Consider the following 101,963-nt stretch of genomic DNA (forward strand, 5'->3'; position numbering starts at 1 on the left):
AATTTGAAACAAACCTCATATCTATTCATGTAACCCTCGGGGTCGGATCAGGTGTCCAACTCCTGGGGGTCACTTCACCATGGGGGCTTGGCCGCGGCATCCGTGCCGCGGACACCCCCGCAACCGGACCCACCCCGCCTTCGACAATTTCCCGCTGCTGTTGGTGGGTGCTGACCGTTGGTCGGCACGCTGCTCTTGGTAGGTGTCGACCTTGGTCGACACGCTGCTGTTGGTGGGTGTCGACCTTGGTCGACACGCTTGATCTGCGGCATGGGTGGATGGCGCTTGGGATGCGTGACGCGTCATTTCACCGGCGTCGGTTTTTTGGCCTATGGCTGCAGGGTCCAGCGGCCGGAATTCTGGCGCTGGCGTGGGGCGATGGGGCCGTCGTGCTGGGTGTAGATGAAGAGGCCCTGGTGGTTTGTCAGGCAGGTCAGCAGCAGGGTGTAGCGGGCGGGGCCGGCGGGGTGGGCTTCTGTCATCTGGATTTCCGCAATGTGCGGAGCCAGTTGCTGGTAACGGTAGCTGCCGCCGATGCGGAGGTCGGTGCCGAGGATGTGCAGCACGTACTGATTGCTGCCGAAGCTGACCTGCACCATGCGTCCGGCATTCGGATTATCTGGCTGGTACAGCGGATCGCTGAGGTTGGTGAACTGGCGCTGGTCGAGGGTGGTGGGCAGTGTGCAGTTGGAAGCTGCGGCCAAGGCCGGGCAGAGCAGGGCGGCAAGCAGAGTCAGGCGGTGCATGGCGGAACCTCGTTGGGATGTCCTTGCCATGCTCCGCGGTGCGGTTGCGTTGTCTGTAGGAATACGTGCAAATGCAGCGAACTATTCTCGGTACCGTGCCCGTCATCCACGCATGGCGTGGATCTACTGAGCAATCCGGCCGCTGCCATGGAACCGTCGGACCCGCCCGCGCATCAGGCGGCCCCCCACAAACACCAACGCCCGGGCAAGCCCAGGCGTTCGTGCCCCCTTCATGCTGGCAACGCGAGTCAGCTGGCCAGTTCGGCCGCTTCGCGCTCGATGCCGTACTTGCGCAGCTTTTCCACCAGGGTGGTGCGGCGCAGGCCGAGCAGCTGGGCGGCGTGGGCGACCACGCCCTGGGTGCGTTCCAGTGCTTCGTTGATCAGGCCCAGTTCGATGTTGGCCATGTGGTTGCGCAGGTCCAGGCCGTCGTCCGGCAACGCGGCCGGCGCTGCGGCGCGGTTGACGGCGATGCCATGCTCGAGCGACGGCTGGTTGCCGCTGCCCGGGGTGTGGAACGAGAAGCTGCGCAGGTCCAGGCGTTCTTCGCTGGCGACCACCGGAGCGGCCGCGACCACAGCGGGCACGGCCAGCGCGGCGTCGCCGCGGTAGCGTGCCGGCAGGTCCTGCACGCGTACCGAGCCACCCGGGTGCAGCACGGCCAGGCGCTCGACCAGGTTGGTCAGTTCGCGCACGTTGCCTGGCCACTCGTAGCCGGCCAGCGCCTGCAGTGCTTCCGGGGTGAAGCGCACTTCGCCGCGGCCGGTGCGCGCCAGCTGGGTGGCGATGGTTTCCACCAGCGCCGGCAGGTCTTCGCGACGTTCGCGCAGGGCCGGCACATCGATCGGGAACACGTTGAGGCGATAGAACAGGTCCTCGCGGAACTTGCCATCGGCAATGCGGCTTTCCAGGTCGCGATGGGTCGCGGCGATCACCCGTACGTTGCAGCGGATGGTCTGGTTGCCGCCGACGCGCTCGAAGCTGCGTTCCTGCAGCACGCGCAGCAGCTTGACCTGCATCGGCAGGCTCATGTCGCCGATCTCATCGAGCAGCAGGGTGCCGCCCTCGGCCATTTCAAAACGGCCCTTGCGTGCGGTCAGCGCGCCGGTGAAGGCGCCCTTTTCGTGGCCGAACAGCTCGCTTTCCAGCAGTTCGGCCGGAATCGCGCCGCAGTTGATCGCCACGAACGGGCCATCGCGGCGCGGCGAGCGCTGGTGGATGCTGCGCGAGACCACTTCCTTGCCGGTGCCCGATTCGCCCAGCACCAGCACGGTGGTGTCGAACGCGGCGACCTGCTCGATCATCGTGCGCAGTGCACTGACCGCCGGACCGTTGCCGGTCGGGCCCTGGTCCTGCACGGCACCGGCCTGGTGTTCGGCATCCAGGCGCTTGAGGCTGGCGCGGCGCAGCAGGGCTTCCATCTGTGCATGGCGCAGCGGCGCTTCCAGCGGCCAGATGTTGGCTTCGTGCAGGCCATGGCGCTGCGCGAACGCAGTCGCGTCACCGTCGGCCAGCAGCACCGGCGGCGGCAGACTGCTGCCCCCCAGCCAGGCGTACAGGGCGGTGCTGGCGGCACTGTCGTCCAGGCTGCCGACGATCACCGCCATCCAGTCGTTCTGGCGCTGGCGCGTCAGGTCGAAATCGGCCGCGTCGGAAACCCAGCGCGGGTTGAAGTCCATGAATTCCAGCAGGGCGACGGTGCGCTCGGCACGCACCGCGTCGTTGTCCAGTACCAGGATGCGCGATTCGCTCACGACCGTTCCTCCCTCAGGCCTTCCAGGATCGGCATGACTTCCTGGATGTAGGACAGCTTGCTGACGAAGTTGTCGGCGCCGGCGCGCAGCGCGTGCTCGCGATGCTCGACGTCATCGAAGTGGCTGGCGATCACGATGTACGGTGCATCATCCTGCGACTTGATCAGGCGGGTGGCCTGCAGGCCGCCCATTTCCGGCATCGCCAGATCCATCAGCACCACCTGCGGGCGCAGGCTTTCCGAGCGTTCGATCGCTTCCAGGCCGTTGCCGGCGCTGCCGACGATCTGCAGCCAGTCGATCTTGCGGAAGTGGCGCATGGCCGCGTTGATGAATCCCTCGTGGTCATCGACCAGCAGAACTGTGAGCTTGTTCATGTCCAACATCCTTTTCAGCCCACCCGGGCCAGCTGCGGTTGCCTGGCGTTGACCCGGCGCCGTTCGCGGGCCGGGGCGATATCCAGTTGTTCGCGGTATTTTGCGACGGTTCGACGGGCAATGTTCACCCCTTGGCGGGACAGCAGGCCAGCGATGGCCTCGTCCGCCAGCGGGCGCCCGGCCGGCTCGGCGTCGATCAGGCGGCGGACCATGGCCTTGACCGCCTGGCCGGACACGCTGGCCCCTTCCAGGCGCACGGCGAAGAAGTGCTTGAGTTCGAAAGTGCCGCGCGGGGTCTGCAGGAACTTGCCGGTGGTGATGCGCGAAACGGTGGATTCGTGCATGCCGATTTCTTCGGCTACTTCCTTCAGGGTCAGCGGTGCCATGGCTTCCTCGCCACGCACCAGGAAGGCTGCCTGGCGCTCGACGATCACCCGCGCGGTGCGCAGCAGGGTGTCGTAACGCATCGACAGGCCGCGGCTGAACCAGCGTGCCTCCTGCAGCATCTCGCGCAGGGCTGGGGCTGCCTCGCCGCTGTCGGCCAGGGCCTGCTCGTACTGGCTGTTGATCGACACCCGGCGGCTGGTGGCCGGGTTCAGCGCCACCTTCCATTGTTCGTCGGCGTGCCAGGCGACCACGTCCGGCACCACCACTGCATTGCGCTCGGGCAGCAGGCTGTCGCCCGGGCGCGGCTGCAGCGACAGGATCAGGCGGACGGCTTCGCGCACGTCCTCGATCTCGGCATCGTGCTGGCGGGCGAGGGCGGGGTAGTCGTGCGCGGCCAAGGCATCGAGCGCGCCCTGCAGGATGCGCGCAGCCAGATGCCGGGCCGGCACCACGCCGTGCAGGCTGCACAGCTGGGCCAGCAGCGATTCGCGCAGGTCCTGCGCGGCCATGCCGGCCGGCTCGCCCTGCAGCAGGTGCTGGCGGACAGCTTCAACGCCGTCGGCATCGATGTCGAACTGCGCACTGGCCAGCAGCTGCAGCTGCGCCAGCGATGCCTGCAGGTAGCCGGCATCGTCGCAGTGTTCCAGCCAGAAGGCGGCCACGGCCAGTTCGTGCTCGTCCAGGTCCAGCGCCAGACGCTGCAGCACGCGCAGATGCGGGTCGCTCGACTCGCCCGCGGCGATGCGCGCCATGCGGTCGTCGTCGCCGTCCTGCCAGTTGGCGCCAGACACCTCCCACATCGAGGATTCGGGCAGTTCGTCGAACGCGGCCGTATCCAGCGTGGTGGTGGCCGGATCGGTGGCTTCGGCGGCGGGCGCTTCGGCGTCTTCGATTTCCAGCAGCGGATTGGAGTCCAGCAGGCGCTGGATTTCCTGTTCCAGGTGCAGGCCGTCGAGCTGCAGCAGCCGGATCGACTGCAGCAACTGCGGGGTGAGGTGAAGTTGTTGGCCCAGCTGGGTCGAGAGTGCAGCCTTCATCGTGGTTCCCCGGCGCCGCTCCCCGACGCCTTGTGGAACACATCTTGCTTTTGATCCGGCAAGGGCGGAATCGGGGGGTTCCTGAGGGTGTTGGTGGCGTTCCCGACACCTTGTAGGGAAAACCCCTACACAAGCGCGGGATTTTGACGATCATGCGCGCCAAGTCATTGATTCGTGGTCAGTGGCCATGGCGGCAGGTCGTGCGTGCTGTACGGAATCCCGTCGGGACGCGTGTGGGTGACGGTATTTCGGCGCCGGCCCAGCCACTGGCGCTGCGGTACTACCGCCGGCGCGGGGACGTCATTCCAGTTCGTGCTGGTGGCGCGCTGCCAGCAACAGCAGATCATTGGCGCGACGGCAACCCAGCGATTCCATCATGCGTGCGCGATGGGTCTCCACCGTCTTGACGCTGATGCCAAGATCGGCGGCGATTTCCTTGTTGCTCTCGCCCTTGCCGATGCGGCGAAGGATCTCGCGCTGGCGCGGCGACAGTGCGGCAATGCCGGTCGGCTTTTCGCGACCGAGCATCGGCGCCAGCATCTTGGCCGAGATCTGCGGGCTCAGGAACACCTGGCCGGCATGCGCGGCACGCAGCGCCAGTTCCAGCTCCTGCGGTGCGGCGTCCTTGACCACGAAGCCGACGGCACCCCGATCCAAGGCATCGCGCACGTGGGCGGCGTCGTCGTGCATGGTCATCATCACGATGCGCGTACCGGGTGCGCGCAGGCGGATGTCGCTCAGTGCTTCCAGGCCGGTGCGGCCGGGCAGCGACAGGTCCATCAACACCACGTCCGGTGCGTGCTGCAGGGCCATCTGCAGTGCCTGTTCGGCATTGCTGGCCTCGGCGACGAGCTGCACGTCGGCAAACCCCTGCAGCAGCCGCGCCAGGCCGGCGCGAACCAGGGTGTGATCGTCGACGATGAGAACTCGCACAGGCACGCTGGAGGTTGGGGAGGGGGGTCCACCTTAACTTAGCTGAACGGGCACGCCAAGGGCTGTCCGTCCACCTGCATGGTGGCAGATTTCAGCGTGCGCGGCGGGCCTCGGCCACCTGCCGGCGGTGCAGCCGGAACAGATGCCGTTCCATCGCCATTTCCAGGCCATCGCCGAGGCGATGGAAGCGCAGCCACAGATAGTGACCACCGCCGCCATCGGCCGCTTCGGCGATCACTTCCACCGGCAGGTCGATATGGTCGGGCAGCCAGTCGCTGGGTTGCAGGCGGACAACGCCGGCCTGGCCGGGCGTGCTGCCGCTGCGTGGGCCCAGCTGCAGGCGGATGCCACGACGCGACCAGCGCACCGGACGCAGCGTTGGTTCCTGGCCCTGCTGGCGGATCAGGCGGCCGAGCAGGACCATGGTCAGGTCCACCTTGGCTTCCAGGCGCTGCAGCTGCAGGCTGGCTTCGCTGCGTTCTTCGTGTTCGTCGACGCGGCTGTCTTCGACCAGCGCCAAACTGCGCAGCAGGCCTTCGGCACTGCTGGTCCGGCCCACTGCACTGCCGGCCTGGAACTCCGCGGGCAGGGCCAGTTCACAGCTGAGCGTTTCGTCGAACAGCTCGCTTTCAGCCGGGTGGTGCAGCGACGTGGTCGGCAGGGTGGTCATGCCAGCGATTCTGCCTGCAGGTAGGCATGCGCGGCGCGAAGGGAGCGGCGGCCGTCCTGCATCTGCACGGAGACCGCGTCGCGACGTTGGCGCAGCAGGCCGAGCAGGCTCTGCTGGCGCTCCAGCAGGGCCGACAGCGGCGCGTGGTCGGCGCTGCCCAGCGGCTGGCTCAGCAGTGCGTGCAGGGTGCTGTCATGGCCATCGAGCAGGCTGTCGGCCTGATCGAAGGCCTCTTCCTGAAGGGCCTTCTCGAAGGCATCCAGCTGCGCGTTGAGTTCGAGCAGGCTCACGGCGACACCGCCGCAGGACGGCGCTGCTCGTGCGGAATGGCATTCCAGGCGCCGTCGATCTCGCCCAGCAGCTGCAGCGATTCGTCCAGTGCAGCGCGGTCATTGTGCAGGTTGGCTTCGGTCAGGCGCTGCAGCAGGTAGTCGTACAGCGCCGACAGGTTGCCGGCGATTTCGCCGCCGGCTTCATGGTCCAGCGAGCCGTTGAGGTGGGCGACGATCGCGCATGCTTCGCCGATCGCCTTGCCCTTGCCGGCCTGGTCGCCCTGGTCGAGGGTGGCCTGTGCACGGCGCACGCGCTCCAGTGCGCCGGACAGCAGCAGCGCCACCAGTTTGTGCGGATCGGCATCGGCGACCGCACTGGTCACCCCCACCTGGCGGTATTGCTCGGCGTACTGACGGCTGGAACCGTACATTCGTGATTCTCCCTTGCGCGGGGTGCCGGGGTGCGGTCGAAGGGACCGTTGACGCCGGCACTGCGATGATTGCTGTTGCGTCCGTTATCGGTGCATGCGGCGCCAAACTTGAGCGCCGTGCGTGTTTCCTCAGCGGTTCAACTGGGCCAGCTGCTGCTGCAGTGCGGTGTTGCTCTGCTGCAGCTTGCCCATCAGGCTGTCCAATGCCACGAACTGCTTCTTGTAACGGGCCTCGACACCGACCATGCGCGCGTCCAGGTCCTTGCGGCGCTTGTCGATGTTGTCCAGCGTGGTGTTCAGCCCCTTGGTGCGGGCGACGAAGGCGCCTTCCTTGCCCACCGTGGTGCTGACGTAGCCGTCCACCAGTGAATACAGCCGGCCGGCACCGCCGGTATCGCCGGTGACCGCCTGGCGGATCTTCTCCGGCTGCGCGGCGAGGGCTGCGGCGAACTTGGTGCTGTCCAGCACCAGGGTGCCGTCGGCATTGGGGTAGCCGCGGGTCTGCAGGCCCAGTGCCTTGGCATCCAGCTGGTCGCCTGCCAGGTCCTTGAGCACGCCGGACATCGTCGAGCGCAGCTGCGCGATCGCACCGCGCATCTGCGCATCGCCGGTCAGTGCGGCGGCTTCCTTGGTCTTCGCGTCGTACTTGGTTTCGGTGTTGATCGCCGCGATGGCCGCGTTGTAGGCGGTGACGAACTCCTGCATCACCTTGGTTGCGGCGGTGGTGTCGGTGCTGATGGTGACGGTGCTCAGGCCCGGCACTTTCAGGTTCAGGGTCAGGCCTGGCACCGCGTCGGTCACTGTGTTGCTGGCACTCACCACTTCCACGCCGTCGATGGTCAGCACCGCATCCTTGGCGGGGCTGTTTTCCTTCAGGCTGCCGACCAGTGCGCCCAGCTTCGGATCGCTGCCGGCGTATTCCAGCTTGATCGCGCTGGCCGCGCCGGTCTTTTCCTGGGCGATGGACAGGTACTGGTTGTCGCCGGAGCTGATCAGCGTGGCCTGCACGCCTTCCTTGCGGCCGGCGGCGTCGATCTTGTTGCGGACGGTGGTAAGCGTGTCGCCTTCCTCCACCTGCACGTTCATCGTCTTGGCCTTGTCGCCCACGCCAACGGTCAGCGTCAAGGTTCCGGCACCGAAGGTATCGGTCTTGGGCACCGACGTGTCGGCGATCAGCTTGTGCGCCGACGCCAGGTTCTTCACCTCGACCTTGTGGGTACCGTTGGCTGCGGCGGCCTTGCTGGTGCCGAGGTCGTACAGCGCCACCGATGCGGTCAACACATCGTCGGCGTTGTTGGGACCGGCCTTGCCGGTTGCGCTGACGGTGCGGGTGTCGAAGGCGGTGGTGGCCTTCAATGCGGTCAGGGCGGTCTTCAGCTTGTCGAAGGCCGAGGTGACCGTGCCGAGCGACGACAGCTGCATCTTGGTCTTGGACTGCTGCAGGTTCAGCGCGTTGTCGGCCGGCTTGCGGTCCGCTGCGACCAGTTGGTTGACGATGCTGGAGATGTCCAGCCCCGAGCCAATGCCACCGTATCCAAAGTCTGCCACGTCGTTTCTCCTGGTATACGGGCCTGGCCGTCGTACAGCGGCCCGTCGTCAACGAAAATAGCGGCCTGTGCCGCTGGGTCTTGAGGACTTCGTTGATGCATGCGCCGTGCCACTGGCCGGTGGGGCGGTTCTGGCACGCCGGTTGCAGGAGGTCTGGGGCAGGGTGCGGGTGGGTTCACCGCGGGCTGCCGGGGGTCTGTAAAAAACCCTCCCCCAATGCAGGGGAGGGATCAGGCTACTGACAATCGGGGGGAGACGAAGCCGCCCGGTACGTACAGTCAACATGCACAACGCTGAAAGAGAGGTCCGCAGGGGCGGGCGATGCCAAGCCGGTTCGGGAAGCTTCCCGGGCCGGGCATGGCCGGCACCTGAGTACGCCGTGGCTGTCGGGTTGCCGCTACCGTCGGTTCAACCCGACGGTAGCGGCGCCTTCTTGCCGTGGATCAGCGCAGCAGGCTGAGCACGCCCTGCGGCACCTGGTTGGCCTGGGCCAGCATGGCCGTACCGGCCTGCTGCAGGATCTGGGTACGGGTCAGCTCAGCGGTTTCCTTGGCGAAGTCGGTGTCCTTGATGCGGCTGCGCGATGCCGACAGGTTTTCCGACGAGGTCTGCAGGTTGGCCACCACCGAGGTGAAGCGGTTCTGGATCGCACCGAGGTCGGCACGGGTGCTGTTGATCGCACCCAGGGCCTTGTCGACCACTTCCAGCGACTGCTGGGCGCCGAGCACGGTGCTCACGTCCAGCTTCTGCACGTTGGCCGAGGTATCGGTACCGGCGGTGTAGGCGCCAGCGGCAGCCGCGGTGCCCCAGGTCTTGCCGGTGGCATCGTAGTCGCTGCGCATCAGGGCGATATCTGCAGCGGCAACGGCCTTGCCTTCCTTCACCGAGCTCAGCTTCAGCGTGCCGTCGGCATTGGCTTCGGCGTAGATGCCGGCTTCGCCGAGCTTGGCGTTGATGGCGGTCGCCACGGCCTTGGATGCGTCGGCCGTGGTGGCACCGGCCTTGACTTCAACCGTGCCGATGTCCACGCCCATCACCGTGCCGGAGAAGCGTGCACCGTCGGTGCTGGCGGCCAGGGCAGCGGTCGCGCCGGTGGCGAAGGTCGAGGTGCCCAGCGAGCCAGCCTTGGCGTCGATGGTCTTGTCGATGGCGATGGCCTGGCCGGCGTTGGCGCCGACCTGGAACAGCTGGCTGGAGAACGAACCGTCCAGCAGCTTGGTGCCGTTGAAGTCCGACTGCTTGGCGACGCGGTCGATTTCCGAAACCAGCTGGGTCACTTCGGCCTGCAGTGCCTTGCGGTCGCTGGCCGAGTTGGTGGCGTTGGAGGCCTGCACCGACAGCTCGCGGACGCGCTGCAGGTTGTTGCCGATTTCGGTCAGCGAACCTTCGGCAACCTGTGCCAGCGAAATGCCGTCGTTGGCATTGCGGATGGCCACGTCGGTGCCGCGGATCTGGGTACCGAAGCGCTCGGAGATCGCCAGGCCGGCCGCATCGTCCTTGGCGCTGTTGATGCGCGAACCGGAGGACAGGCGCTGGATGGTGGTAGCGAGCGAGCTGCCGCTGGTGCTCAGGTTGCGCTGAGCATTCAGGGACATGGTGTTGGTGTTGATGACTTGTGCCATGGTGCTTTTCCTTTGGCGAAGGTGGAACGTATTTCAGGAACCGGGCGGCAGCTCAGCCGCCGCCCGGTGGTCGATCAAGGAGCGGATCAGCGCAGCAGGCTGAGCACGCCCTGCGGCACCTGGTTGGCCTGGGCCAGCATGGCCGTACCGGCCTGCTGCAGGATCTGGGTGCGGGTCAGCTCAGCGGTTTCCTTGGCGAAGTCGGTGTCCTTGATGCGGCTGCGCGACGCTGACAGGTTTTCCGACGAGGTCTGCAGGTTGGCAACCACCGAGGTGAAGCGGTTCTGGATCGCACCGAGGTCGGCGCGGGTGCTGTTGATCGCACCCAGGGCCTTGTCGACCACTTCCATTGCCTGCTGTGCACCCTTGACGGTGCTGACGTCCAGATCGCTGGCGAACTTCGAGGCCGGTGCCGCCGCAGCGGTGGTGGCGGTGAAGGTCGGGGCGGTGGCGCCAGTCCAGGTACCCGGCGTTGCGGTGATGGCCTTGAACGAGCCGTCAGCGTTGGTGCTGTCCTTGACCGAGGTCAGGGTCACGCCGGTGGTGCCGTTCACTTCGGCGTAGACGCCGGTTTCGCCGATCTTGGCGTTGATCGCGGTCACCAGTGCTTCGCGCGAGGCCTTGCCGGTGGCAGCGGCGTCGGCGCCCTGCTTGACCGAGACGTCGGCGATGGCCACACCGTTGATCGACAGGCCGCTGGTGCTGAAATCAGCGTTGGTGCCCGGATCGGCCAGGGCCAGCGCGTTGGTGTCGAACTTGGCGCCACCCAGGGCATTGGCCTTGGCATCGATGGTCTTGTCGATGGCAATCGCCTGACCGGCGTTGGCGCCGACCTGGAACAGCTGGCTGGAGAACGAACCGTCCAGCAGCTTGGTGCCGTTGAAGTCCGACTGCTTGGCGACGCGGTCGATTTCCGAAACCAGCTGGGTCACTTCGGCCTGCAGCGCCTTGCGGTCGCTGGCCGAGTTGGTGGCGTTGGAGGCCTGCACCGACAGCTCGCGGACGCGCTGCAGGTTGTTGCCGATTTCGGTCAGCGAACCTTCGGCGACCTGGGCCAGCGAGATGCCGTCGTTGGCATTGCGGATGGCCACGTCGGTGCCGCGGATCTGGGTGCCGAAGCGCTCGGAGATCGCCAGGCCGGCCGCATCGTCCTTGGCACTGTTGATGCGCGAACCGGAGGACAGGCGCTGGATGGTGGTGGCCAGCGAGCTGCCGCTGGTGCTCAGGTTACGCTGAGCATTCAACGACATCGTGTTGGTGTTGATTACTTGTGCCATGAGGAGAGGTCCTTGAGCGGTTGCACGTGAGTTGGGTTAGACGCCCCCGACGTGCCCCGGGGGCGGCTCATGTCAGCGCTGCAACAGGCTGAGCACGTTCTGCGGTACCTGGTTGGCCTGGGCCAGCATGGCCGTACCGGCCTGCTGCAGGATCTGGGTGCGGGTCAGCTCTGCGGTTTCCTTGGCGAAGTCGGTATCGCGGATGCGGCTGCGCGATGCGGACAGGTTCTCCGAGGAGGTCTGCAGGTTGGCGACCACCGAGGTGAAGCGGTTCTGGATCGCGCCGAGGTCGGCGCGCACGCTGTTGACCGATTCGAGGGCCTTGTCGACGATGGACATCGCCTTCTGTGCGCCTTCGGCCGTGGTGACGTTCAGGTCCTTGACGAAGCTGGCGGTTGCACCGGTCAGCGTGCCGCCGTTGGTGCTGGTCTCGGTCAGGCCCAGGCCGGCAATGGTGGCGGCCGTGACGCCGGCCGGCGGGGTCGCCGCGCTGACACCCAGAGCGAAGGTCTGGCCGTCCTTGACCGAGGCCAGGCTGACCACGCCGGCGTTGACGGAGGCGACCACGCCGGTTTCGCCCAGCTTGTTGTTGATCGCGGCCGCGGTGGCCGAGGTGATCGATTCGCCTGCCTTCACGGTGAAGTCGCTGACGGTGACCGTGGTGGCGGCGCCGCCCGGAGGGGTCACCGAGATCTGCAGGCCAGAGTAGGTGGTATCGGCGGTGGCCTTGTCGGCTGCAGCCAGGCTGGTGCCGGTGTAGACGTTGGCAAAGCTGGCCGCGCCCAGCGAATCGGCCTTGGCGTTGACCACGCTGTTGATGGCGATGGCCTGGCCGGCGTTGGCGCCCACCTGGAACAGCTGGCTGGTGAACGAACCGTCCAGCAGCTTGGTGCCGTTGAAGTCGGCCTGCTTGGCGACGCGGTCGATTTCGCTGACCAGCTGGGTCACTTCAGCCTGCAGCGCCTTGCGGTCGCTGGCCGAGTTGGTGGCGTTGGAGGCCTGCACGCCCAGTTCGCGGATGCGCTGCAGGTTGTTGCCCACTTCGTTCAGCGAGCCCTCGGCCACCTGGGCCAGCGAGATGCCGTCGTTGGCGTTGCGGATGGCCACGTCCAGACCACGGATCTGGGTGGTGAAGCGCTCGCTGATGGCCAGGCCGGCGGCGTCGTCCTTCGCGCTGTTGATGCGCAGGCCGGACGAGAGGCGCTGGATGGTGGTGGCGAGCGAGCTGCCGCTGGTGCTCAGGTTGCGCTGAGCGTTGAGCGACATCGTATTGGTGTTGATTACCTGTGCCATGGGGTCGTCTCCTCTTATGTGGAACCCGTTGGTGAATGAAACGAAGCGCCGCCTGATTTTTTTGTTTGGCTGTGTGCTTCGCCGTTGCCAAATGAATAACGGCGCTTTGTCAACAACCTTTAGCCGGGAATTTCGTTGCAACCGAATTTCGTCGCTGAAAGCTGTTTTTCCGGGGTTTTCCGCCCTGGAAAAGCGTCAAGGCCACCCTTGGCAGGGGCGGTCGGGCAGGCCCAACCCACGCTGATGAAGGTATCGGCGGTGGCCGGCCGGGCTTGATGGACGATCCCGGAACATCCGCTGGGCATGGCCCGGCGCTACCAGCGCCAACCCTTCGGAACATCCGCCGTGCATGGCCCGGCGCTACCAGCGCCAACCCTTCGGAACATCCGCCGCGCACGGGCCGGCGCTACCAAGGCCAACCCTTCGGTAGCGCCGGGCCATGCCCGGCGAGCGCAGCGGTACATGACCGCAGAAACGAAAAAGGCCGCGATGCAGGGCATCGCGGCCTTGGGCTCCAGCGCTGGCGCGTGGAATCAGCGGATCTTGTTGAACAGCGACATCGACTGCATCTGCGAGAACAGCGTCTGTGCCGCCTGCAGCGCAGTGCTTTCCAGCTGGTACTGGCTCAACGCATCGGCGTAGTCCAGGTCGCGCATCTCCGACAGCGTGGTCTTCAGCGTCACGCCATTGGCCTCACGCATCTCCGCCGCGTTGTCCAGCGCCTTCAGCTGCGCGCCACCGGCAGCGCGCGAATCGATCATCCGTTCCGCCGCGCGGCCGACATCGCGCAATGCGCTCTGCAGCTCGTTCTGCTGCGCGGCCATCTTCGCCGGGGTGCCGGTATCGGCATCCAGTGCGGCGATCAGCTTGTCCATGGTGCCGAAGATGTCGCGGCTGCTGGCGGCCTGCACGTTGAAGCTGTCACCCGTTGCTGGCGCGCCAGCGATCTGCAGGCGAACGCCATTGATCTCCAGTTCGCTGCCCGCCTTGTAGGTGCCGGTGCCGGTTACGTTGCCGGCACCGTCGAGCACTTCGTACTGGTCGGCTGCGGTGAAGCGCACGCTGAACGATTGCCCGTTCCAGCTGTCGCTGCCATCACGGGTGATGTTGGTCAGCACGCCGTTGCCGGCGTTGCCTGCCGCTGCGCTGCCATCGACGAAGCCATCGCCGGTGGGGATGCGCAGGAAGATCTCGCTGCCGGGCAGGGCGTCGCGCACGTAGGTATCCGGGCCGACTTCCACCTGGCGCTGGGTCTGGTCGCCGCGATAGACAACCTTGCCGTCAATCTTGGCGAACGGCGGATCGCTGTCGTTGGTGCCGCCGAACACGTAGCGGCCGGTGCCGTCGCTGCTGTTGGCCAGCGACAGCAGGCCCTCGCGGATCTGGTTCAACTCGGTGATCAGGGTCTTCTTGTCAGGCGCACTCAAGGCGGGATTGCTGGCCTGGATGGTCAGATCGTTGACGCGCGCCATCAGGTCGTTGACCTGGGCCAGGGTGTTTTCCTGCACGCCCAGGCGGTTCTGCACGTTGTTGCCGTTGAGCTTCATGCGTTCCAGTGCGGCCAGGCTGCGGTCCAGGCCCACCGCGGCGCCTGCGGCGACCGGATCGTCCTTGGCGCTGACGATCTTGCTGCCGGTGGCGATCTGCTGTTCCAGGTGGCTGAGCTTGGCCTGCTTGGCCATCATCAGCGCTACCGACTGGCTGTACATCATTCCGGTGGAGATGCGGTTGCTCATCGGCGCACGGCTCCCAAGATGGTCTGGAACATGGAATCGGCGGTGGAGATCAGCTGCGAGGCGGCCTGGTAGGCCTGTTGCAGGCGCAGCATGTCGGCCGCCTCCTCATCGAGGTTGACGCCAGACACTTCGTCACGCGCTGCCTGTGCCTGGTCGGCGATCACCTGCTGCGCTCCCAGCGAATACTCCGCCGAACGCGCTGCCGCACCGACCTGGGTGGTCAGCCCGCCCAATGCGCCGCCCAGCGTCACCGTGCCGGCGTTGAACGCCTTGGCCGATTCCACCTTGGACAGCTTGGTGGCGTTGCTGTTATCCGACGAGCCGGCCGGAGTGGGGGTGATGTTGAAGGTGTCGCCATTCTTCGGCACGCCATCGAGCACGAAGCTCCAGCCGTTGGCGCTGATGGTCTGCCCGGGCGTATAGGTCTGCGGTGGGCCGCCATCGATGGTGTAGGTGGTGGCCGAGGTGAACACGATCGCAGCGGGATTGCGCAGGTTGGCGTTGGCCGCATCGGTCACGGTCACGCCGCTCAGCTTGCCGGTGCCGGTGTTGGCCAGTGCGGCTGCGCCCTTGATGGCGGCGGCCGCGGCAATGCGCGACGGATCGGTGATCGCCATCTCCAGGCTGCCGGCCACGCCAGCGGTCGGCTGCAGCAGGAAGCGGTCGTTGGCCGCCGGGGTACCGCCCACCACCAGCTTCACGCCGTTGATGATCAACGGGTCGGCAGCGGTACCGGTGCCGGTCAGCGGCACGCTGGCGCCGGTGTCGGCGCGGCTGGCGGCCCAGTTGCTGCCATCGAACTTGAGCACGATGTTCTGTGCTTCCAGCTTGCCGAGGTCGCCGTAGCTGGCGGTGATCGCGCCAGTGCCGGTGTTGCCGGCATTGCCGGTGACACGCGGCGTGCCGATGTTAAAGAAGTCGCCGCCCATCTGTCCGTACAGATCCACGCCCTGGCGATGGGTGCTGTTGAACGTCTCGGCCAGGCCCACAGCCAGCTTGCCCAGTTCGGCCTGGGCCGGGGTCAGCACGGTGTCGCGGAACTCGAGCAGGCCGCCGATCTGGCCGCCCACGGCCTTCGGGTCCAGGGTGATGGTGCCGCCCTGGGTCTGCAGTGCGAGCTGAAGGCGCTCGGGCTGGTACGGGTCGGCCACTGTGGTGACCTTCGATGCGGTGGTACCCACCACCAGCGCCTGGCCGCCGGCGGTGTAGACGTTCATGATGCCGCCGTCCTGGATCACCGCGGTGCCGCCGGTGTAGCCCACCAGCTGCGAGATCAGCTGGTCGCGGCGGTCCAGCAGGTCGGGCGCGGCGTTGGCGATGTTGGTGCCGATGGCACCATTGATCTGCGCGATCTCCGACGCCAACCGGTTGACTTCGGTGGCACCGGCCATCAACCCGTTGTTGACCTCGCCATTGAGGTTGTTCAGGTGGGTGTTGAGCTGGCTGAAGCGGTTGGCCAGGGCCTTGGCGCCATCGAGCATGTTCTGCCGGTCGGCAGTACCCGCTGCGTTGGAGGACAGGCCGCTGACGGTATCGAAGAAGTTCGACCAGACCCCGGCCACGTTGGTGGCCGCGTCGGAGAACAGGGCATTGACCCGGTCGGCCATGCCCGAGAGCTGCTTCAGGCGTGCCAGTTCACCGCCGCTGTCGAGCAGGCGCGAGATCGCCAGCTGGTCGGCGGCGCGGCGGATGTCGACGATGCGGGTGCCGTTGCCAACGTCACCATAGCCGTAGTTCTGCGGGGTGGCGGTGGCGAAGTCGACCTTCTGCCGGCTGTAGCCGGGAGTGTTGAGGTTGGCCACGTTGTGGCTGGTGGTGGCCAACGCACGCTGGAAGGCGAGCAGGGCACTGGTACCGGTGGAAAGTACGCTGGACATGGGGTTCCTCAACGACGGGTGATACCCAGCGCCGCGGTTGCGGTGCTGGCGAAGGTCTGGCCGATGCGTGAGCCGGCGTCGGCCACGGCGGCCACGGCGCGCTCGATGGTCGGGCCGCCGGCGATCGCGGCGATCTTGGCCGCGTAGCGCGGGTCGGTGGCGTAGCCGGCGCGTTGCAGGCCGCGCGCGAAGCCCTGCACATCGGTGCCGGCCTGCAGCGCCTGCTGGTAGCGCGGGCTGGTCTTCAGCAGGCGCACGTAGTCGGCAAAGCTCTCTGCGGGCGAGGTGTAGGCGCGGAAGCTGGCGGTCTCGTTGCGGCGCACGCCATCGACGTACTCATGGGTGCCGGCGGTAGCGCTCTGGCCCTTCCAGCCGGTGGCCTTGATGCCGAACAGGTTGTGCGAGGTGCTGCCATCGGCATGCTTGATCTGGCGCTTGCCCCAGCCGGTTTCCAGCGCTGCCTGCGCAACCAGGGCGCGGGCGTCCACGCCCAGTTCCTTGGCCGCGCTCTGTGCGTGTTGCCAGATGCTGGCGACGAAGCCTTCCGGGGTGTGTGCGCCCAGCTGGGCGACGGCGGTGCGCGTGGCCAGTGCATCGGCCGGGGTGCCGCTGCTGCCACGGTTGCTGGCGGTCGGCGCCCACTGGTCGCTGGCAGCGGCCCAATCGGCGCCGCCGATGGCACTGGCATAGGGATCGTCGGTCCCCAGTGAACGGTGCATGCCGCTGCTTTCCCGGCCCGCAATCAGGTCCAGCGCTTGCTCCATCGGGGCGACGGAGGACTGCGCGCCATCCTGCACACCGGCCGCCATCTGCTGCAGCATGCGCACGGCCTGGCCGGCGTCCTGCAGCGGCAGCGACGGCGCCGCCGGCGCATTGAGCTGGTAGGCGCGGCTGGCCTTGGCCGGGTCCACCCGGGTATCCAGCGCCGGGCCATCGGCCTGCGCGCCGGACAACTGGCGGGTGATCATGCTCGACAGGCCCAGGCCCTTGCCGCGGGTCATCGCCTCGGCGATCTTCTGGTCGTACATCTCCCGGAACATCTTGTTTTCACCCGGGAACAGCGAATCGCCGAAGCTGGCGTCACGCATGCTCTTGACCAGCATCTGCGCGAACTGGCCTTCAAGCTGGCGCGCGACCTTGTCGATCTTGGCCGGGTCGTTCTGCTGGGCCGGGCTGAGTTCGAATGCGGGAGTGATGCGCATGTCAGATCACCTCGAGCTCGGCGCTCAGGGCGCCGGCCTGTTTCAGTGCTTCCAGGATCGCGATCAGGTCACCCGGTGCCGCGCCAACGGCGTTCACCGCATGCACGATCTCGTCCAGGGTGGTGCCGCCGTTGAACTTGAACATGCGGCTGCCATCGTTGGTGGCGGTGATGGTCGACTGCGGCGTGGCCACGGTCTGACCACCGGCAAAGGCGTTGGGCTGGCTGACGTTGGTGTTTTCCTGGATGGTCACCGTCAACGAGCCATGCGAGATCGCGGCCGGGCCGACACGCACCTGCTGGCCGATGACCACGGTGCCGGTACGCGAGTTGACCACTACCTTGGCCGGTGCAGCGCCCGGGGTCAGTTCCAGGTTTTCGATACGGGCCAGCAGGCCGATGCGAGCACCGGCATCGGTGGGCGCACGCACGGCAACGGTGCCGCCGTCCACGGCACGCGCCGAACCTTCGCCGAAGGCATTGTTGAGCGCCCCGACCATCCGCGAGATGGTGGTGAAGTCGCTGTTGTGCAGGTTCAGGGTGATCTCGCCGCTGGCGCCGAACACATCGGGCAGGGCGCGCTCAACGGTCGCACCGTTGGGGATGCGGCCGACGCTGGGCACGTTCACCGAGACGCGCGAACCGTCCTTGCCCTGTGCACCGAAGCCGCCCACGATCAGGTTGCCCTGGGCAATCGCGTAGACCTGGCCGTCGGCACCGCGCAACGGCGCCATCAGCAGCGAGCCACCGCGCAGCGACACGGCGTTGCCGATCGAGGACACGGTGATGTCGATCGGCTGGCCGGGCTTGGCGAACGGCGGCAGCTCGGCGTGGATTGCCACTGCCGCCACGTTCTTCAGCTGCGGGTTGACGTTGGCCGGTACGTTGACGCCCAGCTCGCCCAGCAGGTTCTTCAGGCTCTGCACGGTGAAGGGCGCCTGGCTGGTGCGGTCGCCGCTGCCATCCAGGCCGACCACCAGGCCGTAACCCACCAGTGCATTGCCGCGCACGCCACCCACCTGGGCCAGGTCCTTGATGCGCTCGGCGCTGGCGGGAGCGGCCACCGCGAAGACCATGAACACGGCACAGTAGAGCGACGCTGCGCGTCGCTGCCAGGAAGAAGAGAAGGAGAGTTTCATGGCCATACTCAGAACGGCGTCAGGCCGGAGTTGAAGAAGCGGCTCAGCCAACCCATCGCGTTGGACTGTGCGACAGGGCCGCGGCCGCCGTAGACGATGCGTGCTTCGGCCACGCGGCTGGAAGGCACGGTGTTGTCCGCGCTGATGTCGCCGGGACGCACGATGCCCTGTACCTGCACCAGCTCATCACCCTGGTTCAGGCGCAGGTTCTTCTGCCCCTGCACCACCAGGTTGCCGTTGGGCAGGCGCTGTACCACGGTCACGGTCACGTTGCCCTGCAGGCGGTTGCTCTGCGCGCTGTTGCCCTTGCCGGTGAAGTCGCGTGCGCCCTTGGCTGTTGCACTGAGGATGTCCTTGCCGCCCAGGGTGACCGGTGCACCGAGAATCGACGGCGTGCCGAGGCTCAGGTTCGATTCCTTGTTGGTGGCGGTGTTGGCGCTGGTCTGCGCGGTGGTGTTTTCCAGCAGGGTGATGGTCAGCAGGTCGCCGACATCGCGCGCACGGCGGTCCGAATACAGCTGCAGGGTCGGGCCGGCGGCGTAGATCGCGCCGGCGGTCGGTTCGGCCTGCGGCGGCATGATCGGCTGCAACGGCGCCATCGTCGGATAGGGGCGCACGTCGCCAGCGATCACGCAGCCACCGAGCAGGGCAGCCACGGCGCAGGCGAGGGCAGTACGGGCGAAGGAAGAAAGGGGCGACATGGCAGTATCCCGGTGAGGGCGGTCAGAGCTTGTTGCTGAGGTAGCCGAGCATCGAGTCGGTGGTCGAGATCGCCTTGGCGTTCATTTCGTAGGCGCGCTGGGTTTCGATCATCGACACCAGCTCTTCCACCACGTTGACGTTGCTGCCTTCCAGCGCACCCTGCACCACGGTGCCCAGGCCGTTCAGGCCGGGATTGCCGTTCTGCGCCGGGCCGGAGGCGGTGGTTTCCAGGAACAGGTTTTCACCACGTGCCTGCAGGCCCGCCGGATTGACGAAGTCGGTAAGGGTCAATGCACCCACTTCCACCGATGCCGCACCGTCGGCCATCTTCACGCTGATGGTGCCGTCGGTACCGATGGTCACCGACTGCGCGCCTTCGGGAATCTGGATGCCCGGCTGCACCGGGTAGCCGCTGTTGGTGACCAGCTCGCTGTCCTGGTTGATCTTGAACGAGCCGTCGCGGGTGTAGGCCGAGCTGCCGTCGGGCATCTGCACTTCGAAGAAGCCGCGGCCGTTGACCATCACGTCAAGCGCGCGGCCGGTCTGCTGCTGGCTGCCCTGCTCGAAGTTCTTGGCGGTGGCCACCACGCGCACGCCGGTGCCGATCTGCAGGCCGGTGGGCAGCTGGGTCTGTGCCGAAGAGGAACCGCCGGGCTGGCGCACCTGCTGGTACAACAGGTCCTCGAAGCTGGCGCGGTCCTGCTTGAAGCCGGTGGTGTTGGTGTTGGCGAGGTTGTTGGAAACCACCGACATGCGCATCTGCTGCGCATCCAGTCCGGTTTTCGCGATCCACAATGCCTGGTTCATCTTCGGAGTCCTGTCTGGGTGAAGCCGGCCGCGCGGTGCGGCCCATGGGGTAGGGAGTGCAAGCGGCGTGCCAGCACCGGCGCGGGCCGGTGCCGGAATTCCGTCAGCTGCCCAGGCGCAACAGGCTGTTGGCGCTGCGTGCGTTGTCATCGCCGTGCTTGATCACCTGCACCTGCATTTCGTACTGGCGCTGCAGCTGGATCATCTGCACCAACGCACCGGCGGCATCGACGTTGCTGCCTTCCAGCTGGCCGCTGTGCACCGCCGTGCCCTGTGCCTGGGCGAACGGCTGCAGCGGATCGGTATTGCGGAACAGGCCATCCAGGCCGCGTTCGAGGCGATCATCCGGCGCCTGCACCACCTTGATCCGGCCGATCATCGCCATCGTCTGCGGGCCTTCGCCCTGCGGGATGATCGAGATCGTGCCGTCGTTGCCGATCTCCATCGCCTGGTAGGGCGGAATCGCGATCGGGTTGTTGTTGTCGTCCAGCACCGGACGGCCGCTGGAGGTCACCAGCTGGCCGTTCGGGGTCACCGACAGCGCGGCGCCACGGGTGTAGGCCTCGCTGCCATCGGTGGACTGCACGGCAAGCCAGGTGCCTGTCTGCAACGACAGGTCCAGCGGCTTGCCGGTGATGTGCTGCGCGCCGGCCGTGCGGTTGAAACCCGCGTCGACGTGCAGTGCATCCACCCGCGAAGCAAAGCCCGGGCCACGGATCGGGAAGGCTTCGGTGTTGGCCAGCGCTTCCTTGAAGCCGGGAGTGTCCGAGTTGGCGAGGTTGTGGCTGAGCGTGCCCTGCGCCTGCAGGGAGGCGCGGGCACCGGTCATCGCCACGTAAAGGGCTTTATCCATGCGGGGAGTTCCGTGACAGGGTCAGCAGGTCATCAACGGATGTTGATGACGGTCTGGGTGATCTGGTCCTGGGTCGTGATCATCTGCGCGTTGGCCTGGAAGTTGCGTTGCGCGGTGATCATGTTGACCAGCTGTTCGGTCAGGTCGACGGTGGAGGACTCCAGCGAACCGGCCTGGATCTTGCCGAGGTTGGAGGTGTCGGCGGCGCCGGTGCGCGGCGTGCCCGAATCGAAGGTCTCCACCCACAGGTTGTTGCCCTTCTGTTCCAGGCCCTGCGGGTTGTTGAAGCTGGTCAGTGCGACCTGGCCCAGCGGCTTGTCGTCGCCGTTGGAATACCGGGCGAACACCACGCCGGTTTCCGAAACGGTGATCTCGTTGAGCTTGCCGGCCGCGTAGCCATCCTGCTGGGTGTTGCGCAGGGCGAACTTTTCCCCGTACTGGGTCGAGCCGCTCACATCCAGCGTCATGTTCAGCACGCCGGCGCCGGTGGTCGGGGTGAAGGTGCCCAGGCTGATCTTGCCGCTGGCCGGCGCGGTCAGCTTGCCGGCGTTGTCGAAGGTCAGCGGGGTCGGCGTACCGGCCGGCTGGCCATCGACATAGTTGTGCACCGTCCAGGCATTGGTGGCCGCTTCCTTGACGAAGTAGGACACCTGGGTATGGCTGACGCCCAGCGAGTCATACACGGTGATGCCGCCGCTGGAGTGGCTGTAGCTGTTGGAATTGGTGGGGTCGAAGGGGTTCACCGTCGGCTGCTTGGCATTGCCGGGAAGGGTGAAGCCGACCTTGACCTCGCTGGTCTGCTTGGGCGGGCTGTCAGTGGTCAACAGCTGCAGGTCGACCAGGCGGCCGGCGTCGAAGTTGGTGCCGTCCGCGTTCGGTGCGAATACCTGCAGGCGAGCGCCCTGCGGGTTGACCACGTAGCCGGCGGCGTCGGTCTGGAAATTGCCGGCGCGCGAATAGACGCGTGCACCGTTCATGTTCATGGTGAAGAAGCCCTCACCGGAAATGGCCATGTCCAGGCTGCGGCCGGTCTGCTCGTTGTTGCCCTGGATGAACTGCTGGGCCACGTTGGAGACGCGCACGCCCGAACCGATCGCGTTCTTGGACAGGCCGTAGCTGGTGGCGGCGAACAGGTCGGCAAATTCCGCACGCGACTGCTTGAAGCCGGTGGTGTTGACGTTGGCCACGTTGTTGGCGGTGACGCTCAGGTCCGAGTTGGCAGCGTTGATGCCGGACAGGGAAATGTTGAAGCCCATGGGATGCTCCTGTTGGATGCGGTAGGTGCGGCTCAGCTGACGCGGAGCACGTAGTCGAGAGGGGCCGTGCCCAGGCCCTTGAGGTTCAGGTAGAGGCCGTCGGAACCGACGGTCACGCTTTCCACCGGTGCCTGCACGAAGGTGGACAGCTTGGTGCTCTTGCCGGTGGTGTCGACGTGGTTGGCGACGATGTTGTACTTGCCCGGCTCCATGCGCTTGCCGTTGGCATCCTTGCCGTCCCAGGTGAACGCGGTCTCGCCGGCGGCCTTGGCTTCAACGCTGATCGAGGTGACCTTGGCGCCGTTGGCGTCGGTGACGTCCACGGTGACGATGCCGGCGGCCGGCGCGGCAACCGTGCCCTCCACCGAGCCTTCCTTCTCCAGCACCAGCTTTTCCGACGGCACCAGCACCTGGTGGCCGACCAGGGCGGCGCCACGCAGCACCTGGTCGCTGGCCATCGACTCCTGGAAGCCCTTCACCGACTTGTTCAGATCGGTGATGCCCTGCACGGTCGACATCTGCGCCATCTGTGAGACCATCTGCGTGTTGTCCATCGGCTTCAGCGGATCCTGGTGCTGCAGCTGCTCGGTCATCAGGCGCAGGAAATCGGCCTGGTCCAGCGTGTTCTTCTTCTTGGTGGCGTTGCTGTTGGGGGCGTTCAGGCCGAGTGCGGCGTAGACGTCCTGGTTGCTCTGGTTGTTGACGGCGGTGGTCATGGCGGTGTCCGGTGCAGCGGGCCTCAGCGGCCCATGGTCAGGGTGGCCAGGGCCAGTTCCTTGGCGGTGGTCAACATCTCCACGCCGGCCTGGTAATTGCGCGAGGTCGAGATCAGGTTGACCATCTGCGCCACCGGATCGACGTCGGGCTGGTAGATGTAGCCATCGCCGTCGGCCAGCGGATGGCCCGGTTCGTAGCGCTTGATCGGCGCCGCGTTGCTCTGGGTGATCTCCTTGACCTGCACCGAGGTGATGTTCGGATCGGTCTTGCTGGTGACCGCCTGGAAGATCGGTTCCAGCGGCTTGTACACCGCGTCGGCCGAGCCGGCGACGCTGTCAGCGTTGGACAGGTTGGAGGCGATGGTGCTCATGCGCACCGACTGCGCCTGCAGCGCGGAGCCGGCGATATCGAAGATCGGCAGGTTGCTCATGGCTTATTGCCCCGTGATCGCGGTGAGCATGGAACGCACCTTGCTTTCGACGAAGCTCAGCGAAGCGCGGTATTCCAGTGCAGCGCGGCCATAGGCGGCGCGTTCGGCATCGGGGTCGACGGTGTTGCCGTCGATGCTGGGCTGTACGCCCTCACGGGCCACCTGGAACGGGTTGAGGCCACTGCCGACTTCGTAGTGCTGCTCGTTGGTGGTGGTCATCAAGCCGTTGGCATCCAGCCCCTGCGCATGGCGAAGGGCCGAATCGAAGTCCAGGTCCTGGGCCTTGTAGCCGGGGGTGTCGGCATTGCCGAGGTTGCTGGCGATCAGCTTCATGCGCTGTTCGCGCAACGGCATTGCCTGGGCATGGACGCCCAGGTAGTCGGTAATCAGGTTGCGCACGGTGCACTCCCACGGGAACGTTGCCCGGGAAGCTGCAAGCGGTGTGCCAGAACCGTGGTGCGCAGCATCGCGCTCGCCGGGCATGGCCCGGCGCTACCGTGGGTCGGAGCAGGTGTCTGGTAGCGCCGGGCCATGCCCGGCGCAGACGCGTGCGGCGGCCTTACGCCGCCATCGCCACCTTGCGCAGGCGGTCCAGCACGAAGTCGGCCAGCTCGTGCGGCGAATACTTGGCGACGAAGGCGTTGGCACCCACGCGCTCGACCATCGCATTGTTGAATACGCCCGACAGCGAGGTATGCAGCAGCACGTACAGCCCGGACAGGCCGGCATGGCGCCGGATTTCCGTCGTCAGCGTGTAGCCGTCCATGGCCGGCATCTCGATGTCCGAAATCACCATGGCGTAGCGTTCGGCCGGGTTTTCACCCGAGGCATGGATCTGCAGCAGGTGGTCCAGCGCCTGTTTGCCGTCCGAGAGCAGGGTCGCGCCCACCCCCAGCTGGTCCAGCACGCTGCGGATCTGCTGGCGCGCCACCCGCGAATCATCCACCACCAGCACCTGCAGCTGCGGAGCGTCGGCGGGCATCGCCATGGCCGGGTCGAGCACGGCCTCACCGCGCACCTGGGCGATGTCGGCCAGCACGCTTTCCACGTCGATCACCTGGATCAGCTCGCCCTGGAAGCGGGTCACCGCGGTCAGGTAGCTCGATTCAGCGCCCAGTTCCGGCGGCGGGTGGATGTCTTCCACCGCGATGTTGACGATGCGCTCCACGCCGCTGACCAGGAAGCCCTGGATCGAGCGGTTGAACTCGGTCACCACCAGGTAACCGGGTGCGGTGTCCGCATCGGGCTCGCGCTCGGGGTGGCCGATGGCCAGGCCCAGGTCCAGCACCGGCACCGAACGGCCGCGCACGTCGGCCACGCCGGCGAACTGGCCGGGCAGGCCTGGTACCTGGAACAGTTCCGGGCGGCGCAGCACTTCCTGCACCTTGAAGACATTGACGCCAAAAAGCTGACGTCCGCCGAGGCGGAACAGCAGCAGCGCCAGGCGATTGTGGCCGGCCAGTCGGGTTCGCTGGTCGATCCGGTTGAGCAGGTCATGGGACATGGCTGCTGTATCGGCGCGGGCAGGGTGGAACTTGAGGGCGAGTGCAGGGCCGGGGCCGGGAAGCTGTCTGCCCTGTGCCTGTGGCACGCAGCTTGCACGCGTCTGGGCCAGGTCTTACCGACAGGAGGCGCCATGCGCCGCATTGCTTCTTTCCTTGCCATTGCCATGGCCGTAGCCGCGCCGTGGGCAACCGCAGCCGACTGGCAGCCGGTGGCCAGCATCCGTGCTGCCGCGTTGTCGACCCTGGCCGCCGGCACTGAAGGTGAGGCGATCGTCGCCGATGCGCTGCGCCTTCCAAAATGCGGCGGCACGTTGCAGGTGCAGCCCACGGCCAACACCACCGTGGAAGTGAGTTGTCCCGACGCCGGTGGCTGGCGCCTGTTCGTGCCGGTGAAGGTGCGCCGCAACCAGACCGTGCTGGTGCTGACCCGTGGCATCGGCACTGGAGAATCCATCGCCGCTGCCGATATCAGTACTGCCCAGCGTGACGCGGCACGGATTGCCGGCGCAGTGCTGGCCGATCCTGCCGCAGCGATCGGCCGCATCGCCCGTCGGCCGTTGCCGGCGGGAACACTGTTGTCGAGCAACGATCTGGTTGCACAGCGTCTCATCAAACGAGGAGACAGTGTGGCACTGGTATCGCGGCGTGGTTCGGTCGAGGTCCGCATCGCCGGCCGCGCACTGGGCGATGCCGGGCAGAACGAGCGCGTCTCGGTGGAAAACCTGTCCTCGCGCCGTATCGTGCAGGGCACGGTGGACGCGGCCGGTGACGTAATCGTGGCGCGTTGAAATAATGCAGAATTCCCCTAAAGATCACGGCCCTGCGGCCGTTATCCCTTGTGTACGGCAACTCCAGGACACCCCATGAGCCAGAAAATCGACGGCAACCTGCAGGTCCCCCAGGCACTGCGCAGCGTGACCACCCCGGCCGCCAAGCCCGGCGTCAGCAGCGATTCGGCGGCACGTCCAGTCGAGGCGGCCGACAGCCTGCGCCTGACCGGCGAAGCCACCAACCTGCAGGCCATCGAGCGTGAGCTGAGCACCGCCCCGGCGATCGACGCCCAGCGTGTTGCAGCGGTGCGCGAATCGCTGCAGAACGGCACCTACAAGATCAATCCGGACGCGATCGCTTCGCGCATGCTTGAACTGGACCAGCAGCTGCAAGGATGACCGCGGCGATGAGCGAGCCGCTGCAGCGCCTTGCCCAGGCCCTGGACGTTGAACGCCAGGCCCTGGTCGAGCACGACGTGCACGCCCTGATCCGTGCCACCGGCGCGAAGCTGGAAGCGCTGCGTGCGCTGGAAGGCGCGCCACCGGTGGGCGAGGGCGAGCAGCTGCAGGAACTGGCCGAGCGCAACCGCGCCAACGGGGTGCTGCTGTCGCGGCGCCGGCGCGAGGTCAACTGGGCGCTGCGCCAGATGGGCCGCACCGAGGAGTCCTCGGCATACGATGCCAAGGGCCAGTCGCATACCGTCACCGCACGGCGGCCACTCGCCGTCGCCTGACAGGACCGGCGGTCGGCTGACCGCCCGATGGCGGCTGTAGGCCGCCGCATGAACGCGTATATTGGGCGCCTGTTTGATCGCCCCGAGCCGCCGTGTCTGCCGCCAACGTTCTGGTTACCGCCCCCCTTCCGCCGCAACCGGTGCTGCAGGCCCTGCTTGAGCGCCTGCGCGAAGGCCTGCTGCTGTTCACCGAAGATGGGCAGGTCGCCCTGGCCAACCCGGCCGCGCAGAGCCTGCTGGGCAGCGATGAAGGCACCTTGCCGCCGCCGCAGCGCCTGCGCCGGCTGCTGCCGCCGGATGCGCTGGAACATGCGCGCCAGCACGGTCACTGGAACGGCAGCCTGCCGCTGGGCGAGGGCGTGGTCATCGCCCACCTGTACTTCCATGGCGAACCCGGTTCGGGGCACTACCTGGCCTTGTTCCGCCATATCGAAGGCCAGGAAGACTACGAACGCGAACTGCAGCAGCGCCATGCCGAACTGCGCCAGGCCTACCTGCGCCTGAACGGCACCCAGGAAAAGCTGCTGCAGTCGGAGAAGATGGCGTCCATCGGCCAGCTTGCCGCCGGCGTGGCGCACGAGATCAACAACCCGATCGGCTACGTGCATTCCAACCTGGGCAGCCTGCAGGAATACCTGCGCAGCCTGTTCACGGTGATCGAAGCCTACGAGCGCGCCCTGCGTGCGCCCGACCCGAAGGCGTTGATTCCGGAAATCGACGATATACGTGACCGCCTGGACATCGATTTCATCAGCCGCGATCTGCCGCAGCTGATGGCCGAGTCACGCGAAGGCATCGAGCGCGTCACCCGCATCGTGCGCGACCTGAAGGACTTCTCCTATTCCGGCCGCGACGAGTCGTGGAAGCTGGTCGACCTGCATTCCGGCCTTGAATCGACCATCAACATCATCTGGAACGAGCTCAAGTACAAGGTGCATCTGGTGCGCGAGTTCGGCCAGCTGCCGCTGGTGGAATGCCTGCCCTCGGAGTTGAACCAGGTCTACATGAACCTGCTGCTCAACGCCGGCCACGCCATCGCCGAGCGCGGCACGATCACCGTGCGTACCGGCGTGGACGGCGACACGGTGTGGGTCGAGTTCGAAGACACCGGCGGCGGCATTTCGCCGGAACTGCGCCAGCGCATCTTCGATCCGTTCTTCACCACCAAACCGGTGGGCAGTGGTACCGGCCTGGGCCTGTCGATCTCCTACAGCATCATCAACAAGCACCACGGCCGCATCGATCTGGACAGCACCCCAGGCGTCGGCTCGCGCTTCCGCCTGGTGCTGCCGATCAAGCAGCCGCGCTGATCGTGGTCGCCGGGCATGGCCCGGCGATACCCCCGTGACCGGTAGCGCCGGGCCATGCCCGGCGGATGCGGTTACCGCAGCGGCGAACGATCCTCACCGCCGTCGGCCGGCTCGACAGCCGCCAGGCCACCGTTGCTGCGCCGCTGTTCCTCGTAGGTGCGGAAGGCCTGGTGGATGTGCTTGCGCAGCTCGTCGTCGTTCCACGGCTTGGTCAGGAACCGGTAGATCGCACCGCGGTTGATCGCATCAGTCACTGTGTTGAGGTCGGTGTAGCCGGACAGCACCAGCCGGATCGTGTCCGGGTACAGCATCTTCACCCGGCCCAGGAACTCGGTGCCGCTCATGTCGCTCATGCGCTGGTCGGACAGGATCACCTGCACATCGTTGATGGCCAGCAGATCGAACGCATCACGCACGTTGCCTGCCGCCAGGATGCGGTATCCATCGCGGCGGAACAGCCGCACCAGCGAGCGCAGCACGTTCTCCTCGTCATCCAGCAGCAGCAGGGTGCGGTCCGGGCGGGTTTCGGCGAACGCTTCGGGACGCAGGTAGCGCCGGCGCAGGGTCATGCCGGCGGCATCGGCGGACATCGGTTCGCCGAACAGGTAGCCCTGGAACACGTCGCAGTCGTTGCGGCGCAGGAAGCCCAGCTGTGCCTGCGATTCCACGCCGTTGGCGATGACCGTCATGCCCAGCTGGTGGCCCATCGCAATGATCGCGCGTGCGATCGCCGCTTCACGGTTGCCGGCCGGGGCGCTCTTGATGAAGCTGCGGTCGATCTTCAGCTTGTCCACCGGGTAGCGCACCAGCGCGCTCAGGCTCGAATCGCCGGTGCCGAAATTGTCCAGGCTCAGGCTGATGCCTTCGTTGCGCAGGTTGGCCAGCGTTTCGTGGACGAAGTTGACGTTGTTGGTCAGCGCGCTTTCGTTGATTTCCAGCGTCAGCATCTGCGCCGGCACGCCGGACGCCTGGATCACGCCCATCACTTCGGCGAAGAAGTTCGGGCGCAGCAGCTGCAGGGTGGATACATTCACCGCGATGGTGAAGTCATCAAAGCCCTGGTCGCGCCACAGCCGGGCCTGCTTCAATGCGCCTTCCAGCACCCACGTACCAATCTGCACGATGATGCCCAGGCGCTCGGCGGTGCGCATGAAACGCTCCGGCACCAGCATGCCCAGGGTCGGCGACTGCCAGCGCAGCAGCGCCTCCATGCCCACCACATGGCCATCGCGGGCACTGACCAGCGGCTGGTAACGCAGCTTCAGTTCGCCGTTGGGAATGGCATCGACGATCTGCCGCGCGATGATGCTCTCGCTGTGCGCGCTCGGCGGCGTGTCCACCGCGTGGATGCGCACCGCATTACCGCCTTCGCGGGCGGCCTGGTACAGCGCGTCCTCGGCATGGTCGAGCAGGCGCGACGCACTGCTGGCGTGCTCCGGGCACAGGCTCACGCCCAGCTTGCCGGTCATGAACAGCGTATAGGGCAGTACCGACAGCGGCAGTTCCATCTGCTGGCGGATCTCTTCGGCGAAATCCTCGGCCAGGGGCAGATCGGCGGTGCGCGGCACGGCAATCAGGAACTCATCGCTGCCATGCCGCCACAGCATGCCGCGTCCGCGCAGGTAGGACTGCAGGCGCTGGGCTACCAGCACCAGGGCCTGGTCACCAACCTCCGCACTCATGTTCTCGTTGACCGAGGCGAAGTGGTCGATGTCCACATGCATCAGCATCAGCGGGGTACCTCCCGAGGCGGCTTCAGCGACCATCGCCTGCAGCTCGGGGTTGCCGGCGCCGAGGCGATCAGGTGCATCGTCGATGCTGACCGGGGGCAGGTTGGGGTTCCACATGGGCTCAGTATTCCGCTGACTCGACGGCCGCCGTAACAGCGGCCTGGTAAGGAAGGTGGACATCGACGAGGGTGCCGGCGCCGTGCGCCGACTCGATCCGCACGTGGCCACCCACGCTCTGCGCACGCTCGCGCATCACGATCAGGCCCAGGCCGCGCGGGCCATCCGGGTCGAACCCTTCGCCATCGTCACGGATCATCAGGTGCAGCCCGCGCTGGTCGACATCGCGCAGCTGCAGCACCACCTGGCTGGCGCGCGCGTGGCGCAGTGCATTGGTCAGGCTTTCCTGGGCGATGCGGAAACAGGCCTGCTCGATGCTGTTGTCCGGGCGCGTGGGCAGTGATTCGATCTCGGCCTGCAGCTCGACGGTGGACGATCGGAACAGTACGCGTGCCTGCCAGCTCAATGCCGCCTCCAGGCCCAGCGCATCCAGCTGCGGCGGCCGCAGCAGGGTGGAGATGTCGCGCAGCTTGGCAACGGTGGTATCGGCCAGGCTGACGATCTGTGCCAGGTCCTCGCCGCGCCGCTGCGCATCGTCCTCGTCCTGCGCTGCATAGGCCGACAGCTTGATCGCGGTGATCGCCTGGCCGATGTCATCGTGCAGGTCGCGCGAGATTGCCCGGCGCTCGTCCTCCTGCAGCGAGAACAGGCGGCCAGCCATCGCCTGCAGCTCGCGGTTGCTGGTCTCCAGCGCGCTTCGGGTCTGTTCGGATTCACTCAGGTCGCGCACGATCAGCAGCTTGCAGTCGCGGCCGCCGTAGCGCACGTCGCCCACCGCAATGCCAGCCTGGAAGCTGCGGCCATCGGCGCGCTGCATGGCCACCACACTGCTGTGGTCCGGGCTGTGCTGCAGCTGCCCGGCGCCCATCTGCGCGCGCATCCGGGCCAGGTCGCCGCCTGCCACCAGGGCCGACAGCGGCTCGCCCAGCAGCGTGTGGCTGCCGTAGCCGAACAGGCCGGCCGCCCACGCATTGGCATACAGCACATGTTCGTCGGACAGGATCACCACGCCATCGGGCAGCACCCGCACCAGCTCGCGGAACTGCTCTTCGCGTTCGCGCAGCAGGCGCCGCGACTGCTCACGCTCGGTCACGTCCTGCAACGTGCCCAGTATCCGGTCACGTCCGGCTTCATCCACGCCGCTGGCGGCGCGCAGGTGCACCATCAGCGCACGGCCATCCATTGCCAGCACCGGCAGCAGCACGTCCACCTGCACCTGCTCACCCGAGCACAGCTCGGCCAGCACCTGGTCGGTCTGTGCGGCCGTGGCCGGGTCGGCTGCCACCAGCAGCTCGTCGAAACGGTGCCAGCGTCGCGCCTCGGGCGGGCGACGGCCCAGCAGGCGATAGACCTGGTTGGAGTAACGGCCCTGGCCGGTGGACGGGTCCAGCTCCCACGCGCCGATCCGGGCCAGCTCGTGGGCTTCTTCCACGCGGGCCAATGCCTGGTCGCGCCGCAGCTGGGCCAGGTCTTCAGCGGTGCGGTCGATGGCGATCAGCAGGCGCGCAGTGTGGCCGTCGTAGTCGATCGCGTTCGAACGCAGTTCCATCTGCCGCAGGCTGCCATCACGCAGCTGCAACTGCGCGCGCAGGATGCACAGCTGCTCGGGCGCGCCGCGGATCTCCTCCAGCTTGGTCTGCAACGCCTGGTCCTGGCCGGGTGGCCAGAGCACGTCGATGGTCTGCGCCAGAAGCGCCTCGCGGTCCCAGCCGAAGGTGCTGCAGGCCGCCGGATTGGCATCGAGGATGGCCAGGCTGTCCAGGTCATACACCAGGATCGGGCCCGGGTTGCCCTCGAACATCTGCCGCAGGCGCAGTTCGGAGGCCTGCAGGCGGGCATGGGTGTGCAGCACGTGCTCGGCCAGCGGCCGCAGCAGCAGGTACAGCAGGCCGGCGCTGGCCAAAGCGAAGAACGCGCCCTTCATGCTCTGCCAGAGCGCCGCCTGCTGCGGGTCGGGCACCAGCGCGGTCACCGCGCCGTCGGTGGCGATCATCCAGGCCAGCGCCATCGCCAGGTAGCTCAGCACGATGCGCCGACGGTCGCGCCCCAGCGCCTGCGCCATCCGCGGGTCGGGAACAGGGGCGGTGCCGGTCGGTTCTACGGGCATGGACAGGGCAGGGAGGCGGGCAGGGAGAAGGGGTGCGGGCCATCTTACCGCGCAGCTGTGCCCTGGCCACTCAATTATCCGCCGCAGGCGCCGTTAACCACTGCGTGCCCCGCTGTCGGGCGTTTCATCCGGAGCAAGATCGCGTGGACCAAGGGATCATCGCCAGCCTGCTGCAGCATCCGCTCGCCTCGGCGCTGGTCATCGTCGACCGCAGCGGGCGCCCGCTCGCGGCCAATCCGGCTGCGCGCGAGCATGGCCTGCCGGCCACGGTGGCCGCCTACGCGCCGATGCTGGAAGACCTGCGCCTGCTGGCTGCCGACGGTGGCATCGTCGCCTGCACGCTGCCGGGCGGCCCGCGCGGTCACTACGATGGCCACCTGCGCGCCGTGCACGACGGCAGCGGCAACCTGCTCGCCTTCACCCTCAGCGTGCCCGAGCCGGTACCGGTTGATGGGGGCGGTCGCTGGGAACTTGCACTGGACAGCGCCGGCCACAGCCTGTGGGACTGGGACATCCCCAGCGACCGGGTGGCGCGCACGCCCGCGCTGGGTGAGGAAACGGCCACGCAGATACTGGCGCGCGTGCACGCCGACGACATCACCCAGGTGCGCGCCGCGCTGGATGAACACCTGCACGGCGACAGCGAGCAGTACAGCGCCCAGTTCCGCTTCCGCCAGGCCGATGGCCAGTGGCGATGGGTGCTGGACCGCGGCCGGGTGGTGGCCCGTACCGCCGACGGCCAACCGCTGCGCATGGTCGGCACCCATACCGACATCGAGCAGCAGAAGCAGCTGGAAGCCCTGCTGCAGGAGCAACAACTGCATCTGCGCGAAGCCCAGCGCATCGCCAGCATGGGCAGCTGGTCGTTCGATCCGCACAGCCGCCAGTTCTGGTGGTCGCCGGAACTACGCTCGCTGCTGGCGCTGCGGCAGGACAGCATCCCGGGGCAGCGACGCTGGCTCAAGCAGCTGCACCCGCGCTCGCGTGGTGCACTGCGTGCGGCCTGGCGCCGCCTGTGGCGCGATGGCCGGGCCGCCAACCTCGAACTGGAACTGACCCGCGGCAACGAACCCTCGCAGCATCTGCGGTTGTGGATGCAACCGCTGCTGGACATGGACGGGCAGCCCAAGCGCCTGCTGGGGCAGGTGCAGAACATCACCGAACAGCATCAGACCGATGCCCTCATCCGCTGGCGTACCGAGCTGCTCAACCGCGTGTCCGCGCTGGGTCGCATCGGTGGTTGCGAGATCGAAGTGGCGACGCGCAACATGCAATGGACCGAGGAGTGCTATCGCATCCACGGCCTGCGCAAGGAACCGATCACCCTCGACCAGGCGCTCGCGTTGTATGCCGAGGATTCGCGTGCGGCGTTTGAAGCGGCGCTGGGGCGCATTGCCGGTGGCGGCCTGCCAGAGCAGCTGGATCTGTGCTTCTACCGCCAGTCCGGGTTGCGCGTATGGGTGCAGGTGCTGATCGAACTGGACCGTCGTGATGGCCTGCCGCCGCGCTTTGTGGTCCTGTTCCGTGACATCACCCGCGAGCGCGAAGCGAACGAGCGGATTGAACTGCTTGCCCACTACGACCTGCTGACCGGACTGCCCAACCGGGTGCTGCTGGGCGAGCAGACCTCCGAAGCCATCGAGGAAGCGCGCGATCGCGGCACCTCGCTGGCGATGCTGTTCATCGACCTGGACGGCTTCAAGAACATCAATGACAGCTTCGGCCACGCCACCGGCGATGCGCTGCTGAAGGCCGCCGCCACCCGGCTGCACCAGAACCTGCGCAACAACGACCTGTTCGGCCGCTTCAGCGGCGACGAGTTCATCGTGGTGCTGCGCGACCTGGCCGAACCGGAAGATGCCGGGCACGTGGCGCGCAAACTGATCAATTCGCTGGCCGAGCCGCTGCGCCGTGGCGACACCACCTTGAAAGTGGGTGCCAGTGTGGGCATCGCCATGCTCGGCGAGAGCCAGACCGACTTCGATTCATTGCTGCGCGCTGCCGACGCGGCGATGTACGCGGCCAAGGAAGCCGGTCGCAACACCTACCAGTATTACAGCCAGGACGCGCTGGCGCGGATCCAGCGCCGGCTGGAGATCGAGCACGGCCTGCACGGGGCCATCGAGCGCGACGAGTTCAGTCTGGCCTATCAGCCACTGCTGCACGCCCATCACGGCGAGCCCCCCGCAATCGAGGCGTTGCTGCGCTGGCATCGCCCGGGCATCGGCTACTGCAGCCCGGCAGAATTCATTCCGATCGCCGAAAAGTGCGGCGAAATCGTCCGCATCGGCGACTGGGTATTGTCCGAAGCCTGTCGCCAGGCAGCCGCGTGGGATCGTGCCGGCCTGCAGTTCGAGCGCATCGCCGTAAACGTGTCGGCGGTGCAGTTGCGTGATCGTGGCTTTGCCGAGCGCGTGATCGAGATCTGCCACGCGCACGGCTGGCCGCCGCAGCGGCTGGAGCTGGAGCTGACCGAATCGGCGTTGATCCGTGACACCGACATCCTGCGCCACTGCTTCGATGTGCTGGAACGGCACGGCGTGCCGCTGGCGGTGGACGACTTCGGTACCGGCTTCTCCAACCTCAATTACCTCAACCGTTTCCCGGTCGGCCGCCTGAAGATCGATCGCAGCTTCGTGCAGGGCATGCTGCATGACTCGGGCACCGCCGAGGTGACCCAGGCCATCGTCCATCTTGGCCACGCACTGGGCATGAAGGTGGTGGCCGAGGGCGTGGAAACACACCAGGAAGAGGACATGCTGCGCCGTCAGGGCTGCGACGAGATCCAGGGCTACCTGTACTCGCGCCCGCTCACACCGCGCGACCTGGCGCAGTGGCTGCGCCAGCAGCACCTCGCCCCAGGGCGAACCGATGCGGCCAGTGAGATGGTGCTGGCGCGCTGACGCACTCATCCACGCATGGCGTGGATCTACTTCTGGGCCAGCCTTGGTGGGTGCCGACCGTTGGCAAGCTTTAGTGGGTGCCGACCGTTGGCAAGCTTTGGTGGGTGCCGACCGTTGGCAAGCTTTGGTGGGTGCCGACCGTTGGTCGGCACTGATGCCTGCACTCGCGACCATCCACACATGGCGTGGATCTACCCCTGGGCTAGCCCTGGTGGGTGCCGACCGTTGGTCGGCACGAATGCCTGCACGTGTGATCATCCGTAAATGATGCAGGCCTGCGGTGCGTGTGACACCGATATGGCTATCGTACAGCGACGTCCGACTACGAGTCGTTCTTTCTGCCAGTGCCTGATGATGAGCTGCTTTCGCAGACAGACCTACTCTGCCCAACGATGAGGGAGGGAGTCGATTGCCAGCCATACCTTGAAATTGTTCAAGGCGATCAGGGGAGGTAGAGCCATGGCATCCCCTTCGGTTGCAGGGCAATGAATGGAGTTGGTCGCGTTCACTTTGCTCCAGTCCCCGGGTACGCCGTAGACGAAGAAGTACTGTTCAAGGTCAGCCGCATGGACCAGTTCATGTCGACCAATGATCCGCCACTCTCCATCCTGATCGATCTTCCTATCAAAGAGTGAGTAACTATCCAGAATGACCGGGTTCATCAGGGGCGTAGATTGCTCCAGATTGAAATCGTCAAAGGTCGGCTCTCCGCGGCGGGTTTCAAAGATGTGGGCGGAATGACCCATGAGGTTCTTGGCAATGATCTGTCCGAAGTAGTAAAGCCCATCATTGCGAGTAAAGCAGAATATGTCGCCTGCGCGGATGAAGCGGAGCATCGTTCGATGCTTCTTGGTCCAGCCATTGAGAAGGTCACCGGTGATTCCAGCTTCTTTCTTCGTCCTCTTTGGTGCTGGCTTCGCCATAGGGTTTCACTCAATGTCCGATTCAGGAGGAGTCGAGTATTGAAGAAGCTGATCACCAGGGTCCATGCAAACAATCCGAAACGGCCCGCCCTACCCAGCGACATCCACGCATGGCGTGGATCTACCTGTTGCCGGCATCCGGTTGGCTCGGCGGCTTACCGGGCGCTATCCCGGCAAGCGCTTCCAGCTCGGCGAGGCGATCCGCCTTCACCAGGTGCGCCGCATTCCAGCCACCTTCGGAAACCGCAGGCGAAAAGCTGTAGATCTCATCGAGAGCCAATGGCCCTAGTCGTTCACGAGCACGTTCATACAGAGGCTGCTCATCCTCGTCGGTGACATCAAGATAGGGGCCATCAAGCAGCGTCAGCAGGTACTCCAGATGCCAGTCGCGTTCAGCTGCGTCGCCGGGGCTTGGTGCATCCGAGTCCGCTGAGACGTCTCCGCTGTGTGCATCGACGCTGATGTGTATCGCGGTAGTCTCACCGCACATCAGGATCTGGCCGAAGGCTGTCACGGCATAAACGTGAAACGTATCTACATCTCCCAGTGGATTGCCGCGCAGATACCCCTCGACAAGCGATGTGTACCGCCCGGGATCAACCATCGCCAACTTGTCGCCGCGATAGCGTGCGAACCCATCGCGGCGCCACAGTGCCAGCAGCAGGTTGGGCAGCACGCCTTCCCATGCCGCGAGGGTGGCGTCGGGAACTGCTTCAGCCCTGGAGCTCGGAATGAAACCCTGAAGAAACTCGCCGGAATCCAACCCTGTCGCAGACAATTGGGGGCTCGGCACGGCCAAGGCATTTGAACTCGTTCCGCTTGGCAGGCGGTCAAGGAAGGAGAGCAGTGCCTCCGCACGTGCAAGCTCCCGGCTCCCCTCGTGAGTTGGAATGACGGTCGCTGAGCTTCCGGAGACAATCAGCAGTGTCCCCGCAGCAAGCCCGTGCCAAGGCTTGGCCAGCACCAGATAGCGTTCTGGTGTTTCGTCGAGATCAGCGTCCAGGATGACGACCTGCGGACCACCCTGCAGGCAGCCGGCGGAGACCTCGACGGTTGCGTCGGTTGCACCTGCATCAGGATCGTTCACATCCATAGGCGCGGAGTACGGCTGCTGGAAATCGCCGAACGACTGGAGAGCTTGATGAAGCGAAAGTAGGGAGTCAGGATCCAGGGCAAGCGGTTCTGCGGCAACCGGGAGCTGCAACGCAACTGAAAGGCAGAGGGCGGCACTGGTCATCGGGCTGAGGGCTGATCTGAACCGAAATCGGCCCTGCACGATGAAGGTCGGCTCGGCGGAGGTCCATGCAAAGAATCCGAAACTGCGCGACTCCCCCGACAATATCCACGCATGGCGTGGATCTACTGCGGCGCGGTAACCAGCCGCTGCGGGAATTCGGACCGCAGCCGTGCGCGTACCGCTTCGACCACCTCTGCATAGCGTCGGCGCTGGATGAAGTAGCCCATGTAGAACAGCGGCAGGGCCACCAGCATCGGCCACGCAGCGGGCCGGACGAGGATGACCGGCACCAGCATCAGTGTGAGGCCCAGCGCGAACCAGCTGCACAGTCCGAGCACCCGCACCTCCCTGCGCCGTGCGTCGATCATCACCCGCCCGCGCATCAGCGGAAAGTAGCGACCGCCAACGCTCGGTGCGAAGCTCTCGCGAAAGGCGACACTGCCGTCCGGCAGCCCGCGGAATACCAGGCGAAGCCAGGTATCGGCCGGCAGGTCATGCTCCAGCCCGGCCAGTGAAAGCTGCGCCAGCTCTGCCGGCGTAGCGGCGATGCGCCGGTTGAACAGCGCGATGCCTGTGCGGAAGAAGAACGGCGCCCAGAGGACCAGCAGCAGGACTTCGATCAGCAGCAAAGCGATCAAGGCGATGGCCATCGGTCTTCCATGAAAGGGACCGGCGCATCATGCCACGTGGGCAGATGCATCCACGCATGGCGTGGAGCTACTTCAACGCACTGCCATCCAACCCCAGGTCCCACGCCAGACCCAGCACGTCATCGCCGGCTGCCGGTGGGGCAGGGCGCGCGTCGGCCAGCTTCTGCAGCTCCTGGATTTCTTCGCGGGCCACCTCTTCCAGCTGGCGCAGCTGCTCACGTACGCCCGCATTGCGCGGACGCTCGTTCTCGTTGATCGGGGGCAGGGCGCGGATCAGGGTCATGGTGCGCTTGCAGGATGCATCCAAAGGCGGGTCACACGCAAAGGCCCCGGCAGAACCGGGGCCTCGCACGCTGCCGGAAGGGGCAGCGGACATCAGGATCAGAACAGCTCGACCGTACCGGCGCCCATGCTCTGCTGGGCAACCGGCTTGTGCGGCGGGCGCTCCCATTCGCTGCGCAGTTCGCGCAGGCGGTTGCCGGTGCGCTGCAGGGCAGAGGCGATTTCTTCGTCGAACACGCCGCCATTGCGATGCAGCAGTTCCTGCAGGGCCACCGCTTCGCGGTTGATCGCGGTCAAGCGGTCCAGGTGGGTATGCACGCCACCCAGGGCCTGGGTGGCGATGTCCTCGAACTGCAGGGCACGCACGGCTTCGGCCACGCTGCCATCGATCGAGCGCGCGCAGTCGGACACTTCGCGCATGCCGTCACCCAGCGAAGCGTTGATCTGCGCCACGTTGTCCAGCATCGCCGCCGCTTCCTGGCGCGCTTCGCGGGAGCGGTCCATGTCACGCGAGGCCATGTGCGAAACCGTCTCGCGGACCTTGGCGATGGCGTCCTTGGAGCTGTGCGCCAGCTTGCGGATCTGTTCGTTGAAGGTGGTCGAACGCTCGGACAGGTTGCGGACCTCGTCGGCAACCACGGCGAAACCACGACCGGCTTCACCGGCACGCGCAGCTTCGATGGCAGCGTTCAGCGCCAGCAGGTTGGTCTGGTCGGCAATCGACTTGACGTCTTCCAGCAGCGCGAAGATGCCATCCAGGTGCTGCGCCATCTGGTCGATGTGCTGCACGGTGGTGCTGCTCTGGCCGCTGACCTGCTCCAGCGCTTCCACCAGCTGTTCCATGCGGTGGCTGGCGTGCTGGGCGAAACGGGCAACGTCGAGGCCGGCGCCGCCTTCGTCACCGGCGCGGTCGACGATGCGTGACAGGGCCTGGCTCTGCTGGCGCGACTTGCGGTTCATGGCATCGAAGCTGCCGCCGAGGCTGGAGACGGCCTGGCGGATCAGGTCGCGGGCGCGTTCCACTTCACCACGCGAACCGTCGATCTCGTTGCCGACGAAGTTGCGCAGTTCGGTCAGCAGCTGGTCCTGCTCACGCAGGACACGGGCATGTTCCGGGGAACGGTGCGCCTGGGCGCGGGCGGTCCACCACGCAAAGCCGAGCCAGCTCAGCGTCATCGTGGTCAGGATCGCCCAGCGCAGGGCGGCCGGCCATTCGAAACCGATGGCGAAGGGGAGCAGCAGGGTCAGGGCCAGGGGGGCGGCCAGACGGATGAAAATGCGTGAGTACATGGACGTTCTCGGGAGGTGCACGGAGGATGTATCGGCCGTACCCCCTTTCTCTTTAACGTCGATGTGCTCTCTGAATGCGCCGGATTTCCGGCGCCGTCCGCCGGGCATGGCCCGGCGCTGCCCTCGCGGCGCTCGATCGGTAGCGCCGGGCCATGCCCGGCGGGCTCCCCGCCCTCAGGCCAGCTGCCGGTCCACGGCCTCGACCATCGCCTTGCGGCTGAGCAGGAAGTCCCAGTAGCTGCCACCCAGCTGCCGCCACAGTACGGCGGCGCGCACGGCGGCCAGCAGCAGTGCACGGATCTCGGCCACCACGCCGGCCTGGCCCAGGTAATGCGGGTTGCCCTGCACCATGACCCGCGGCTTGAGGTGGCTGATGGTGTCCGCATACAGGCCGCCCAGCGCGGCCAGAACATCCGGGTGGCCGCTGTCACCCAGCTCGGTGGCCTGGCGCTGGGCGCGCTCGATGCCCGAGGCGACCTTGTTCACGGTGGCGCCGTCCTGCACGAACCGGCGCTCCAGCTGCAGTACCGACAGGGCCAGCTTGGGCAGGATCGGGTCCTGGCCCTGGCTGCGGAAATAATTGTGCAGCAGGCGCAGGCCGGATTTCAGGGCGTGCCGATCGCCAAAGACCGCCTGCGGCGAGGCCGCATCGATGCGGAACACGCTGTCCACGGCGGTGCGCACGGCAGCGGCGTCGGAGTGGCCGGTATCGGCGATACGGCGTACCTGCTGCAGGGCCTGGGCAATGCCGGCCAAAGCCAGAACGCGGTCGTCGACAGTGAAACTCATGCAGCGATTACCTCAAAAGGAGAAGGGGTGGTGCGCAGGCGCTGTTCCAGCGGCGCGTCGGTGGCGGCGATCACCGCGCCACCCAGGCAGACCTCACCGTCATACAGCACCAGCGATTGCCCGGGGGTGACTGCACGCTGCGGCCGGGCGAAGGTGACCTGCACGCTGCCGTCGTCCAGCACGTCCACCGTGCACGGCTCATCGGGCTGGCGGTAGCGGGTCTGCGCGGTGCATTCAAAACGCCGTGCCGGCGGTGCGCCGGCAATCCAGTGCGCGGTCTCCGAGCGCAGCCGGCTGGACAGCATCCACGGGCTGTCACGGTCCTGATCCACGTACAGCACGTTGCTGGCCACGTCCTTGCCGACCACATACCAGGGCGCGGCAGGGCGGCCGCGCACGCCGCCGATGTTCAGGCCTTCGCGCTGGCCCAGGGTGAAATAGAAAACGCCGGGATGTTCGGCGATCACGCTGCCATCGCCAGGATCGAGGATCTGCCCGGCCTTGGCCGGCAGGTAGCGTCCAAGGAACTCACGGAAATCGCGCTCGCCGATGAAGCAGATGCCGGTGGAATCCTTCTTGGCGTGGGTCGGCAGGCTGACGTCGCGGGCAATCCGGCGCAGGTCGCTCTTTTCCAGGTCACCAATCGGGAACAGGGTGGCCGCCAGCTGCTCCTGCCCCAGCTGGTGCAGGAAGTAACTCTGGTCCTTGGAGCGGTCGGCGCCGCGCAGCAGCAGCCACTGATGGCCGCGCTGGGCAATGCGCGCGTAATGGCCGGTGGCGATCCGCTCGGCCCCCAGTTCGCGGGCCGCATCAAGGAAGTGCTTGAACTTCACTTCGCGGTTGCACAGCACGTCCGGGTTCGGCGTGCGGCCGGCGGCGTACTCGGCCAGGAAGTGCTCGAACACGCCCTGCCAGTATTCGTTGGAGAAATCGCGGAAATGGAACGGAATGCCCAGCAGTCCGCAGACCGCTACCGCGTCGCGGCGGTCGTCCTCGGCGCGGCAGTCACCGCTGCCGTCGTCGGCCCAGTTCTGCATGAACAGGCCGGCCACGGCCTCGCCCTGCTGCACCAGGCGCCAGGCAGCCACGGAAGAATCCACGCCGCCAGACACGCCAACCATCACCCGAGGGCTGCTCATGCGACCTCCCGGACCAGTGCAAGCGGATAGCGCTGGCCGGCCAGGTAGTCGGCCAGCACCTGCCAGACCAGCGGGCTGCGCTGGCGTCCGGCGGCGGCCTGCAGTTCGGCCGGGGTCATCCACAGCGCCCGATCGATGCCGGCATCCAGCGGCCGCGCCGGGTCGTGCGAGACCGGGCGCGCGGCATAGCAGAAGCGCAGGAACGGGGTGCCGTCACCGGCGGTCCACTGGTAGCAGCCGATGAAGGCGGTCAGTTCCACCGTCCAGCCGGTTTCCTCGACGGTCTCGCGCAGGGCGGCCTCGGCCAGGCTTTCACCCGGCTCCAGATGCCCGGCCGGCTGGTTCAGCACCTGCCGGCCCTCGATGGTTTCTTCCACCAGCAGCACCCTGCCGCCGTCGACCACCACGGTGGCGACGGTTGCATGCGGTGCCCAGCGCGGGTCCGGCGAGGCGTTCAACTCAGAGATCGTCCTTCTTGGTCAACTCCAGCTCCATCGCGTCGGCGGTGCGGATGGCCGCATCGATGGCGTCGCTGAGCTGGTCGGCGGTGGCGTCGGCATCGATCTTCACCACGAACATCGCGGTCGATTCCTGCTTCACCCAGCCGCCCATCTTGGCGTCCTGCGAATCCTCCAGCAGGCGGTTGGCCACGGCCACCGGGAACTGCTTGGTCTGCGAGGTGTAGCCCGGCGACCAGATCTCGCGGATGTTGTGGGTACCGAAGTCTTCCACCGACGAGCGCACATAGACGATCTGGGTGCGATCGCCTTCGACATCGAACACCATCTGGTAATCGCCGTCTTCATCGACCTCGTAGGTGTAGCCCAGCTTTTCCAGGTGACGGGCAACGGCCCTGTCGGCCTTCGTGCTGTCAGTGGTGGTCGCAGCGCCAGCGGTGCCCGCGGCAGCCAGGGCGATCAGCAGGGCGGAGAGAAGGGTCCTTTTCATGAAGATCCTGTGAAACCAAGTGTGTGGGAAGGTGCAATTGTGACGGCGGGCGCCCGTGCCGTCCATTCCATGCAGGGCCTGCGCACCGCCGTCGCAGCCCTTATAATCGGCAGATGCCTCGCGAGTCCGCCCCCGATTCCCACCACGAGCACGGCGTTGCCGTGGAGCCCGCGCGCCCGGAAGTGGCGCCGCCGCCGTTCTACCAGGTCATGCTGCTCAACGACGACTATTCCCCGATGGATTTCGTCGTGGACGTCCTGCAGCAGTTCTTCAACATGGACCTGGACAAGGCCACCCAGGTGATGCTGCACGTCCATACCCGTGGCCGTGGCGTCTGCGGTGTGTTCACCCGCGAAGTGGCCGAAACCAAGGTGGCCCAGGTCAACGAGTACGCGCGGATGAACCAGCACCCGCTGCTGTGCACGATGGAAAAGGCCTGACACTGGCGCGGCGTGCCCACCAGGGTGGGCGCCTGCCAGGTCCAGTCACGCCTCCGCCAGCGCCTGCAGGGCCATCACGGCCACCGCCTCATCGATGTCGGCCGGGTCGCCATCATCCCTGAACCACACCGCTGACAGGCCGGCACTGGCCGCGATCCAGCGCAGCAGCCGCGTGCGCCCGAGATCGGCCAGCCGGCAGACCTGTTCCACCCGGGCATGGAAGCGCTCGGGCCGCGTTGCCACATGGATGCCCGGCCCACACAGGTCCGGGTTGCTGAACATCGTGGTGTAGTCGAACGCACGATCGCCCAGCAACCGCTTCGGGTCGATCGCCAGCCAGCCGCGCGCGCCGAAATCCAGCACGTTGTCGTGATGCAGGTCGCCATGCAGGGGCCGGATCTCCTGCTCGTCCTCCAGCAGTGCCATCGCCAGCGATCTGCACTGTTCCAGCAATGGCGGCAGCGGTGCCCTTGGTTGCAGCAGATCGGCGAACCATCTACGCAGGCAGACCAGATCTTCTGGCGGCGCGCTCCGTGGCCGGTGCAGCTGCTGCAGGACCTGGCACAGGATCATGGTGCAGGCGTCGTCCTCGCCCTTGATCGAGCGTTGCCGCAGCGAATCGCCGTGCGCCCGTTCGATCAGGATCGCCGGCCCCTCGTGGGCCAGCAGGCGTGCGGCACCGTCGCCGTTCCACCAGCGCAGCAGGCGGTGGCCGTTCTGTTCCTCTGTCTCCGTGCTCACCTTCAACATGGCCGCCTCGCCAGAGGCGGTCAGCACCGGCCAGAGCCGGGCATGGGGGGTACGGATCGAAGGACCATCACGTCGCAATCGCCAGCGGCTCAGGTAGGGTTCGCTCATGTGGGTGGGCTGTCCTGGAGTGAACGATGATCAAGCGTCGGGTAGTGCTAACGCCATCTGAACGTCGCAATCCGCTAGGGTGATGGAAATCGTGTAGTCAGGCCGCATATTGTCTCCAACTGCCGCCGGAGTAATCCATGTTCAGCAAAGACCTCGAACACACCATCGGCCAGTGCTACAAGCGCGCCCGTGAGGCCCGACATGAGTTCATGACGGTCGAACACCTGCTGCTGGCACTGCTCGACAACCCGTCCGCCCAGGCCGTATTGAAGGCGTGTGGCGCCGACGCCGACCGCCTGCGCCAGGAGCTGGAGCAGGCCATCGAGGCCTCCGTGTCCCGCCTGGCCGAAGATGACGGTCGCGATACCCAGCCCACGCTGGGCTTCCAGCGCGTGCTGCAGCGGGCCGTGTACCACGTGCAGTCCTCCGGCAAGAAGGAGGTCACCGGCGCCAATGTGCTGGTCGCCATCTTCGGCGAGAAGGACTCCCACGCGGTCTATTACCTCAACCAGCAGGACGTCACCCGGCTGGATGTGGTCAATTACCTGTCCCACGGCATCGCCAAGCTGGGCGAGGAAGGCGAGCAGCCGTCCTCCTCCGACGGTGAGGGCCGCATGGAAGGGGGCGAGGGCGAGCCCAAGGGCGATGCCTTGACCGAGTTCGCCAGCAACCTCAACGAGCAGGCCCGTGCCGGTCGCATCGACCCGCTGGTCGGCCGTGCCGACGAGATCGAGCGCACCATCCAGGTCCTGTGCCGCCGCCGCAAGAACAACCCGCTGTACGTGGGCGAGGCCGGCGTCGGCAAGACCGCGATTGCCGAGGGCCTGGCCCGACGCATCGTTGAGGGTTCGGTGCCGGACGTGCTGGCCGATGCGGTCATCTATTCGCTCGACCTCGGCGCGCTGGTGGCCGGTACCAAATACCGTGGCGACTTCGAAAAGCGCCTGAAGGGCGTGCTGACCGCGTTGAAGAAGGTGCCCAATGCGGTGCTGTTCATCGACGAGATCCATACCATCATCGGCGCCGGTTCGGCGTCGGGCGGCACCATGGATGCCTCCAACCTGATCAAGCCGGCATTGGCGTCGGGCGAGCTGCGCTGCATCGGCTCGACCACCTTCCAGGAATACCGCGGCATCTTCGAGAAGGACCGGGCGCTGGCCCGTCGCTTCCAGAAGATCGACATCGTCGAGCCGACCGTGGGCGAAACCTACGAGATCCTGCAGGGCCTGAAGTCCAAGTACGAAGCCCACCACGGCGTCACCTACGCCGATGAAGCGCTGCAGGCCGCCGTCGACCTGTCGGTCAAGCACATCGCCGATCGCCTGCTGCCGGACAAGGCCATCGACGTGATCGATGAGGCCGGTGCCCGCCAGCGCCTGATGCCGGAAGGCCAGCGCAAGGAGCTGATCGACGTCGAGGAGGTCGAGGCCATCGTCGCCAAGATGGCGCGCATCCCGGCCAAGCAGGTCAGCGCCACCGACAAGGATGTGCTGCAGCACCTGGAGCGCAACCTGAAGATGGTGATCTTCGGCCAGGATCCTGCCATCGGCACCCTGGCGTCGGCCATCAAGCTGGCACGCTCGGGCCTGGGCAATCCGGAAAAGCCGATCGGCAACTTCCTGTTCGCCGGCCCCACCGGCGTCGGCAAGACCGAGGTGACCAAACAGCTGGCGCTGCAGCTGGGCATCGAACTGGTCCGTTTCGACATGTCCGAATACATGGAGCCGCATTCGATCAGCCGCCTGATCGGTGCGCCCCCGGGCTACGTCGGCTTCGACCAGGGTGGCCTGCTGACCGAAAAGATCGTCAAGACGCCGCACTGCGTGCTGCTGCTGGATGAAATCGAGAAGGCGCACCCGGACATCTTCAACATCCTGTTGCAGGTGATGGACCGCGGCGTGCTGACCGACACCAACGGTCGCGAAGCCAACTTCAAGAACGTGGTGCTGGTGATGACCACCAACGCCGGCGCGGCGCAGGCCTCGCGGCGCTCGATCGGTTTCACCAAGCAGGACCACGCCACCGATGCGATGGAGACCATCCGTCGTGCGTTCACCCCGGAATTCCGCAACCGCCTCGATGCGGTGGTGCAGTTCCAGCCGCTGGGCTTCGAGCACATCCTGCGCGTGGTGGACAAGTTCCTGATCGAGCTGGAGATGCTGCTGCAGGAGAAGCACGTCAGCCTGTCGGCCACGCCGACTGCGCGCGACTGGCTGGCCCACCACGGTTTCGACCCGCTGATGGGTGCCCGCCCGATGGCGCGGGTGCTTCAGGACAAGGTGAAGCGCCCGCTGGCCGACGAACTGCTGTTCGGCAAGCTGGTCAACGGTGGCAAGGTCAGCATCGACGTGCGCAACGACGAGCTGGTGGTCGAGGCGCAGGCCGAGCCGGAGCGGCTGTTGCCGGCCACGGTGGAGTAAGGACGTGCCGGGCAGCGCCCGGCAACGGAAGCAACGACAGGGCGGCGCAGGCCGCCCTTGTCGTGCCGGCTCCTCAGCGGCTGCGCTGGCGGGCCATGCGCTGGAAGGTGGCAGCTTCGAGGGGTTCGATCCGCTCGACCGTGCAGCTGGCGCGGTCGGTCTTCAGTGCGCTGCGTGAGCCGGCGCAGAGCTGGTTGCTTTCACCCTGGGTTTCAAATGCCAGCCGCCGCGAGGTTACGGCGCTGCTGCAGGAGGCCTTGAACACCACGCGGTAGTGCTGGTCACCATTGCGCAGCAGCACATCGCGATCGGCGCCGGCGCGGACGATCTGCTGGTCTTCGCTCAAGGCAATGCAGCTGTCACCGGCGCTTGCCGACGGCGTGTCGGCGGCCTGGGCGGCGGGCGCGATCAGGGCGGCAGTGCTGAGTACCAGGGCGGCGAAGCCAGCGGGCAGGGAGGTCACGTTCATGGCGGGGGCAGGGGGTGGCGATCCGGACTGGATCGGATGCCACGATGACGCCGCCGCTGCGAATGCGAATCTGCCGCAAGCATGGCTGACCGATGTCACGGTGCATTCGGTCAGGGTGCCGTCCGGCAGGGCCGGATTTCAGGCATGACAAAAGGCCAGCGTCCAGGGCTGGCCTTGTCGGGGTGGCGCAACGCGCCAGCCGCTTACTTCATTCGGTAGGTGATACGACCCTTGGTCAGGTCGTACGGGGTCATTTCAACCTTGACCCGGTCACCGGTGAGGATGCGGATGTAGTTCTTGCGCATGCGGCCGGAGATGTGGGCGATGATTTCGTGCCCATTTTCCAGACGAACGCGGAAAGTGGTGTTCGGCAGCGTCTCGCTGACGGTGCCCTCGAACTCGATGGAATCGTCTTTCGACATGTAGTCCTGTGCGGTTCAGAAAACGGCCACGCTGGGCCTAAGGCGCAGCATTTTACGCGTCAAACGCCCAGCTTGCAAAGATTGTGTTATTCCCCGGCAAAATTCGCTGCCGGCACGCGCCCGACGAGCCGGGTCCAAGCACCTTCCCGGCCCGGCGCCTGTACCGCGCTGCGGACCTGCTGCAGAAACGGCGCGCGCGGCAGATGCTCGGCGCCCATCCGCAGCAGGTGCGGATTTTCCACCTGCGCGTCGATCAGTGGCCAACCCCAGCCGTGCAGCGTGCGTGCCAGTGCGGCCAGCGCCACCTTGGAGCCGCCACTTTCGCCACTGAACATGCTTTCACCAAAGAACATCTCGCCGATGGCCACGCCATAGATGCCGCCGACCAGCGTCTGCCGATCCCACACCTCGAAGGAATGTGCGAAACCCAGGTCGTGCAGCTGGCTGTAGGCATCCACCATCGCCGGGCTGATCCAGGTGCCGTCCTGGCCGGGGCGGGCCGCGCTGGCGCAGGCACGCATCACCTGGCTGAAGGCGGTATCGGCGGTCACTTCCCAGCGGTTGCCGCGCAGTTGCCGGCGGAACCTGCTGCTCAGGTGCACGCCGTCGGTACCGAACACCATGCGCGGGTCCGGCGACCACCACAGGATCGGCTCGCCTTCGCTGAACCACGGAAAGATGCCGCCGGCATAGGCATTGAGCAGGCGCAGCGGATGCAGGTCGCCGCCCACCGCAAGCAGGCCATCGGGTTGGCGCAGCGCTGTCTCGGCCGGCGGGAAGGGGGCATCCGGCGCATCGGCCAGGCGCCAGGGCAACTGACGGGTCATGCAGTCATTGTATTCGTCGTGGCGATGCGCGATGTCTGGCACCATCACGCACTACCGGCAAGGAGCCCCGCATGAGCGATCCGATCACCGCCATCCTCGATGCGCACGATGCGCCGCGCACACGCAATGACAGCCTGGCCATGCTGTTGACCCTGGCCAGCGAAGACCGTCCCCAGCTTGGCGCGCTGCTGCTGCGGGCGCTGGACCGCCGCTCGCCCGGCTCCACCTTCCTCGACACGGCCTTGGATCTGCTGCCGGAGGAGGCTGTCGCCCCGGTCTGTATTGACGCCTGGCGGCGCTATCGTGACGGCGAGCGCGGCGAGCTGCTGACCAGCGTGCTGGAGTTTGCCAGCTACCAGGCGCCGCACACGCTGCAGGACGATTGGGAGACGCTGCTGGAGGTCGCCATCGAGGATGACATCCAGCTGGCTTCGCAGGTCTGGCAGGCCTTGCCGCCGTCGGTTGCGACTGACTGGGCGCACCGGTTGACCGAGGCGGACGACGATCGCGAACTGGAGCGGGCCAAGGCAGTGCTGCTGGCCGCCCAGCCGGAGACCCACGCCGCCGCCCGTGGCTACCTGGCCGACTGGAGCGACCTGGATGCCGAGGTCTGGGCGCACTGGGCGGGCCTGGCCGATGGCCCACGTCTGCGCCACCTGCATGGCCGGCAACCGCTGCACCTGCGTTTCGGGCGCGAACAGCATCGCGCACAGGTGGCCGAAGAGCCTGCCTGGCGCAAGCGGATCTGGCGTCTGCACCCCACCTGGAATGGCGGCCAGGTGCGTCATGCGGGGCACATGGGCGGGCTGCTGGATGCCTTGTGCGGCAGCTGTCATGCGCCGCTGCAGTGCCTGCTGCGGACCGATGCTGCGGCGCTGCAGCCGGAGGCGAAGGGCGAGGTCACGCTCGGGCTGTGCCTGGACTGCTGTGGCTGGGAAGACCCGCCCGTGCGATTCTATCGGCACGATGCAGAAGGCATGCCGAGCTGTCACCCGAGCCAGCACTGCCAGGTGCCGATCAATCCCACCGACAGCGGCGACCTGCTGCAGGCCGAGGTGGGTCTTGCCGCGATGGACGGCGATCGCTGGCAGCAGCAGGACTGGGGCCAGTCCAATCACCGGCAGAACCTGTCGCGGGTGGGTGGCGCACCGAGCTGGGTGCAGAGCGCGCACTACCCGGCGTGCATCGATTGCGGCGAGCAGATGCCTTTTGTGATGCAGCTGGACTCAACGTTGCCGACTACCAATGAAGGCATGTTGCTGTGGGGTAGTGGCGGCATGCTGTACAGCTTCTGGTGCGCGAAGTGCCGGGTGAGCGGGCACTTCTGGCAGTGCACCTGAGCGCAGGGTCCCCGCCATTGCTGTGGTAGATGCCAACCTTGGTTGGCACGCTTTTCCCACGCTACGGTTCCGCACGGAACGGGCTGTGCCCCTGCAGCTCCTGCTGGTAGCGCCGCACATCCCGCCGCTCCTGCCGGCACCAGTCGCGCAGTGCCTCGGCAAACTCCGCATCGGCCGCCCAGTGCCGGCTGCGCACGATGGTGGGCAGGAAGCCACGTGCCAGCTTGTGCTCACCCTGCGCACCCGGCTCGAAGCGGGCCACGCCCTCGCGCAGGCAGTACTCGATGCCCTGGTAGTAGCAGGCCTCGAAGTGCAGGCCGGGCAGGGTGGCACCGCCCCAGTAGCGGCCGTACAGCGTGTCGCCACCGCGCAGGCACAACGCGCCGGCAATCGGTTCGCCGTCCTGTTCGGCCAGGAACAGTACCAGCCCGCGTCCCAGTGAGATCGCCAGATGACGCAGGAACGCTTCTGTCAGCGCCGGCGCGTTGCCGTATTCCAGGAACGTCTGCAGGTAGAAGCGGTACATCGCCTGCAGATCGGCGCGGGTGGCCTCATCGCCATGCACCACCCGGAAGCTGATGCCCTGGCGGCTGACCTTGGCGCGCTCCTGGCGGATGTTCTTGCGGTGCTTGTGGTCCATCGCGCCCAGGAACTGCTCGAACGTCACCCAGTCACCCGGGTTCTGCCACTGGAACTGGATGTCCTCACGCAGCAGCCAGTCGTCGTCGAAGATCGTTTCGTCCGCCGCCGTGTGGAAGTTGATGTGTGCTGATGACACATCCAGCGCGGGCAACCGGTCGCGCAGTGCCGTCAGCAGGGTGGGCTGCGCATCGTCGCGGGCCAGCAACCGCGGGCCGGTCACCGGCGAGTACGGCACCGCGCCGAGCCACTTCGGGTAGTAGTCGCGCCCGTGCCGCGCATAGGCATTGGCCCAGGCGTGGTCGAACACGAATTCACCGTGGGAATTGGTCTTCAGGTAGCCGGGAATGGCGCCGATCAGGGCGTCACCGTCCCACAGGGTGAAGTGCTGCGGCTGCCAGCCCCAGTCCTCGCGCAGGCAACCGTAGGTTTCCAGGCCGGACAGGAAGGCATGGCTGACGAATGGATTGCGGCCATCGTGCAGGGCATCCCAGGCGGTGGCGGGAACGGACTGCAGTGAGTTGAGGAAGCGGGCGGTGGGCATGTGAGAAAGGATAGGGCAGGTGGGATGCGAACGGTGCTGGCGGGAACGGGTTGGTCTGTTCCGGGCCTTGAGTGAGGAAAGTTTGAATTCTCTGGGGGTGTGTGCGCGTTGGAAGAACGCCGCTGCGGCACCGGACAGGCTGGGTGCGTGCCGCAGGAGCGGTGCATTCATTCCGCACAAGGAGTAGTCACGTTGAACCGGAAAAATCCCCGAAGAACCCTTTTTGTGCTGCTGGCCCTTTTGGGCGGCGCACTATCACCTGGCCTCGTCCTGGCTGCCGCGCCTCCCGCCGCAGCAGAGCGCGACGCAGGACTCGACATTCTGTTGACCCAGAAGGCGCGTGACATCCTGGAGCGGGTTCGTCTCGTGGATGGGCAGGCGCGGACCCGCCGGGTCGAGGTGTCAGCAGATATCGCCAGGGGTGTTGTGACCGTGGCCTTGGATCGGGCCTTCCTTCCTGCCGATTACGGACCGTCGTTCGAGGATCAGCGAAGCGAGATCAGTTTTGGACTGCTGCATTGGGCCGAGCAGGCGGCGCCGTTCAGTCGTGTCATTTTTCTGTATGACGGGAAAGATATCGAACACTACTTTCCTGAGATAAAGGCTGCGGACGACGCGGCGCGGGAGGCGGGGGAGGCGCTGCGGCGGATACGTGGAACGCCTGGTTCCGGGATGGCATTCGTCGCAGCCGGGCATGGGTACTTCTACAGCTACAAGGACAACCGGTGGGTGACCTCGAGGGATGAGTGGAATGGCGTCTCCGAGGGGCTGTTGACTCCGTCGTACGCCGAGGAACTAAAGGCGGTGATCGAGCAAAGGAGCCAGATGCCTGTCGTCCGTCCGCGCGTTCAGACCATGGGGACGACTCATCCGCCGAGTGGTGAGGAGTGGTGGACCATAGCTGCGCGCTACGCAATTGCGGAGCAGTATCCAGGCGAGACAAAGATATGGAATACGTACGCAGGCAGTGCGCTTTGGGATCGGGAGGAGCGTGAAGACATCAACAGTCGGCCGCTTCTCGCAAACCACCACCGGGCTGAGGTGGCGATTCATCTACACAGCAATGGAGAGCCCTCGGGGTCGGCACGAGGCACTCGTGTGATCGTGCAGCCTGGGAGGCCGATGGATGCTGCCCTTGCACAGAGTGTTCTATGTTCGATGAAGGAGCTGATTCACTCGTTACCTGAACATGGGGCATTCACGGTGGCTCCTGCTCCACATGCGCTGGACAAAGGAGAGAATCGAGAGGCGCACATGCCGTCGATCATCGTAGAGACCGCGTTTCACACGAACCCGGATGATGCCAAGGCGCTTCTTGACCCCGTCTTCCGGTCTGCTGCCATGAAGGGCGTTGAGAAAGGCTATCGCTTGTGGGCGACCGGAAAGGCATGCGAGACCTTGGCCCTCGATCCTCTGGCAGATGTACAGATCCCGGTGCGCTCCTCTCGGTTTGTCCCGGTCGCATTCAAGGGCAATCCCCAGTATCCCCTGGTGCTGGAGTTGAGCGTTGCCTCTTGCGTGGGGGGAAACTGTACGCCGTCGGACGAGGAATTCATGGACCCCGGCCAGCCAGTGCAGCTTGAATTGCTCTGCAATGGCGACGGGGTCGGAACCGTTCGCTGGCGGACACGCCTACGCGATGCGGATGGCGTAGTGACGGAGTATCAGGAGTTCAATCAATCCTGCGTCCTGACCTAAGCGGTTTCACAGTGTTGTACTTGCCAGGCATGGCCTGGCGCTACTGAAAACAAAAGGCCGGCGCTCTCGCGTCGGCCTTTTGTCGCAGTCGAGCATGGCTCGACTCTACAGAAGCAGGTTCGCTTCTCAGCTGGCCTTGCCCTGTGCATCCAGGTAACGCTCTGCGTCCAGTGCGGCCATGCAGCCGAAGCCGGCCGAGGTGATCGCCTGGCGATAGTGCTGGTCGGCCACGTCGCCGGCGGCGAACACGCCTTCCACCGAGGTCTGGGTGGCGTTGCCGCCCAGGCCCGAACGGATTTCCAGGTAGCCGTTGTTCATGGTCAGCTGGCCGTCGAACAGCTGGGTGTTCGGGTGGTGGCCGATGGCCACGAAGAAGCCGTGGGCATCGATGTCGCGGGTGCTTCCGTCCAGGGTCGACTTCACGCGCACGCCGGTCACGCCGGCATCGTTGCCCAGCACTTCCTCCACCTGGTGGTGCCAGACGGTTTCGATCTTGCCGGCTTCAACCTTGGCGAACAGCTTGTCCTGCATGATCTTTTCCGCCTTCAGGGTGTCGCGGCGGTGGACCAGGTAGACCTTGCGGGCGATGTTGGACAGGTACAGCGCTTCTTCCACGGCGGTGTTGCCGCCGCCGACCACGACCACGTCCTGGTCACGGTAGAAGAAGCCGTCGCAGGTGGCGCAGGCGGAGACACCGCGGCCCTTGAACTCGTCTTCGGTCGGGATGCCCAGGTACTTGGCGGTCGCGCCGGTGGAGATGATCAGGGCGTCACAGGTGTACTCGTGGCTGTCGCCGATCAGCTTGAACGGGCGCTGCGACAGGTCCGCGGTATGGATGTGGTCGAAGATGACCTCGGTCTCGAAGCGCTCTGCGTGGGCCTGCATGCGCGCCATCAGGTCCGGGCCCATCAGGCCATGGGCGTCACCCGGCCAGTTGTCCACTTCGGTGGTGGTCATCAGCTGGCCACCCTGCTGCAGGCCGGTGATGACGACCGGCTTCAGGTTGGCGCGGGCAGCGTAGACGGCAGCGGTCCAGCCGGCCGGGCCGGAACCGAGGATGACAAGACGCTGGTGGCGGGAGGGCAGGCTGGTGCTCATGTAGACTCGCGAAAAGGTAGATGGGACAAGGCGCGGCGATGTTTGCACAGCATCCTTGGCTGGTCATAGAGTGGCGGCTGGGGCAGGGCGATTCAAGCCGATGAACAGAACAGCGCCATCCATGGGCGGTTTCAGGCCCCGTCCTCGCTTGCGCGGCAACGGATAACTGAAAACTGACGCCGTCTCGTTTATTATCAAACACTAACAGCGCATTCCAAAGGTATGGTCTAAGGTGGCGAAGCAGGTCCCCGAACGCTCCAGGTCCGACGACAAAAAGGCATCGCGTCGCTCGGCGGCAGCGGCCACGACCGACAACCCACGCCGTCAGCGCCTGTGGCGCGACCTGGGTCTGATCGCCATCGCGCCGGCGCTGCTGTATCTGGCTGCCAGCCTTTTCACCTATTCAGCGACGGACCCGGGCTGGTCACACACCGGCAGCGTGGTTGCGCCGGTACACAACATGGGCGGCCGCGCGGGCGCGTGGATCGCCGACGTGCTGCTGCAGCTGTTTGGCTACATCGCCTTCCTGCTGCCGGTGGTGCTGGGCGCGCTGGCCTGGATCGCGATGTTCGGCCTCAAGCGTGAGAGCAAGGGCGAGAACGATCTGGACCCCGCGTTGCGGTTGGTCGGGCTGGTCGGCTTCCTGATTGCCGGCACCGGCTTCCTGCACGTGCGCCTGTTCAGTGGCGATGTCTCCAGTGCCGGCGGCATCCTCGGCAAGCTGGTCGGCAATTCGCTCAGCGTGGGCTTTGGTGCGCTGGGCGCGAACCTGTTCGTGCTGGTGTTGCTGCTGGCCTCGATCACCCTGGCCACGGGCCTGTCCTGGTTCGTGGTGATGGAGAAAATCGGCCGCGGCGTGATGTCGCTGGCACCGTTGCTGGAGCGCAAGAAGGAGCAGGCCACCGAATGGCAGCAGACCCGTGCGCTGCGCGAGGAGCGCCAGGAAGTGCGCAAGGCCGATGCCGAAGTGCGTGCCAAGCGCGAACCGGTGAAGATCGAGCCGCGCCCGGAGCCGGTGATCGAAAAGAGCGACCGGGCCAAGCGCGACAACCAGATCCCGATGTTCCGTGGCGTCAATGGCGACGGCTCGGACCTGCCGCCGCTGGCCCTGCTGGATGATCCCAAGCCGCAGCCCGTGGGCTATGACAAGGACACCCTCGACGCGCTGTCGCGGCAGATCGAGTTCAAGCTCAAGGACTTCCGCATCGAAGCGCAGGTGGTCGGCGCCAACCCCGGCCCGGTCATCACCCGCTTCGAGATCGAGCCGGCGCCGGGCATCAAGGTCAGCCAGATCAGTTCGCTGGACAAGGACATCGCCCGCGGCCTGTCGGTGAAGTCGGTGCGTGTGGTCGATGTGATCCCGGGCAAGTCGGTGATCGGCCTGGAGATCCCCAACGTCACCCGCGAGATGATCTACCTGTCCGAGCTGCTGCGCTCGAAGGAATACGACAAGTCCGCCAGCGTGCTGACCCTGGCGCTGGGCAAGGACATCGCCGGCCGCTCGACCGTGGCCGACCTTGCGCGCATGCCGCACCTGCTGGTGGCCGGTACCACCGGTTCGGGCAAGTCGGTGGCGGTCAACGCGATGGTGTTGAGCCTGCTGTTCAAGGCGTCGCCGAAAGACCTGCGGATGCTGATGATCGACCCGAAGATGCTCGAACTGAGCGTCTACCAGGGGATTCCGCATCTGCTGGCGCCGGTGGTCACCGACATGAAGGAGGCCGCCAACGGCCTGCGCTGGTGCGTGGCCGAGATGGAGCGCCGCTACAAGCTGATGAGCGCAGTGGGCGTGCGCAACCTGGCTGGCTTCAACAAGAAGGTGAAAGACGCCCAGGACGCCGGCCAGCCGATGATGGACCCGCTGTTCAAGCCCAACCCGGAGCTGGGCGAGGCGCCGCGCCCGCTGGAGACACTGCCGTTCATCGTCATCTTCATCGACGAATTCGCCGACATGATGATGATCGTCGGCAAGAAGGTCGAAGAGCTGATCGCGCGACTGGCGCAGAAGGCACGTGCGGCCGGCATCCACCTGATCCTGGCCACCCAGCGCCCGTCGGTGGACGTCATCACCGGCCTGATCAAGGCCAACATTCCCACCCGCATCGCCTTCCAGGTCAGCTCGAAGATCGATTCGCGCACCATCCTCGACCAGTCCGGCGCCGAGACGCTGCTCGGTCACGGCGACATGCTGTACCTGCCGCCGGGCACGGCGATGCCCGAGCGTGTGCACGGCGCCTTCGTGTCCGATGAGGAAGTGCATCGCGTGGTCGAGCACCTCAAGGCAATGGGGCCGGCCGACTATGTCGACGGCGTGCTGGACGAAGTACAGACGATGGGCGATGGCGTGGTGGTCGGTGCGACCGGCCTGCCGGAGACCAGTTCCGGCGGCGGCGATGAGTCCGACCCGCTGTACGACGAAGCGCTGCGCGTGGTCACCGAGACCCGCCGCGCGTCGATTTCCGGTGTGCAGCGTCGCCTGAAGATCGGCTACAACCGCGCGGCGCGACTGATCGAGGCCATGGAAGCGGCCGGTGTGGTCAGTCCGCCCGAGCACAACGGCGACCGCACGGTGCTGGCACCGCCCCCGCCGAAGTAAGCCAAGCCCTGCCGCATTCCCGACGTCCAAGGAACCGACGCATGCTTCAACCCGTTTCCTGCGCGCTGGCGCTGGCCTGCCTGCTGGCAGCCGGCCCGGCGCTGGCCGACGCCGCCGCGACGGCTGTACCCGCAGTCGCGCCGCCGTCCACCGGCAGCGATGCCGAGGCCAGCAACAACTTCAGCTTTGTACGTTATCGCGCCGACTACCAGGTGCGCGCCGATGCCGGCAACGTGCAGACCGAAACCTACGAGATCCTGCTCAAGACCAAGGCAGCGGTGGAGCAGTTCAGCCAGGTGCGGTTGAGCTACAGCGAGAAGATGGAAACGCTGGATGTGGTCAACGCCTATACGCTGACCGCCGACGGCCAGCGCCGCGAAGTGCCGGCCGACCGCATCTACACCCAGGAAAGCTATTCCAGTGCCTCGGCGGCGATGTATGCCGACCGCAAGGTGCGGGTGATCGTGTTCCCGAACCTGGCGCCGGGTACGCGGCTGTTCTACCAGGTGCGCCGGACCCAGCTGACGCCCTATTTCCCGGGCTACTTCGGCCTGTGGGAAACCTTCAATGTGTTCACCCAGTACGACGATGCCGAAGTGACCCTCAGCGCGCCGGCCAATCTGCCCATGTTCGTGGACAGCCGTGGCGTGCAGGGCAGTGACCGACCGGTGGTGAAGAACGGCCAGGCGCAATGGCGCTGGCGCTACCAGCGCCGCGAGCCGATGCAGGCGCAGAACTGGTCGGCGGCGGTGTGGGAGTTCGGGCCGAACATCATGGCCAGCACCTATCGCGACTGGGCGCAGATGGGCCGCGCCTACCAATTGAAAGCAGGGCCGGCCGCACAGGTCACCCCGGAGATCCAGGCGCTGGCCGATGAAGTCACCGCCGGCATCAGCGACCGTCGCGCGCAGGCCGATGCGCTGTACCGCTGGGTGGCGCAGAACATCCGCTACGTGGCGGTGTACCTGGGCAATGGCGGCCTGGAGCCGAACAGTGCGCAGAGCATCCTCGACAACCACTATGGCGACTGCAAGGACCACGTAACGATCCTCGAGGCGCTGCTGGCGGCCAAGGGCATCACCAGTTCGCCGGTGCTGATCGGTGCCGGTGGCGGCCCGACGCTGCCGAAGATTCCGCTGCTGGGCCGCTTCAACCACGCCATCACCTACGTGCCCGAGTTCGACCTGTACCTGGATTCGACCAGTGCCTGGGCGCGCTTCGGCCAGCTGCCCGACGGCGACCTCGGCGCGCCGGTGCTGCACACCCGCGATGCCACCCTGGCACGCACGCCGGCCAATGATCCGCAGCGCAACGCCACGGTGATGGAGGTGCGCTTCACCTTCGACGCGCAGGGCAACCTGCGTGGCGAGACAGTGCCGCAGCTGAGCGACAACGCCGAGATCGGCATGCGCGCGCAGTTCGCCCAGCTCAATGCACAGAACCGGGCGCGCGCTGAAGAATCGATCATGGCCGCGTCCGGTTTCGATGGCCGCGGCCAGCTGCAGCTGCAGGGTGTGCCGGTCGACCTGACCCGGCCGTTTGGCTATCGCATGGCCTTCCAGGCCGAGGACTACGTGGACTTCGACGTGGCCGGCGGCATGGCCGTGCCCGATCCTCCCGGTGGTGAATCGGTACGCGGGCTGTATGCCAGCGCCTCGGCGCCGGACAACGAGACGCCGTTCTACTGCAATGCCAGCCTGCGAGAGGAAACCTATCGCCTGCAGTTCCCGGCCAATGCCCCGATCATCGCGATTCCGCGCAGCCAGCGGTTTGCCAATGCGGCCGGCGAGTACCGGGTCGACTGGAGCCGGCAGGGCCAGGAAGTGACCGTGCATCACCGCCTGCAGCAGAACGCGGTGCGCGGCGCCGAGGCGCTGTGCCAGCCGCAGGACTATGCCGCGTTCCGCGCGCTGTTCCGCGAGGTACGCCGCGGCTTCCGTGGTCAGGTGCTGTACGGCAAGCTGCCGGCCGCTGGCAGCTGAATCGCCGATCAGCGATCAGGGCGTCATAATGGCGTCCTGATCGCCCATTCATCTTTCGCCGGGCACACTGGCACCCAACTTTCCTGGCCGCGCGCCCACAGGATCCCTGCATGAACCTTCGCCTCCGTCGTTTCCTTGCCACCACCACCCTGGCCGTGGCCTGCGCCGCTGCGGGCAGCGCCTGGGCCGGCGCCCGTGATGACCTGAAGACCTTCACCACCGGCCTGAAGGGTCTGGATGGGCAGTTCAGCCAGCAGGTGTTCGACAGCCGCGGCAAGGTCAAGGAATCCACCAGCGGCCGCGTCGCTTTGTCGGCACCGCGCCTGTTCCGTTGGGAATACGTGCGCCCGCACGAGCAGCTGATCGTGGCCGACGGCAAGAAGGTGTGGATGTTCGAGCCGGACCTGGAGCAGGCGACCGTGCGCGAGCAGGGCAAGGAAGAGCAGAACAGCCCGCTGACCGCGCTGATCAATCCGGCACTGCTGGAGCAGCAGTACGACGTGAGCGAAGAGGCCGCCACCCGCGATGGCCTGCAGTGGCTGTCGCTGTCGCCGAAGCGCGAGACCGAAGCCAGCTTCCAGTACGCCGCGCTGGGCTTCAACGCGCAGGGCCTGGCGAAAATGGAGATCACCGACGCCGTGGGCCAGCGCACCGTGATCAGTTTCAGCGGCTGGAAGCGCAACCCCAGCTTCGCCGCCAACACCTTCCGCTTCACCCCGCCGGCCGGTACCGACGTCATCGGTAATTGATCTCTGGGCGGAAACGCTTTGGTAGGTGTCAACCTTGGCTGACACGCTTTGTTGATCTGCCGGCCAGCGGCCGGCACTACCTTCGCCAGTCGCCTGATTCGCCGGGCATGGCCCGGCGCTACCGCGGTCGCATGACCCGCTCTGGTAGGTGCCAACTTTGGTTGGCACGCTTCGGCCAGTTCATCCGTTGTCCGGGTGAACGATGACCTGCCACTCGGCACCATCAAATCGCATCAGGTCCCATGGCGTCAGAACCCACAACACCCCATCGGCGGAACTGATGTCGTTGATTGCAGCATCCATCAGCTCTTCAGGAATGCCCGCCTCCAGGCGTTCAACCGCTCCAGAGGTGGGGCTGTAGAGATAGAGTCCATTCTCCGAGCCGATGTAGATGGTTTGCCCGTACTGGCAAGCGCAATAGAACGGGATCTCAGGGCTGATTTGATGGGAGATGGACGTGAAGCCCCTATTGATCTGACCCGTTACGATTGTTGCCTCGGTGCCGACCAGGAACAGTTCGCCCGAATCGGTTCTGAATGCATGCAGCAGTTCCGCAGAAGTGATCTGCTCTGGAATGGTCCAAGTCGCGCCATCCCAGTGCGCAATCAGGCCGTCGGAACCGATCGCATAGAGATCGGTAAAGCCGGTGCCGCAAAGGTCATTCACGCTGGCCAGATCCAAATCAGCGAGTAGCTGGTTGAGTGCTTGATTCTTGCCGATTTGCGCCAGATCGGCGCGTGATTCTTCAAATCTTCGCCGAAGCTCTGCATCGCGCTCCGTAGGGGCAGCTGGCAGTGGTGGCACACCGTCCAGTTCGAACAGATGGCCAACGCAGGCAAGCCAGTTGTCGAAATCCATTGACTCAAGATCGTCCTCGAGACTCGCGCGTTCGGGTGCGGGGAAGTGGGTGGGAAGTCGCTTCCAGCCAGTTTCGCTACGGTGATAGATCATTCCGTGCACTCCGCAGCAGAAGAGATCCTTACCCAGCTGCCGAATCCGGGTCAGCCCTCCGGAGAAGTCATCACCTTCATGTGAAATGCACTCGAATGTCGTGCCTGCACGAGCTAGATCCTCAAGCTGGCCGTAGAAGTCAAGGGCCAATACTCGACGAGCGCACCCATCCTGTTGTTCAGGGACGAAGATGGTGGACTCGACCTGCCAGTCGGACAGGTCGTGATAGAACCATTTCTCATCCGTTTGATGTTGATAGAAGAACATCCTGGAGGGCGGGCCTGGATCAGGGTCGTAGCATTCGTGCCCCGGGCCAATCCTTGCAGCCAAGTAGTAGATGTCCGCGTCGACGGCACAGCCGGCAACGAACTCGAGGATATTGGAGTCGGAATCGCGCACGGGTGGGTCCTGAATGCTGGAGCTCCAGATTCTCGGCTACTGATGAGGATGCATGGTCCCCGCGAAAGCACGCTCCATGTAAATCAGCGGCTTGTCAATGTATGGGTGGCGCCCGCTCCGGCCCATTTCCGACACATTCCGGGGTTGCCGGCCAGCGGCCGGCACTACCTTCGCCAGTCGCCTGATCCGCCGGGCATGGCCCGGCGCTACCGATGGGTGGCGCGGTACAATGATCGGGTGCCAAGACATCGCTCCACTTCATTCCCCGGCCCCGATCTGCTGAGTGTCGATCGGGAACACATGCGCCCGCTGGCCGAGCGCATGCGCCCCCGCACCCTGGATGAGATGGTCGGGCAGAAGCGCCTGCTCGCGCCAGAGAGCGCGCTGCGCCGCGCCGTCGAATCCGGACGCGTGCATTCGATGATCCTGTGGGGGCCGCCCGGTTGCGGCAAGACCACGCTGGCGCTGTTGCTGGCTGAATACTCCGACGCCGAATTCCGTGCCATTTCCGCCGTGCTGTCCGGCCTGCCGGAAGTGCGCCAGGTGCTGGCCGAGGCCGCGCAGCGCTTCGCCGAAGGTCGCCGCACGGTGCTGTTCGTCGATGAAGTGCACCGCTTCAACAAGGCGCAGCAGGATGCGTTCCTGCCACACATCGAGCGCGGCACCATCCTGTTTGTTGGTGCAACCACCGAGAACCCGTCGTTCGAGTTGAACTCGGCGCTGCTGTCGCGTTGCCGCGTGCATGTGCTGGAAGGTGTTTCGCCAACCGACATCGTCGAAGCGCTGGAACGTGCGCTCGGTGATCGCGAGCGCGGGCTGGGCGAGGAACGCATCGAAGTCGCGCCCGAGCTGCTGCTGGAGATCGCCACCGCCGCTGATGGCGACGTCCGCCGTGCGCTGACCCTGCTGGAAATCGCCGCCGAGCTGGCGGGCGGGGAGGGTGGTCGCATCACCCCGCAGACGCTGACCCAGGTGCTGGCCGACCGTACCCGCCGCTTCGACAAGGGCGGTGAGCAGTTCTACGACCAGATCTCGGCGCTGCACAAGTCCGTACGCAGCTCCAACCCCGATGCCGCCTTGTACTGGCTCACGCGCATGCTCGACGGCGGCTGTGATCCCTCGTATCTGGCGCGCCGGCTGACCCGCATGGCCATCGAGGACATCGGCCTGGCCGATCCTCGCGCGCAGAGCATGGCGCTGGAAGCGTGGGACATCTACGAGCGGCTGGGCAGCCCGGAAGGCGAGCTCGCCTTCGCGCAGCTGGTGCTGTACCTGGCCAGCACCGCCAAGTCGAATGCCGGCTATGCCGCCTTCAACCAGGCCAAGGCCGATGTGCGCGACAGCGGCACCGAAGAAGTGCCACTGCACCTGCGCAATGCACCGACCAAGCTGATGAAGGAGCTGGGCTACGGCGCTGAGTACCAGTACGACCACGATGCCGAGGGCGGCATCGCGCTGGACCAGACCGGTTTCCCCGATGCGATGGGCGAGCGGGTGTACTACAACCCGGTGCCGCGCGGGCTGGAGATCAAGCTGAAGGAAAAACTCGATCGGCTGCGTGCCGAGCGCGAGGCGGCGAGGGCGGCCAAGGGCGCGTAGTCATCTGCGTGTTGCAAGGCGGCGCATTGCCCCGCCCGCATGCATTTGGCAGACTGCGCGGCTTATTTTTCAAGGAACGATGCCGTGCAGGAAATGATTCTGCCGTTGAAGCGCTATGCCCAGTTCGAGGGCCGCGCCAACCGCCGCGAGTACTGGATGTTCCAGCTGTTCCTGCTGCTTGCGGGAGCAGCGGTATGCGTGATTGCGCTGACAGTGGCGCTCGTTGCCGGCCTCGTGCTGGACGCCGATTCCAGCTGGATGGCCGGGATCACGATTGGCGCGGTGGCACTGGTGGGTGCGCTCTGGCTGGCCACGATCGTGCCGCTGATCGCGGTGACCGTGCGCCGCCTGCATGACTGCAACCAGTCAGGGTGGCTGTACCTGCTGGCGCTGGTGCCGGGCGGTGGCGTGGTGATCCTGATCTTTGCGCTGCTGCCGGGTACGCCGCAGGACAACCCGTACGGTCCGGTGCCCGCCGGCCCCTGAGTCAACGGGTTTCGGCCCGATGCAACGAAGCCGGCCCAGGGCCGGCTTCGTCGTTTCTGCGCTGCTGTCGGCGGTGCCGAACCGATTACTGCAGAACGCAGTCGCCCAACGCCAGATAGTCCGATCCCGAACTGAACTGCAGCGTGCAGCTGGCGGTGAAGGTGACGCCGTCCTCCATCGCTGCAAGCTTGGCGTTCTGCTCGTCGTCGGAGGCGGTCAGGCGGGCCAGCACCTGGCCATCCTCATCGCCCGCCTCAAGGACCGGCTCGCCCTGCAGGTTGCTGGAGGCGCCCAGGCTCACTGCCGTGAACTGTACGGTCTGGTTGAGTTCTTCCAGCCCGAGGGAGGAATAGCCGGCCTCTTCATAGGCCGAATACAGCCCGGCCAGGCTCGGCGCGGCATGGCCGGCCAGCGGGGCGAGAAGGCCGGCGACGAGTGCGATCAGTGCTTTGTGCTTCAAGGGGTTCTCACAGTCATGGGATCCGATCCCATGGCGGTTGTGGAGCTGAAGGGCAGGGGCCAGCAGGCACCCGCAAGGGCGGGGCGATTCCTGCGCCCCGATGGCACGCAAAGTAGATGAACCCGGACTTCTGGTGCAAGCGCTGGCGTACGCACTGTCGCGCGCGTGATACACAGCGTGACGTTTGATCGATGTGATAATCATTCGCGTTTGAGGTAGACTGCGGTCCCTTGTGAACCGGTGGCCGTGTGCCGCTTTCGCCGTCGCTGATGAAGTCTTCCGTCCTGCCTCCGCGCCGTGGCCCGCTGTTGTCCGGCCTGGCCGCCTTGATGATGGGCCTGCTCCTGGCTACCCCGTACGCATACGCGCAGCAACGCAATCCGCTGCAGAAGATGGGCCAGACCGTGCTCGATGCACCGGCGGCGAGCTATCGCTTCGAGCGTTTCGTGATCGACAGCCCCGACCAGCAGCGCCGCTGGCGGGTGAATGTGGCGATTCCGGCCAAGGCCTCCAAGGCGCCATCGCCGGTGCTGTACGCACTGGACGGCAACGCCGTGGCGATGGTGCTGGACCAGCCGCTGCTGGCCGAGCTTGCCGCACGGAAAGTGCCGCCGGTGCTGGTGCTGATCGGCTACGACAACGACCTGCGCATCGATTCGGCGTCGCGCACCCGCGACTACACCGCATGGATCGATCGCGCCGATGACGAAAGCGGCAGGACGCAGGCTGTCGGCGGCGGCGCAGCGGCCTTCCTGGACATGATCGAGCGTCGCATCAAGCCGGAAGTGGAACGCCGCGCCAACATCGATCGCCAGCAGCAGGCCCTGTGGGGCCATTCGCTGGGCGGCCTGTTCGTGCTCAGCAGCCTGTACACCCGTCCGGCCGCCTTCCAGTACTACCTCAGTGCCAGTCCGTCATTGTGGTGGAGCCAGGGGGCGCCTCTGGGTGACATCGAGCAGCAGTTCGTGCAGAACGTGCATGGCCAGCCAGCAACGGTGTGGCTGATGCTGGGTGGTGCCGAGCGCGTCGGCGACCGTGGCAAGCGCGACATGAGCAATCCGCGCGTGGTCGCGCATCTGCGCCGCATTGCTGGCGCCACCCCGGATGCGGCGATGCAGCTGTCCCAGCGCCTGGGCAAGGTGCCGGGGCTGAGCGTGCGGTACCGCGAGTTCCCGGGCCTGGGCCATGGCCCGATGCTGCCGGCGTCCTTCCACGCGGCGCTGCATGAGCTGTATGGCGTGACCGACCGCAGCGCCGCCGACGGTCAGCCGGCCGGTGGAGACAGCGCCGCCGAATGAACCCCTCGCACGGCAGTGCCGTGCGACCCCACTACCCAGGCGGACTGTCGATGTGCAGCGGCCAAGGCAACCGATGAATCCCGCGCCACCAGGCGCGGCCTACGTGTGCAAGGAGCCTTCCATGTCATTCCGTCCGTCTTTCCGCCTCACTTCCCTGGCCGCCGGCCTGCTGCTGGCAGTGACCGCCAGCGCACAGCCGGTGTTCGACCAGCCGGCCAGCGCTACCTTCAAGGGCCAGGTTGTCTCACGCGGTGAGAACGTGGTTCCCGGCAGCACCGCCGATGTCACCGGCCGCGGCTTCGTGCCGGGCCAGCAGGTCAGCCTGCTGCGTGGCGATACCGTGCTCAACAGCCAGCCGGTGGTGGTCGATGCCGATGGCAACTTCAAGACCCAGCTGGCCATTCCGGCCGACGCCGTGCCGGGTACCCATCCGGTGGTGGTGCGCGCCAGCCAGCCGGCCGCCGCAGCCGTGCTGAAGCTGCGTGTGTCGCCGCAGCTGCCGCTGTCGGGCCAGGCGAAGTTCGCCATCCAGTCCAACAAACTGGTGCCGGGCCTGTACCAGTCGGCCTACAGTGCTGCCAGCAATGCCGTGTTCGTGACCTCGGCCGTCGGCCGCCCGCCGGTCACCCAGTCGCAGCTGCTGAAACTGGATCCGAAGTCGCTGAAGGTGACCAGGGCCATCACCCCGGCGCAGGTGCCGGGCAGTACCAACGGTGCGGTGTTCGCGGTGTATGGCGTGGGCGTGGATGATGCCAATGGCAATGTCTGGGTCAGCAACACCCGCCAGGACACCGTGGCTGTCTATCGCCAGGCGGATCTGTCGCTGGTCCACCAGTTCCCGGTCGGCGCCGTGCCGCACGCCCGCGACGTGGTGGTCGACAGCACGCACGGCAAGGTGTTCGCCTCGGCCGCCGGTGAAGACCATTTGTCGGTATTCGATGCGAAGACGCTGAAGGCACTGGAGCCGATCACCCTGGCCTCCGGCGTGGACGACGAGAAGTTCGTGCCGATGAGCCTGGTGCTGGATGAGCCCAGCGGCAAGCTGTTCACGGTCAGCATCGGTACGCCGGAAGCGGCGGTGATCGATGTGGCCAGCGGCAAGGTCGACAAGGTCATCGACCTGGGCAATGCGATCAGCGCTTCGGGCGTGGCCTTCGATGCCGAGCGCAACCGCCTCTACGTGGCCTCGCAGGGCACCGACAACCTGCTGATCGTCGACGTGGCCAGCGGCAAGGTCGTGCACGACGTGCCGGTCGGCGCCGGTGCGCTGAACGTGGCCTTCGATGCGAACAGTGGCCTGGCCTACGTCACCAATCGCGGTGCCGGCACCGTCACTGCCGTCGACCGTGATGGCAAGGTGGTCGGCAACCTCGATGGCGGCACCTTCCCCAATCACGTCCGTGCCGATGGCAAGGGCAATGTCTTCGCCGTGAACAAGTCGCGTGGCGCTGAAGATCCGAAGGGTGACCGCATCACCCGCATCAGCCTGCGCCAGCCGTAAGCCACAGGGCAGGGCGGCGCCCCGCCGCCCTGCCAGCAAGGAGAATCTGCATGAACATCGCTTCCCGCCTGCGCCAGTGCGCGCTTCCGATTGCCGTTTCATTGGTGCTGGCCGCCTGTGGCGACAAAGCGCCGCCGTCTGCCGGCAGCCCAGACGCAGCAGCACCGGCGGCCGCCACCGCCAAGGCGGGAGCACTACCCGCAGGTTGGCAGCGGGTGGCAGGCAACGATGTGCCGGCACTGCCGGGGCAGCAGGCGGTGCTGCCGAGCAGGGTGCACTCCGACGATGGCGCCGATGTGGAGGTGGATGACAGCAGCCGGATCATTGCCGGCGGTGACGACATCATCGCCGTGATCGAGGCGCTGGGCCTGGGCAAGCAGGTGTTCGCCGCGCCGACCAACACCACCACCGAGGCAGGGCTGGCCGCACCGCACCAGTTCCTGTTCAACCGCACGACCGGCGTGGAGGGGGTTCTCAGCCTGCAGGGGTCGCTGTTCATCGGCAACAGCCTGCGTCGCCACACCGAACTGGCAAAGAAGCTGCGCGAAGTGGGCGAGCCTGCAGTGGTGATCGATGACCTGCAGCCGGCGCCGGACAAGGTGCGCAAGATCGCCGCCGTGCTCGGCGTGGCCGACGCAGGGCAGACCCTGGCCACGCAGGTGCAGCGCCAGCTGGATGAGGCCGCCGCGATCGGCAAGGGCCTGGCGCATGCGCCGCGGGTGATCCATGTGTCGGCGACGGGAGCGGGCGGTGCGCCCACCGTGGCCGGTGCCGACAGCGCATCGGCGAAGCTGATCGCCCTGGCCGGCGGCCTGAACATCGGCACCGAGGCCGGCGTGGCCAACTATTCGCAGCTGAGCAATGAAGGTGTGGTCGCGGCGGCGCCGGAAGTAATCCTGGTGACCGAGCATGACCTGCAGCTGTTTGGTGGTGCCGAAGGCCTGTGGAAGGCCTACCCGACGCTGAAGCAGACCCCGGCCGGACAGGCCAACCGGGTCTGGGTGATGCCGGATGCGCAGTTGAAGTACGCCAGCATCGGTTCCGGTGCCGGTGCATTGGCCCTGGCGCAGGCGCTGGCGGCGCTGCCGAAGGCATGAGCCCTGCGGATCGACGCCGCCGTCGCGGGCGGACGATGTTGTTGATTGCGCTGCTCGCGCTGCTGGGCGCGGTGCTGGCATCGTTCGCTGTGGGGCCGCTGCGCTTGCCGCCGCTGGAAGTGATGCAGGCACTGGCGGTGAAGCTGGGCCTGCTGGATCCGCAATCGGTCAGCAGCCGTGACCTGGCCGTGGTCTGGCAGCTGCGCATTCCGCGTGCGTTGCTGGGGGCGATGGTTGGCGCCGCGCTGGCGATGGCCGGTGCCAGCCTGCAGGGACTGTTCGGCAATCCGCTGGCCGATCCGGGCATCGTCGGTGTCAGCCAGGGCGCCGCGCTGGGTGCCGTGGCGGCGATCGTGCTGGGCGCTGCGGGTGCAGCCGGTTGGCTGGTGCCGGTGGCGGCCTTCGGCGGCGGTGCCGCCGCGATCGGGCTGACCTACGCGCTGGCGCGGCCGGGCAAGGGCAGTGGCAATGCCACGCTGTTGCTGGTGGGCATTGCGATGGCCGCGTTCTGTTCGGCACTGATCGGCTTCCTGACCTACATCGCCAACGAAAGCGAGCTGCAATCGCTGGTGTTCTGGCAGATGGGCTCGCTGGCGCGCGCGAACTGGGCCGACGTGGTGGCGGTGCTGCCGCTGTTCGCCATCGGCGCGTTCGCACTGCATCGGCTGGCCACGCCGCTGGACATGCTGGCGCTCGGCGAGCGCCAGGCACAGCATCTGGGGCTGGACGTGGCGCGTACACGGCGCCTGCTGGTGGCCTTCAGTGCGCTGCTGGTCGGCGCGGCGGTGGCATTCGCCGGCTCGATCAGTTTCGTCGGCCTGGTGGTGCCGCACGTGGCGCGCCTGCTGGTTGGGCCTGGCCACCGCTGGCTGCTGCCGTTGTCGGGGCTGCTGGGTGCACTGCTGATCGTGGTGGCCGACACTGCGGCGCGCACCCTGGACCCGCCTGCCGAGATTCCGCTGGGCCTGTTCTCTGCCGCGCTGGGCGCGCCGTTCTTCCTCTGGCTGGTGCTGCAGCAGCGCCGCAAGGCGGCCGCATGAGCGCCTTCCTGCAACTGCGCGATGTGGTGGTGCGTCGCCAGCAGCGCGAGATCCTGCATGGCATCACCCTCGCATTCGAGCCGGGCACGGTAACGGCGCTGGTGGGGCCCAACGGTGCCGGCAAGTCGACCCTGCTGGGCGTGGCGGCTGGCGATCTGCGTGCCGACGGTGGCGATGTGCAGTTGCATGGCCGTCCGCTGCGCAACTACCGGGCCGGACCGCTTGCGCGCGAACGTGCGGTGATGCCGCAGGAGCACGGCGTGCGCTTCGCCTTCAGCGTGGAAGAAGTGGTGGCGATGGGGCGCCTGCCGCACCCGCCGGATCCGCAGGTGGATGAGGCGCAGGTGGAGCGGGCGATCGATGCTGCCGAACTGCAGGCGCTGCGCCTGCGCGAAGTGCAGCAGTTGTCCGGCGGCGAATCGGCGCGCACCACGTTTGCGCGCGTGCTGGCACAGGACACGCCGTTGCTGCTGCTGGATGAGCCTACGGCTGCCTTGGATCTGCGCCACCAGGAGCGCACCCTGCGCAGCGTACGGGCTTGCGCCGAGGGCGGTGCGTGCGTGATCGTGGTGCTGCATGACCTCAACCTGGCGGCCGGGTACTCCGATCGTATCGTATTGCTGGAGCAGGGCAGGGTGGCCGCTGACGGCGCGCCTTCGGACGTGCTGACCGAGGGCAACCTGCAGCGTGTCTACCAGCAGGACGTGGTGGTGCTGCAGCATCCGCGCCGCGGTGTGCCGTTGGTGGTGGTTACCTGAGACGAAGCGGCCCCCCGGATCTGGCCGCGTATCATGTGCGGTTCGTTTTTTTCAAAGGAATGGCCTGATGACTCTCTCCCGCACGCGTTGCGCACTGTTCGCTGCCCTGATCGGCATTGTCGGTACCGCAGGAGCCGCCGCGACCACCAAGGTCTCGCTGATGACAGCGTCCGAAGAGGCGTCGCTGATTGAGACCCGCCATTCAACCGGCGAGGGCGCAGCGGTTTCATCGTTCACCACCGAGTACTTCGCCAATGGTGAGATCTCGATGGCCTGGGAGGACAAGCGCGTGCTGCTGTTGTGCAAGAAGGCGGCCTATCTCAACCTGCCCGGCATGAAGCCGGACGCCAGCAAGCTGTCGGTCGAGCAGCGGCAGATGGTGGCCTACGAGGCGATGATGGCCGGCTTCGGCGGCATTGCTGCGCTGGGCTCGGTCACCGGCGAGTCGATCGAGGTTGCCGATGACGGCACTGAGACGCGTCGCCCCGGCGAATCAAAGTGGGCCTACGGCGTGGAGCGCTACGAGGTGGCCACCCAGCGCATGCCGGATGGCGCCCTGCGTGTGCGCGTACGCAAGCAGGCGACGGTCAACAACGCAAAACCCTCCTCGCCTGACGACACCTTCAGTACCGACGAGGACCAGGCCGCACGCCTGGCCGAACTGGCACCGACCGGCAGCTGGACCGAAGTGCTGATCCATGGTGGTCCGCGCAAGCCGCGCACCGACCCGGCGATGTCCCTGAAGGGCTGGGTGTCGACCGTCGAGCAGCACGCGGCGACCGTGGGCGATGCCCGCCGGCTGCACGACTGCAAGTAATTCGCCTGACGACCTGGGTTGCAGCCACCCATGGGGTGGCTCTACTTCGGGGCTCATCGTTCCATCCATGTGTGCAATATTCACTTGCGCGCCAGATTGACAGGTCTAGAATGCGCCGCATGAACCGGATGCCGCTCCTGAAGTTTTTCACCCTGACCCGCGCAAGCGCGGAACGGGCGTGTCTGCCTGGAGCCCTACGAGGCCGCTGATCGCGGCCTTCGCTGGACCATCCACAGAGCGCCCTCCGGGGCGCTCTTTTCGTTTCCGCCCCTATCCCTCAACCCGCTCCACCGCAAGGAGAACGTGCCATGCACCAGATCGCCGAGACCGAACGCTAGCCGCACACGCCGTTGCCAACCAGCGTGTGCGGCCCCCGAAGTTGGCCCAGCAGGAACCTTTCTCATGAACACCAACACCCAGACGCTGTCGCGTCTTCGCAACCTCGGCATCATTGCCCACATCGACGCTGGCAAAACCACCCTTACCGAACGCCTTCTGTGGAAGACCGGCGAGATCCACCGCGTCGGCGAAGTGCATGACGGCAACGCGACCACCGACTTCTCGGCGATCGAGCGCGAACGTGGCATCACCATCGGTGCGGCCGCCGTGCACGCACAGTGGGCGCCGCGCGATCTGCCGCTGCACCAGCTGACCCTGATCGACACGCCCGGCCATATCGACTTCGCCATCGAGGTCGAGCGCTCGCTGCGCGTGCTCGACGGTGCCGTGGCCGTGTTCTCGGCCGTGGACGGCGTGCAGCCGCAATCGGAAACCGTGTGGCGCCAGGCGCGCCGGCATGGCGTGCCGTTGATTGCGTTCGTCAACAAGATGGATCGCATCGGCGCTTCTTTCGAGCGCGTGCTGGAGCAGCTGCAGGACAAGCTGCGGGCGCGACCGTGGGCGCTGGGCGTGCCGTTGGGCAGTGAGGGCGACTTCCACGGCTGGGTCGACCTGGTCGATGGCCGTGTACTGCAGTGGCAGGACGCAGGCGCGGCAACGGTGACGGCATGGGGCGAAGCAGAGCGCGCGCAGTGGCAACCGCAGCGCAATGCGCTGGTCGAAGCCGTGGCCGACCATGATGATGCGCTGGCAACAGCATGGCTGGAAGGTCGTGACATCGACGCGGCGACGCTGCGCGCAGCGATCCGTCGCGCGACGCTGGCGGGCGCCGGCGTGCCGGTGCTGGCGGGTGCTGCCTTCAAGGACAAGGGCATCGAAACACTGCTGGATGCGGTGGTCGATTACCTGCCGTCGCCGCTGGATCGTCCTGCGGTCACTGCCGAAGGCGAGGACGGCGACGTCCTGCTGCCGCCGGACCCGGACGGCCCGTTGGCCGGCCTGCTGTTCAAGATCACCCACCAGCAGCACGGTGCGTTGAGCTTCGTACGGCTGTATTCGGGCACCTTGAAGGTAGGCGACAACGTGGCCAGCTCGCAGCACCCGCAAGGGCGTCGCATCAGCCGGCTGGTGCGCGTGCAGGCCGACCAGACCCAGGACATCGGGCAGGCGGTGGCCGGCGACATCGTGGCGGTGCTGGGCTGGAAGGATGCGGTCAGCGGTGAAACGCTGAGCGGGCGAGGGCAGCCGTTGCGCCTGGAGAGCATCCAGGCACAGGCCCCGGTACTGGCCTGGCGGTTGGAGCCGGCACGTGCGGCCGACCTGATCCGGCTGGCGCAGGGCCTGGCAAGCCTGGCCCAGGAAGATCCCTCGTTCCGGGTGGAAACCGATCGCGAGACCGGTGAAACCCTGGCCTGGGGCATGGGCGAGCTGCATCTGGAGGTGATGGTCGAGCGGCTGCGCAGCGAATGGAAGCTGGACATCGGCATTGGCGCGCCACGCGTGGCTTACCAGGAAACGCCGCAGCGTGCCGTGGAAGGCGTTGTGGGCCGCCTGGTCAAGCAGACCGGTGGCCAGGGCCAGTTCGCGCACGTGGTGCTGGATGTGGTGCCGCGCGACGACGGTGAGGTTGTGTTCAATGACCGCATCGTCGGTGGCGTGGTGCCGCGCAACTTCATCGCTGCGGTGGAGAAGGGCGTTCGTGCCGCGCTGTCGGAAGGCCCGCAGGGCCATCCGGTGGTCGGCATCGAAGTCAGCCTGGTGGATGGCCAGACCCACGCGAAGGATTCGTCGGAGATGGCGTTCCATCGGGCCGGCAGCGAGGGAATCAAGGCCGCGTTGGCGGCCAGTGGCACACAGCTGCTGGAGCCGGTGATGGCGGTGACGGTGCATTCGCCGTCGGCCTCGGTGGGGGACGTCGTGGGCGACCTGAATCGCCGCCATGGACGCGTCGCCCGCATCGACGACCAGGACGGTCGCGCCGAAGTCAGCGGGTTCGCGCCGCTGGCACAGCTGGTCGGGTATACGACCTCGCTGCGTTCGTTGAGCCAGGGACGGGCCAGCAGCGAATCGCACCTGCATGGCTACGAGCCGGTGCGTGCAGCGTAAGGCGGATACAGGGAGCCCGTTCGCGGGCTCCCATTCTTGTATTGGCGAGGGGGTCATCCACGCATGGCGTGGATCTACTTCCCACGCCATGCGTGGATGGGTGCCATACGTGCGCCACGCACCTGCATTGCATTGCATTGCATTGCATTGCATTGCAACAAAACTGCAGAAAAAGCTGGATTAAAGTGATGCCTCACGATAAATTGCGCACCCCCCGTTGCTTGCCGCCGCCCGCACCCTGCCCATGCGTGATGACAATGACCCCGGAACCCTGGAGCTGACCCTGCCGCGCAAACGCGGTCGGCCGCCCAAGTTCGGGTACGCAATGAGCGATGCACAGCGGGCTGCACGCTATCGGGCGCGACGCGCCGGCCAGGCCAACCACGCCGATGTGCGGCATTGCAGCGACATGGTCCTGCTGGACAAGATCCGCGCGGCGGTCAGTGCGCGCGATACCGAACTGGCAGGGTTCCTGGTCCACGTACTGTGGCAGCGCTACCCGTTGCAGCTGAAATAACTGGGGCGGCGGGGTGGCCGTTGTCACCTGCCTTGTTGATAATGCGGGATTCAGGTTGTTCCCGCTGGCGCGCCCGGGATGGAAGGCGCGCATGATCGACATGGTTTCCACGATGACCACCACCAGCGACACCACCACCGAAGCTGCGCCGAGCAGCGCGCCCCTGTTCTACACCCGCCCGGTGCCGCTGCAGGCAGACCTGCACGCCGATCTGCGCATCCTGCCGGGCAAGCTCGAGTTCGCTGCCAACAGCAACTCCATCCCGCTGGTGCTGGGCGAATTCTCGCTGGCGCTGCACCACTTCCCGATCCTGTTCGCTGGCCCGAGCGCGGTGCCGATGGCCGCCGTGGGCGTGACCACCGACAACCTGTTCATCACCGATGGGCTGTGGGACGACGAGACCTACATTCCGGCCTACCTGCGCCGCCATCCCTTCATCTTCATCGACACCGGCGCGGACAATGACTTCCTGCTCGGCATCGACGAAGACAGCCCGCGCATCGTCCGTGGCGGCGACGAAGGCCAGCCGCTGTTCGTCGATGGCAAGGCAACCGAGATGGTGCAGCAGGCGCTTGAGTTCTGCGGCCAGTTCACCCGCGAGCACGAGCAGACCCAGGCATTCTCCAAGGCACTGGTCGACAACGGCCTGCTGGTCGAGCGCAATGCAACCGTGCGCCTGCCCGATGGTCGCGAGTTCAACCTCAACGGCTTCTTCGTGGTCGACGTCGAGAAGTTCATCGCGCTGCCGGATGCGACCGTCGTCGAATGGCACCGCAACGGCTGGCTGGCGCTGATCCACCAGCACCTGATGTCGCTGGGTCGCTTCAACGACCTGACCCGCCGCCAGGCAGGCCGCAACGCCGCCTGATTCAGGGCGACGGCGCGGTTCCCGTACCGCGGGAGCCGCGCCACGTCTGCAGCTCGGCCAGCACCTGGCGCGCATGGTCCCAGCCGGGCGGCACGCGATCCCCCTGCTCCCATAGCTCGCCGGCGCGTGCATCCATGCCGTGCGCGTTGAGCATCTGCAGCACGCCCTGCAGGCGATGCGCATGATGGCGCAGCTGCACGGCATCGCAACCAGCGATTGCTTCGTGCAGGCATTGCAGCTCGCGATCAACATCTTCTTCGTAGGCGGCCACCAGTGCGGGGGCAGCGGCCTCGACGGCACTGCCGGCCACAGGCTGGTCCAGCGCCTGCAGCAGCGCGTCAATCTGCAATGGCTTGACCAGCACGGCATCGATGCCAGCGACCTGACAACGCAGCGCGTGGTCGCCGCCGCTGAAGGCGGAGAGCGCAAGCAGCCGGGCGCGAGGCGTCCGTCCTGCCTCCAGCAACCGCAATTGCCGGGCCAGCGCGTAGCCATCCGTTCCGGGCAGGCCGATGTCCAGCATCACCACTGAACAGGGAGACTCCCTCTGCAGCGCCAATGCATCCATGGCGTTGGCAGCCTCGCACACTGTGGCGCCCCGGCGCCGCAGCTGGGCTGCAACGACCTGCCGGTTCAGTGCATGATCTTCGACCAGCAGGATGCGCAGACCGGCCAGCCGCGGCAGGGCGGACGCAGCGGTAGCGGTCGGCGCCTCTTCCTGTACGCGCTGCACCGGCAAGCGAAGAATGAAACGACTGCCGCGGCCATGCACGCTATGGACATCCAAAGTGCCGCCCATCGCCTCGGCCAGCGTGCGACAGATGGACAGGCCCAGCCCGCTGCCACCTCGCAGCCCGCCTGCATCGGCTTGCTGGAAGGGGGTAAACAGGCAACTCATCTGCGCTGGCTCGATGCCGATGCCACTGTCGATGACCTCCATCAGCAACCACGTGGCTTTTGCCGGCCCATCCAGCTGCAGGCGCAGCTCAACGCCGCCGGTGTCGGTGAACTTGACGGCATTGCCGAGCAGGTTGTCCAGCAGTTGGCGCAGGCAATCCGGGTCTGCCACCAGTAGCGGGAAGGGCGCCTGCGGTGCGGCGAACTGCAGGCGCAGTGCCTTCTTCTGCGCCTGGGGCGCAATGGCATCCAGAGCCTGCGCGCAGATGGCAGGAACGTCGCAGGGCACCTGCTTTGGCCGGAACGTGCCACTGGCCAGGCGGGAAAAGTCCAATGCGCGATTGAGCAATCCGCGCAGTGCTTGGCTGGCGTTGGCAGCGGCAGCTACCAGCTCGCGCTGGCCAGCCGGCAGCGGTGCTTGACCCAGCAGGTCGATTGACGCCATCACGGCCTGGGCGGAATTGCGCACTTCATGACTGATCATGCCCGTCATCCGCGCCTGCTTCTGGTCCAGGCCCTGCTGCTCGCGTCGTCTGCGTGCGGCCAGTACCGGAAATGCCAGCATCAGGGCAGCGGCTGGCAACAGCCAGAACGCGCCATCGAAGCCACCGCGCACTTCCGGGCCAAATGCAGCCGGTAGCGCCTGCCTGGCCCAGCGCTGCAGCAGCTGGGCATGCTCCTGGATGGTGATGTCATCCAGCGCCGCTTCGATACGGTCAAGCAGCTGCTGGTCTTTTCGCCTGGCAAGGAGGTGCAGTTGGGTCGGAAAATCCGCATCCAGAATCTGCAGCCGCAGGCTGTGGGGATAGTGACGACGCGCCATCGCACCCGCAGTGGATTCCAGGCCTATCGCAGCGTCGGCAATGCCGGCGTCCACGGCAGCCAAGGCCGCACGCATGCTGGGTTGCGGCAGCACGGGCACTGCAGGGTGGTGCTGGGCCAGCCATGCCGGATAGGGGCCTCCTTCAACGGCGGCGATCCGCTGCGTTCGGGCATCGGCAAGCCGCCGCGGCAAGCGCTCGCCAATGCGGCCGGCGAGTACGCTGGCACCGCCGTGGAAGCTGCGCGAGGGCGCCAGGTCGGGGCAGGGCAGGGGCAGGCCGGTGCCCTGCGCCAGTACAAGGTCGGCCCGCCCCTCACAGACAGCCGCCATCGCTGCGTGGGTGCTTGAAAAAGGGACTTCGACGAAAACCAGTCCGGAATGGCGGGCGACGAGCGCCGCATAGCCATGGGCCAGCGTCTGCAACACCTCGGGATTGGCGGCGTCATCGGGGGCAGGGTGCAGAGTCGGACCGGCGGCCACCCGGACCACCTGGCCAGCCGCCCAGCCTCCACGCTGGATGTCGCCCGCCGAGGTGCAGGGAAGCAGGGTAAACAGTGCCAGCAGCATGGCTCTGCCGACGCGCTTGAACAGCACGGTCACAGGGCCTCCAACTGCTGCCGCATCGCGAAGATCTCCGCATCATTGCGCAGGCCCAGCTTGCGCAGGGCGGCAACCTTCTGCGTGCTGACGGTCTTGACGCTGCGGTGCCGATGCAGGGCGATCTGGGAGACGGTCAGTCCGTCCAGCACGAGCCGGATGACCTCGCGCTCATTCCGGCTCAGGGCGTCGCAGGGCGTCAGCAGTTTGCACGACGGCGGAATACGGCAGAGCCCTTGGGCCACGCGCACGACCGCGTCGGACAGCTCGGCCAACGGCTCGGACTTGCCGACAAAGCCACTGATTCCGGCATCCAGCAGGTGGTTGATGTTCGCCACCGAAGCCTGCCCGGCAAAGCCGAGCAGCGTTACGCGGGGCAGCACCTGGCGCAGATGCCGGACCAGTTCGGCACCGCTGATGTCGCCGGGGGCCAGGGTAATGTCGATGATGGCTACATCGGCGCGACACTGCTGCAGCGCCAGCACGAACGCCTGGCTGTCACTGTGGCTGGCCACGATCTCGAAGCGATTGTCGTTGCCCAGGTGGAAGGCCGTGCCGCGGCGGACGACATCATGGTCATCAAGCAGGGCCAGGCGAAGCCGGCGCGGTGTAGGGAATCCGTTCATGCGCAGGAATGTTGTCAGCGCCCAGTGGCGTGGTGCTCATTCTGGCGCCGCTGTCGCGGCACGCATCGAAAACGTTCGATTTTTGAGATTTTTCCTAGAGTGAAATCAGGAAAAGCTGGGCCTTGTGTCGGGATCAACACTGAGTGAGTGCGGCGGAGTGGCCTGTTGCGTCTGCCGGCTTCTGGACTACGTCCGCCGCCATCGGCAGGCCGCCGCAATCCGGGCCTGACGAGGGAGAGGGGGGGGGGGGGATTAACGTGACGCATCACGATGATGGCGCCCTCGTGAAACAGATTGAGCCTGGTCCTATTGGGAAAGAAGGGGGACGGGCGGAGCATCCGGGTATCGGCCCACGTGGCACTGTGCGAGCACCGCGATGTCTACATCTTCATTCCACTATCTGAAGCAAGCACCGAGTGGTTTCTGGCTGGTAATGCGTGGATCGCAACTCCTGGCAGGGCGAACTGAAGTCTGCGAGGCAAAGCGCGTCCTTGAGCTGTTCGAGCGAATTCATGGCCTGGACCCGTCACAGCTGTCGTCGGGACTCAAGCAATGAACCGTATCGGCAGCCTTGTCAGTCATATCATTGATCATGCCGTTTTCCGTTTGCGCCTCCTGCGGGAGCGGCCGCTGCAGCGCGTGGATCACTCGGCAGTCGTGGACAACGTGGTGGACGCAGGCGGCCTCACCGCCCGCTATGCGTTCATGGCAGTCATGTCGTGCGGCATCGCCATCCTCGGGCTGCTGCAGTCTTCGGCAGCCGTGGTCATTGGCGCGATGCTGATCTCGCCATTGATGGGCCCGATCGTGCAGCTTGGGTTCTCGCTCTGCGTGGTGGATTTCCACATGATGCGGCGGGCATTGATGGCCCTTGCCGCTGGCGTCGCGTTGGCGCTGGGGACTGCAATGTGCATCGTGTGGGCGTCGCCGCTGCAGGAGGCGACCAGTGAGATCCTGGCGCGTACGCAGCCAACGCTGTTTGACCTGCTTGTGGCGATTCTCTCCGGCCTGGCCGGCGGGTATGCCGTGATCACCCGGAAGGGGGAGGCCATCGTAGGTGTGGCGATCGCGACCGCCTTGATGCCACCGCTGGCCGTCGTTGCGTTCGGGTTGGCAACCGGCAATTTCCAGGTTGCAGGTGGTGCGTTCTTTCTGTTCATGACGAACCTGCTCGCCATTGCCTTCAGCGTTACGCTGATCGCCAAGTGGTACGGGTTTGGCCTGAACAACTCGCCACAACATACCGCCTGGCAAGCCACGGTGATCGTCGCCACCTTCCTCCTGCTCGCTGTTCCGCTGGGCGTCGCCCTGCGCAACATCAGTACGCAGACATGGGCCGCAAACCAGGCCCGTTCAATCGTTCAACGCTATCTGGACGTGCACCAGGGTTCAATCGAGCTGATCAACGTGCAGCGCAATGACCGGAGCTACCGGGTGGAACTGGTGGCGATGGTCCCTCGCTACATTCCCAATGCGCAGCAGGAGCTGGATGCCCGTATTTCCGCACGCCTTGGCAAGCCGGCAACTGTTCGCATACGACAAACCCTGGAGGCCAGTGACAGCGGCCGGCGCGACCGCGCCGATCTGGATGCGCTCCGTCTGGAAGTGAATGCGCTGACGCAGCAATCGGCCCGGTTACGGTGGCAGGCCGACGCTGCCACCATTGCAGACGTACACCAGTGGCTTGGTGACAGGCAGGCCGACGTGGCTGTCGATGGCCTTCAACAGACCATTACTGTCGCGCTGTTGCCCACGCCCGAGGCAGAGGCGTCCGAACTTCCTCAGCAGGACTCCCCGGATGAAGATGAGAGCGTGCAGCTTCGCCGGCGGTTGTCCGTCGCATTTCCGCATTGGCGCATCCAGGTTCTCCGGCCCCAGCTGGATTCGAGGGGCGAAGGTTCGCAAGCCGCAACCGGGACGGTAGAGCCGCCTGCTGCCTGAGATCGACGCGCTGCCGAGCGTGCGAGACAGCCCGCCCCGGGGCGTATGGGACGCCGCCTAAAAGCGTCCATGAATATTCCACAAGCAATTGATTTAAAAGGCTTAATTCAAATCCCGACGGCACTGCTAATAGGCCGTGTCCGATGGGGTTGATGACCCTCGCTACCTACTCTGAATCCGTCGCCGAACGTCCCCTGGACCGGCGGGTAGGCCACCAACGGCCTTCACCAAGTCCTTTACTTGACGGAGAACGAGCATGAATACCATCTATCGCATTGTCTGGAACACCGCCTTGGGCAAATGGGTTGTGGCCTCGGAACTGGCTCATGGCCGTGGCAAGCGCACGGCGCGCCGAACCGTGTTGTCCTGCCTGCTTTCCGCCTTGCTGGTGACGTCGGCGGCAGCAGCGGATGCCGGTCCAGACGTTGCCTGCCCAGCTGTCGACAACGAGGTGGTGACCTGTGACGTTGACGCGTCGCCCAACACGGGAGCGCTGTTCGCCGATGCCGACCCGGTCAACGGTGCGCAACTGCGCTCCAGTGTGCAGAGCATTGCTGATGCCTTTGGCGGTGGCGCCGCCGTAGACCCGGATGGGGTGCTGATCGCGCCCAGCTATGTCCTGGGGGGCACAACCTACGGCAACGTCGGCAGCGCATTGAATGGGCTGGACGCACGAATTACCGACAACGAGCAGGCGATTGCCAACATTCCAAATGGCAGCCGCTTCATCGCCGTCTTCGGCAACACCGGCACGGCCGCTGCAACCAACACCGGGCCGAACTCGCTTGCCGTGGGCCAGGGCGCATATGCGACCGGCAATGGCGCCAACGCGTTCGGCGCGACCGCTCGCGCCACCAACAACGGCGCGCTTGCGGTTGGCGTGGCCGCCAACGCCAGTGGGAACAACTCAACCGCCATCGGCCTGAGTTCTGCCTCGTCAGGCGGCAATACGGTGGCCATCGGCACCGGCGCCCGCGGAACATCGGGGTCCGCCACCGCCATCGGCGCGTCGACCAATGTTGCTGGCAGTGGGTCGACGGCCGTCGGCTACTACGCGGCCATCGGCAGCAACAGCGCCAATGCGGTGGCGATCGGCTCAAGCAGCTCGGTAACGGCGAACGTCAACAACGGGATGGCCATCGGTGCCGGCAGCCGTGTAAGCGGCGCATCCTCGAGCGCCCTCGGCTATCAGGCGCAGGCGACCGGCACGAATGCCGTGGCCATTGGCGCCGGCTCCATCGCCGACCGTGGCGATACGGTGTCGCTGGGCACCGCTGGTGCTGAGCGACAGCTGGTGAACGTGGCCAACGCCACCCAATCCACTGACGCGGTCAACCTGGGCCAGCTGCACTCCGCCACCAGCAGTGTTGCAGCTGCACTGGGCGGTGGAACGATCGTGGCGTCGGACGGGTCTCTCTCTGCGCCCAGCTATACCGTCAATGACGTGGCCAGCGGACGCCAGGAAACGGTGGACAATGTCGGCTCGGCCCTGGATACCCTCAACGGGAGCGTCGTCAACGTCGACGCGCGCATGACGACCCTTGTGAACGCCATCGATGCGGGCACGGTCGGCCTGGTCCAGCAATCGAACGCCAATGCCGACATCACCGTTGGCGCCGGCACCGGCGGTGGTCGCCTGGACATCCGTGGCGCCGCTGGCGCCCGCTCGCTGGATGGGCTCGCCGATGGCGTGGTCGCGGCGGACAGCCTGCAGGCCGTGAACGGGCGGCAGCTGCACGCCACCAATGCGCAGGTATCCAGCAATACCACCAGCATCGTGGCGCTGCAGGAAGGTCTGAGCGGCGCAACCCGCTACGTGAAGGTTGTGGGCCGCAATGACGGCAGTGATGACGCTCAGGCAGTTGGCTTGGGGGCGGTGGCGTTTGGCCGTGCGGCCCGGGCGAGCGTTGCAGATGCCACCGCGATCGGCGCCGGCGCAGTGGCCGCTGGGATCGAGACCGTGGCGGTGGGTGCCGGCGCGCAGGCGACAGGGGAGAACTCTGTTGCACTGGGTGCAGGGTCGGTCGCCACCCGCGACAACGTCGTTTCGTTGGGTGCTGGCTACCAGTTCGGCAACGGCAGCCGTCAGCTGATCAACGTTGCCAACGGCACCGAAAACGCAGATGCGGTCAATGTGCAGCAGCTGCGCCCCGTCGTGGCGGCATTGGGCGGTGGTGCCACCATGAGTGCCATGCAGGGCATTGTTACCGGCCCGCGTTATGTGTTGCAGGGCAACGACTACAACAACGTTGGCGATGCGCTGAATGCTGTGGATGGCTCGCTGACCGCGCTGGACGGCCGTGTTGCCATCAACGAGGGGGACATCACCGAGATCAACAATGTGCTGAACAACCTTTCCGGCGGCGCCGCCGGCCTGGTCCGCCAGGCTTCGCCCAGCGACGTGGTTACGGTTGCCGCTGGCAGTGGTGGCGGCAGCGTTGATTTCTCCGGTCTTTCCGGCGCACGCCAGCTCAAAGGCGTGGCCAACGGGATCGAGGACGCCGACGCAGTGAACGTCTCGCAGCTGAGCGCAGCCATCGAGGGCGTGCGCAGTGGCGATACCCGCTATTTCAAGGCGGACGGCGAGGGCGACGGTAGTGACGACGCGTCGGTGTCAGGGCAGGGCGCAGTTGCCGCTGGCGCGAACGCCCGCGCGGCAGGCGACGGCTCGGTCGCCCTGGGGCAGGGGGCGCACGCCTCGGCAGACAACGCGGTGGCGCTGGGTGCCAACTCAGTGGCCGATCGTGCCAATTCGGTGGCCGTGGGCGCTGCAGGTGCCGAGCGCCAGATCACCCATGTGGCCGATGCCAGTGAGGACACCGATGCGGTCAACCTGCGGCAGCTCAAGGCCGCGGGCCTGATTGGCGATGGTGGACAGAGCCTGGATGCCGTTGTCTACGATGTCGACAGTCAGCGCGGCCGGATTACGTTTGGCGGCGCGGCAGGTACGGTACTGGGGAATGTTGCCGACGGGCGCATCGGCCAGGGGAGCCGTGAAGCGGTCAACGGCGGCCAGATCGCCGCACTGCGGGATGAGCTCAATGGCCAGATCGGGCATCTGGATGAGCGTGTGAGCCAGGTGGAGAACGGCGCTGGAAGCGGTGGCAAGGACGCGCCTTACTATGACGCCAACGCGGCCGATGGCGCAGCAGACGGGGCATCTCCGCTGGCAGGCGCAGGAACCCCGGCTACCGCCGCAGGTGCCGGTTCGGTCGCTGCGGGGTCTGGTGCCAACGCTTCCGCTGCGAACGCCGTTGCGCTTGGCGCTGGTTCGCTGGCCGACCGGGACAACACGGTCGCCGTTGGGCACGAGGGTGGCGAGCGGCAGATCACGCACGTGGCCCGCGGCGTGCGCGACACCGACGCCGTCAACGTTTCCCAGCTGAACCAAGGGTTGAATGACGCAAAGGCTTACGCCGATTCACGGGTCCAGGACGTCTGGGAAGGACTGAATGACCGCGTGGACCATGTCAGCCGCCAGGCCAATCGCGGCATTGCCGGTGCCGCAGCCTTGATCCAGGTTACGCCTTATCTGCCGGGCAAGACGGTGCTCAACGCCGGCATGGCCAGCTACCGCGGAGAAACGGCGCTGGGTGTCGGCATCTCTCGCTGGAGCGACAATGGCCGGGTCAACATCAACGCGGGGGTCTCTGCTGCGCGCGGCGATCGTCCCATTCTGCGATTCGGTGTCGGGATCGTGCTGGGCGACTGATCCCGCTCGGCACTGCGGTGGGAAGAGGAGTGCCACGGCCTCGCATCAGTGAGGCCGTGGTCTGATGTGTCTGGATCGGGCGTTTGTAGACGGGAGATCACGCGGTGGGGCCGGTGGCGTGTTGAACAGTCATGGGCTGGTCAGAACATAATATACATTATGCGAAATGCTACTTGCCCGGCGCAGGATCCGCCGCTGGGCCGCTTTCGTCGGTTCTTGTCAGTTTTCTTGATTCTTGTCCTTTTGCTTAGGATCGTGCCCCTTCTTGATTTCATTGGGAATTTTGAGGCATTCAGGGACACCATCCTAAATAAGGAAGTGTCGGCTGTAGCTGGCTTCGACCCTGTTCCTAAGACAGTTGGCGTACGGTTCCTCCATGGTCAGGTTCAATTTCAGCAGTTCCGAATCTGAGTCAGCTGTGGCCGAGAGCTACAACCAGTGGCTCCGAGCAAAAATTGAGCGCGCCATTGCCGATGCGCGACCGGCGATTCATCACGATCAGGTGGTGGCGCGCGTGCGGGCGACAATCGATGCAGCCAGCATGCGTGGGACAGTTGCAGAAGATCGATGCATCTGTATGGGGACCCTTCGGCGGTTACGCTCATGTCGACTTCGGGCTCTGGCGACGTGGGCGCAACCTTGGGGTGGCTTGCTTCGGTGTGTTCCGCTTGAAGGCTGCCTCCAGTTGCGCCGGAAGTTCTCGTAGACTGCTGAGTTGCTTCTCAAGTCCCTCACACCTGCCCCGGAGAATATCGGCAGCTTGACCGGCCGAGATGGCTGCAGATTGGGCTGCATGCAGCTCCTGGCGTAGCTGATCCTCGATTGCCCTCTGGGCTTTGGCCTGATTGTTGAGTTGAGCCTGGAGATCTTTCGCCTCCTGCCGAGATCGATCCACGTCGCCGAGCGTTCGATTCTCGACAGATCTGACGTACTCGGTCCAGTTCTCTCGCTCAGATTTTGCCGTTTCGAGCGTTTCATGAAGCCGGGCATCAAGATGTTGTCTTGCTGCCTCAGCTCGATCGGCTCTCCGAAGCCCAAGATCCCGCTGCTCCGTTAGCTCTGAGATCTGCAGGTGTAGCTGATCGACCAGCCGCTCCAGTTCGGCCGCTTGCGTACTAGCTATGCGTTCGCCGGCGATAGCCAAGGCGCGCTCTGAGCGCATTTGACTCAGTTCGTCAGCCACGAGCCGTGACCTGGCATCCAGCGCTTCACGCTGGGTAGCCAGTGACCGCTCAGTCTCTGCGAACTCTCGAAGGGCCGCCTCCCTAGCGTGCGTCAGCGCCAGCTCCCACCATTGCCCGGCTAGTTCCGCCAACACCGCCGGGGCGTCTTCAAAGTCCGGACGTCGTGGCTGCAGGCGCGGGCCGAGTCGATTCCACCAAGTCTCCAGCCAGCGAGTGACTGTGTTCGGAGAGCCGGTCCCTAGGTGAGCACGGATTCGCTCAACGGTTGGGCGCTCGCCCTTGGCCACCAGTTCGTCGGCGGCGGTGTGGACGTCAGATTCGGTGATGCCGCGGGCCATGCAAAGTCTCCTGTACTGGCGCCCCACTCTGCTGGTAACGTACTGGCGATAAGTGATGATTATCGCGGGTAGGATCGGTTGAACGTAGCGTACATTACATAGTATGAAAGATATTTCTACAATTCCCGCACTTGCCGCGACGGCCACCTATCTAGCACTGCCTGAACAGCTGGCCCAACAGGCTGCCGATGCGGTCCGCGAGCTGCTGGCCGAAGCCGCAGCCGAGAACACGACCCGCAGCTACACCAGCGCCCTGCGCTACTGGGCCGGCTGGCACGCGGCGCGCTACGGCATCGAGTTGGCCTTGCCGGTACCCGAAGCCATCGTGCTCCAGTTCGTGGTCGATCACGTACAGCGCCGCTCGACCGACGGCGAATTGGCCTGGGAACTTCCACCAGCCGTCGACCAGGCCTTGGTGGCCGCTAGCCTCAAAGCCAAGGTTGGCCCGTGGACCTTGGCCACCGTGCGCCATCGCGTTGCCGTGCTTTCCACTGCGCACCGGCTCAAGCACGTGGCCAATCCCTGCGAGCAGCCTGCAATTCGCACCGTGCTCAGCCGCGCGGCGCGGGCCGCGGTTAAGCGCGGCGAGCGCCCACGCAAGAAGACTGCGATCACCCTGGCCGAGCTGGAGGCCATGTTGGCCACTTGCGACGACAGCCTGGAAGGACTTCGGGATCGCGCCCTACTCTGCTTCGGGTTCGCTAGTGGTGGCCGCCGGCGCAGCGAAATCGCCGCTGCCGACCTTCGCGACCTGCGCCGGATTGGCGAGGCGGGCTATATCTACCGGCTGGAGCACAGCAAGACCCAACAGGCCGGGGTTACGGCCACCTCGACACCGGATAAGCCGGTGCTCGATCGGGCCGCGCTTGCCCTCCAGGACTGGTTGGATGCCTCAGGCCTCACCGAAGGGGCTATCTTCCGGCGACTGTGGAAACAGCGGGTCGGCCCCGCCCTGTCCCCGGCCGCCGTGGGTGAGATCGTGCAGCGGCGGGCGCGCCTAGCCGGGCTGGAGGGGGATTTTGGCGGGCATAGTCTCAGGTCCGGGTTCGTGACCGAGGCCAGTCGCCAAGGCATGTCGCTGCCGGCGATCATGCAGTTGACCGAGCATAGGTCGGTGTCGAGTGTCGTGGGGTATTTTCAAGCAGGCGGAGCAACAGCCAACCCGGCTGCCCGCCTGCTCGAAGACTGATCAACGCGATGCTGCCAACTCGAAGTCACAATTGCTCATACTTGTGCCGGATAGGAGTACACCCCCTATTCCGAGGATCTCCATGCGTTCAATTTCCAATGCGTTCTTTCACCAGGCCGAAATTACCCAGATAGATCGATGGGAGCACGGTCCACTTGAGCTCGCGTTCCTGTCCGAGCCAGCAACAGGTCGCCTAGAATGGACAGCCCACCTGCACAATTGGAATGCCACGCAAAGGGCCGGATTTGTGCGGTCGGGAGAAGCCATCGAAGGGTTGAAGCCGTTCGTTCCTTACCTCGAGGAGCGGCGCAACCCGAACATGATCCTAGTGCCGACCTACGGCGGGAGCTCCGAGCTCGACGTCATGCTGGCCGGCCTGTTGCCCGACGACATCCTGGCCAAGGCCGGTCTCGAACGCCGACGCTCTATGATGGGCCTGATGTACATGCACAACGACTTGCCTGCGGACTACGGTGCGCGGGCACGAGCTGCATTTGCGCACTACATCTGGACGCGCTTGTCTCCGCGAGCGCGTTTGGGTCAAGGCGCCTTCAACGCGCGCTCGCCACTGCGACTGCTCGCCGGCGACACGCCATACTGGGCACACCGCCTATATCGCCTGGCACTGGCTAGGCGCGATGAATTCTTCGCTCCCACGACGCACGAAGACGAGACGTGGAAGCCGCTCGCAGAGTTACGCGCCGGTATCTTGGCCGGCCTGCCTGAGGAAGAGAGACACCTGTTCGATGTTCAGCGGCCTCTGATGGGCGGCGACGTCTGGGACGAGTTTGATGCCAAAGAGCGCGAGGAGGTGCTTCAGAGCGCGATCGACGGCGACGGTGTCCTCGAGTCGCTCGATCCGGTGGTCGAGCTGCTGCACCGCCACCGGACGCACGAGGACTTCTCGGGCGCGAACTCCTGGATCAAAGAGGATTTCGAGCGCAGCTTCTATTCCAAACGGGCGAAATTGAAAGTCGACCTAGTCGAGACCATCGACGATGCACCGGCTTATGCGCTGGAGCCCAACGAGCCGTACGAGCAGGTTCTGTTCCGCGATGTGATCGCAATGCTCGATCAGAAAGAGCGTCGCCTTGTGATAGCCCTGCGGCTCGGCAAGAGTGCCTCCACCATCGCGCGCGAGTCGGGTCTGCGCGGCCACGCGTCGGTTTCGCGACGCATCGCCGCGCTCAAGACGAAGGTCGCCCGACTACTAAATTGAGCTAAAGCGCCAGCGCAGGTCCCTGTTCATGGATGGCGGACTTGGCGGCGGCATAGGTATCTTGGGTGCACCCGTTGTGGGCGCGCAAGGCCCGAGTCGGAATGGTCTGCTGGGAGGGCCACTTGGGCGGCTCTCACTTCGGCAACAACTTTGCACGCTCCGCATCCGCCACCGTCATTTTCGGTGCTGTCCCTGTCGCTGGCGAGGTTCCCGAAGATTCGGACATCTTCTCGGAAAAGCAAGGATCGCTCGTCACCGGCGCTTTGGCGACCGCGGTGCCACATGCCGATGGCCATCTCAGCGGCGCCCGGTACGCGCCGACCTTGCCTTGGTGCGAACCATGGCGCCTCCAGAATCCATCGCTCCGTAGCCTGCTACGTCCTACCTGCTGGCTCGAGCCAAAACCGGCAGCTGAAGTTGTTGAGCCGACGATGGAAGGCGTCGGCGCGCGCCTGGAAAGTTTTCGGGATCGCTGCGCCGTCGCCGCCCTGCCGAAAGTACTCGGCAAGCGAATGGAGCCCGTTGTTCATTAGTTGCTCCCACTCGCGCCAAAGCTCGTCCTGCAAATCCTGCGCACGCTGACTGGCGCTCGGTTTTCGCTTTGGGGCGGGCACTGAGTAGTCAGGGCTTGGATCATGCGAGTGAGTGAACGTGATAGTACCGTGCGCCCACTCGGCCTCGCCCGACGGGCGCCAGCGGTAGTCCACCCGCACCGACAGCGTCCTCGTGAAATTGCTCGGTGGAATGATCTGGTCGTCGACGAAGAAGCGCTGACCTTCCTGTTCCTGCGTCTCAATCCGCTGCTGCATCTGCCGAACCGCGTTGCCCAAGTTGCTGCCGGCACGGCGGGCGCGCTCACCGGTGTCAGCTAGCTTCTTCGTCGCCTTGGCTCCCGCGTAGGCCTGTAGCGCCGCATCGAACTCGCGAAGCCTGGCAGCGATAAATGGCCCGCAACTGTCCAGCCGTAAGTCGCGCAATGGCGATCCTAGTCGCCGGGCGTCCAGCGAAGCTGAAATCTCCCGATCCAACGCCTGCACATTGACCTCTCGCAGGGCCTCTTGTTCATCGCGAGGAATATTGATGACGCTCAACTCGGACTCCGTATATTGGCGGTGGGGCATGCCGCGATTCTCTTGGTTGGTGGCATGTTCCAGGAACTTGCGCGCGTGCTCGAGAGCGGGGTGTTTGTGTAGATGGCCGGCACATTATCGCTGCGCGCGGGCGCGAAGTCTGGCCAATCCGGGGGGCTTGTCCCGGGCCTGGCACTCCCGCACGTTTGGCCCGAACCGCGTCGCCAGGCGGGCCTGCGCCGTCGCGAGGTCGCTCGCGGCCCTCGTTCGGTTGGTCTCGGCAAGCCCCCTCCCCTGCTCCTTGGCCCGGAGCCGGCCGACTGCTTCCGGGCCAAGCATGGTGAGTCGGGCCTTCAACGCCTTGAGGGTGGTCTCCAGGGAGTCGCTCTACCCACAGTGATGGTCCCGACCGACCATCGGTCGATCACGCAGGCGAAGGACCACTGTCAGTCCGCCAGCACGCTGGTCTCACACCTACTCGATTGGCGCCGTCGCAACTGCTGAGATGGCGGTGCGGCACGCTAGGGAAAGCTGTGGCACCATCCGACCATGGTTACCTCGTATTACTCCCTAGACACCGAGTGGGCCGATGTAACGGGCAGCGAACTGGTGAGCCTGGCGCTTCTGTAGTATGACTCAGATCGGAAAGGAGGCCAGTCAGGGTGCGGGCAGGCTTCGCCACCGGGCTCGTTGGCCATCAAAGGACTGTGCATGCCGATCGAACGTATCGTTATCGACAACTTCAAGTCGTTTCACCATCTGGACCTGCCCCTCAACGCCCACATGAACCTAGTGGTGGGCGATAACGAGGTTGGCAAGTCCACCCTGCTGGAGGCCATCCACGCGGTGGTCACCGGCCAGCTCCATGGGCGCAATCTCGCCTATGAGCTCACACCCTACCTGTTCCACCAGCCGACGGTGCAAGAGTACTTGGTGGCGCTTGCAGCAGGCACGCCGGCGTCGCCGCCGCGGATCTCCATCGAAGCGTATCTAGGCGCAGACGCCGCGCTGGCGTCGTTGCGCGGCACCAACAACTCGTTGCGCCTAGATACGGCCGGCATCCGGCTGCTGGTTGAGCTCAACGACGACTACCTCGAGGAGTTCAACGCCTACCTGCAGCAGCACCAAGGTGCGGTCAGCCTGCCGGTGGAGTACTACACGGTGCGCTGGTATTCCTTCGCCAACAATGGCGTCACCGCCCGCAGTATTCCGTTCGACTCGACCATCATCGACACGCACGGCATCAAGACCTTGTCGGGTGCCGATCGCTATATCGCAGGCATCATCGAACAGGCACTGACGCCTGCGCAACGCGTTTCGCTGTCGTTGAGCTTCCGCCGCATGCGGCAGAGTTTTTCCGAAGAAGCGGATGTGGCGGCGATCAATGCCTACCTCACCGAGCACACTGGGGACATCAGCCAGCGAGCGCTGACGGTGGGTGTGGACACATCGCCGCGCTCAACGTGGGAAACCAGCTTGTCACCGTACTTGGATGAGCTTCCTTTCACCCAAGCTGGCAAGGGCGAACAAAGCGCGGTGAAGATGAAGCTGGCAATGCATGCGGCGGGCGCTGCCCACGTGCTGCTGATCGAGGAGCCGGAGAACCATCTGTCCTTCTCCAGCATGACCCAACTGATCGACAAGATTGCGGCCCTCTCCACCGCCCAACAGGTGATCATCGCTACCCACAGCAGCTTCGTATTGAACAAGCTGGGCGTGGACAACGTGATCCTGTTCAGCGCGCAGGGCCAGATGAAGCTGGACCAGCTACCGAGCGATACGCACGACTATTTCATGAAGCTGCCTGGCCACGATACGCTGCGGCTGATCCTGGCCAAGCAAGCAATCCTGGTGGAGGGCCCTTCCGACGAGCTGATCGTGCAGCGTGCCTATAGCGACCACCACGGCGTGGCGCCGATGGCTCACGGCGTAGACATCATTTCGGTCAAGTCGTTGGCATTCAAGCGCTTCTTGCAGATTGCAGATCGGCTAAAGATTCAGGCCAAGGTGATCACCGACAACGATGGCGACGTCGCCGTTGTGCAGGAGCGCTATGCCGAGCACATCAACGCGATCTACTACGATTCCGACGAGCACGCCCCATCGCTGGAAGAGCAGCTGATTAAAGCCAATTCGCTGGCCGAGCTCAATACTGTGCTGGGCAAGACATTTGCCGATGAGGTGGCTCTGCTCAAGTACATGAAAGGCCACAAGACCGATACAGCCCTAGCAATCTTCAACAGCCCGCAGTCGCTCAGGTTCCCAGACTATGTCCAGCGTGCCATCACCTAACCTGGTACTGCTCTCAGCGGCCGGCTCGGGCAAGACCACGTTGCTGGTCAGGCAGGCCTTGGAGCGGCCTGGGCGCCGCATTGCGATTGTCACCTACACTCTGGAAAACCTTGAGGAGATTCGGCGCTCGTTTGAGGTTCACGCCGGCTCGGTCCCCGCGCACGTTACCTTGCACAGCTGGTATGGCTTTCTGCTACGCGAGTGCATCCGCCCGTACCAGGGTGCGCTTTGCCCCGAGCCTCGGATCGAGACGATCCTGTTCGTGGAAGGTCGCACTGATAACCGCGCTCCACGCACCCAAGTGGCGCGCCACTATCTGGCAGGCAACCGGATGTATTCCGACCGGGCGGCCGACTTTGCAGTGCGCTGCGATGAGCTGACCCACGGTCAGGTCATGGCACGCCTGGCGGCCATGTACGACGAGCTCTACATCGACGAGGTCCAGGATCTGGCCGGCTATGACTTGGATCTGGTCGAGCGGCTGTTGAAGAGCGACATCGCCATCACGTTGGTAGGCGATACGCGCCAAGCCACGTACGCGACCAACTACGCGCCGCGGCACAGTCAATATCGTGGGCCGAGCATGGCAGCGTTGTTCCGGATTTGGGAAGCGGATGGTTTATGCCAGCTCGGTCACCGCCTCATCAGCTTGCGCTGTGTCCAGACGCTCTGCGACTTGGCCGACGCGCTCTATCCGCAGATGCCACGGACCGAGTCAGGCAATGGCGAGATCACTGGGCACGATGGCATCTACCTCGTCGCTCCCGAGCATGTGACTGCGTACATGCAGGAATTTGCTCCCACCGTGCTTCGGTACGACCGTCGGCAAGCTTGTGACGGATTGCCGGCCGTGAACTTCGGCCAGTGCAAGGGCCGGACCTATGGGCGTGTACTGATTTTCCCTAACGGGCCATTGACGCTGTACATGCGCACGGCCGATGCATCTCGTATCACCGCGCCACCGAAATATTACGTGGCCTTGACGCGGGCGCGGCAAAGCGTGGCCTTTGTGTATGCCGGCGCGTGTGCGTTACCGGGTCATCAGCTCTACACGCCTGCGAGCGCAGACGCGTAGAGCCACTGACTAACTCGAACGCTACGGCGCCTCCGGCAGCAAGCGCCGGCAAATGCCGCAACTTCGGCAGTTCATTGGAATATGTCCCTTGGACAAAGCCGGGTCGTTTGGGCTAGACACCGTGGCCACCGCTGCAGCTCAGACCAAGCACACCATCCCGGACACCGTGAACGTCCTGCTCAAAGAGCTAGTGCACGATCGCTATGAACTTCCCGGTTTCCCGAGCGCCGATTCCGCGGTTATGCGGTTATGCGGTTATGCGGTTATGCGAAAATGGTACGGTTGTCAGCACGGGGCTGGGAACCACTCAATCTTACCCCTGATAAATCTTCCTAATCCCACGGCCAATCGACTTCCGCTAACAGCGAAGAGCGTATATTCCCTTCGAGTGACTACAGCTTTGGCGGCATCTAAGGGGTTTCATGACGTATCGCCGAGAGCACCGTGCAATCAAAACCCGAAGTGAGCACCCCGCTGCTCCGCACGCTGCTCAAATCGAAGATGTCTTCCTCCTCGCGGTTCATGTTTTACCTGACCTGTACACTTGTAAATTGCACCATCAGCTCGGAATACAGTCATGGCCGACCAAGAATACGACGAGATGATTGCCCGCTATTTCGCAGAGATGGAGAAGCACTCCCGCGAGCGGCTGGCGGAGGCATCTGACCTCATTACTAACTTCTCAAAGCTAGCTGCATCCAAAGGCCTAATCCTAGACGCGGGTTCATTCGAGTACATCCAGACCACTGGCATCGTTGCCAAGGCCCCTGGAATCGCGAGAGCGTTGCTGGGACCGATAAGAACTGAGCGTGATGGGCTACAGTCATTCAAAGAGATCGCTAGGAGGTTGCCTCCCAGCCCCCATTACGAAGGATGCTTTGCCGGGCCCGATTTTATCTTGATGGCCCATCCCTACTTTCGCCGAGGGATGCATCCGATCAACAACTGGGCTCCAAGGTTCATAGAGTTGTTCTGGCAGTTCGACGGCCCTGGTATCGAAAAATATATCGCGCTCGACGAGGATCGAGTTCGAATCAATGTCGACGGAACGGGCTATTTTGAGTCCGACACTTGGTACGGCGCTCCTTTCGACCAAGACATACGAAACATCAAGCCTGGGATCGTCAAGCTGCGCCCACCCTTGGATCTCGTACCTGCGCATCTCTCTTTCTTCTTTGCCCACGCGTACTGTCTGGACATCAAGTGGAGTGAATCGGACGGTATCAAGTCATTCCAAGCTCTTGAAATGAAGACCGAGGACGTCCGGCTGGAGGCCGGGGGACAGCATTACTACCCTGCCCGTTACATGCACGCCGAGTTCGACCTATCCGCCAATTGCTTCAGACACTTCGACGGAGCGATTCAGCTGTTTACGGAAGAGGAGTATTTTCAGCGACGGGATTCCGACTTCAATATGACGATGAAGAACCCTGCACACATCAAGGCTAGGTCAAGCAAGGTGTTCAAGATCAATGGCCCGTTGAGAACAGAAAGCTGGGTTGAGTTCTGCAGTCACTTCTATGCAGCCAATCCACTTATCTTTGAGTACTTCAGTGGGGTGTATCCCAGGCACGTAACGGAAATCCTTGCAAGGATTAGAAACAACGCGCCGCAGTGCATTAGCGAGGTGTAGTGCCCTCTGCTTGGTCAGATGGTAACGGTAAGGGTTCTCGAGAAGAGATCGGTCGATGAGAGCCACTCTCACCCAAATCCAGCTGCGGGCCTACAGAAGTGACGCGAGGGGCTCGGATGGTCCGCTTCGGGTCGGGCGCTTCCCTTCCCTACCCCCGATAGACATCCCTGATCGCCCTGCCCCACTAGCACGCTATTAGTAGCCAATTTCGGACATCCGGCAGACGGATCACTTTTTCCACCTGGCTGTCATTTCTCGTTGTTGGTGAATCTAGCTCATCCAACCAGTGAGCGAGTTCAATTGTTGTCCTGCAACAAAATATTTAAGGCCGACCTCAGTCCTTACGCTCTCCATGAAGCCGAGTGTCCAGCCTGATCACGCTTTGGCTGGCGTAGATGTAACCCAATGAAGTGAGCTGCCCATGCCTCATTCCGACGAGCTCAAGTCCCGTATGGTCCAGGAGATCGTCCTCAGCGCAGTATCAATCCTGGGCTATGAGCAGGATGCGGTCTGTCTCGCCTTCGATGAAATCCCTCCGGATGACTGGGAGGATCTCTATCACGACGAGATCACAACCCAGCCCGAGCGCCTATACAAAAAATCTGGCTACACCATGTGACTCTACTTGTCACCGAGATTCCCCAGGATAAAATGTCACGATGACGAGACAAGAAATGTATCCGACGAAAAAATCCCTACTGCTGATAGCAGCTTTTCTAACGTTGGTCGGCGTTCAAACGGTCCATGCAGAGGAACGTACAATTCCGCTGGTGCGCATCGCAGAATTGGAAATCGAACCAACTTCTTTGCCCGCGTACATTGCCGCAGTCTCGGAGGAGATCGAAGCGTCCATTCGATCTGAGCCGGGCGTGCTGTCCATCTATGCGGTTGCCGAGCAGGGTGCACCAAACCGGTTTCACTTCTTGGAGATATACACCGATCAGACTGCCTACGAGCGGCACATCGCCTCTGAACACTTCCAAAAGTATGCGCGCACGACACAGTCGATGATCCTTTCCAAGCGTCTCATCGACACCGTCCCTGTGCGCTTGGGTGCAAAGGCTAACCTAAGCTTGTCTGAGCCTACAAAGCGTTAAGCAATGCAGTTTGCCAGCTGCCCCGTGCTCGCCCCGCTTCTTTTACTCACTTGAAGAAGCGGGAGCGAACTGATCAGGTATCGCTCAGATTTTGGACGCAGCCATATCGATCACGAAGCGATAGCGCACATCCTTCTTTGTCACCCTGTCGAACGCGAGGTTGATCTGGTCTGGTCGGATCACCTCGACATCGGCCTTGATGTTGCGCGCGTTGCAGTAGTCGATCACCTCCTGGGTCTCAGCAATGCCGCCGATCATCGACCCGGCCAGGCTTTTACGACCGAAGGCAAGGCCCATGCCGCTGATGCCGCCCTCCAGCGTGCCCAAAGCGCCGACGTTGACCATCGTCGCGTCGACCTTGAGTGCCTGAATAAAGGGCTGCATGTCGTAAGCCTCTGGCACGGTGGAAATGATCAGGTCGAATTGGTTGGTGAGCTTAGTCATCGCGGCAGCCTCGGTCCACAGGACGGCGTCCTCCGCACCCAGGCGGTTGGCATCTGCCAGCTTGCCGGGCGAGGTAGTGAAGACGGTCACCCTAGCGTGCTGGGCAACGGCCAGCTTGACCGCCATATGGCCCAGTCCACCCAGCCCCACCACGCCCACGCGCTGACCAGGCTTGACCTGCCAGTGGCGTATCGGAGAGAACGTCGTCACGCCTGCGCAGAGCAAAGGTGCGGCGGCGGCCAGGTCCATGCCAGGCGGGATCCTGATCACGAAGTGCTCGGCCACCACCATCTTGTCTGAGTAGCCGCCGTAGGTATAACCACCGGAAACCTTGTCAGGAGCGTCGTAGGTGAACGTAGTCGCGTTGACGCAGCTCTGCTCGCGATCCTGGAGACATTGCTCGCAGGTTCCGCAGGAATCGACCATGCAGCCTACGCCGCCGATATCACCAACCCTGAACTTGGTCACGGCCGAGCCTATCGCGATGACCTTGCCGACCGCTTCATGGCCCGGCACACACGGATAGTTGGTCTTGCCCCAGTCGCTGTTGATTGCATGAATGTCGGAGTGGCAGACGCCACAGTACATCACATCCAGCAGGACGTCGTTGGGGCGAAGCGCGCGACGTTCGATCGCCACGGGCGCCATTGTGCCGCCAGAGCTACGCGCGCCGTAGGCACGTGTTGGGTACGGCCCCGAGTCGACCGCGGCCACCGCCGATTCCGCCTCCGCCTTCTTCGCAAAAGCGCTGCTGGATACTGCCACAATCGGCAATGCCGCGAGTCCTGCGCCCGCCATGATGACTTTACGGCGAGCGGTCACTGCAGAACTTGTGTCTTCTGGATCTCGTTGGGACATGTCAGGCTCCGAATTTGGAAGTCATTTGCGCAGTCGAGCTGCTTCTTTCAGGGCAGCAGAAGGGCCTTGATGGCCCGGCGTTCATCCATGGCCCTGTAGCCCTCAGCCACTCGCGCCAATGGCAGGGTGAGGTCGAACACCTTGCTCGGGTCGATCGCCCCGTTCAGTACCAAGTCCATCAATTCGGGCAGGTACTGGCGCACCGGTGCAGCGCCGCCATGCAGGTGCACGTGTTCGTTGAACAGCTTCTGCCCGTCCAGGGAGACGCCGTGAGGCACACCGACATAGCCGACGTAGCCGCCCTGACGACTGCAGTGGATCGCCTGAAGCATCGACTCCTGTGTGCCGACGCACTCCAGCACTGAGTCCACACCCAAGCCGCGGGTCATCTCCATGATCCGGGCCACCCCTTCATCGCCGCGTTCTTCGACGATATCGGTTGCGCCGAACTCCTTGGCCAGCGCCTGACGCTGCGGATGCCGGCTCATGGCGATGATCTGCTCGGCACCGAGCTGCTTGGCCGACAGGATGGCCAGCAGATCTACCGCGCCATCGCCGACGACGGCCACGGTTGCGCCCGGCACTACATTCGCGGCCTTGGCGGCGAACCAGCCGGTGCCCAGTACATCGGAAGTCGCGAGCAACCCGGGAACCAGGGCTTCATCCGGCAGCGCCTTCGTGGCGACCAGCGTGCCATCGGCCAGCGGTACGCGCAGATATGGCGCCTGCGCGCCACCGACGAATTCTGCCTGCTGGCACGAGGACTGGTAGCCGTGCGCGCACACTGGGCAAACATTGTCCGAAGCAAAGAACGAGCCAACCACGAACTGGCCCTTGCGGATACCGCGCACGTCGGCACCGACTTCCTCGACCACGCCGCAGTACTCGTGCCCCATCGGCATGGGGCTAGTGATCTTCTGCACGCCGCGATACGGCCACAGATCCGAGCCACATACACAGGCGGCGCTAACGCGGATGATGGCGTCGGTCGGTTTGAGGAGCTTGGGATCGTCGACGGGTTCAAAGAGGATATCGTGCGGTCCGTGAAGCATGGTGGCGAGCATGGGGAACCTCTTCTTGAATGTAGCCGGCACGGCCTGCCGCTCATCGCGATCAGTTGCCCACCTGCGGCAACGTGGTCGTGATCCGGCGGAATCGCGTGGGAGGGATGTCAGTGCTTGGCGCGGGCAGCTAGCTGCTTGTTCAGTGCAGCATTGGCACGCTGACCGGCTTCCGTGTCGACGCGCTCGCCCAACAATGCGATGAACTGGCGCAGCTGGGCCTCGGTCAGGCCGGTGTTTAGACTGATGCCGATGTGCGAGTCGAGCTGGGATTCCACGCCTTGCATCGCAGCCAGCATCGCCACAGTGGCCAGTTCGCGGCTCTGCCAGTCCAGGTTGTCACGTGCGAAGATGTCGCCGAACAGGTGTGCGCGCAGGAAATCGTTGGCCACCGGAGCAAAATCGAACAGCGGCCCCTGAACGGGAGCGCCAGCGAGCTTGGTCTGGTTGGCGGTGCCGACTTTCATGAGCTCATCGCCTTTAGGTACCGGGCTTGGCGCCACACCAGGCGCATCGTCGATGCCGCCGGCTTTGCGATCCTGGACCAGCTTCATCAGTTCGCCCAGCGCGTTGAGGCTGCGTGGGAAGCCGGCATAGGCATAAAGCTGGACCAGCACTTCCTTGGCATCGCCGACGGTCAGGCCGGCGTCCAGGCCCTGGCTCAGCGCGGTTTTCAATCCAGCCATGTCGCCGGTCGCGGCGAAAGCCGCGATGGGGCCGATGGCCAGCTGCTTGGCACTCAGTGCCTGTTGCATGTTCATGAATGGTTTCTCCGAAAGAGTCTGATCGGCCGGCGTCCCCGCCTGGCCGCTCTCGGCGCCCAGCGCTGCCGTTGCCATCGCGATGGCAACGATCAGTACGCCGCGCGCGGCGCGGTTAGCGATCGGCGTATTGCGCATCGCTCACCTTTTCCAGCCACTGCACGTTATTGCCCTCCAAAGTGCCGCTGACGGCCAAGTGGGTCACCGCAGTCGTCGCGGTGGCGCCGTGCCAGTGCTTGACCCCCGGGGGGCACCACACCACATCGCCCGGATGCATTTCCTGGATCGGCTTACCCCACTCCTGGGTCAGGCCGACGCCAGCTGTCACGAGCAGGTACTGGCCCTTGGGATGAGTGTGCCAAGCCGAGCGCGATCCGGGCTCAAAGGTCACCAGGCCACCCGACGCATTGATGTGATCGTTCGCATCGAACAACGGATCGATGCGCACCTGTCCGGTGAAGTACTGGGCGGGTGCGGCGATTGACGCGTTGGATCCGCCACGATTGATGCGCTGGGAGGGCGTGTCCGCATTCGAGATCTGTGGCGCGGTTTGAGCAGCGGCCAGGAACGAAACGCTGCTGAACAAAACGATGGCTAGGAGGACGACGCGCATGTAGGCTCCTTTGCGGGATGATTCAACGAGTGCGGGAAGTTCAGCATGGTCCGACGAGATATTCCTCATCGGTGACCTTGTCCAACCAGTCCACGGCGCGACCATCCAGATATTCCTGGATGGCAATGTGGCTCACCGAGGTGGTCGGCGTGGCGCCATGCCAGTGACGATGGCCTGGCGGGCACCAGATCACATCGCCAGCCTTGATCTCCACGATCGATTCGCCTTCGCACTGGGTCCAGCCCACGCCTTGGGTAATCACGAGAATCTGGCCTAGCGGATGGGTGTGCCAAGCGCTACGCGCGCCGGGTTCGAAGGTCACCAAGCCGCAGCCCACGCGTGCCGGTTCAGGGGCGTTGAACATAGGATCGATTCGGACGCGACCGGTGAACCAGTCAGAAGGCCCTCCGACCGAAGGGGTGGAACCGGAGCGAATGAGGTGCATGTTGATTCCTTGGAAGTTAGTTAAGAGGGCAATGCTTGCCAGCGACCGCAGTCAGATTGTGTGAGCCACAGTCACGATTGAGGGGAAGTTAAGCGCGCCTCGATCTCGGCATGCCAAGGATCGTTGAAGGTGGCCACTGCATTGTAGGGTCGGATCAGTCGCTTTGATGTTGAGCTGAGCTCAACACCGCGATTACCCATGCGCCCTTTTTCTGGGCATGGCGCGCGCGCAACATGGTGGTCCAACTTCGATAGAGGTCTCGCGATGAATGATTCCTTCTCCGGCCAGGTCGCTTTGGTGACCGGCGCTGCCTCCGGCATGGGCTTGGCCACCGCGCGTGCATTCGCCGCTGCCGGTGCAGCCGTGGTGTTGGCCGATGTGAATGAGCAAGGCGTAGCAAAGGAAGTGGATGCGCTACGCGCCGCAGGCCATCAGGCGGCCGCATTCCGCTGCGACGTCAGCGACGAGGCGCAGGTCAAGGCGCTGGTGGACTTCACCGTCACGACGTTCGGCCGCTTGGATTGCGCTTACAACAATGCAGGCATCCAGGCGCCGGTGTCCGAAGTGGCCGATGCAACCACCGAGCTGTTCGATACGGTCAATGCCGTCAATCTGCGTGGTGTTTTCACCTGCATGAAGTACGAGCTGCAGCAGATGCGCAAGCAAGGCAGCGGCGCGATCGTCAACTGCTCCTCGCTGGGCGGTCTGGTCGGCATGCCAGGGCGCGCCGCGTATCACGCGGGCAAGCATGGCGTGCTGGGCCTGACCAAGAGCGCCGCCATTGAATGCGCGCAGCAGGGCATTCGCATCAATGCCGTATGCCCGGGCATCATCCACACCCCGATGGTCGCCGGCATGTTGGAGACCCAGTCCGATGCGTTGGCTGAGATGATGAAGGAAGTGCCGATTGGCCGCCTCGGCACATCCGAGGAAATCGCCTCCGCGGTGGTCTGGCTGTGCAGCCCGGGGGCGAGCTTCGTGATCGGCCAGTCGCTGGCGGTCGATGGCGGCTTCACCATTCGCTGACTCGCCCGCGCACGCTAGCAAACTCCCCACCACGATCATGGGCCAAGCCGTGGCAACCTCCGAAAGCGCCTCGCCCGGCCTGCGGGTGCTACTGATCCTCAGCACCCTGCTGGCTTTTGCTTCTGTTTCCACCGATCTGTATCTGCCGGCGCTACCGCAGGTCAGTAGGTCAGTGCACGCCAGCGCAAGTATGATCGAGTGGACGATCTCTGGCTATCTGGTGGGTTTCAGCCTTGGCCAGCTGCTGTGGGGCCCGCTTGGCGATCGCTATGGTCGGCGACGCCCCCTGGCAGTAGGCCTGCTGATCTTCATTGCAGGCTCTGCCGGCTGCGCGATCGCAAGCAGCGGCGTGGAGATGATCGCCTGGCGTGCGCTGCAGGCCGTCGGTGCATGCGCCGGCGTGGTACTGGCTCGAGCAATGGTGCGCGACCTTTTCACCGGCAACCGCGCAGCGCAGATGTTGTCCACGCTGATGATGGTGATGGCCATCGCGCCGCTGATCGGGCCCCTGCTTGGCGGGCAAATTCTGGCCCACACCGGTTCCTGGCGTGCCATCTTCTGGTTGCTGACGTTAGTCGGCGGCGGCACCCTGCTGTCTCTGCTGCTTCTTCCCGAGACCCTGCCGCCAAGCGCGCGCGAGACCAGCTCTTTGATGGCCGCATTTCCCACCTACGGCAGCCTACTTCGCCATAGAGCATTGCTGGGCTATGCGGGTGCGGGCGGATTTTTCTACGCTGGCGTTTTCGCTTATATCGCCGGCTCTCCCTTTGCCTACATCGAGTACTTCCACGTGCCTGCGAAGTACTACGGGCTGCTTTTTGGTGCCGGCATCATCGGGATCATGGGGACAAACCTCGCCAACGCACGCTTGGTCGTCCGCCTGGGAAGCGATCGCCTGCTCCGTATAGGTGCCTGGCTGTGCGCTGCAGCCGGCGTGGCCTTGTGCATTCTGGTCTTGACTAGCGTCTGCGGCGTGGCCGGCATGGCCGTGCCGATCTTTTTCTTTGTCTCCGCAACCGGCCTGATCGTCGCCAACTCTGTGGCTGGCGCACTTGGCATCTTTCCTGGGCGATCAGGGACAACTTCTGCCCTGGTCGGCGCGCTTCAATACGGCTCAGGCATTGCGGGCTCTGCTGCTGCGGGCTTGTTTTCCGACGGCACGCCAAGGCCCCTGGCCATCATCATTGCGCTGACAGGGCTCGGCACACTGGCTTGTGCGCTGTGGGTCGTGCCACGCCACGCCTCTGCGCTAGGCACCCAGGGGCGACAGCTCGCGGATGAGGTCAATCAGCAGGCGTAGTCCGGCGGGCAACTGGCGTCGGCTTGAGTAGTACATGTGGAAACCTGGGCCTGGGCTCGCCCAGTCCTGAAGCACCAACTGTGCCTGACCAGAGGCCGTCAACGGCGTCAGCAGCGGCTCTGGCAGGTAGACCAACCCCGCGCCCTCCAGAAGCAACGCCAGGCTGAGTCGGCTGTCGTCGATGATCAGCGAACCTGGCACCTCGACCTCCAGCACCTGGCCGTCTTTCTCCAGTTCCCAGTCATACAGACGGTCATTACCAAGCCTGAAGCGCACGCACTGATGCTGCAGCAGATCGTCAGGGTGCAGCGGCACGCCGTGTCGCGCGAGATAGGCAGGCGAGCCGGCCACCATCCATCGCATGTCCGGCGAAAGCCGCTGGGCGATCATGTCTTCGGGCACCGTGCCGCCATACCGGATACCTGCATCGAAACCGCCATCGATGACATCGACCATGCGGTTACTCGACACCACTTCCACTTCGATCTGCGGGTAGCGGTCGTTGAATACCTTCAGCGTAGGGCCCAACAGTAAAGGGACAGAATCCCTGACCACATTCAGCCGGATGCGGCCCGAGGGCGAATCGCGATGCTGATTGAGCATTTCCAGGGCATCATCGATTGCGCTGAACGGACCGGCGAGCGATAGCTGGAGCTGATTGCCGGCCGCGGTCAGGGTGACGCTGCGATTGGTCCGGTTGAAGAGTCGGATCGACAACCGCTCTTCTAGTGCCTTGATGGCGTGGCTCAGCGCTGATGCACTGACGCCAATCTCCTTGGCGGCCCGGCTGAAACTGCGATGCCGCGCGATTGCCAGGAAGTAGACAAAATCTGCAAGGTCGGCGCGGCTGGTATGCATGAAATTTCTCTCTAGCTTTGACCGCCGGGCAGGAGCTCGCTGAGTCAGGCCGCCTTGATGATAGCACCAGTAGTGGGACGGCCATGCATCGTCAGGTCGTCCAATAGTTTGGGCCGGCTGAGGGTCTCAGCCGGCGGCCGGTCGGATCTGGCCGGGTTCTGTCGCGCCGGTGAATGCTGCGCGACGGGCCAGCACCCTATTCGGGTAGCGCGTAGGCCACAACGTAGTCCCCGTACTTTTTGCTCGCATCTGTGCCGCCGGCAGTGATCACCACATACTGTCGGCCGGTGTGAGGTGACACGTAAGTCATTGGCGTGGTCTCGGCGCCCACAGGCAATCGGCCTTTCCACAGTTCCCGGCCAGTCCGCACGTCAATGGCGCGAAGGTAGAAGTCCTGCGTGCCGGCCATGAAGATGATGCCGCTCGAGGTCGAGATCGGCCCGCCGCGCGTGGGCATCCCGATCGGAATTTGCATGTTCGTAGGAATATTGAATGGACCGACGTCCTCGACGGTGCCCAGCGGCATTTGCCAAGCGATCTTGCGCGTGGCCAAGTCAATGGCGGTCAGCGTGCCGTAGGGAGGTGCCTGGCAAGGAATTCCCAGCGGAGAGACAAACTGGTCCTGCTCCACGCCCCACGGCGTGCCCTTCTGCGGCGCGCTGTTGCCCTCGCTGGCATCGCCCGAGCGGCTCGCGTCGTATTCGGCGCGCGGGATCAGGCGCGAGGTAGCACCAAGGCGCACATCGTTGACGACTAGATAGCCCAGGTTTTCAGCGATGGAGACCGAGCCCCAGTTCATTCCGCCAAACCAGCTCGGAAAATGCAGCCCCGTCCTCTCGCTGGGCGGGGTGAACTCCCCGTCATAGCGCAGCTTGCGAAACTCGATTCGACAGATCAACTGATCCAGCGGAGTGATGCCCCACATGCGCTGCTCGCTCAGGGGCTCGGTGCCGATGGCCGGCATGCCGACCGAGTAAGGCTGGGTCTTGGCAGTCCAGTCATCCGACACGCCCCCTTGGGGCACTGGGCGTTCCTGCACATCGGCGATCGGCGTGCCGGTTCGGCGGTCCAGCATGAAAATCTGACCGCGCTTGGTGGTCTGGATCAGCGCCGGGAGCGTGCCACCTTTGCCGTCAGGCACGTCGTACAGCGCCGGTTGCGAAGGCACGTCATAGTCCCAGATATCGTGATGCGTCGTCTGGAAATGCCAGCGTTCGCGACCGGTGGCGATGTCCAGCGCAACCACCGACGACGAATAAGTGTCGTCGGCCTTGGTGCGATGACCACCCCAGAAGTCTGGCGTTGCGTTGCCCGTAGGCACGTAGACCAGCCCCAGCGCTTCGTCGAAGGCAGGCGTGGACCAGACATTGGGCGTTCCTGGCGTGTAGCTTTCACCTACCGGCGGCAGGCCGGTGATACCGGGATTTCCCAGGTCCCACGCCCACACCAAAGCACCCGTGGTCGCGTTGAAGGCGCGTACGACGCCAGAAGGCTCACCCACCTGCGCGTTGTCCCAGACCAGGCCCCCGACGACAATCATGCCCTTGACGATCGTCGGTGCCGCGGTGGGGAAATAAAAGCCTGTCTGATTACCGCTCAGACCCGGATTGAGACTGACAAACCCTTGGTCGCCGAAGTCCTTGCAAGGTGTGCCTGTTGCCGCGTCGACGGCAACGATGCGCGCGTCGACGGTGGTGGAAATTATGCGGCGCGCGCAGGCCGCGAGCGGCGCGGCATCAGCCATGGCAGGCGTGACAGGCGCACCATCAGGCGCGGCGTCGTAGTAGCCCACGCCACGACAGCGTGGGCGGTAGGTGCCGGTGGCCTTGGGATCAAAGCGCCACTTCTCCTGACCGGTGTCGGCATCCACGGCGAACAGCACGTTGGACTGGGTGCAGCCATACAGCACGCCATCGACGTGCAACGGGGTCACCACGAAGCCTTCCGGCGGCTTGGGCACCTGCCCGGTTCGGTAGGTCCAAGCCACTTTCAGGCCGGCGACGTTCTGTGGCGTGATCTGATCCAGTGGTGCAAAGCGAGTGCCGGAGGGGGTGCGCCCGTAGTAGCGCCAATCGCTGCCGGCGATGGCGCCCACCGCGCGTCCGGCCATCGGCGGCGTCGGCGCCTGGGCCACGGCCGAGGGGCGCGGCTGGTAAGCGCTGTAAAGCGCGCCCAGCAACCCGGCAAACAACGCAAGCGAGAGAACCCAGCCCACGGTCCTGGGCGGCGGTTGGCGTATGTAGCGGAAAGCGGGAAGCAGTAAAGCCACGAAAAACGCGAGGATAGCCGGCAGCAGCAGCCGCGAGAACAATGGCCAGAACGAAACACCCACTTCCCATAGTGACCATCCCGCGGTCACCACCAGCACGGCCAGGTACAGCATCGCGCCAAACGGCCGGCGGCGAATGATCAGCACGCCAGAGACGAGCGTGGCCAGGCCGGCGGGCGCAAAATACCAAGAGCCACCTAGCGTGATCAGGTAGGTGCCACCGGCGAGCATGCAGGCTCCCACGAATGCGATCACCACGCCGAGCACAGCTAGCGCGATGCGGACGGCGACCGGCTCTTCGGTTGATGTATGACTCAACGTAACTCTCCCGCAATGTGTGGCTCCACCCTATCTGCTGGAGACACCATCAATTGATGAGTTGCACTCAGTGCGACGTTCAATGTAGCTCAGGTAAGAGTTTGCGGTCGAGCGCGAAGGGCCAGATTCAGCGTTTCTGCTGAACGACGATCAGGACATGCGCTGGCGGATCGTTGGTGCGTGGGTCTTGACTCATGCTGACTCATCGAGGTCGTGCGAGCGCCCCAGGTAGATCAGGCACTGGCGACGTCAGTGATCGCAAAGTCCTATATCGCCGGAGAGTGACAATCACCAGCCTGACATCCCGCACAAGGAAGTAGAAACGAGGAAGATTCATTCGGCCAAAACCAGCCCCGACCTACGCCTGAGAACCGGCCGCTATCCAAAGTTGGATGGCTGCTCCCCTGCCTTAACCAATGGGTCAGGTGATCTGGCTCCCCGTGAGCGGACGCCAAGAAGCGATACTTTGATCGCACTTGGAGGTCCTTTTATGTCCCGTATCA

General features: G+C 65.1%; 89 protein-coding genes and 1 pseudogene. 36 read left to right on the top strand and 54 right to left on the bottom strand.

Annotation, left to right across the window (positions count from 1 at the left end):
• Nucleotides 1-329: 329 nt before the first annotated feature.
• From ACUXVE_RS13075 to ACUXVE_RS13190, 24 genes are all read right to left on the bottom strand, one after another.
• A complete protein-coding gene (locus ACUXVE_RS13075; RefSeq protein WP_445514529.1) occupies nt 330-746 on the bottom strand; it encodes a hypothetical protein in 417 nt (138 codons plus the stop codon).
• Between the two features lie 248 nt (nt 747-994).
• Nucleotides 995-2,500 (bottom strand): sigma-54 dependent transcriptional regulator, encoded by a 1,506-nt coding sequence (locus ACUXVE_RS13080; protein WP_025878999.1) that lies wholly within the window; start codon nt 2,498-2,500, stop codon nt 995-997.
• A complete protein-coding gene (locus tag ACUXVE_RS13085; protein ID WP_025879000.1) occupies nt 2,497-2,874 on the bottom strand; it encodes a response regulator in 378 nt (125 codons plus the stop codon). Before ACUXVE_RS13085 ends, ACUXVE_RS13080 begins: the two co-directional genes overlap by 4 nt.
• 14 nt (nt 2,875-2,888) lie before the next feature.
• Nucleotides 2,889-4,298: an RNA polymerase factor sigma-54 gene (rpoN, locus tag ACUXVE_RS13090; RefSeq protein WP_445514530.1), complete on the bottom strand. Its 1,410-nt coding sequence runs from the start codon at nt 4,296-4,298 to the stop codon at nt 2,889-2,891.
• Between the two features lie 300 nt (nt 4,299-4,598).
• Nucleotides 4,599-5,231 (bottom strand): response regulator, encoded by a 633-nt coding sequence (locus ACUXVE_RS13095; RefSeq protein WP_025879002.1) that lies wholly within the window; start codon nt 5,229-5,231, stop codon nt 4,599-4,601.
• A gap of 91 nt (nt 5,232-5,322) precedes the next feature.
• Nucleotides 5,323-5,901, bottom strand: a complete 579-nt coding sequence (locus ACUXVE_RS13100; protein WP_093818256.1) for a PilZ domain-containing protein — start codon at nt 5,899-5,901, stop codon at nt 5,323-5,325.
• Nucleotides 5,898-6,191 carry a hypothetical protein gene (locus ACUXVE_RS13105; RefSeq protein ID WP_093818257.1) on the bottom strand — a complete coding sequence of 98 codons (294 nt, stop codon included), beginning with the start codon at nt 6,189-6,191 and terminating at the stop codon, nt 5,898-5,900. Before ACUXVE_RS13105 ends, ACUXVE_RS13100 begins: the two co-directional genes overlap by 4 nt.
• The gene (gene fliS / locus ACUXVE_RS13110; RefSeq protein WP_093818258.1) at nt 6,188-6,604 is read right to left on the bottom strand and encodes a flagellar export chaperone FliS; all 417 of its coding nucleotides are present in this window, start codon (nt 6,602-6,604) and stop codon (nt 6,188-6,190) included. The genes ACUXVE_RS13105 and fliS overlap by 4 nt, the downstream gene beginning before the upstream one ends.
• 129 nt (nt 6,605-6,733) lie before the next feature.
• Nucleotides 6,734-8,152: a flagellar filament capping protein FliD gene (gene fliD, locus ACUXVE_RS13115; protein WP_059064144.1), complete on the bottom strand. Its 1,419-nt coding sequence runs from the start codon at nt 8,150-8,152 to the stop codon at nt 6,734-6,736.
• A 443-nt stretch (nt 8,153-8,595) separates the two neighbouring features.
• On the bottom strand, nt 8,596-9,774 hold the full coding sequence (locus tag ACUXVE_RS13120) for a flagellin (protein WP_032974833.1): 1,179 nt from the start codon (nt 9,772-9,774) through the stop codon (nt 8,596-8,598).
• 86 nt (nt 9,775-9,860) lie between these two features.
• Nucleotides 9,861-11,051 (bottom strand): flagellin, encoded by a 1,191-nt coding sequence (locus ACUXVE_RS13125; protein ID WP_032974832.1) that lies wholly within the window; start codon nt 11,049-11,051, stop codon nt 9,861-9,863.
• Between the two features lie 72 nt (nt 11,052-11,123).
• Nucleotides 11,124-12,344 carry a flagellin gene (locus ACUXVE_RS13130; protein WP_093818260.1) on the bottom strand — a complete coding sequence of 407 codons (1,221 nt, stop codon included), beginning with the start codon at nt 12,342-12,344 and terminating at the stop codon, nt 11,124-11,126.
• A gap of 533 nt (nt 12,345-12,877) precedes the next feature.
• Nucleotides 12,878-14,080: a flagellar hook-associated protein FlgL gene (gene flgL / locus ACUXVE_RS13135; protein ID WP_033831049.1), complete on the bottom strand. Its 1,203-nt coding sequence runs from the start codon at nt 14,078-14,080 to the stop codon at nt 12,878-12,880.
• Nucleotides 14,077-15,957: a flagellar hook-associated protein FlgK gene (gene flgK / locus ACUXVE_RS13140; protein ID WP_032974829.1), complete on the bottom strand. Its 1,881-nt coding sequence runs from the start codon at nt 15,955-15,957 to the stop codon at nt 14,077-14,079. The genes flgL and flgK overlap by 4 nt, the downstream gene beginning before the upstream one ends.
• 8 nt (nt 15,958-15,965) lie before the next feature.
• The gene (gene flgJ, locus ACUXVE_RS13145; protein WP_445514531.1) at nt 15,966-17,159 is read right to left on the bottom strand and encodes a flagellar assembly peptidoglycan hydrolase FlgJ; all 1,194 of its coding nucleotides are present in this window, start codon (nt 17,157-17,159) and stop codon (nt 15,966-15,968) included.
• 1 nt (nt 17,160) lies between these two features.
• A complete protein-coding gene (locus tag ACUXVE_RS13150; RefSeq protein ID WP_025879103.1) occupies nt 17,161-18,303 on the bottom strand; it encodes a flagellar basal body P-ring protein FlgI in 1,143 nt (380 codons plus the stop codon).
• Between the two features lie 2 nt (nt 18,304-18,305).
• Entirely contained in the window at nt 18,306-18,998 is a 693-nt protein-coding gene (flgH, locus tag ACUXVE_RS13155; RefSeq protein ID WP_025879104.1) for a flagellar basal body L-ring protein FlgH, read from the bottom strand.
• 22 nt (nt 18,999-19,020) lie between these two features.
• Nucleotides 19,021-19,806: a flagellar basal-body rod protein FlgG gene (gene flgG / locus ACUXVE_RS13160; protein WP_025879105.1), complete on the bottom strand. Its 786-nt coding sequence runs from the start codon at nt 19,804-19,806 to the stop codon at nt 19,021-19,023.
• Nucleotides 19,807-19,909: 103 nt separating this feature from the next.
• Entirely contained in the window at nt 19,910-20,659 is a 750-nt protein-coding gene (locus ACUXVE_RS13165) for a flagellar basal body rod protein FlgF (protein ID WP_025879106.1), read from the bottom strand.
• Nucleotides 20,660-20,691: 32 nt separating this feature from the next.
• Nucleotides 20,692-21,915, bottom strand: coding sequence for a flagellar hook protein FlgE (flgE, locus tag ACUXVE_RS13170; RefSeq protein ID WP_093818264.1), 1,224 nt, complete (start codon nt 21,913-21,915; stop codon nt 20,692-20,694).
• Between the two features lie 32 nt (nt 21,916-21,947).
• Nucleotides 21,948-22,631, bottom strand: coding sequence for a flagellar hook assembly protein FlgD (locus ACUXVE_RS13175; RefSeq protein ID WP_025879108.1), 684 nt, complete (start codon nt 22,629-22,631; stop codon nt 21,948-21,950).
• A gap of 23 nt (nt 22,632-22,654) precedes the next feature.
• Nucleotides 22,655-23,062, bottom strand: a complete 408-nt coding sequence (flgC, locus tag ACUXVE_RS13180; protein WP_093818265.1) for a flagellar basal body rod protein FlgC — start codon at nt 23,060-23,062, stop codon at nt 22,655-22,657.
• 3 nt (nt 23,063-23,065) lie between these two features.
• On the bottom strand, nt 23,066-23,461 hold the full coding sequence (flgB, locus tag ACUXVE_RS13185; protein ID WP_222389687.1) for a flagellar basal body rod protein FlgB: 396 nt from the start codon (nt 23,459-23,461) through the stop codon (nt 23,066-23,068).
• A gap of 160 nt (nt 23,462-23,621) precedes the next feature.
• Nucleotides 23,622-24,566, bottom strand: coding sequence for a chemotaxis protein (locus ACUXVE_RS13190; protein ID WP_025879111.1), 945 nt, complete (start codon nt 24,564-24,566; stop codon nt 23,622-23,624).
• Nucleotides 24,567-24,698: 132 nt separating this feature from the next.
• Here ACUXVE_RS13190 and flgA point away from each other — a divergent pair, with 132 nt between their 5' ends.
• From flgA to ACUXVE_RS13210, 4 genes are all read left to right on the top strand, one after another.
• The gene (gene flgA, locus ACUXVE_RS13195) at nt 24,699-25,355 is read left to right on the top strand and encodes a flagellar basal body P-ring formation chaperone FlgA (RefSeq protein ID WP_445514532.1); all 657 of its coding nucleotides are present in this window, start codon (nt 24,699-24,701) and stop codon (nt 25,353-25,355) included.
• A gap of 75 nt (nt 25,356-25,430) precedes the next feature.
• Nucleotides 25,431-25,736 carry a flagellar biosynthesis anti-sigma factor FlgM gene (gene flgM, locus ACUXVE_RS13200; protein ID WP_222389682.1) on the top strand — a complete coding sequence of 102 codons (306 nt, stop codon included), beginning with the start codon at nt 25,431-25,433 and terminating at the stop codon, nt 25,734-25,736.
• Complete coding sequence (locus tag ACUXVE_RS13205) at nt 25,733-26,071, top strand: flagella protein (RefSeq protein WP_025879114.1); 339 nt, start codon at nt 25,733-25,735, stop codon at nt 26,069-26,071. Before flgM ends, ACUXVE_RS13205 begins: the two co-directional genes overlap by 4 nt.
• 92 nt (nt 26,072-26,163) lie before the next feature.
• A complete protein-coding gene (locus tag ACUXVE_RS13210) occupies nt 26,164-27,381 on the top strand; it encodes an ATP-binding protein (RefSeq protein WP_093818268.1) in 1,218 nt (405 codons plus the stop codon).
• Between the two features lie 71 nt (nt 27,382-27,452).
• Here the strand turns inward: ACUXVE_RS13210 and ACUXVE_RS13215 are convergent, their stop codons facing one another.
• Together ACUXVE_RS13215 and ACUXVE_RS13220 are read right to left on the bottom strand one after the other, a co-directional pair.
• Nucleotides 27,453-29,228, bottom strand: coding sequence for an EAL domain-containing protein (locus ACUXVE_RS13215; protein WP_088099874.1), 1,776 nt, complete (start codon nt 29,226-29,228; stop codon nt 27,453-27,455).
• 4 nt (nt 29,229-29,232) lie between these two features.
• Nucleotides 29,233-31,335: a sensor histidine kinase gene (locus ACUXVE_RS13220; protein ID WP_445514533.1), complete on the bottom strand. Its 2,103-nt coding sequence runs from the start codon at nt 31,333-31,335 to the stop codon at nt 29,233-29,235.
• 143 nt (nt 31,336-31,478) lie between these two features.
• On the opposite strand from ACUXVE_RS13220, the gene ACUXVE_RS13225 reads away from it, so the two are divergent.
• Nucleotides 31,479-34,238, top strand: a complete 2,760-nt coding sequence (locus ACUXVE_RS13225; RefSeq protein WP_445514534.1) for a bifunctional diguanylate cyclase/phosphodiesterase — start codon at nt 31,479-31,481, stop codon at nt 34,236-34,238.
• A 377-nt stretch (nt 34,239-34,615) separates the two neighbouring features.
• Here ACUXVE_RS13225 and ACUXVE_RS13230 read toward each other — a convergent pair whose 3' ends face one another.
• The 9 genes from ACUXVE_RS13230 to ACUXVE_RS13270 all read right to left on the bottom strand — a co-directional run bounded on the left by ACUXVE_RS13230 (nt 34,616) and on the right by ACUXVE_RS13270 (nt 41,496).
• A complete protein-coding gene (locus tag ACUXVE_RS13230) occupies nt 34,616-35,161 on the bottom strand; it encodes an Imm26 family immunity protein (RefSeq protein ID WP_445514535.1) in 546 nt (181 codons plus the stop codon).
• Between the two features lie 121 nt (nt 35,162-35,282).
• A complete protein-coding gene (locus ACUXVE_RS13235; RefSeq protein ID WP_445514536.1) occupies nt 35,283-36,398 on the bottom strand; it encodes a GAD-like domain-containing protein in 1,116 nt (371 codons plus the stop codon).
• Nucleotides 36,399-36,520: 122 nt separating this feature from the next.
• On the bottom strand, nt 36,521-37,048 hold the full coding sequence (locus tag ACUXVE_RS13240) for a hypothetical protein (RefSeq protein WP_445514537.1): 528 nt from the start codon (nt 37,046-37,048) through the stop codon (nt 36,521-36,523).
• A 67-nt stretch (nt 37,049-37,115) separates the two neighbouring features.
• A complete protein-coding gene (locus tag ACUXVE_RS13245) occupies nt 37,116-37,331 on the bottom strand; it encodes a hypothetical protein (protein ID WP_025879121.1) in 216 nt (71 codons plus the stop codon).
• A 98-nt stretch (nt 37,332-37,429) separates the two neighbouring features.
• Nucleotides 37,430-38,620, bottom strand: a complete 1,191-nt coding sequence (locus ACUXVE_RS13250) for a methyl-accepting chemotaxis protein (RefSeq protein WP_093818271.1) — start codon at nt 38,618-38,620, stop codon at nt 37,430-37,432.
• Between the two features lie 174 nt (nt 38,621-38,794).
• Nucleotides 38,795-39,409, bottom strand: a complete 615-nt coding sequence (hflD, locus tag ACUXVE_RS13255) for a high frequency lysogenization protein HflD (protein ID WP_093818272.1) — start codon at nt 39,407-39,409, stop codon at nt 38,795-38,797.
• Complete coding sequence (mnmA, locus tag ACUXVE_RS13260; RefSeq protein WP_222389673.1) at nt 39,406-40,548, bottom strand: tRNA 2-thiouridine(34) synthase MnmA; 1,143 nt, start codon at nt 40,546-40,548, stop codon at nt 39,406-39,408. Before mnmA ends, hflD begins: the two co-directional genes overlap by 4 nt.
• On the bottom strand, nt 40,545-41,006 hold the full coding sequence (locus ACUXVE_RS13265; protein WP_445514538.1) for an NUDIX hydrolase: 462 nt from the start codon (nt 41,004-41,006) through the stop codon (nt 40,545-40,547). The genes mnmA and ACUXVE_RS13265 overlap by 4 nt, the downstream gene beginning before the upstream one ends.
• Before the next feature lies 1 nt (nt 41,007).
• Complete coding sequence (locus tag ACUXVE_RS13270) at nt 41,008-41,496, bottom strand: hypothetical protein (RefSeq protein ID WP_445514539.1); 489 nt, start codon at nt 41,494-41,496, stop codon at nt 41,008-41,010.
• Nucleotides 41,497-41,609: 113 nt separating this feature from the next.
• Here ACUXVE_RS13270 and clpS point away from each other — a divergent pair, with 113 nt between their 5' ends.
• On the top strand, nt 41,610-41,936 hold the full coding sequence (gene clpS / locus ACUXVE_RS13275; protein ID WP_025879127.1) for an ATP-dependent Clp protease adapter ClpS: 327 nt from the start codon (nt 41,610-41,612) through the stop codon (nt 41,934-41,936).
• A gap of 45 nt (nt 41,937-41,981) precedes the next feature.
• Here clpS and ACUXVE_RS13280 read toward each other — a convergent pair whose 3' ends face one another.
• Nucleotides 41,982-42,794: an APH(6) family putative aminoglycoside O-phosphotransferase gene (locus ACUXVE_RS13280; protein WP_445514540.1), complete on the bottom strand. Its 813-nt coding sequence runs from the start codon at nt 42,792-42,794 to the stop codon at nt 41,982-41,984.
• Nucleotides 42,795-42,931: 137 nt separating this feature from the next.
• Between ACUXVE_RS13280 and clpA the strand changes: the two genes are divergently transcribed.
• Nucleotides 42,932-45,214: an ATP-dependent Clp protease ATP-binding subunit ClpA gene (gene clpA / locus ACUXVE_RS13285; protein WP_093818277.1), complete on the top strand. Its 2,283-nt coding sequence runs from the start codon at nt 42,932-42,934 to the stop codon at nt 45,212-45,214.
• Nucleotides 45,215-45,287: 73 nt separating this feature from the next.
• Here the strand turns inward: clpA and ACUXVE_RS13290 are convergent, their stop codons facing one another.
• The 3 genes from ACUXVE_RS13290 to aat form a co-directional block, all read right to left on the bottom strand.
• A complete protein-coding gene (locus ACUXVE_RS13290; protein WP_093818278.1) occupies nt 45,288-45,683 on the bottom strand; it encodes a hypothetical protein in 396 nt (131 codons plus the stop codon).
• 203 nt (nt 45,684-45,886) lie between these two features.
• Nucleotides 45,887-46,105: a translation initiation factor IF-1 gene (gene infA, locus ACUXVE_RS13295; protein WP_005409596.1), complete on the bottom strand. Its 219-nt coding sequence runs from the start codon at nt 46,103-46,105 to the stop codon at nt 45,887-45,889.
• 86 nt (nt 46,106-46,191) lie between these two features.
• Entirely contained in the window at nt 46,192-46,932 is a 741-nt protein-coding gene (gene aat / locus ACUXVE_RS13300; RefSeq protein WP_445514541.1) for a leucyl/phenylalanyl-tRNA--protein transferase, read from the bottom strand.
• A gap of 71 nt (nt 46,933-47,003) precedes the next feature.
• On the opposite strand from aat, the gene ACUXVE_RS13305 reads away from it, so the two are divergent.
• Nucleotides 47,004-48,272 carry a hypothetical protein gene (locus ACUXVE_RS13305; protein ID WP_445514542.1) on the top strand — a complete coding sequence of 423 codons (1,269 nt, stop codon included), beginning with the start codon at nt 47,004-47,006 and terminating at the stop codon, nt 48,270-48,272.
• 61 nt (nt 48,273-48,333) lie between these two features.
• Here the strand turns inward: ACUXVE_RS13305 and ACUXVE_RS13310 are convergent, their stop codons facing one another.
• Nucleotides 48,334-49,455 (bottom strand): GNAT family N-acetyltransferase, encoded by a 1,122-nt coding sequence (locus ACUXVE_RS13310; RefSeq protein WP_445514543.1) that lies wholly within the window; start codon nt 49,453-49,455, stop codon nt 48,334-48,336.
• Nucleotides 49,456-49,647: 192 nt separating this feature from the next.
• On the opposite strand from ACUXVE_RS13310, the gene ACUXVE_RS13315 reads away from it, so the two are divergent.
• Nucleotides 49,648-51,153: an N-acetylmuramoyl-L-alanine amidase family protein gene (locus ACUXVE_RS13315; protein ID WP_132825152.1), complete on the top strand. Its 1,506-nt coding sequence runs from the start codon at nt 49,648-49,650 to the stop codon at nt 51,151-51,153.
• A gap of 126 nt (nt 51,154-51,279) precedes the next feature.
• On the opposite strand, the gene trxB is transcribed toward ACUXVE_RS13315, so the two are convergent.
• Nucleotides 51,280-52,251, bottom strand: coding sequence for a thioredoxin-disulfide reductase (gene trxB, locus ACUXVE_RS13320; protein ID WP_093818281.1), 972 nt, complete (start codon nt 52,249-52,251; stop codon nt 51,280-51,282).
• A gap of 232 nt (nt 52,252-52,483) precedes the next feature.
• Between trxB and ACUXVE_RS13325 the strand changes: the two genes are divergently transcribed.
• From ACUXVE_RS13325 to lolA, 3 genes are all read left to right on the top strand, one after another.
• Complete coding sequence (locus ACUXVE_RS13325; protein ID WP_093818282.1) at nt 52,484-54,847, top strand: DNA translocase FtsK; 2,364 nt, start codon at nt 52,484-52,486, stop codon at nt 54,845-54,847.
• A gap of 41 nt (nt 54,848-54,888) precedes the next feature.
• Complete coding sequence (locus ACUXVE_RS13330) at nt 54,889-56,829, top strand: DUF3857 domain-containing protein (protein ID WP_059064157.1); 1,941 nt, start codon at nt 54,889-54,891, stop codon at nt 56,827-56,829.
• A gap of 110 nt (nt 56,830-56,939) precedes the next feature.
• Complete coding sequence (lolA, locus tag ACUXVE_RS13335; protein WP_032974810.1) at nt 56,940-57,578, top strand: outer membrane lipoprotein chaperone LolA; 639 nt, start codon at nt 56,940-56,942, stop codon at nt 57,576-57,578.
• A 180-nt stretch (nt 57,579-57,758) separates the two neighbouring features.
• Here the strand turns inward: lolA and ACUXVE_RS13340 are convergent, their stop codons facing one another.
• Nucleotides 57,759-58,928 carry a hypothetical protein gene (locus ACUXVE_RS13340; protein ID WP_445514544.1) on the bottom strand — a complete coding sequence of 390 codons (1,170 nt, stop codon included), beginning with the start codon at nt 58,926-58,928 and terminating at the stop codon, nt 57,759-57,761.
• Nucleotides 58,929-59,228: 300 nt separating this feature from the next.
• On the opposite strand from ACUXVE_RS13340, the gene ACUXVE_RS13345 reads away from it, so the two are divergent.
• Both ACUXVE_RS13345 and ACUXVE_RS13350 read left to right on the top strand, forming a co-directional pair.
• Nucleotides 59,229-60,527 carry a replication-associated recombination protein A gene (locus ACUXVE_RS13345; RefSeq protein WP_223485498.1) on the top strand — a complete coding sequence of 433 codons (1,299 nt, stop codon included), beginning with the start codon at nt 59,229-59,231 and terminating at the stop codon, nt 60,525-60,527.
• A gap of 84 nt (nt 60,528-60,611) precedes the next feature.
• A complete protein-coding gene (locus tag ACUXVE_RS13350; protein ID WP_080148804.1) occupies nt 60,612-61,013 on the top strand; it encodes a DUF805 domain-containing protein in 402 nt (133 codons plus the stop codon).
• Nucleotides 61,014-61,098: 85 nt separating this feature from the next.
• Here the strand turns inward: ACUXVE_RS13350 and ACUXVE_RS13355 are convergent, their stop codons facing one another.
• On the bottom strand, nt 61,099-61,473 hold the full coding sequence (locus tag ACUXVE_RS13355; protein ID WP_088099885.1) for a hypothetical protein: 375 nt from the start codon (nt 61,471-61,473) through the stop codon (nt 61,099-61,101).
• Between the two features lie 269 nt (nt 61,474-61,742).
• Between ACUXVE_RS13355 and ACUXVE_RS13360 the strand changes: the two genes are divergently transcribed.
• The 9 genes from ACUXVE_RS13360 to ACUXVE_RS13400 all read left to right on the top strand — a co-directional run bounded on the left by ACUXVE_RS13360 (nt 61,743) and on the right by ACUXVE_RS13400 (nt 71,814).
• Complete coding sequence (locus ACUXVE_RS13360; protein ID WP_445514545.1) at nt 61,743-62,771, top strand: alpha/beta hydrolase; 1,029 nt, start codon at nt 61,743-61,745, stop codon at nt 62,769-62,771.
• Between the two features lie 121 nt (nt 62,772-62,892).
• Nucleotides 62,893-64,272, top strand: a complete 1,380-nt coding sequence (locus ACUXVE_RS13365; RefSeq protein WP_445514546.1) for a Vgb family protein — start codon at nt 62,893-62,895, stop codon at nt 64,270-64,272.
• A gap of 50 nt (nt 64,273-64,322) precedes the next feature.
• Complete coding sequence (locus tag ACUXVE_RS13370) at nt 64,323-65,369, top strand: heme/hemin ABC transporter substrate-binding protein (RefSeq protein WP_445514547.1); 1,047 nt, start codon at nt 64,323-64,325, stop codon at nt 65,367-65,369.
• A complete protein-coding gene (locus ACUXVE_RS13375; RefSeq protein WP_025877218.1) occupies nt 65,366-66,409 on the top strand; it encodes a FecCD family ABC transporter permease in 1,044 nt (347 codons plus the stop codon). Before ACUXVE_RS13370 ends, ACUXVE_RS13375 begins: the two co-directional genes overlap by 4 nt.
• The gene (locus ACUXVE_RS13380; protein WP_445514548.1) at nt 66,406-67,167 is read left to right on the top strand and encodes a heme ABC transporter ATP-binding protein; all 762 of its coding nucleotides are present in this window, start codon (nt 66,406-66,408) and stop codon (nt 67,165-67,167) included. Before ACUXVE_RS13375 ends, ACUXVE_RS13380 begins: the two co-directional genes overlap by 4 nt.
• A 67-nt stretch (nt 67,168-67,234) precedes the next feature.
• Entirely contained in the window at nt 67,235-67,984 is a 750-nt protein-coding gene (locus ACUXVE_RS13385) for a hypothetical protein (protein ID WP_445514549.1), read from the top strand.
• Nucleotides 67,985-68,386: 402 nt separating this feature from the next.
• Complete coding sequence (fusA, locus tag ACUXVE_RS13390) at nt 68,387-70,429, top strand: elongation factor G (RefSeq protein ID WP_445514550.1); 2,043 nt, start codon at nt 68,387-68,389, stop codon at nt 70,427-70,429.
• Between the two features lie 244 nt (nt 70,430-70,673).
• Nucleotides 70,674-70,946 (top strand): hypothetical protein, encoded by a 273-nt coding sequence (locus ACUXVE_RS13395; protein WP_025877210.1) that lies wholly within the window; start codon nt 70,674-70,676, stop codon nt 70,944-70,946.
• Between the two features lie 112 nt (nt 70,947-71,058).
• Nucleotides 71,059-71,814 (top strand): SapC family protein, encoded by a 756-nt coding sequence (locus tag ACUXVE_RS13400; RefSeq protein ID WP_093818568.1) that lies wholly within the window; start codon nt 71,059-71,061, stop codon nt 71,812-71,814.
• A 1-nt stretch (nt 71,815) separates the two neighbouring features.
• On the opposite strand, the gene ACUXVE_RS13405 is transcribed toward ACUXVE_RS13400, so the two are convergent.
• Both ACUXVE_RS13405 and ACUXVE_RS13410 read right to left on the bottom strand, forming a co-directional pair.
• On the bottom strand, nt 71,816-74,134 hold the full coding sequence (locus tag ACUXVE_RS13405) for an ATP-binding protein (protein WP_445514551.1): 2,319 nt from the start codon (nt 74,132-74,134) through the stop codon (nt 71,816-71,818).
• The gene (locus ACUXVE_RS13410; RefSeq protein WP_093818293.1) at nt 74,131-74,757 is read right to left on the bottom strand and encodes a response regulator transcription factor; all 627 of its coding nucleotides are present in this window, start codon (nt 74,755-74,757) and stop codon (nt 74,131-74,133) included. Before ACUXVE_RS13410 ends, ACUXVE_RS13405 begins: the two co-directional genes overlap by 4 nt.
• Before the next feature lie 552 nt (nt 74,758-75,309).
• Between ACUXVE_RS13410 and ACUXVE_RS13415 the strand changes: the two genes are divergently transcribed.
• The 3 genes from ACUXVE_RS13415 to ACUXVE_RS13425 all read left to right on the top strand — a co-directional run bounded on the left by ACUXVE_RS13415 (nt 75,310) and on the right by ACUXVE_RS13425 (nt 81,116).
• Nucleotides 75,310-76,698 carry a DUF389 domain-containing protein gene (locus ACUXVE_RS13415; protein ID WP_445514552.1) on the top strand — a complete coding sequence of 463 codons (1,389 nt, stop codon included), beginning with the start codon at nt 75,310-75,312 and terminating at the stop codon, nt 76,696-76,698.
• Nucleotides 76,699-76,954: 256 nt separating this feature from the next.
• Complete coding sequence (locus ACUXVE_RS13420; protein ID WP_445514553.1) at nt 76,955-80,410, top strand: ESPR-type extended signal peptide-containing protein; 3,456 nt, start codon at nt 76,955-76,957, stop codon at nt 80,408-80,410.
• A gap of 376 nt (nt 80,411-80,786) precedes the next feature.
• On the top strand, nt 80,787-81,116 hold the full coding sequence (locus ACUXVE_RS13425) for an antitoxin PaaA2 family protein (protein ID WP_445514554.1): 330 nt from the start codon (nt 80,787-80,789) through the stop codon (nt 81,114-81,116).
• Here the strand turns inward: ACUXVE_RS13425 and ACUXVE_RS13430 are convergent.
• Nucleotides 81,012-81,932: a DNA-binding protein gene (locus ACUXVE_RS13430; RefSeq protein WP_445514555.1), complete on the bottom strand. Its 921-nt coding sequence runs from the start codon at nt 81,930-81,932 to the stop codon at nt 81,012-81,014. The genes ACUXVE_RS13425 and ACUXVE_RS13430 overlap by 105 nt on opposite strands.
• Nucleotides 81,933-82,035: 103 nt before the next feature.
• Here ACUXVE_RS13430 and ACUXVE_RS13435 point away from each other — a divergent pair, with 103 nt between their 5' ends.
• Nucleotides 82,036-83,121, top strand: coding sequence for a site-specific integrase (locus ACUXVE_RS13435; protein ID WP_445514556.1), 1,086 nt, complete (start codon nt 82,036-82,038; stop codon nt 83,119-83,121).
• 82 nt (nt 83,122-83,203) lie between these two features.
• Nucleotides 83,204-84,340: a hypothetical protein gene (locus tag ACUXVE_RS13440; RefSeq protein WP_445514557.1), complete on the top strand. Its 1,137-nt coding sequence runs from the start codon at nt 83,204-83,206 to the stop codon at nt 84,338-84,340.
• A gap of 374 nt (nt 84,341-84,714) precedes the next feature.
• Here the strand turns inward: ACUXVE_RS13440 and ACUXVE_RS13445 are convergent, their stop codons facing one another.
• Nucleotides 84,715-85,431: a hypothetical protein gene (locus tag ACUXVE_RS13445; protein WP_445514558.1), complete on the bottom strand. Its 717-nt coding sequence runs from the start codon at nt 85,429-85,431 to the stop codon at nt 84,715-84,717.
• Between the two features lie 690 nt (nt 85,432-86,121).
• Between ACUXVE_RS13445 and ACUXVE_RS13450 the strand changes: the two genes are divergently transcribed.
• The 6 genes and pseudogenes from ACUXVE_RS13450 (at nt 86,122) to ACUXVE_RS13475 (ending at nt 91,507) form a co-directional block, all read left to right on the top strand.
• Entirely contained in the window at nt 86,122-87,702 is a 1,581-nt protein-coding gene (locus tag ACUXVE_RS13450; protein ID WP_445514559.1) for an ATP-dependent nuclease, read from the top strand.
• Nucleotides 87,680-88,777 (top strand): UvrD-helicase domain-containing protein, encoded by a 1,098-nt coding sequence (locus tag ACUXVE_RS13455; RefSeq protein WP_445514560.1) that lies wholly within the window; start codon nt 87,680-87,682, stop codon nt 88,775-88,777. Before ACUXVE_RS13450 ends, ACUXVE_RS13455 begins: the two co-directional genes overlap by 23 nt.
• 13 nt (nt 88,778-88,790) lie before the next feature.
• Nucleotides 88,791-89,021: pseudogene (locus ACUXVE_RS13460) on the top strand (hypothetical protein); the annotation flags it as partial.
• A 333-nt stretch (nt 89,022-89,354) separates the two neighbouring features.
• On the top strand, nt 89,355-90,410 hold the full coding sequence (locus tag ACUXVE_RS13465) for a hypothetical protein (RefSeq protein ID WP_445514561.1): 1,056 nt from the start codon (nt 89,355-89,357) through the stop codon (nt 90,408-90,410).
• Between the two features lie 421 nt (nt 90,411-90,831).
• Nucleotides 90,832-91,029: a hypothetical protein gene (locus ACUXVE_RS13470; RefSeq protein ID WP_445514562.1), complete on the top strand. Its 198-nt coding sequence runs from the start codon at nt 90,832-90,834 to the stop codon at nt 91,027-91,029.
• A 40-nt stretch (nt 91,030-91,069) separates the two neighbouring features.
• Nucleotides 91,070-91,507, top strand: a complete 438-nt coding sequence (locus tag ACUXVE_RS13475) for a putative quinol monooxygenase (protein ID WP_445514563.1) — start codon at nt 91,070-91,072, stop codon at nt 91,505-91,507.
• Between the two features lie 84 nt (nt 91,508-91,591).
• Here the strand turns inward: ACUXVE_RS13475 and ACUXVE_RS13480 are convergent, their stop codons facing one another.
• The 5 genes from ACUXVE_RS13480 to ACUXVE_RS13500 form a co-directional block, all read right to left on the bottom strand.
• Entirely contained in the window at nt 91,592-92,599 is a 1,008-nt protein-coding gene (locus ACUXVE_RS13480) for an NAD(P)-dependent alcohol dehydrogenase (protein ID WP_445514572.1), read from the bottom strand.
• Nucleotides 92,600-92,856: 257 nt separating this feature from the next.
• Nucleotides 92,857-93,873 (bottom strand): zinc-dependent alcohol dehydrogenase family protein, encoded by a 1,017-nt coding sequence (locus ACUXVE_RS13485; RefSeq protein ID WP_445514564.1) that lies wholly within the window; start codon nt 93,871-93,873, stop codon nt 92,857-92,859.
• 107 nt (nt 93,874-93,980) lie between these two features.
• The gene (locus ACUXVE_RS13490; RefSeq protein WP_445514565.1) at nt 93,981-94,769 is read right to left on the bottom strand and encodes a carboxymuconolactone decarboxylase family protein; all 789 of its coding nucleotides are present in this window, start codon (nt 94,767-94,769) and stop codon (nt 93,981-93,983) included.
• Nucleotides 94,747-95,244 carry a (R)-mandelonitrile lyase gene (locus tag ACUXVE_RS13495; RefSeq protein WP_445514566.1) on the bottom strand — a complete coding sequence of 166 codons (498 nt, stop codon included), beginning with the start codon at nt 95,242-95,244 and terminating at the stop codon, nt 94,747-94,749. Before ACUXVE_RS13495 ends, ACUXVE_RS13490 begins: the two co-directional genes overlap by 23 nt.
• Nucleotides 95,245-95,284: 40 nt before the next feature.
• The gene (locus tag ACUXVE_RS13500; RefSeq protein ID WP_445514567.1) at nt 95,285-95,689 is read right to left on the bottom strand and encodes a (R)-mandelonitrile lyase; all 405 of its coding nucleotides are present in this window, start codon (nt 95,687-95,689) and stop codon (nt 95,285-95,287) included.
• Nucleotides 95,690-95,953: 264 nt separating this feature from the next.
• Here ACUXVE_RS13500 and ACUXVE_RS13505 point away from each other — a divergent pair, with 264 nt between their 5' ends.
• Nucleotides 95,954-96,715, top strand: coding sequence for an SDR family oxidoreductase (locus ACUXVE_RS13505; RefSeq protein ID WP_445514568.1), 762 nt, complete (start codon nt 95,954-95,956; stop codon nt 96,713-96,715).
• A 49-nt stretch (nt 96,716-96,764) separates the two neighbouring features.
• The gene (locus ACUXVE_RS13510; RefSeq protein ID WP_445514569.1) at nt 96,765-98,015 is read left to right on the top strand and encodes a multidrug effflux MFS transporter; all 1,251 of its coding nucleotides are present in this window, start codon (nt 96,765-96,767) and stop codon (nt 98,013-98,015) included.
• On the opposite strand, the gene ACUXVE_RS13515 is transcribed toward ACUXVE_RS13510, so the two are convergent.
• Together ACUXVE_RS13515 and ACUXVE_RS13520 are read right to left on the bottom strand one after the other, a co-directional pair.
• Nucleotides 97,965-98,873, bottom strand: coding sequence for a LysR family transcriptional regulator (locus ACUXVE_RS13515; RefSeq protein ID WP_445514570.1), 909 nt, complete (start codon nt 98,871-98,873; stop codon nt 97,965-97,967). The two genes, ACUXVE_RS13510 and ACUXVE_RS13515, sit on opposite strands and share 51 nt — an antisense overlap.
• 196 nt (nt 98,874-99,069) lie before the next feature.
• On the bottom strand, nt 99,070-101,460 hold the full coding sequence (locus ACUXVE_RS13520; protein WP_445514571.1) for a membrane-bound PQQ-dependent dehydrogenase, glucose/quinate/shikimate family: 2,391 nt from the start codon (nt 101,458-101,460) through the stop codon (nt 99,070-99,072).
• Between the last annotated feature and the right edge of the window lie 503 nt (nt 101,461-101,963).

It is taken from the genome of Stenotrophomonas sp. 3(2025) (assembly GCF_052665395.1).

Excerpts from the sequence above, each read along its gene's own strand:
- ACUXVE_RS13290 (WP_093818278.1), bottom strand. The coding sequence starts at position 45,683 with ATGAACGTGACCTCCCTGCCCGCTGGCTTCGCCGCCCTGGTACTCAGC.
- ACUXVE_RS13475 (WP_445514563.1), top strand. The coding sequence starts at position 91,070 with ATGACGAGACAAGAAATGTATCCGACGAAAAAATCCCTACTGCTGATA.
- ACUXVE_RS13250 (WP_093818271.1), bottom strand. The coding sequence starts at position 38,620 with ATGTACTCACGCATTTTCATCCGTCTGGCCGCCCCCCTGGCCCTGACC.
- ACUXVE_RS13305 (WP_445514542.1), top strand. The coding sequence starts at position 47,004 with ATGAGCGATCCGATCACCGCCATCCTCGATGCGCACGATGCGCCGCGC.
- ACUXVE_RS13150 (WP_025879103.1), bottom strand. The coding sequence starts at position 18,303 with ATGGCCATGAAACTCTCCTTCTCTTCTTCCTGGCAGCGACGCGCAGCG.
- ACUXVE_RS13270 (WP_445514539.1), bottom strand. The coding sequence starts at position 41,496 with ATGAAAAGGACCCTTCTCTCCGCCCTGCTGATCGCCCTGGCTGCCGCG.
- trxB (WP_093818281.1), bottom strand. The coding sequence starts at position 52,251 with ATGAGCACCAGCCTGCCCTCCCGCCACCAGCGTCTTGTCATCCTCGGT.
- ACUXVE_RS13485 (WP_445514564.1), bottom strand. The coding sequence starts at position 93,873 with ATGCTCGCCACCATGCTTCACGGACCGCACGATATCCTCTTTGAACCC.
- ACUXVE_RS13495 (WP_445514566.1), bottom strand. The coding sequence starts at position 95,244 with ATGCGCGTCGTCCTCCTAGCCATCGTTTTGTTCAGCAGCGTTTCGTTC.
- ACUXVE_RS13100 (WP_093818256.1), bottom strand. The coding sequence starts at position 5,901 with ATGACCACCCTGCCGACCACGTCGCTGCACCACCCGGCTGAAAGCGAG.
- ACUXVE_RS13360 (WP_445514545.1), top strand. The coding sequence starts at position 61,743 with ATGAAGTCTTCCGTCCTGCCTCCGCGCCGTGGCCCGCTGTTGTCCGGC.
- ACUXVE_RS13455 (WP_445514560.1), top strand. The coding sequence starts at position 87,680 with ATGTCCAGCGTGCCATCACCTAACCTGGTACTGCTCTCAGCGGCCGGC.
- ACUXVE_RS13330 (WP_059064157.1), top strand. The coding sequence starts at position 54,889 with ATGCTTCAACCCGTTTCCTGCGCGCTGGCGCTGGCCTGCCTGCTGGCA.
- ACUXVE_RS13310 (WP_445514543.1), bottom strand. The coding sequence starts at position 49,455 with ATGCCCACCGCCCGCTTCCTCAACTCACTGCAGTCCGTTCCCGCCACC.
- ACUXVE_RS13400 (WP_093818568.1), top strand. The coding sequence starts at position 71,059 with ATGACCACCACCAGCGACACCACCACCGAAGCTGCGCCGAGCAGCGCG.
- ACUXVE_RS13240 (WP_445514537.1), bottom strand. The coding sequence starts at position 37,048 with ATGGCCATCGCCTTGATCGCTTTGCTGCTGATCGAAGTCCTGCTGCTG.
- ACUXVE_RS13165 (WP_025879106.1), bottom strand. The coding sequence starts at position 20,659 with ATGGATAAAGCCCTTTACGTGGCGATGACCGGTGCCCGCGCCTCCCTG.
- ACUXVE_RS13130 (WP_093818260.1), bottom strand. The coding sequence starts at position 12,344 with ATGGCACAGGTAATCAACACCAATACGATGTCGCTCAACGCTCAGCGC.
- ACUXVE_RS13280 (WP_445514540.1), bottom strand. The coding sequence starts at position 42,794 with ATGAGCGAACCCTACCTGAGCCGCTGGCGATTGCGACGTGATGGTCCT.
- ACUXVE_RS13500 (WP_445514567.1), bottom strand. The coding sequence starts at position 95,689 with ATGCACCTCATTCGCTCCGGTTCCACCCCTTCGGTCGGAGGGCCTTCT.
- ACUXVE_RS13345 (WP_223485498.1), top strand. The coding sequence starts at position 59,229 with ATGCGCCCGCTGGCCGAGCGCATGCGCCCCCGCACCCTGGATGAGATG.
- flgG (WP_025879105.1), bottom strand. The coding sequence starts at position 19,806 with ATGAACCAGGCATTGTGGATCGCGAAAACCGGACTGGATGCGCAGCAG.
- ACUXVE_RS13235 (WP_445514536.1), bottom strand. The coding sequence starts at position 36,398 with ATGACCAGTGCCGCCCTCTGCCTTTCAGTTGCGTTGCAGCTCCCGGTT.
- ACUXVE_RS13415 (WP_445514552.1), top strand. The coding sequence starts at position 75,310 with ATGAACCGTATCGGCAGCCTTGTCAGTCATATCATTGATCATGCCGTT.
- ACUXVE_RS13435 (WP_445514556.1), top strand. The coding sequence starts at position 82,036 with ATGAAAGATATTTCTACAATTCCCGCACTTGCCGCGACGGCCACCTAT.
- ACUXVE_RS13450 (WP_445514559.1), top strand. The coding sequence starts at position 86,122 with ATGCCGATCGAACGTATCGTTATCGACAACTTCAAGTCGTTTCACCAT.
- ACUXVE_RS13205 (WP_025879114.1), top strand. The coding sequence starts at position 25,733 with ATGACCGCGGCGATGAGCGAGCCGCTGCAGCGCCTTGCCCAGGCCCTG.
- ACUXVE_RS13120 (WP_032974833.1), bottom strand. The coding sequence starts at position 9,774 with ATGGCACAAGTCATCAACACCAACACCATGTCCCTGAATGCTCAGCGC.
- ACUXVE_RS13480 (WP_445514572.1), bottom strand. The coding sequence starts at position 92,599 with ATGGCGCCCGTGGCGATCGAACGTCGCGCGCTTCGCCCCAACGACGTC.
- flgL (WP_033831049.1), bottom strand. The coding sequence starts at position 14,080 with ATGAGCAACCGCATCTCCACCGGAATGATGTACAGCCAGTCGGTAGCG.
- ACUXVE_RS13465 (WP_445514561.1), top strand. The coding sequence starts at position 89,355 with ATGGCCGACCAAGAATACGACGAGATGATTGCCCGCTATTTCGCAGAG.
- ACUXVE_RS13420 (WP_445514553.1), top strand. The coding sequence starts at position 76,955 with ATGAATACCATCTATCGCATTGTCTGGAACACCGCCTTGGGCAAATGG.
- ACUXVE_RS13220 (WP_445514533.1), bottom strand. The coding sequence starts at position 31,335 with ATGCCCGTAGAACCGACCGGCACCGCCCCTGTTCCCGACCCGCGGATG.
- ACUXVE_RS13375 (WP_025877218.1), top strand. The coding sequence starts at position 65,366 with ATGAGCCCTGCGGATCGACGCCGCCGTCGCGGGCGGACGATGTTGTTG.
- flgA (WP_445514532.1), top strand. The coding sequence starts at position 24,699 with ATGCGCCGCATTGCTTCTTTCCTTGCCATTGCCATGGCCGTAGCCGCG.
- ACUXVE_RS13175 (WP_025879108.1), bottom strand. The coding sequence starts at position 22,631 with ATGACCACCGCCGTCAACAACCAGAGCAACCAGGACGTCTACGCCGCA.
- ACUXVE_RS13245 (WP_025879121.1), bottom strand. The coding sequence starts at position 37,331 with ATGACCCTGATCCGCGCCCTGCCCCCGATCAACGAGAACGAGCGTCCG.
- infA (WP_005409596.1), bottom strand. The coding sequence starts at position 46,105 with ATGTCGAAAGACGATTCCATCGAGTTCGAGGGCACCGTCAGCGAGACG.
- ACUXVE_RS13470 (WP_445514562.1), top strand. The coding sequence starts at position 90,832 with ATGCCTCATTCCGACGAGCTCAAGTCCCGTATGGTCCAGGAGATCGTC.
- ACUXVE_RS13370 (WP_445514547.1), top strand. The coding sequence starts at position 64,323 with ATGAACATCGCTTCCCGCCTGCGCCAGTGCGCGCTTCCGATTGCCGTT.
- ACUXVE_RS13440 (WP_445514557.1), top strand. The coding sequence starts at position 83,204 with ATGCGTTCAATTTCCAATGCGTTCTTTCACCAGGCCGAAATTACCCAG.
- ACUXVE_RS13215 (WP_088099874.1), bottom strand. The coding sequence starts at position 29,228 with ATGTGGAACCCCAACCTGCCCCCGGTCAGCATCGACGATGCACCTGAT.
- flgE (WP_093818264.1), bottom strand. The coding sequence starts at position 21,915 with ATGGGCTTCAACATTTCCCTGTCCGGCATCAACGCTGCCAACTCGGAC.
- ACUXVE_RS13230 (WP_445514535.1), bottom strand. The coding sequence starts at position 35,161 with ATGGCGAAGCCAGCACCAAAGAGGACGAAGAAAGAAGCTGGAATCACC.
- mnmA (WP_222389673.1), bottom strand. The coding sequence starts at position 40,548 with ATGAGCAGCCCTCGGGTGATGGTTGGCGTGTCTGGCGGCGTGGATTCT.
- clpS (WP_025879127.1), top strand. The coding sequence starts at position 41,610 with ATGCCTCGCGAGTCCGCCCCCGATTCCCACCACGAGCACGGCGTTGCC.
- ACUXVE_RS13385 (WP_445514549.1), top strand. The coding sequence starts at position 67,235 with ATGACTCTCTCCCGCACGCGTTGCGCACTGTTCGCTGCCCTGATCGGC.
- flgM (WP_222389682.1), top strand. The coding sequence starts at position 25,431 with ATGAGCCAGAAAATCGACGGCAACCTGCAGGTCCCCCAGGCACTGCGC.
- ACUXVE_RS13380 (WP_445514548.1), top strand. The coding sequence starts at position 66,406 with ATGAGCGCCTTCCTGCAACTGCGCGATGTGGTGGTGCGTCGCCAGCAG.
- ACUXVE_RS13515 (WP_445514570.1), bottom strand. The coding sequence starts at position 98,873 with ATGCATACCAGCCGCGCCGACCTTGCAGATTTTGTCTACTTCCTGGCA.
- ACUXVE_RS13125 (WP_032974832.1), bottom strand. The coding sequence starts at position 11,051 with ATGGCACAAGTAATCAACACCAACACGATGTCGTTGAATGCTCAGCGT.
- ACUXVE_RS13490 (WP_445514565.1), bottom strand. The coding sequence starts at position 94,769 with ATGCGCAATACGCCGATCGCTAACCGCGCCGCGCGCGGCGTACTGATC.
- lolA (WP_032974810.1), top strand. The coding sequence starts at position 56,940 with ATGAACCTTCGCCTCCGTCGTTTCCTTGCCACCACCACCCTGGCCGTG.
- flgC (WP_093818265.1), bottom strand. The coding sequence starts at position 23,062 with ATGAGCAACCTGCCGATCTTCGATATCGCCGGCTCCGCGCTGCAGGCG.
- ACUXVE_RS13425 (WP_445514554.1), top strand. The coding sequence starts at position 80,787 with ATGGTCAGGTTCAATTTCAGCAGTTCCGAATCTGAGTCAGCTGTGGCC.
- ACUXVE_RS13190 (WP_025879111.1), bottom strand. The coding sequence starts at position 24,566 with ATGTCCCATGACCTGCTCAACCGGATCGACCAGCGAACCCGACTGGCC.
- hflD (WP_093818272.1), bottom strand. The coding sequence starts at position 39,409 with ATGAGTTTCACTGTCGACGACCGCGTTCTGGCTTTGGCCGGCATTGCC.
- flgH (WP_025879104.1), bottom strand. The coding sequence starts at position 18,998 with ATGTCGCCCCTTTCTTCCTTCGCCCGTACTGCCCTCGCCTGCGCCGTG.
- ACUXVE_RS13365 (WP_445514546.1), top strand. The coding sequence starts at position 62,893 with ATGTCATTCCGTCCGTCTTTCCGCCTCACTTCCCTGGCCGCCGGCCTG.
- ACUXVE_RS13395 (WP_025877210.1), top strand. The coding sequence starts at position 70,674 with ATGCGTGATGACAATGACCCCGGAACCCTGGAGCTGACCCTGCCGCGC.
- flgJ (WP_445514531.1), bottom strand. The coding sequence starts at position 17,159 with ATGCGCATCACTCCCGCATTCGAACTCAGCCCGGCCCAGCAGAACGAC.
- clpA (WP_093818277.1), top strand. The coding sequence starts at position 42,932 with ATGTTCAGCAAAGACCTCGAACACACCATCGGCCAGTGCTACAAGCGC.
- rpoN (WP_445514530.1), bottom strand. The coding sequence starts at position 4,298 with ATGAAGGCTGCACTCTCGACCCAGCTGGGCCAACAACTTCACCTCACC.
- ACUXVE_RS13085 (WP_025879000.1), bottom strand. The coding sequence starts at position 2,874 with ATGAACAAGCTCACAGTTCTGCTGGTCGATGACCACGAGGGATTCATC.
- ACUXVE_RS13075 (WP_445514529.1), bottom strand. The coding sequence starts at position 746 with ATGCACCGCCTGACTCTGCTTGCCGCCCTGCTCTGCCCGGCCTTGGCC.
- ACUXVE_RS13410 (WP_093818293.1), bottom strand. The coding sequence starts at position 74,757 with ATGAACGGATTCCCTACACCGCGCCGGCTTCGCCTGGCCCTGCTTGAT.
- fliS (WP_093818258.1), bottom strand. The coding sequence starts at position 6,604 with ATGTACGGTTCCAGCCGTCAGTACGCCGAGCAATACCGCCAGGTGGGG.
- aat (WP_445514541.1), bottom strand. The coding sequence starts at position 46,932 with ATGACCCGTCAGTTGCCCTGGCGCCTGGCCGATGCGCCGGATGCCCCC.
- fusA (WP_445514550.1), top strand. The coding sequence starts at position 68,387 with ATGAACACCAACACCCAGACGCTGTCGCGTCTTCGCAACCTCGGCATC.
- ACUXVE_RS13505 (WP_445514568.1), top strand. The coding sequence starts at position 95,954 with ATGAATGATTCCTTCTCCGGCCAGGTCGCTTTGGTGACCGGCGCTGCC.
- ACUXVE_RS13430 (WP_445514555.1), bottom strand. The coding sequence starts at position 81,932 with ATGGCCCGCGGCATCACCGAATCTGACGTCCACACCGCCGCCGACGAA.
- flgK (WP_032974829.1), bottom strand. The coding sequence starts at position 15,957 with ATGTCCAGCGTACTTTCCACCGGTACCAGTGCCCTGCTCGCCTTCCAG.